The following is a 111601-nucleotide window of genomic DNA, read 5'->3' on the forward strand; positions in this document are numbered from 1 at the left end:
GCCTTGATCCCTTCGCCATCCTCGACAACCGCCGCAGGATCCGTGCTCGCTGCAACATCAGGGGCCAGTGCCATCTCTACATTCCTCCCAGGTGTGCCCTGTCCGACGGGCCTTATCCGCCATCGGATAGCCAAGAATGTAACCGGTTGCACGAAATTTCTGGCCCCGCGCCGTGCGAACGCCTAGCCCTCGTTTCAGGAGGTAGAGATGATCGGGTCATATTTGCGCAATCGTGGTGGACGGGCGGCCTTGGGCGCTTTGTTCCTCGTGCTCGTTCCAGCAGGCGGCCTTGCCGCGCAGGACGATGTGTCGCATCGGCAATGTTCGCCCGACGGGCGGCTCTGCTTTGCGCTGACCACAGTGGACGGCGCGCCGACCTATTCCGTCGACCGCGACGGGGCGCCGGTCATCGATGCCTCGCAACTGGGTTTCCTGCTTCGCGGCGCGGGCAAGTGGGGCAGCGGCATCACGCTCGGCGATCCGGTGCGCTCCAGTGCAGACGAAACCTGGGAACAGCCGTGGGGCGAAAGCCGGTTGGTCGTCGATAAACACAATGAAATGCGTGTTCGGCTGACCGAACAGGGCAAGATCAAACGCTCGATTGACATGACTATCAGGGTGTTCGACGACGGTCTGGGCTTCCGCTTCGCCTTTCCCGATCAGCCTCAGCTCACCGATGTGATGATCGATGAAGAGCTTACCGAGTTCGCGATTGCCGGCGATGCGGAAGCCTGGTGGATCCCCGCAGGTGAATGGAATCGTTACGAATATCTCTACAATCACACCCCGGCCAATCAGGTCGGCACGGCCCATTCGCCGATCACTTTCCGCCGCTCGGACGGCCTTCACATCGCGCTCCACGAAGCGTCGCTGATCGATTATTCGGCCTTCTGGCTGCAACGCATCGACCACCAACGCTTCCGCACCCGCCTCGCTCCATCCTCGCAGCCTTGGAAGGTGCGGCGGGAAGCGCCCTTCGAAACGCCGTGGCGGACCATCCTGATCGGCGAGGACGCGCCGGCGCTTTATGCAGCCGCAGACATCATTCTCAACCTCAACGAGCCCAACCGGTTGGGCGATGTCAGCTGGGTCAAACCGCAGAAATACGTCGGCATCTGGTGGGGAATGCATCTCGACAAATGGAGTTGGAACGCGGGACCCAAGCACGGCGCGACCACCGATAACGTACTCGAATACATCGATTTCGCAGCCGACCATGGCTTCGGCTCGGTCCTTGTAGAAGGCTGGAACGAAGGCTGGTGGAGCGAGAGCGGACGCAATTTCCAGTTCGCCGTAGCCTATCCCGATTTCGACATGGGCCGCATCGCGAAATACGCGCGCGAAAAGGGCGTCGAGATCATGGGGCACCATGAAACTGCCGGGAATGCAGGGCTTTACGAACGCCAGCTCGAAAAGGCTTTCGATTACTACCAGCGCTATGGCGTTCATTCGGTGAAAACCGGCTACGTCGCGGACGCCGGCGGCGTCCTGCGCGAAGATCCGGATGGGACGGAGCAATGGGAATACCATGACGGACAATACATGGCCCGCCATCACGTCCACGTGGCTGAACGGGCCGCGGAGCACCACATAGCCATCAATGCGCACGAACCCATCAAGGATACGGGCCTCAGGCGGACCTACCCGAACCTCGTCACCCGTGAAGGTGCGCGGGGGACCGAATACAACGCTTGGGGCGAGCCGCCCAATCCGCCCGAGCACGAACCGACCTTGCTCTTCACCCGCATGCTCTCGGGGCCGTTCGATCTGACGCCGGGCATCGTCAGTCTGGAAGGCCGCGACGGCCGAGCCATCCCGAACACGCTGGCTCGCCAGCTAGCCGATTACGTGGTGATTTACTCGCCCCTCCAGATGGCGGCCGACCTGCCCGAAAACTACGTAAAGCATCCCGATGCGCTGGCCTTTATCGAACAGGTCCCGGTCGATTGGGAACAGACGCGCGTCCTGGCGGGCGACATCGGCGAATACGCGATCGTCGCGCGCCAGCATCGCGGCGGTGAAGACTGGTGGGTGGGCGGCGTTACAGATGCCGAACGTCGCGAAATTTCGATCGATCTGTCTTTTCTGCCAAAGGGCAAGCGCTACACCGCAGAAATCTGGCGTGACGGCAAGGACGGCGGGATCGAAGGTGATCCTTTTGCCATGGTTCGAGAAACACGCGAGATCATCGGCGGGGATACTTTGACGCTATCGATGGAAGCGGGTGGGGGCTTTGCCCTATCTCTCCGTCCGGCAAGCTAGGCCGGCGACGTCCGGCCGCGTGCCTTAGCGAACCTACCCCGCCGCAGCAGTGTGAACCTTCCCGGCCTCGACCGCCGCACAGCTCGTCAGGGCAATGGAGGCGAGCAGCGCGAGGGCTGGGGGGCACGGAAGCCGGGAAGGTTCATGCGATTACTCCGTGAGGGTAAAGGTTACCGGAGTACTCGCCTTCGCGCCCGATGAAGGCGCGATCCAGAGTCGGTATTCGCCCGGTTCCCACCCATGCGACATGTCTGCACGGGTGAACGCGAGGTCTTCGGGCCGCAGCGTAAAGGATACCGTCCGGCTTTCACCCGGTTGCAGCGCTATCTTTTCGAAGCCCTTCAGTTCCTGTACCGGCCGGGTGACCGATCCGACAAGATCGCGCACATAGAGCTGCACCACCTCTTCGCCCGCGCGCGTGCCCGTGTTGGTGATTGTGGCAGTAGCGGTGATCGAACCCTTGGGTCCCATCGACGAGGCCGACAGCGTTGCCGGCGAATAGCCGAATGTCGTGTAGCTGAGACCATAGCCGAAGCGGTACAGTGGATCGTTCGGCGTATTGAGATAGCGCGAAACGTATTTTGCGCCCGGCTCCCCCAGTTCAATGGGGCGGCCGGTGTTCTTCATGTCGTAGTGGATCGGCGCCTGGCCCACATTGATGGGGAAGGTGATCGGCAGTTTGCCCGAAGGGTTGTAATCACCGAACAGCACATCTGCGACCGCGTGGCCGCCCTGCGTGCCCGGATACCACGCATGCAAAATGGCGGGCACGTTGTCGTTTGCCCAGGTGATCGAATTGGGGCGACCGCTCATCATCACCAGCACGACCGGTTTGCCCGTTGCAACGAGCTGTTCGAGCAAGGCCTGCTGATTGCCCGGCAGGTCGAGCGAGGTACGGCTGGCAGCTTCGCCCGTCATGTCCCATTTTTCGCCCATGACCGCGACGACAACGTCCGACGATTTCGCCAGCGCGAGCGCTTCGGCAAAACCATCGGTCTTACCTTCGTCGCCGAACTCGTAGCTCGCGCCCTTGGCGTACTGGACCGTGACACCGTTTCCGGCGTGGGCCTTCATGCCCTCAAGCACGGTGACCGGTCGGGTCTCGCGATCACCGGCTGCCGACCAGCTGCCGATCATGTCGGTCTTGCTGTCCCCAAGCGGGCCGATCACGGCAATTCGCTCCGCATCGGCGGCCAGCGGGAGCACATTGCCGTCGTTCTTGAGCAGAACCATCGATTTGCGCGCTACGTCGCGCGCAGCTTCGAGAAATTCCGGCTTGTACAGCGTTGCTTCCTGCCGCGCCTCGTCCGCATAGCGGTAGGGATCTTCGAACAGTCCGAGGCGATATTTCATTTCGAGCACGCGGCGCACTGCGCGGTCGATATTCGCCTGGCTCACGCGGCCTTCTTCGACCGATTTCACCATGTTTTCCATGAACACGGCGCCCTGCATGTCCATATCGACGCCGGCATTGAGCGCCTGTTCGCCAGCCTGCTCGAGATCCTTGGCGTAACCATGCGGGACCATCTCGTTGATGGAGGTGTAGTCGGTGACGACAAAGCCGTCGAAGCCCCATTCATCGCGCAAGACGTCGGTCAGCAGGAATTTGCTGCCGCTGGCTGGCACGCCGTCGTATTCGTTGAACGACGTCATGAAGGTGGCGACCCCTTCATCGACTGCGGCCTTGAAAGGCGGGAGGTAGACATCGCGCAGCGTACGTTCGGAGATATCGACCGTGTGGTAGTCGCGGCCTGCCTGGGCTGCCCCGTAAGCGGCAAAGTGTTTCGCGGTTGCCAGAACCGTGTCGACGGCCTTCAGATCGTCGCCCTGGTAGCCATGCACGCGTGCCTTGGCGACTTTGCTGCCGAGGTAGACATCTTCCCCGGCGCCTTCCGAAACGCGGCCCCAGCGGGCATCGCGCGATACATCGACCATGGGGGAGAAAGTCCAGTGTATCCCTTCGGCTGACGCTTCCGCGGCCGATACGCGGGCCGATTTCTCGACTGCATCCATGTCCCAGCTCGCCGCTTCGCCGAGGGAGATCGGGAAGATGGTGCGGTGGCCGTGGATCACATCGTATCCGAACAGCAGCGGTATTTTCAGCCTGGTGCCTTCGACAGCCATCCGCTGCAGTTCGCGCGTATAATCTGCGGTATAGGCATTGAAGATCGATCCCACGCGCCCTGCTGCGATATCCTGCTGATAGCCTTCGCGCATGGTCGGACCGGTCGATTCCCAATCGCTGGTGAGCAGCGTCAGCTGGCCGACCTTTTCTTCAAGTGTCATCCGCCCGATCAGATCATCGAGAAAGGCGTCCATCTCTACATCGCGCGCGGCCCAGGATGGCTGGGCGGGCTCGATCGGCACTGCGGTGGACGAAGCGCTGGAGGCTGGCGGGGGTGCCGATGCCACGCCCGTGGTGGCGCAACCGGCAAGTGCCAACGCGCTGACGCCCGCAAGCACACCTCGCTGCAATGAACGCATGTAATTCCTCCCATTTGGACTTCTGACTATATTCACGATGAAGAGCCGCCCCAAGGGAATCGCCTCTTCCGATCTGTCTATACATCGATCATGAAACCGGTTACAACATTGCTCGTCAAATGTCGATTCGGTTACGCGGCAGGCAATGCCGCGAGCCTGAGCGGTCGAGCCGAGACCGCGATTTTGGGGAGGAATTACCGATGAAGTTTCCGCATATGAATCGTTCGGCGGTTGCTCGCCGCATGGCTCTGGCTCTTGTGCACGGTAGCGCCATGGGTGCGCTGGCGATCGGCCTTGCTGCGCCGGCGCATGCGCAGGAATCCAATGCATCGCTACGCGGTCAGATTACCGGCGGCGCCACCCAGGTTGCTGCGGTTAGAGTGGATACGGGCGTGACCCGCACCGCCACGATTGCTGCCGACGGGCGGTATAATTTCGCGTCCCTCGCGGCGGGAACCTATCGTCTCGAGGTTACGACGCCCGACGGTGTGCTTCAGACCGACACCTTCCAATTGTCGGTGGCGCAGGATGCTGTCCTGAACTTCGATGTGGGCGAAATCGCCGCAACGGAAGCACCCGCAGCCGCCGATGATGGTGCAGACGATGTTGCTGCTGGCGACAATGTCATTCTGGTGACGGGCGACCGCATTCGTACGCTGGAAGGCGGCGAAGTCGGCATCAATATTTCCCAGCGGCTGATTGAACAGATCCCGCAGACGAACCGCAACTTCCTGGCTTTTGCCGATCTTGCGCCGGGCGTTCAGTTCATCGACGGGTTTGGCGGCGACCGCCGGCTTCAGGGCGGTGCCCAGAACAGCAGTTCGGTGAATGTGTTCATCGATGGCGTGAGCCAGAAAGACTATATTCTTCGAGGCGGCGTAACCGGACAGGATTCAACGCAAGGCAACCCGTTCCCCCAGGCGGCGATCGGCGAATATCGCGTCATCAGTTCCAACTACAAGGCGGAATTCGACCAGGTCGGATCGGTCGCAATCACGGCTATCACGAAGTCGGGCACCAACGAGTTCCATGGCTCCGGCTTCATCGATTTCACCAATCAGAGTTTACGGGCTGCACGCCCGATCGAATTGTTCGGGGAAAATCCGCAAGGGAAAACCGAAAGCAGGGATCTGCAGTATGGCGGTACCCTGGGCGGGCCGATCATCCGCGACAAATTGTTCTTCTTCGGCACGTATGAAGGCAAGGAGATCATCACGCCGCGCGACGTGACGCCCGGCCTCGATCTGTCCACGGGCTTCTTCCCCGGCGAATATCAGGGTGCGTTCGGTACGTTCAGCGAGATATTCAACGAAAACCTCTATTTCGGAAAACTGGACTTCACGCCCAATAATTCCGACCTCTTTCAGGTTTCGGTCAAGTATCGCGACGAGGATGGTGAAGATTTCGGTAGCGGTACGGCTGCCTACAGCACGCGCACAGTCACGAGCGTGAAGGAATGGCGCGGTCTCGCGCGGTGGGAACACACCTCCGACAATTTCATCAACGATCTGAAGATCACTTACGAAGATGTAACATGGAACCCGCGGCCGTTCTTACTTGAGCCGCGAAATATCTTCCGTGCCGTGATCGAAGAGGACGGCGTCCGGCGCGAAGGCACTGTGCTTCAAACCGGTGGCGGTCGAAACTTCCAGGACAAAGGCCAGGATGGCTGGCAGGTCTCCAACGACTTCACTTGGACGGGCTTCGAGCGGCATACAATCAAGGCCGGGGTAAAAGCTAAGTGGGTCACTCTCAACTCGACCCAGCAGAACAGCTTCAACCCTCAATACACATATAACGTCTCTTACAACCCCGCTGATCCCACGACACCAAACAGCGGCGCTTTCAACGACGCCATTCCATATGAATTGAATTTTAGCACGATCGTGCCGGGCGACGATGTGTCGCTTAATTCAGAGACTTTCCAGTTTGGCGCCTACATTCAGGACGACTGGGACGTCACGGATCGGCTGACGCTCAATCTCGGCGTTCGCTGGGACTTCGAGCGCACGCCAGATTTCCTCAATTACGTGCACGATCCGGCGCGAGTGGCGGCTGTTCAGCCGGAAAACTATCCCAATCTCATCAACGCCAATTACGACATCAACGATTACATCTCGACCGGCACCGAACGAAAAGTCTTCTATGGCGCGATCCAGCCACGGCTCGGCTTTTCTTACTGGCTGGATCCTGATGGCCAGTTCGTCCTTTTTGGCGGTTATGGCCGCTCTTACGACCGCAACCAGTTTGATTTCATTCAACAAGAGCTCGTACAGGGAGCGTCGTTTGGGCGAACATTCATCTTTCAGAATGCCGGTGACCCTCGCGGCGATTGCACGGCCAGTCCAACCTGCATCCCGTTCGACCCGATCTATCTGACGGAAGCTGGGCGTCAGCAGCTAATCGACGGAGCACCTCCGGGTGCTGGCGGCGAGCTCCGCTTTATCGATAACGATCTGAAGCTGCCTTATTCGGACCAGTTCAGCCTGGGTGTTCGCAGCACGTTCGATCTCCTCAATCTCGAGGTCGGATATCGTCATATCGCCAGCCGCGATGGATTTGGATATCTGCTCGGTAATCGTCGCCCGGATGGAAGCTTCTTTCCGTCCGAAGGCAATCCGGACTCGCCTTTCGGTACTCCACCAAGTCCGTATGGTGCTATTCTAATTGGTACTAACGGCATCAACACCGATGCAGATTCCGCGTATCTCAAGTTTGGGAAGCGTTACACGGAACAGTCACCGTGGTCGATCGATGCAACCTACACCTTCACACTGGCCGAAGAAAATCGTCGCTTTGGCGAGTATTTCTCGCTCGATTTCCCATCTTTCGACGATTATCCCGTTATCCGGTCGGCGGGCGTACGCAAGCATCGTTTCGTGATGGCTGGAACGGTAGATCTTCCGCTGGACTTTACTCTCGGCAGCAAGTTCCAGATCGCATCGCCAGCGTATCAGCAGGCTTTCGTCTCCGTAGCTGGTGATCCGAACTCCCGCGATGTCGTGGCAGTCGAAAACGATGCAAATGGCGATCTGTGGGGTTTCCGACAGTTCGACCTTTCGTTGACCAAGTATTTCAACATCGGTCTGATCAATGACGACACTCGCCTGTGGGTTCGCGCAGACGTGCTCAATGTGTTCGATGATCGCAATTACAACGGTTTCGACGCGGTGACTGGAGCGCGCAACTTCAATAACTACAGCACCGATGGTTTCCCGAGGACGATCAAGGTCTCTGCAGGCTTCGACTTCTAATTGGGTCGCAACAAGGTGTGCCGCACTGTCCTCCCGGTGCGGCACATCATAACGATTTGAGTTTATCATGAGATTTTCCGCAGCTTCAGCTGTCGCCCTGTCTTTAACCCTCGCTGCCTGCGCCAATTTCGATCCGCCTGCGTCTTCTGGCCCCGCATCGAACGATGTGGCTGCTTTCTCCGAAGATCTGACACAGCGCACATTCCGGTATTTCTGGGATACTACCGATACCGAGCGATGCCTGGCGCCGGACCGGTGGCCCAGCAACCCGTTCTCCTCGATCGCTGCGACAGGCTATGCCCTGACCGCCTTTGGCGTCGGTGCTGAACGTGGCTACGTTTCGCGCGACGATGCTGCCCAGCGTACGCGAGATTGTCTGGAATTTTACTGGAATGCCCCGCAAGGGCCCGCGGTCAGCGGAACGAGCGGTCACAAGGGTTTCTTCTACCATTTTCTGAATAACGAAGATGGCACGCGGCGCGGCAATACCGAACTTTCTACAGTCGACACCGCGCTACTCCTCGGCGGCGTTCTATTCGCTCAAAGCTACTTCGATCGCGACACAGCCGTGGAGCGCGAGATCCGCGATCTCGCGGAGAAGATCTACCGGCGGGTCGACTGGACTTTCGTTCAGCGCGAAAACAGCACCATTCCTTCAGCCAATGGCGGGAGCGGAAAGGCGATCGCCATGGGGTGGTACCCCGAGCGCGGGGAAGGGGGCGACTTTGGTACGCATGACTGGATCGGCTACAACGAAGGTATGCTGGTTTACATACTGGCAGCAGGATCCCCCACACATCCCGTTGGCAAGGAAGCTTGGGATCAGGCCTGGGCCATGGATCTCGAGAAGGACTGGGGCACCTACTACGGTTACGAATATCTCCAGTTCGAGCCTCTGTTCGGGCACCAGTACAGCCACGTCTGGATCGATTTTCGCGGCATCCAGGATGACTTCATGCGTTCGAAGGGCATCGACTATTTCGAGAATAGCCGGCGCGCCACGTTGAGCCAGCGGGCCTATGGTGCCGATAATCCCAATGACTGGAAGGATTACAGCGCCAGCATCTGGGGGTGGACTGCGTCAGACGGGCCAGCTTCATCGGCGGGCCAGTACGCCGTTAACGGCAAGTCCCGCACCTTCCTGACCTATGCTGCGCGCGGCGTCAGTGCCATTCGCGTGGTCGATGACGGCACCATCGTCCCGACGGCAGCGGGCGGGTCGATACCCTTCGCGCCTGAGGTTACCATCCCGGCGCTTATGAGCATGAGGGCCAAGTACGGCGACCGCCTCTACACCGATTACGGCTTCAAGGACGCCATCAACCCCAGCTTTACGTTCGTGGACGCCGGCTCGACGACGGGCGATACCGATCCGGTCAAAGGCTGGGTCGCGCGCGATCATCTCGGCATCGACCAGGGCCCGATCCTGGCCATGTTGGAAAACCAGCGCACCGGCCTCGTATGGGCGACGATGCGTAAGAACCCGCACATCCGCCGCGGCCTAGAGCGGGCGGGGTTCTCCGGGGGCTGGCTGGACGATCCCGAACGGTAAGGCTCTAACTGTCTGGCAGTCGCAGAACAGCACTTACCGGATAATGGTCCGATGGCAGGCGGCCACCCCAGTGCTGAGTGATCACCGCATATCGATCGACGAGAATGCCGGGTGACAGGAATATGTGATCGATCGGCATCCCGGCGTTCTGAGCGATGTCGAAGCCGGTAAAAGTGCCCGGTGGTCCGTAAGGGGGAGCGATGCTTGCGCTGCGGCTATCGACAAGCGCCCCGGAAGTCAGGACCTGATAGGCTTCGCTGTCCGGGTCGGAGTTAAAGTCGCCCATCACGATCGTCGGCAAGCCCTTTCCAGGGCCGGTGTTAATCCAGTGCAAAATGAGTTTCGCTGCGTTGACCTGGGCGGCCGCGCCGACATGATCGAAGTGCGTATTGAGTACGCGCAGCTTTCCTTGACCATCGCTGCGTTCCAGAATTGCCCACGTGGCAATGCGCGGATAGGCGGCATCCCAGCCCTTACCTGGAACATCCGGTGTGGGAGACAACCAGAAGGTACCACTGTCGGTCATTTCGAACATATCGTGCCGCCACGCTAGTGGTGAAAACTCCCCAGCTTCTTCCCCATCATCCCGGCCCACTCCGATGAAAGAATAGGCGGGAAGTGTTTCTTCCAGATAGCGCTTCTGGGGAAGCAGCACCTCCTGCATGCCGAGGATCGCCGGCGCTTCATAGCGGATCAGATCGCGCACGAGCGTGCGTCGCTCTGGCCAGGCATTGGGCCCATCCGATGCCAGATCGAGCCTGACGTTATAGGTCATCACATCAAGCTGCGCTTCGCGCTCTGTCTTGGCGGTTGGCGCGTGCATGCAGCCGGCGACCAGCAACATGCCGATCAGCACCAGCGCCGCATATAGTCTAGTCATCTGCATCAGTCCGCCGCTGCGAAAGCGTCCAGAGGTAGAGTTCGGGATCCGCATAGGCGGGGTCCCATGCGTTGTGGCCAAGGTCGGGATAGATCGTCAGCCTGCTTCGCTGGCCACCGCACGCCCTGATCGCGCGCGCCATCGCAAAACTTCCCTCAGGAATGACCACATCGTCCCGATCGCCATGCAATGCCCAGATTGGTACATCAACCAGTTCACAGGCGGTCGCCGGATCACCTTGCCCAGCCACCGGGACTAGGGCCGCAAAGAGATCGGGCCGCTCGGCTCCCCATCGCCATGTGGCACGCCCACCTCGGCTCAAACCGGTGAGGTAAATGCGATTTTCATCTATCGGCATCGTCTCCACAATATGATCGAGGATCGCTTCCAGCTTCGAAACATCCCAGTCTTCTTCCGGAGGCAGCAATGGGGAGACGAGAATGAAGGGAAAGTCTGGATCCATGTCCGCGTGCTTGGGCGGTCCGTGAACCTTGACCTTCGCGATGTCCGATCCACGTTCCCCGGAGCCGTGCAGGAAAATCATCAAAGGCCATTTGGCTTCGGAATCGTATGAACGGGGCACAAACAACTGGTACGGGTAGCCTCCTGCCTCCAGACTCTGTTGCGGGTGTTGTCCAGTGATCACGGGTACCGCATCAGCGAGCGCTGGACCCGGCATACTCGCGCAAGCCGTGGCCATTGATGCTGCAGTTAGCAGCACGGCAAAACGTCCGAACCGGGTCATCGCGATCTTTCTCCAAGAAACTCGAAAATAGAAATAAGTTCGTCCTATTCGAGTTCTCGATACGGGGTCAATTCGTCAGGTACGAGCCGTTCCGGCTCCTCCTCCGCTTGATCCTCTGATCGCGAGGGTGGGGGCGATGATTAGACTTTCATCCCGTGCCAGCGTCTCGCCTTCCATCATGCGCAGCATCAGTTCGGCGGCCGTCGAACCCACACGTGTAATGTCGGAATGAACTGTCGTGAGGCCCGGCGTCACATGCCGGGCAAGCGGAATGTCATCAAACCCCGCGACAAGAATATCGCTACCGATCTGAAGACCGGCCACGCGCAACTCGCTCATCAATTCGACCGCCATCATGTCGTTGCTGGCAAACACGGCATCGAAGGTAATGCCGCTGGTAAGCAGCAAGCGAGCGGCCTCGCGACCCGCATCATCGCGAAAATCGCCTGGCAATATCAATGGGCTTCCATTGCCGGTGCGCTCGGCCAGCACGTCGCAATACCCCCGCTGTCGCTCGCGCGCATCGCGATTGTTAGCAGGACCCGCGATGTGAATTATATTGCGTGCTCCGCGATCGATGAGATGGTCCGTGACCAACCGCGCGCCTGTATAATTGTCTACCGATACAAAGGGAGTGACGTTATCGGTTCCTTGGGCGTTAAGTAGTACGGTGGGGATATCGCGCGTCACTGCCTCTACGGTATCGGCGCGAGAGTTCGGTGGCATGACAAGCAGTCCGTCAACCCTGCCTCGCATCGCCCGGATCGCTTGTGCAGTTTCTTCGGCACTCCCATGCATATTGCCCAGCAGCAAGCTCTTGCCGGCGCGATGGGTGACAAGGTCGATACCGCGAATGATTTCGGAAAAGAACTCGCCGAATAAATCGGGTAGAATAACCCCTATCGTATCGGTCTTGCGCTTGGTGAGGCTTCTCGCGCCGCTGTGCGGAACATAATCAAGCGCGGTTGCCGCAGCTTCGATTTTTTCGCGCGTTTTTGCTGTGACGATGGACATGCCATTGAGCGCGCGCGATGCGGTGGCAACCGACACGCCTGCGGCTTTCGCAACGTCGCGTATCGTTACCATGCGTCCCCCATAATCCTATCTTACCCGAACTGCCTTACAACTCCACCTGTCGCAGAGCGGAAACATTTATTTGGCCCGCCCGCACCGTCGGTCATTGCCGACACCATACCAATGAGTCCGGAAGAACTGGCACTTAACGTCACCCTCTTGCCACCGTGTTCAACGGTTCGCCCGTCACGGGGTATCCCAAGTCCTCACCAATGTGCAGCCACGACTTGCCATCCATTTCGCCTATGAAGGGAGTTATCGTTCTCACGGGAATGGCTTCGGCCTGAGCCTTCGCCGCGGCGAAATTTTCGAACAGGGCGAGGCGCTCCAGATTGCGGCGGGTCGGGAAGATTATCTTGATGTCCCCCCTTTCCGCAGAATCGAGCGCGCCCTGCGCAGTAGTCCAGAAAAGATGCGTATTTTCGGAAAGGTCCGCCTCTATCTCGACCGCGCCTGTACCGATGTCGGCTAGGTAGAAACGTGTGTCATAGACACGCGGGATGCGTTCATTCTTTGGATACCAGCGGGCAAACGGCACTAACTGATCGAGATCGAGTTCCCATGCGAAATGTTCGAGAACCGGTTCGAGCTCACCGGTCTGTTCGAGGTACTTCCGCGCGGCGCGCGCTTTATCGGCATCGATTTCGCCGGTCAGTCCGATGACCAACCCTGTTTCTTCAAGCGTTTCGCGTACAACGGCGATCTGGTGCGCAGCTTCGTCTGGATCGAGGCGACCGCCAATCTTTGCCCCGAGGTCGAAATCTGCCGGGTCGACCCGCCCGCCCGGGAAGACGGCCATGCCGCCGGCAAAAACCATTTCGCGCGATCGGATCGTCATCAGGATCTCAGGTGGGCCATCCTCTGACGAATTGCGAAAAATGACCACGGTCGCTGCTGGGATGCCGTCGGCGCCGATTTCGGTTGGTTCGTTCATGCAGATGTTGTGACGGTGACTGCGACCATTGCCAAGGGCTAAAGCCGGATGTCCGGTGTCGATAAACTTTACAGAAGGCAAAGCCGCGGAAGGCCCATTAACCAACGAAAAGCCAGAACAACCGCCCGTGCCTGAATTTTGGCACATCCCGTGCTTTATGTCCCGTGTCTAGATCACGTCTTTGTGGCGACGCCGAACCCACGGTCTCCTAACCCTGCGTCGCTAAGAAAAAAGGCCCGTCCGGTTTCCCACCGGACGGGCCTTTCCCGTTCTACAACTGCAATTGGAGTGAGATCAGCTTGCTTTCACAAATGCCAGCGCGTTGCTGGCTGGAAAAGCTGCTGAAGGTAGTAAGAACCTAAGATGCTTTGGCGACCTGCTTCTCATCCATCATCTGCTGGAGTTCGCCTGCTTCGAACATTTCCATCATGATGTCGCTGCCACCCACGAATTCGCCCTTCACATAGAGTTGGGGAATGGTTGGCCAGTCCGAAAAGGCCTTGATGCCTTGACGGATTTCCATGTCTTGCAGCACGTCCACACTGTCATAGGCGACGCCGCAATGGTCGAGGATGGCAATCGCGCGACTGGAAAATCCGCATTGCGGAAAAAGCGGGGTGCCCTTCATGAAGAGCACGACATCGTTTGCGCCGACAATATCGGCAATACGCTGATTGGTATCGGACATTGGTCCGTCCTTTGTCTAAATTCGGTATGCGAGATCAGGTGGGGGCTTGCGTAGTGAGTTGCAAGGCGTGCAGTTCGCCCCCCATTCGCCCGCCCAGCGCATCATAAACCAGCTTGTGCTGTTTGACACGCGTCAGCCCGGCGAATTGCGGCGCCGTAACCTTGGCGGCCCAATGATCGTTATCGCCCGCCAGATCGCGCATTTCCACGACTGCGCCGGGAAGCGCTTCTTCGATCAACGTGACGATGTCGTCTGCGGCCATGGGCATTACATTCAGCCCTGATCGCTCATGAACTGACGCCGCGCTTCGACGGAGCATTCTTCCAACTTTGTGCGAATGTCGGCTTCGCTGACATCGCATTCGGCCGCAGTCAGATCGCCCAGAAGCTTGCGGATGACGTCTTCATCGCCAGCTTCTTCGAAATCGGCCTGCACGACAGCCTTTTTATAGGCGTCGGTCTCTTCATCGGTGAGGCCCATGAGCCCGGCAGCCCATTCGCCAACAAGACGATTGCGGCGTGCAGCGATCTTGAAGGCATTTTCCTCGTCGAAGGCAAACTTGGCTTCTTCGCCGCGTTCGCGATCTTTAAAATCGGTCATGTCAGTCCTCTCGGGATGGAATCTTGCGGGTCGGAATAGGCGTGGCCCCACCGGCCCGCAAGGGCGCTTATTCCATTACAACGACGAGTTTACCGATCGCTCCGCGGTTCTCGAGCTTGGCGATTGCTTCGTGCGCCCGCTCCAAGGGATATGTCTCGCTCACCAGCGGTTCGATTTTGCCGGCTTTCCAGAGATCGAAGAGTTCTTGAATATTCTGCTCGTTACGTTTCGGCTCGCGCGCGGCAAATGCGCCCCAGAATACACCGCGGATGTCACAGCTTTTCAAAAGTGTGAGATTGAGCGGCATTTTCGCGATGCCGGCAGGGAAGCCGACGACCAGGAAACGTCCTTCCCAGGCGATTGCGCGCAAAGCCGGCTCGGAATAATCGCCGCCCACGATATCATATACGATGTTGGCGCCATCAGGGCCTACGGCCGCCTTGAAGTCATTCGCCAGCTGCTTGGACGTGTCCTTATCGAACGGGGCGCGAGGATAGATTACCACTTCGTCGGCGCCGTGCTTCCTGGCAACCGCGCCCTTTTCCTCGGTGGAGACGGCAGCGACGACGCGGCAGCCATACGCCTTGGCGAGTTCGACGGCCGAGAGACCAACGCCCCCGGCGGCGCCGAGTACGAGAACCGTCTCGCCTTCCTTGATATCACCGCGATCCTTCAGCCCGTGGATCGTTGTGCCGTAGGTCATCAGTAGCGCGCTGGCTTTCACCAGATCGATGCCATCGGGCACCTTGAACAACTTGGCTGCCGGAACGACGACCTTTTCCTGCAGGCCGCCGTTGCCGACGCCGCACATCACCCGGTCACCTACGGCGAAATCGGTGACTCCTTCACCCAGCGCTTCGATGGTGCCGGAGATTTCGCCGCCTGGCGCGAAGGGGCGAGGGGGCTTGAACTGGTACATGTCGCGGATGATCAGCGTATCGGGGAAATTGATCGCACAGGCAGCGACCTTGACCAGAACCTCACCCGAGCCAGCCGTGGGGATATCAATCTCCTCGACAACGAGGGTTTCGGGGCCACCGGTCTCCTTCGAAAGGACTGCTTTCACGCTGATCTTCTCCTATTTGTTTTATCAAGCCAGGGCGTAGTGCCCCGGCGCATTATCTCGTGCGCTGCAATAGCGCTCTCGCTGGCCAGCGTCAGGCCGATCTCGTCTAGACCTTCGAGCAGGCAGCGCTTGCGGAACGGATCGATCTGAAATTCGAACCGGTCCTGAAAGGGGGTCGTGACCACCTGATTTTCCAGGTCGATCGTAATCGGTTGATCCTTGGCAACCTCCAGCAACCGGTCCACCTGATCCTGCGGCAGCTCGACTGCCAGAATACCATTCTTGAAGGCGTTGCCGGCGAAGATATCGGAAAAACTGGGTGCGATCACCGCTGTCAGCCCCATATCCAGCATGGCCCAGGCGGCATGTTCGCGGCTCGATCCGCAACCGAAGTTGTCGCCCGCGATGAGAATGGGGGCGTTAGCGAAATCCTCGACATCGAAAGGATTCCCGGGCGCCGCGCGGATGGTTTCGAATGCGCCTGCGCCGAGCCCTTCGCGGCTTACGGTCTTGAGCCAGTGGGCGGGGATGATGACGTCGGTGTCGACGTTCTTGAGGCCCAACGGAATGGCGCGCCCCTCGATGGTGGAAACGGCCTTCACCCTTGACCACCCGGCATGGTCGCCAGTGTCATGCTGCGCAGCATGGGAAGCTCCCTCCAGAAGCGGTCGACTAATCGGTTTCGGGCGTCTCGCCAGAAGGTATGGGTCCGGGGCGCTGCGGCTGGTTTTTCCGCTCCTTGCGCTTGTTGGCGTAAAGCATCGCGGCAGCAATGGCGGCCGATCCGATCGCACTTGCAATGGCGGCTTTTCCGGTGATCTTCTTGGTCATGAGTTCTCAATGGTCAGGCCGCACCGTCTTGGCAAGGGGCGAGGTTACGGACATCGGCAAGACGCCCGGTAACGGCGGCGGCAGCAGCCATTGCCGGGCTGACCAGATGCGTTCGGGATCCGGGGCCTTGGCGGCCGACGAAATTACGGTTGCTCGTGGAAGCGCAGCGTTCACCCGGCGGTACCTTGTCGGGGTTCATCGCCAGGCAGGCGGAACAGCCCGGCTCGCGCCATTCGAAGCCGGCATCGGTGAATATCCGGTCAAGCCCTTCGTCTTCGGCCTGGCGTTTGACCAATCCGGAACCCGGGACCACAATTGCCCATCGCACGTTTGGCGCCTTCTTGCGACCTTTCAACACCTCGGCCGCGGCACGCAAATCTTCGATCCGGCTGTTTGTGCAGCTGCCGATGAAGATATTCTCTACCGCGATATCCTCGATCGGCGTTCCGGGGGTCAGGCCCATGTAATCCAGGCTCTTGCGCGCCGCATCCTGCTTGGATGGATCGGCAAAACTGTCGGGGGAGGGGACGCACCCGCCTACCGCCACCACGTCTTCAGGACTGGTCCCCCAGCTTACGGTTGGTTCAACAATCGCGGCGTCGATCACGACCGATTTGTCGAAATAGGCGCCCTCATCGGTGGCGAGCGACCTCCACCAGGTGACCGCGTTATCCCAATCGTCGCCCTGCGGCGAATAGGGACGGCCGCGAAGATACTCGAAAACCCTTTCGTCAGGCGCAATCAGGCCTGCCCGTGCGCCGCCTTCGATGCTCATGTTGCAAACGGTAAGCCGCCCTTCGACGCTCATTTCCTCGAACACCCGGCCGCGATATTCGATGACGTGTCCGGTGCCTCCTGCGGTTCCGATGATGCCGATAATATGCAGGACCAGGTCTTTCGCAGTAACGCCCGGACCGAGCATTCCATCCACCCGTACTTCCATGGTTTTCGAAGGGCGAAGCTGTAGCGTCTGGGTCGCGAGCACATGCTCGACCTCGCTCGTCCCGATACCGAATGCCAAGGCGCCGATCCCGCCGTGCGCGGCGGTGTGACTGTCCCCGCAAACGATGGTGGTGCCGGGCAGCGAAAAGCCCTGCTCGGGGCCGACGACATGGACGATACCCTGTTCGGGCGCGGTGGCGTCGATATAGTCGATCCCGAAGGATGGCGCATTGCGTTCAAGGGCGGCGAGCTGCGCTGCACTTTGCGTATCTTCGATCGGCAGGCGCGAACCGTCTGCTGCGATCCGCTTCGTTGTCGGCAGATTGTGATCCGGGACCGCAAGCGTAAGGTCGGGGCGCCGTACGGTTCTACCAGCCAGCCGCAGGGCTTCGAATGCCTGCGGGCTAGTCACTTCGTGGACGAGGTGGCGATCGATATAGATCAGGCAAGTCCCGTCATCGAGCCGATCGACGACATGCTGATCCCAAATCTTTTCGTAAAGAGTGCGCGGTTTGCTGGCCATTGCGGTGAACCTTGAGCCAAGCAGCCCGTATCCGCAAAAAGGCAAATCCAGAGTCTTCCAAACTTAACCTTTCTCTGCTCTATTGACACTTATGTCAGCAAAGCCATTTTTCTTCCCGATCAAAGTCCTTCCCGATGATATCGATTTCATGGGCCACGTGAACAATGCCCGCTATCTGAACTGGGTTCAGGATACAGTGCTTGCGCATTGGCAGAAGCTGGCTCCTGCAGAAGAGGTCGCAACCAAGGCATGGGTCGCTCTCAAACATGAGATTACCTATCGCAGACCAGCGTTTCTGCATGACGATGTCATCGCGGAAACCGTGCTGGAAAAGATCGCGGGTGCCCGTAGCTTCTACAATACGATAATCCGTCGCGGCGAAGAGGTTCTGGCCGAAGTGCAAAGCATGTGGTGCTGCATCGATGCCGACAGCCATCGACCCGCTCGCATCGATCGCGACGTTGCGGAGCGCTGTTTCGGAATGCCGCGCAAGCAGAAACCTTACGCTGCCGAATAGTCCTCACGCAGGCGGGCTTTGCCTGCCGGGCGCATGACACTATATCGGGTGCATGGATTTCCTCGCGCCGGCCCTTATCGTCTTTGCCACTGTGTTGGCCATGGAATGGGTCGCATGGGCGAGCCACAAGTACATCATGCACGGATTCGCTTGGTCTTGGCATCGGGACCACCACGAGCCTCATGACAATTTGCTGGAAAAGAACGACCTTTTCGCAATCGTCGGCGCAGTGGCAAGCATTTCCATGTTCGCCATCGGCAGTCCGATGGTGCTGGGATCGGGCGCGTGGTGGCCGGGCACATGGATCGGGCTAGGAATATTGTTCTACGGAATCATCTATACGCTGGTGCATGATGGCCTGGTGCACCAACGTTACTTCCAGTGGGTTCCAAAGCGTGGCTATGCGAAGCGCTTGGTGCAGGCGCACAAGCTACACCACGCGACTGTGGGTAAGGAAGGCGGGGTGAGTTTCGGATTTGTCTTGGCTCGCGATCCTGCGAGGCTCAAGGCAGAACTCCGGCGGCAGCGTGAAGCCGGTATCGCGACCATACGCGAAAGCGCCGGAGCCTGAGGCCCCGGCGCAATTCATAAACCGTTGGCGAATGGCTTACTTGGCGTAGTTCACGTAAAGGCCATGGATCAGCCCCGGGAAATAGCCCAGCAAGGTTAGAACAAGGTTCAACAGCGCTTTACCGCCCAGTCCATGCTTTGCAGCGACACCCAGGGGGGGAAGCAGGATCGTGGCGATGAGAATGAGAATTGCCATGGAAAAAATGTCCTTTTGATGCCCTTCCGTCGTTCACATTACCAACCGATCGGCGACGGGGCAGTTCCAGAGGTCATTCGTTCCGGGTGGCTATCCAACTGCCGCAGACGACAAGAATTCCAATGGAAATCCAGTACCAGGGATGGCCAAGGGTGTACCAGGTGAACACTGCGCCCGCTGCCATGGCGCCAATGGCCATCGTCTTGGATGATCGGCTGATGGCACGGCGGTCGCGCCAGTCTTTCACCTGCGGTCCCCAATGGGGATGATCGAGGATTTTCTGTTCGAGTTCCGGGCTCGATCGCGCAAAGAAATAGACCGCCAGCAGCAGGAAAGGGACTGTCGGCATGATCGGTAGCACCGCCCCTATGGCACCGAGACCGACTGCGAAAATACCCAGACCCTTGAAGATCGGCCGTCTCACGTCAGATCACCCCGCTGCAATCCGCGCGGCATGTTCCTGCACTAGGGCAATCATGTTCGGCACACCCTGCGTGCGATTGCTCGACAACTGGTTTTTCAGATCGAAAGGGGCGAGTGCAGCCTCAATGTCCATTTTCGCGACTTCGGTTGCCGGCTTGTCCTGTACGGCCGCTATGACCAGAGCGACGATGCCCTTGGTGATTGCGGCATTGCTGTCGGCCAGGAAATGTAGCTTTCCTTCATCACCGGTTGGATAAACCCATACTTGGGCACTGCAGCCGCGCACCAGCGTGGCATCTGTCTTGAGCGCTCCCGGCATTTCTTCAAGGTCGCGACCCAGCTCGATCAGCAGGCGGTAGCGTTCGTCGCCTTCGAGAAACTCGTATTCTTCTGCAATATCGGAAATCGTGCGCATGGCGCGCCTTTAGCGGGCTGGGCGGCAGCCGTCCATGTGCCTCAGCCTGACAAGCCGCCGGGCCGGGTAAACGCATAGTAGATAACGTAAAACCAGCCAAAGAAGCCCTGGATGGCGGCCCACACGATGGACTTGTGCAAGCTCCAGCTGATGGCCACGGCAATTGCGCTGCCGAGGCCGATACCGGCCCGTGCGGCGTCGGTCCTGACGACGCTCAAAGGTCTACTCCGCTGGCGATCGCCTCGAGCTTCTTGATACGTTCCTTGAGGTCGGAGATCTCAATGCGCGCCGCGCCGAGCGATGATCCGGCCTTTTCATCATCAGGCGCGTAATGTCGTTCAAGCTCCTGGCGTTTGAGAGCCAGCCAGCCCTGCCAGGCCCGGAGCAGAACGCTAGCGACGATGGTCAATCCGACCAGCGAGGCTCCTGCGATTATCATAGTCGGTTCGAACACCACCTCATGTCCTCCTTCAACTAGTCCCTATCGGTCTGCTTTTCGCGCAGAGCTTCGATTTCGGCAGAGATGCGCTTCGTTTCGCGCGCATCGAGCGAATTGTTATCAGTCGCTATCCGCTCGAGCACCTTGATGCGCTCCCGCAGTTCATCCAGTTCGCGGCGCTCTTCGGTGCGATCAAACGTCTGATGCTGCCCGCGCTCCGACTGGTCGTCGCCCAGTCCTGAACCGTGGCGATGCTTCGATTTCACCATTTCGGCAAAGGCTATGAGCGCCACGATTATCACAACTGCAGTCCAGAAACTCATAATGCATTCTCACGCGAAGCTGTTCGGTCATCGATCTGGTGAAGGTCTCTCAGTTCGTCGATCTGCATAGCGAGCACATGATTGCCGTCAGTAGCGATGCGCTCGAGAACGCGAACCCGTTCTTCCATCTTTGAATAATCACCATTGGCAAACCGCGCCTGGTCTGCCTTCGCTTCTTCGGCGCGGGCATGCAGTTCCAGCTTACGCTCCTCGTGCGCTTGGACCCGCTGATTCACTATGTAGGCGAAGGGCAACACCAACATCAGGATCACCAGAATGAAACCGAAGACAAGGATCAGGTCGGGATCCATCAGTTGGTTTCCCTGCCTTCACGCAGACGGTCGATTTCGTGCGTCAGATGATATCCGCTGTCGGTCACGATCCGTTCGACATTGCCGAGGCGATCCTTAAGCGATCCGAGTTCGGCACGCAGTTCAGCATTTTCCTGCGTCAGCAACTTGACCCGTTCGACGGCCTGGTCGTTCTTTGGATAGACCGCCTTACCCCAGCTGTTTTCGAGCGGGTAACCATTCTTGATCCGCATCCATGTCGTCATCAGCCACCCGGCTGTCATGATGCCGACGCCTGCGATGATCGTTGTTTCGGAAAGGAATTCCATTATGCCTTCTCCCCTGTCTTGATACTCAGCGGCACCCCGCTGTCGGCCCCTTCGACGGTGCGCTGATCGCGTAGTGCCTCAATCTGGGTGGCTACGTCGTAACCCTTGTCGGTCACGATACGTTCGAGCACGCGCACCCGGTCTTCCAGGTCGTGGACCTTGCTGGCGTATTGCGCGGCCTTTTCTGCAGTGGCTTGCGCAGTGGTCTTGACGTTCATTTCGGCCAGCTTTTGCTGGTGCTTCGTCCAAATCGCGACGATCGGGATCATCAGGGCGATGATCGGGATAAAAACGCCGATGTTTTCCATTCTGCTTCTCCCCCTCTGTTCGCTCAGCGTAACCGTTCGATCTCGGCGTTGAGGCGCGGATTGCTGCTGACATAGTAGGTTTCGACGTCAGCAAGGCGGCGATCGACGTCTTTCATTCGCGCGCGGATTTCGCGGGCAGTGCGCTTCGGGTTCTGGCGAACACGCTGCCAGTAGGTCTGCTCTTCGCGGTCGACATAGAGATGTGACGGCTTCTTGTTCAGCAGCAGGCCTGCAATGAAGTAGAACGGGATGGTCGAACCACCGGACATGAAGGTCAGGCCGACCAGGCCGAGACGGACCCAAAAGACATTGACGCCGGTATAGTCGGCAATGCCGGAGCATACGCCCATCAACTTCGCGTTCTGCTTGTCGCGGTAAAGCGTGGTGCGGGGGCTGTTCATTTCAGGCTTCCTTTCTTCTCGGCCATCAACTGCTCGAGTTCGCGCAGCTGCTGGTTATCCTGTTCACTGTCGTGAACGAGGCGGGCGGGGCGAAAGTCCGGATTGTCGCTCGCTACGAGGCGCTCGACCGTATCCATGCGGTCGTCCAGCCGCTTTGCGAGGCTGTAGAGTTCCTCGAGCAGGGCTTCGTCATCTGTCGTGATGGTCGCCGAAGTCTTCCACTTCGTGATGTAGTGGAGGATGATCCACGGCAGGCCGATGAAAATGGCCACGATTGCAAAAATCTCTTCCACGGATCAGTCCTCCTTGCTCGCGCCGTTCTTGCCGAGCGCCTTTTTCATCTGTTCGAGTTCGTCGTCGATCGCGTCGGCACCTTCCAGGGCGGCGATTTCGTCGGCCAGGCTGGGCTTGTCCGACTTGTCGGCAATGCTCAGCGCATCGGCGCGGCCTTCGGCGTAGTCGACGCGGCGTTCGAGCTGATCGAAGCGCGAAAGTGCATCGTCGACCCGTTCGTTCGTCATCAGACTGCGAAGCTTGACGCGGTTCTCCGCGCTTTCGAGGCGCGCGGCAATCGCCGTCTGGCGGCTCCGCGCTTCGCGAAGGCGGTTCTGAAGCTTCTGGATGTCCTGCTCATAGGCGCGCAGCGCATCGTCGAGGACGGCGATCTCCTGTTTGAGCTGCTCGCTCATGTCGACCGCCTTCTTCTTTTCGACCAGGGCGGCGCGGGCAAGATCCTCCCGGTCCTTCGAGATGGCGAGTTGGGCCTTCTCGCTCCAGTCCGCCTGAAGTTTGTCGAGCTTGACCGTGTGGCGGTGCATCTCCTTCTGGTCCGCAATCGTGCGAGCGGCGCTCGCGCGGACTTCGACCAGCGTTTCCTCCATCTCGAGGATGATCATGCGGATCATCTTCTGGGGGTCGTCCGCCTTGTCCAGCATGTCGTTGAAGTTGGCGGCGATGATGTCGCGGGTGCGGCTGAAAATGCCCATTAAAGGTGCTCCATTGGCAAAAAAGTCCGATCCTCTGGACCGTCCGGCGTCGCGGGTCGGTGTCGGCGACCGGCGCAGCCGTTCTACCTCTTCCTCGATCCGCGACAAGCGGGGGCGGGCCGAAGCGCCGTCGGCATCACTGCCGCGGGGACTGTCGGGGGAGTGGCGCTCCGGCCCTAAGGGATCGTGGTCGGGGGGCAGGGTCATGCGATCTCGACCTGTTCGTAGGCGGCCACCGCGGGGGTGGGGGCGGTGACCGTGATATGCGAGCTCAGCACGACGAAGGTGGCCATGGCCGCGATGCTCGCGATGGCAGCTTGCCCGAGCTGGCTGCGGAAGAAGTTGATGTTGTACATGCGGGGTGCCTCCCTTGGGTCAGATGACCGATTGCTGTTATCCCTTTTTCAGCAAAGGGCGTGCCAAACCCGGAAAACGGCGGATTTTCGGGCGTTGCGAGGCATCGCATAGGAGAGGTGATGGTTTTTGTTGCCAATCCTTGGGGCATTTTCCTATATATTGGCCCATGGAGCGGGAGAACCAGTTCATAGGCCAGTCCGGAGCCTTCCTCGACGCAGTCGAGCGGGCCAGCCGCGCCGCGCCAATGCGCAGGCCCGTGCTCGTCATAGGCGAGCGGGGCACGGGCAAGGAACTGATCGCGGAACGTCTGCATCGCCTTTCTACCAGATGGGACGAGCCACTGGTCACCATGAACTGCGCCGCGCTGCCGGAAACGCTGATCGAGGCCGAGCTTTTCGGGCACGAGGCGGGGGCCTTCACCGGTGCTACCAGATCAAGGGCAGGCAGGTTCGAGGAAGCCGACAAGGGGACGCTTTTTCTCGACGAACTGGGCACTTTGTCGATGGGTGCGCAGGAGAGGCTGTTGAGAGCAGTCGAATATGGCGAGGTGACGCGCATCGGATCGAGTCGTCCGACGCGGGTCGATGTCCGTATCGTCGCGGCCACCAACGAGGACCTGCCCAGGAAAGCGGAGCGCGGCGATTTCCGCGCCGACTTGCTCGACCGGCTCAGTTTCGAAGTCATTACCCTTCCGCCCCTGCGCGTGCGCGAAGGGGATGTGCATGTCCTGACGGATTACTTCGGCCGCCGCATGGCTGCCGAACTGGGTTGGGAGGGCTGGCCGGGCTTCGCGCCCCATGTCGCCGAACAAATGGAAAAGCACGACTGGCCCGGCAATGTGCGAGAACTGCGCAATGTCGTGGAACGCGCCATCTATCGCTGGGACGACTGGAGCGAGCCGATCGGGCACGTGGTTTTCGATCCCTTCGACAGCCCCTGGAAGCCCGTATCGCCGGAACCGCGGGCCGAGAAAGCGGCTGCGAAAGTCAATGCGCCCGCCGACCGCCCGCCTGATTTCGATCATGTGGACGATCTGCGTTCGGCCGTGGATGCGCATGAGCGCGCCATAGTGGAGCATGCGCTGGGCAAGCATCGCTGGAACCAGCGGCAGACAGCCAAGGCGCTGGGGCTGAGTTACGATCAGTTGCGCCATTGCATAAAGAAGCACGCGCTGGCGGACGATAGCTGATCGCCGCTTGCTTTTCGCAAGACTCGCGCCTATCTGGCTGCGCATCCCGACATTGTCGCGACACTGGAGGGGCTGGCGCCGCAAGGGGCCGGCACGAAACCCCATTGTCGCCTGGCATGTGCAAATGGAGACTGAATGGCCGACCTGGTACGCTTGACCGAAGTAATCGAACCCGAGGCAAAGGCGCTCGGATTTGATCTCGTGCGCGTCAAGATGATGCCGTCCGAAGCCGGCGACGGCGGCGAGGCGCTGCAGATCATGGCCGAAGACCCGGCGACGGGCCAGCTTGTGATCGACCAGTGTGCGGCCCTGTCGCGCCGCGTGTCCGAACGGCTGGACGCGCTGGAAGAAGAAGGCGAGGTGCTGATTGCGGGCGCCTATCATCTCGAAGTGTCGAGCCCGGGCATCGACCGCCCGCTCACCCGAGCGAAGGATTTCGCCGATTGGGCAGGGCACGAAGCCAAGATTTCCATGGCGAAGGGATATGACGGCCAGCGCAATCTGCGCGGTTCGCTCAAGGGCATCGATGGCGACCTGGTCACGATCGATGATCGCAAGGCAGGGGAAGTTTCCATTCCCCGCGACCAGATTCATTCGGCACAGCTTGTCTTGACCGACGAACTTATTGCCGCCACCCAGCCGCTCGACACGAGCGGTGCCGACGAAATTGTCGAAACCGAAGAAGAAAAGGCAGACGACTGATGGCCAGCGCCATTTCCGCCAACAAGGCTGAACTCCTCGCGATCGCAAACTCGGTCGCTTCGGAAAAGATGATCGACAAGGCGATCGTCATCGAAGCGATGGAAGAGGCGATCCAGAAATCTGCCCGTAACCGCTACGGCGCCGAAAACGATATCCGTGCCAAGCTCGATCCGCTGACCGGCGATCTGCGCCTGTGGCGTGTTGTCGAAGTGGTCGAGGAAGTCGAAGACTACTTCAAGCAGGTGGACCTGAAGGCTGCGCAGAAGCTGCAGGACGACGCCAAGATCGGTGACTTCATCGTCGATCCGCTTCCCCCGGTCGATCTCGGCCGGATCGACGCGCAGAGTGCCAAGCAGGTGATCTTCCAGAAGGTCCGCGACGCCGAGCGCGAGCGCCAGTTCGACGAATTCAAGGATCGCGCAGGCGAAGTGATCACCGGTGTGATCAAATCGGTCGAATTCGGCCATGTGATCGTGAACCTGGGACGCGCCGAAGGCGTGATCCGCCGCGACCAGCAGATCCCCCGCGAAGCCGCCCGTGTCGGCGAACGCGTGCGCGCGCTGATTACCAAGGTGGAACGCAACAACCGCGGTCCGCAGATCTTCCTGTCCCGCGCGCACCCCGATTTCATGAAGAAGCTGTTCGCGCAGGAAGTGCCCGAAATCTACGACGGCATTATCGAGATCAAGGCAGCCGCCCGCGATCCGGGCAGCCGTGCCAAGATCGGCGTGATCAGCCACGACAGCAGCATCGACCCCGTCGGCGCCTGCGTCGGTATGAAAGGTAGCCGCGTGCAGGCCGTCGTGCAGGAACTGCAGGGCGAAAAGATCGACATCATTCCCTGGTCGGAAGATGGCGCGACCTTCATCGTCAATGCGCTGCAGCCCGCCACCGTCAGCCGCGTCGTTCTCGATGAGGAAGATGGCCGCATCGAAGTCGTCGTGCCCGACGACCAGCTTTCGCTGGCCATCGGTCGCCGCGGCCAGAACGTGCGCCTCGCCAGCCAGCTGACGAGCAACCAGATCGACATCATGACCGAGGAAGAAGCCTCGGAAAAGCGGAGCAAGGAATTTGCCGAGCGTTCGAAGATGTTCGAAGAGGAACTCGACGTCGACGAAACGCTGTCGCAGCTGCTTGTTGCCGAAGGCTTCGCCGAACTCGAAGAAGTTGCCTATGTCGAGCTGGAAGAACTGGCGGGCATCGAAGGTTTCGACGAGGATTTGGCCGAAGAGCTCCAGAGCCGCGCACAGGAAGCCATCGATCGTCAGGAAGCAGCGCACCGCGAGGCGCGCCGCGAGCTGGGCGTGGAAGACGCGCTGGCCGAACTGCCGCACCTGACCGAGGCCATGCTGGTCACGCTGGGCAAGGCAGGGCTCAAGACGCTGGACGACGTGGCCGATCTTGCCACCGACGAACTCATCCAGAAGAAGCGCGAAGCCCCGCGTCGCCGCAACAATGCCGACGGTCCGCCGATGCGGCGTCCCTCGGTCCGCGAGCAGGACAAGGGCGGCGTGCTGGGCGAATATGGCCTGACCGAAGAGCAGGGCAACGAGATCATCATGGCTGCCCGCGCCCATTGGTTCGAAGACGAAGAGGAAGCTCCGGCACCTGCCGAGACGACCGACAAGCAGGAGGCCGCCGATGCGGACTCCACCCAATGAGAGCCTGAGTTCCGACATCGTCGAAGCGCCCAAGGCACGGAAAGCTTCCGAGCCCGAAAGGCGCTGCGTCATTTCAGGACAGACCGGCCCGCGCGAGGAACTCGTGCGGCTGGCTGTTTCGCCGTCCGGCCTTGTCCTGCCCGATGCGCAGGAAAAGGCGCCGGGCCGCGGGGCCTGGGTCGGTGAAAACCGCGCCGGTCTGGAAGCGGCGCTGGCCAATGGCAAGCTGAAGGGCGGGCTGTCGCGCGCCTTCAAGACGGGCGACCTGGAAATTCCCGAGACGCTGCCCCAGATGGTGCAGGATGCGCTGACGCGCGTGCTTCTGGACCGACTGGGGCTCGAAATGCGCGTCGGAGGTCTTATCTTAGGTACGCAGCGCATTGCCGAGGCTGCGCGCGGCGGGGCTGTGGTCCTGTTGCTGCACGCCAGCGATGCAAGCGAAGATGGGCGCAAGAAGCTGGATCAGGCCTGGCGGGTCGGACGCGAGGCGGAAGGGTCCGGAGAACGGGGCCTCGAACTGCCTCTGGACCGGAACGCTTTGTCTGTGGCATTGGGCCGCGACAATGTCGTCCATTTGGCGCTGGCCGAGGATGCATCGGCTACCAGGGTCATCAAGCCCCTGACGCGCCTCATGCATTATCTGGGACAGGAATTCCCTGCCGGTATGGCGCCGCGTTAGCGAGCGCCAGCGACGAATTGAACGATTGATACGAAGAGAAACGAGCAAGAATGAGCGACGACGACAAGAAACCAGCCCGCAAACCGCTGACCCTGAAGGGCGCGCAACCGGGTGAGGTCAAGCAGACCTTCAGCCACGGCCGCACCAACAAGGTGGCGGTCGAGGTGAAGCGCCGCCGCAAGCTTGTTAAGCCCGGCGAGACGCCGCCCGCGCCGCCACCTCCGCCGCCGGCGCCCGAGCCCGCGCCGGCTCCTGCGCCGACCCCGACGGCTGCAAAGCCCGAGGTCAAGAAGAAGCCTGCCCCGTCGAACGAGACGCCGCAGGAACGCGTCGCCCGGCTTCAGCGCGAAGCCGAGGAAGACCGGCTGCGCCAGGCCGAAGAAGCGCGCAAGCGCGAGGAAGAGCAGGCCCGGCAGGCAATAGAAGACGAGAAGAAGCGGGCGGAAGAAAACCGCAAGGCCGAGGAAGAAGCAGCCAAGAAGGCCGCCGAAGAGCCGAAGAAGGTCGAACAGGCAGAGAAGGCCGAGAAGGAGCCCGAAGTACCCGCTCCGGCTGCCGAAGAGGCACCGGCAGAGGAGGCCTCGTCGGCAACGCCTGCGCCTGCCCCGCGCCGGTTCACACCGGTCGCGCGACCCGAAATCAAGAAGCCCGAGCGCAAGAAGAAGGAAGAGAAGCCCGCCCGCGGTGCACAGGCCGAAACGCCGGACAAGCGCCGTTCGGGCAAGCTGACCGTCAAGAAGGCTCTCAACGAGGACGAAGGCCGCCGTGCGCGCAGCCTCGCCGCACTGAAGCGTGCCCGCGAAAAGGAACGCCGGATGCAGGGCGGTGGCTCGAGCAAGCCCCGCGAAAAGCAGGTACGCGACGTAATCGTCCCAGAGGCGATCACGGTCGGCGAACTGGCCAAGCGTATGGGTGAGAAGGGGGCCGATCTCGTCAAGGAACTCTTCAACCTCGACATGATGGTTACCGTCAACCAGACGATCGACCAGGATACGGCGGAACTGCTCGTCGAACAGTTCGGTCATACCATCCAGAAGGTGTCCGAAGCGGACGTCGATATTGCGGCCGACGAAGATGTCGATCCGGAAGAAACGCTCAAGGCGCGCCCTCCGGTCGTCACCATCATGGGCCATGTCGACCACGGCAAGACCAGCCTGCTGGACGCGCTTCGCGGCGCCAATGTCGTCAAGGGCGAAGCCGGCGGCATTACGCAGCATATCGGCAGTTATCAGGTGAAGACGAAGAGCGGCGACCTGGTCACCTTCCTCGACACGCCTGGCCACGCTGCCTTTACCCAGATGCGCCAGCGCGGTGCGAACATCACCGATATCGTGGTGCTGGTGGTGGCCGCCGACGACGGCATCATGCCGCAGACGATCGAGGCCATCAATCACACCAAGGCTGCCGGCGTTCCGATGATCGTCGCGATCAACAAGATGGACAAGCCGGAAGCCAATCCGGACAACATCCGCAACCGCCTGCTCGAACACGAAGTGATCGTGGAGAAGATGTCGGGCGATGTGCAGGATGTCGAAATCTCGGCCAAGGAAAAGACCGGCCTCGACAAGCTGCTCGAAGCCATCAGCGTGCAGGCCGAACTGCTCGAACTGAAGGCCAATCCCGATCGTATGGCCGAGGCCACCGTGATCGAAGCGCAGCTGGACAAGGGCCGCGGCCCGGTAGCGACCGTGCTGGTGACCCGCGGCACGTTGGAGCGTGGCAACACCTTCGTCGTGGGTACGCAGAGCGGCCGTGTCCGTGCGATCGTCGACGATCAGGGCAAGCAGATCAAGAAGGCCGGGCCTTCCATGCCGGTCGAGGTTCTGGGCCTTGGCGGCGTGCCGAGTGCGGGCGATGTGCTGACCGTGGTCGAAAACGAGCAGCGTGCGCGTGAAGTGGCGGAATATCGTCAGGAAAAGGCGACGGAAAAGCGCACGGCGCTGGCCCCGACCAGTTTCGACACGATGTTCAACAATCTGGCCGCCAATGTCATCGAATTCCCCGTGCTGGTGAAAGCCGACGTGCAGGGTTCGGTGGAAGCGATCACCTCTGCCTTGCACAATCTGTCGAACGACGAGATCAAGGTCCGCGTGCTGCATGCAGGCGTGGGTGCGATCACCGAGAGCGACGTGACGCTGGCCGCTGCCTCGAACGCGCCGATCATCGGCTTCAACGTACGCCCGAATGCCAAGGCACGCGAGCTGGTGAAGCGCGACGGTGTGGAGATGAAGTATTACGACGTCATCTATCACCTGACCGAGGAAATCGCCAAGGAGATGGCAGGCGAGCTGGGTCCGGAGCGGATCGAGCATGTCGTCGGCCGTGCCGCCGTCAAGGAAGTGTTCCGTTCGGGCAAGAAGGACAAGGCCGCCGGCCTGCTGGTCGAGGAAGGCGTCATCCGCAAGGGGCTGCACGCACGCCTCACGCGGGACGATGTCATCGTCTCGGCCACGACCATCGCCTCGCTGCGCCGGTTCAAGGACGATGTGGACGAAGTCCGCGCCGGTCTGGAATGCGGTGTGGTGCTTGCCGATACGAACGACATCAAGGCTGGCGACCAGCTGGAAGTCTTCGAAGTCGAGGAGCGTGAGCGTACCCTGTAATGGCGTCCGAACACGCTCTCGGCGCGGCCCATGCGGAACTGATGGGCGTCGAGTTCGATCATTTCGATGCGGAGCGTGAGGAAATCACGCTCCGCTTCACTGCTCCCGAGACCTTCGTCACCCCGCGCGGCAGCGTGCAGGGCGGACTGGTCGCCGGTTTCCTCGACGAGGTGATGGGCTGGGCGCATGTCTGGGCCACCGATCAGAAGGAAGCACCGCTCAATCTGGAAATCTCCATGAGCCTGCTGCGGCCCGTCCCGGCCGGCCCGCTGATCGGCAAGGGCCGGGTGGTGCGGCGCGGGCGCAAGGTGATTTTCCTCGAAGGCGAACTGTTCGATGGCGAGAACCGGCTTCTCGCCCGGTCGACCAGCACCGCCATTCCCACCCCACGTCCTACCGGAGAGAAGTGATGGTCCGCCAGCAGTCCACCCCCGAACAGCAATCGGTTCGCGTCCTCAAGGTGGGTGAGCGGGTGCGGCATATCCTGTCCGAACTGCTCGCGCGCGGGGAGGCGCATGACGATGTGCTCTCGGCCAGCAATATCGCGGTCACCGAAGTGCGCATGACGCCCGACCTGCGCAACGCGAAGGCCTATGTGAAGCCGTTGCTGGGCGAAGACGAGGCGACCGTCCTGAAAGCGCTACGTACCAATACGGCTTTCTTCCAGAAGGAAGTCGCCCAGCGGCTCGGCCTCAAATTCGCGCCGAAGCTGAGCTTTCAACCCGACGAAAGCTTCGACGAAGCCGATCGGATCGAAAAGCTGCTGTCCGATCCCAAGGTCGCACGCGACCTCGACGACGAAGACTGATCGCTACGGCATCGCGGCGGGCATGACATAGCCTACCGGGGCATCCGGCCCGAGCGGGATGCCGAGATAGAACCACAGCACGATCAGCATTGTGCCCGAGACCATCAACCAGATCGAATAGGGCAGCATCATCGCAGTCAGGCTGCCGAGGCCGAAATCCTTCTGCCAGCGCTGGGCGAACACCAGGATGAGCGGGAAATAGACCATCAGCGGCGTGATGATGTTGGTCGCGCTGTCGCCAACGCGGTACGCAGCAGTGGCACCTTCCGGGCTGATGCCGAGCAGCATCAGCATGGGTACGAGGATGGGCGCAAGCAGTGCCCATTTCGCGCTGGCGGAGCCAACGAACAGGTTCAGCAATCCGGTGAAGACGACCATCAGGCCAAGCACGATCGGCAGGGGAAGGCCGGTGGAATCGATCGCCGCCGCGCCGTGAACGGCGCTGATGAGGCCCAGGTTGGACCAGCCGAACATGGCCACGAAATGCGCTGCGGCGAAGGCAAGGACGAGGTAATAACCCATGTCTTTCATGGATTCGGCCATCATCTCGACCAGATCACGGTGGTTCTTGATGCTTCCGGTCGCGCGGCCATAGGCCCAGCCTGTGAGCAGGAAGAGCAGGAAGAAAGCGGCAACGAGACTGCGATATAGAGGCGCCAGTTGCGCGTGGATTGAGCAATCCGCGGCGGGGATCGCTTCGCAAGCTGCTTCGTCGATCAGGGGCGTTCCCGGGGCGAACACCATCAAGAGCCAAAGCCCGACCACGAACAACGCAGCAAGCCCTGCATGGCGCAATCCCCTGGAGGCGAGTTCGCCGGTCTCCCCGGCCGGGTCCGGGCTGGCATCGTCAGCGCTTCGACCCGCGGTCGCGCCGCCAGTCCATGGACCCAAGCGCGGCTCGATGATCTTGTCGGTGACGTACCAGATGATTGGCAGGTAAACGACTGTCATCACGCTGATGAAGAACCAGTTGCCGGCAATGTTGGCGGTCCAGGAGGGATCAAGGGCGCTGGCGGCGACGGCTTCTTCCGTAATGCCGAACAGTAAAGCGTCGAGCTGGCCCGGCGAGATGTTCGCGGAAAACCCGCCTGAGACGCCGGCAAAAGCGGCCGCGATGCCGGCAAGCGGATGGCGACCGGCTGCTGCGAAAAGGATTCCGGCAAGCGGTATCAGCACGACATAGCCCGCGTCGGCGGCATGATTGCCGATCATGGCGACCAGCGCGACTACCGGCGTCAGCATCGTCTTGGGTGCGCTCTTCACGGCCTTCGACATGCCTGCGGCGAAGAAGCCGGAACGTTCCGCCACCCCTGCGCCCAGCATGACGACGAGGACGTAGCCCAGGGGATGAAAATGGGTGAACGTTGTCGGCATTTCGACCCAGAGGCGCTGGATATTCTCGGGCGAAAGCAGGCTTACCGCCTCGATCCTCTGCGCATTTCCAGTGACCTCGTCGAGCGCAGTGGGATGCATTGCCGAGATGCCGGACATCGCCGCAACGACCGAGAAAAGTACCAGGGCAATTATCAGATAGAAGAAAATGAAGACTGGATCGGGCAGCTTGTTGCCTGTCCGTTCGACCCATCCCAGAATGCCGGTCTGGGTAGGTATTGCCTTCGCTCCTGCTTCCGCCATCGAAAATCCCTGAATACCATCTTCGTTGGATGGATGATCATGATCATCCTCTCTGACACCGTGCTTAACAGGTGGTGCCGCAAGGGCTAGAGCCAGTCGATGGCCAAGCTGTATTTCTATTATGCCAGTATGAATGCGGGCAAGAGCACCACCCTGCTGCAGGCTGCATTCAATTATCGCGAACGTGGCATGCGCGTGTCGTTGTGGACTGCGGCTCTCGACGACCGGCCGGGCTTCGGCGCGATCTCCAGCCGGATCGGATTATCGAGCGATGCCCACCGGTTCGAGGTCGACACCGATATCGAAACGCGCGTTCTTGCCGATCATTCGGAAAGCCCGATCGCATGTGTACTGGTGGACGAAGCGCAATTCCTGACCAAGGATCAGGTTTGGCAACTTGCCCGGCTGGCGGACGATGCGGGCATTCCTGTCCTTTGTTACGGCCTGCGTACGGACTTCCAGGGCGAACTGTTTGCAGGGTCGGCCGCATTGCTGGGCTTGGCAGACGCGCTGATCGAGATGAAAGCCGTCTGCGATTGCGGTCGCAAAGCGACGATGAACCTGCGCGTCGATGCGCGAGGCGACGCCGTGATCGAGGGTGCACAGACGGAAATCGGCGGCAACGACCGTTATGTCGCCATGTGCCGAAAGCATTTCCGCCAAGCGCTGGCGCGCTAGGCAGGCCCACCCTATCTAGAGCGCCATGACTGAAACCATTCTGCTAGCGGTGATTCTGATCCCGTGTCTGATCATCGCCATTGTCTTTCACGAGGTTGCCCACGGCTGGACTGCGCTTGCTCTGGGCGATCCGACCGCCAAGGAACAGCGGCGCCTTTCGCTTAATCCGATCCGCCACGTCGATCCAATAGGCACGCTGCTGGTGCCGGGAGCGTTGGCCCTGTTCGGCGGGCCGATATTCGGCTGGGCAAAGCCGGTGCCGGTTCGCGGCGACCGGCTGCGCGATCCACGTTTCGGAATGGTAGCCGTGGCAGCAGCAGGACCGGCCACGAATCTTGTTCTGGCATTTATCGGGGCGCTGGTATTCGGCGCCGTCTCGGGCACCATCATCGCGTCGGGCGGAACGCCGCCGGACTGGCTGTTGTCGGCAGGCGGGATGTTCATCTTGATCAACGTGTTCCTGGCACTATTCAATCTCCTGCCAATTCCCCCCTTCGACGGATCGCATATCGTGGGCGGCTTGCTGCCGCCCAAATGGGCGGCCAACTGGCAGAAGCTGCAATCGATGGGAATGCTATTCTTCATCATCCTGATCGCAGCGACGTGGGCCTTTCCGAACAGCGGTCTGATCGAGAATACCGTGCTGCCGCCGGTCTTGTGGCTGCAGGAGCGCTATTTCGAGATTGCCGAGTGGATGGCCCGCGGTATCGCCGGATGAGCGGCACCAAACCCCCGTCACATGGCTGGTTGATCCTCGACAAACCCCGCGGCCTTGGCTCGACGCAGGCCGTTTCGGCCGTCAAGCGTGTGCTGCGGCAGGGCGGCTATGCTAAGACCAAGGTCGGTCACGGCGGTACGCTTGATCCGCTGGCCGAAGGGGTGCTGCCCATCGCTCTGGGTGAAGCGACCAAACTCGCCGGTCGCATGCTCGATTCCGAAAAGATCTATGCCTTCACCATCCAGTTCGGCGAGGAAACCGATACGCTGGATACCGAAGGCGAGGTCATCGAAACATCCGACCGACGCCCGCCGATGGCTGCGATTCCAGCAGTGCTCGATCATTTTACAGGCGATATCCATCAGGTTCCGCCCGCTTATTCGGCTGTAAAGATCGATGGGAAGCGGGCTTACGATCGGGCGAGGGCCGGCGAAGAGGTCGAGATGAAGACCCGCGCCGTTACGGTGTACTCACTCGACCTGGACGGTAACCGCGAAGATGGTGAATTGCGGTCCGCTTTTGCCACCACCGCCGGCCGCCCCGATCCTTACGATCCGCAAGCCCCGCTGGAACTGGCAGACAGCATCACACTCGTGGCGCATGTGTCGAAGGGCACCTACATCCGCTCGCTTGCACGGGATATCGCACGCGCGCTTGGAACGTTGGGGCATGTCACCTATCTGAGGCGCATTAAGGCCGGCCCGTTCACCGAAGAACAGGCGATTTCGCTGGACAAACTGGAGGAAGTCGCTAAGGGCGCGCGCATTGAAAACCTCCTCCTGCCGCTCGAGGCGGGGCTGGACGACATCCCGGCCTTGCAACTCGATCCCGATAGCGCGCAGGCGGTCCGCCAGGGCCGGGTACTTTCGGAACTGCCCCATGCCGACGGGCTTCACCTTGCGACACTGCACGATGTGCCGGTGGCCTTGATGGAACTCAGCGGTGGTACGGCGAAAGTCGTGCGGGGGTTCAACCTACCGGATGTCGCGGAGTAAGAAGTATGTCGGTTACCGCCGAAAAGAAGCAAGAGATCATCAAGGACAATGCCGTCGCCCAGGGCGATACGGGTTCTCCGGAAGTTCAGGTCGCCATCCTGACCGAACGCATCCGCAACCTGACCGAGCATTTCAAGTCCAACCACAAGGACAACCACTCGCGTCGCGGCCTCCTCATGATGGTCAACAAGCGCCGCAACCTTCTCGCCTATCTCAAGAAGAAGGATGTCGAGCGGTATAACGCGCTGATCCAGAAGCTGGGTCTTCGCAAGTAAGAGTTTCTCAAAGGGGCGGCTCAGGTCGCCCCTTTGTTTATCCGGCTTCCGCGCAATCCGGCGCTGGGGCGGACAAAAGAGGCGACGAAAGCCTCGTACCGGACCGGGACGGAATACCCGGCACAGTAGGCCCCGCATCGCAATAAGGCCGTGCGGGTCATCAAGGAAAATACATGTTCGACACGAAAACCGTATCGCTGGAGTGGGGCGGAAAGACCCTCACTCTGGAAACCGGCCGCATTGCCCGTCAGGCTGACGGCGCGGTCCTCGCCACATATGGCGAAACCGTTGTGCTCTGTGCGGTCACGGCCGCCAAGAGCGTGAAGGAAGGTCAGGACTTCTTCCCGCTGACCGTCCATTATCAGGAAAAATTCTCGTCAGCCGGCCGTATCCCGGGTGGCTTCTTCAAGCGCGAGCGCGGTGCGACCGAAAAGGAAACGCTGACGAGCCGCCTGATCGACCGTCCGGTCCGCCCGCTGTTTCCCGAAGGTTTCTACAACGAAATCAACGTCATTGCGCAGGTGTTCAGCTATGATGGCGAATGCGAGCCCGACGTTCTGGCGATGATCGCCGCTTCGGCAGCCCTGACGATTTCGGGCGTTCCCTTCATGGGCCCGATCGGTGCCTGCCGCGTCGGCTTCAAGGATGGCGAATACATCCTCAACCCGAAGCAGACCTCGGCCCTGGCCGACGACGGCCGTCTCGATCTTGTCGTTGCCGCCACCGGCGATGCCGTGATGATGGTTGAATCGGAAGCGAAGGAACTGACCGAAGCAGAAATGCTCGGCGCCGTTGCTTTTGCACACGACAACATCCGCCCGGTCGTCAATGCGATCGTCGACCTGGCCGAACAGGCCGCCAAGGATCCGTGGGACGTTGCCTCGCAGGATGGCAATGAAGACATGAAGTCGGCCATCAAGGCGATGATCGGCAAAGACATCGAAGCTGCCTACAAGCAGACCGACAAGTCGGCCCGTTCGGACGCGCTGAATGCGGCCCGCGACAAGGTCAAGGCGCATTACGGTTCGGATGAATTCGACGGCCAGCAGCGCATGACCGCGATCAAGCTGACCAAGAAGCTGGAAGCGGAAATCGTCCGCGGCGCCATCCTCAAGGACGGCACCCGCATCGACGGCCGCAAGCTCGATCAGGTTCGCCCGATCGAAGCCATGGTCGGCGTGTTGCCCCGTGCGCACGGTTCGTCGCTGTTCACCCGCGGTGAAACGCAGGCATTGTGCTCGACCACCCTTGGCACCAAGGACAGCGAGCAGATGATCGACGGTCTCGAAGGCCTGTCGTACGAACGCTTCATGCTGCACTACAACTTCCCGCCGTATTCGGTCGGTGAAGTCGGTCGTTTCGGTGCCCCGTCGCGCCGCGATACCGGCCATGGCAAGCTTGCCTGGCGTGCGCTGCACAACGTGCTGCCGACCCATGACGATTTCCCGTACACCATCCGCGTGCTGTCCGACATTACCGAGTCCAACGGCTCGAGCTCGATGGCAACGATCTGCGGCGGCTGCCTCTCCATGATGGATGCCGGCGTTCCGATCGAACGTCCGGTGAGCGGCATCGCGATGGGCCTGATCCTCGAAGGCAATGATTTTGCCGTTCTGTCCGACATTCTGGGCGACGAAGATCACCTCGGCGACATGGATTTCAAGGTTGCAGGTACGGAAGCCGGCATCACCACGATGCAGATGGACATCAAGGTTGCTGGCATCACGCAGGAAATCATGCAGAAGGCGCTCGAACAGGCAAAGGCCGGTCGTGCGCACATCCTCGGTGAAATGAACAAGGCTCTGACCGGTTCGCGCAACGAGGTCTCGAAGCATGCTCCGCGTATCGAAACTATCCAGATCGACAAGTCGAAGATCCGCGACGTCATCGGCACGGGTGGCAAGGTGATCCGTGAGATCGTCGCCGAAACCGGCGCCAAGGTCGACATCGACGATGAAGGCGTGATCAAGATTTCGTCTTCGAACGCCGACGAGATCGCGGCTGCCAAGGCCTGGATCGAAGGCATCGTCGAAGAAGCGGAAGTCGGCAAGATCTACAACGGCAAGGTCGTCAATATCGTCGATTTCGGCGCTTTCGTGAACTTCATGGGTGGCAAGGACGGTCTCGTCCATGTCAGCGAAATGAAGAACGAACGTGTCGAGAAGCCGACCGACGTCGTGTCCGAAGGCCAGGAAGTTAAGGTCAAGGTCCTCGAGATCGATCAGCGTGGCAAGGTCCGCCTGTCGATGCGTGTCGTCGATCAGGAAACCGGCGAAGAGCTGGAAGACACCCGTCCGCCGCGCGAACCGCGCGGCGACCGTGGTCCGCGTGGCGGCGGTGGCGGCGGCGGCGATCGTCGTGGCGGCCGTGGTGGCCGCGGCGGCGGTGACCGTGGTCCGCGTCGCGATCGCGATGGCGGCAACGGTGGCGGCGAAGCCCACGTTCCGGACTTCCTGAAGGACTGATCCTTCCGCAATAACTTTCGGGAAAGGGCCGTGAGGGAGACCTCTCGGCCCTTTTCTTTAAGTGTGCCTGGTTATGATGAATTAACCCGTTTTTAACCGTGATAAATGACACTGCGACTTCTACATGATAATGAAGGGTGTGAGTGCTCGCATGCGAGTTGGTGTCATCAGCATGGATGAACATGCGGCGGGGTGGAGCAGTGCTGCTTTGACAAAAGTCCCGAAACGCAATCGTCAGTCTGAACGGATCGCGACGCTTCGCGAGCGGGGCTATTCCGAACAGGAACTTGCCGAAACGCAGCGCCTGGACCGGCACAATCTCCTGCTCGTTCTGCTGACGCTGGCAGCGTTGTTGCTGGCGGCTAGCCTCTACGGGTGGCACATGTACGCCAATCCGGCCGGTGCAGCCGATAGCGACGTTGTAACGGAAAGCGAAGAAGGCTCGGGCGGCATTCTGTCCGGCGGGACCGTTGCCGATTTCTTCCGCTCGACCGTCGAAGCCGAAGAACCAGCGGCGATCGATGAAGATGATGCTACGACAACACCCAAAGCTGGCAGGGCAGCGAAGTCCGGCAAGTCAGAGGCATCGCCCGGTCCATTCATCCTGCTAGGCCCGCCGCCGGCCAGCGCACCGGTTGCGATACCCTTCGCCGGCCCCGACGAATCGGCGGTGCGGCGTACGACCGTGCGGGCCCTGAAAAGCGGAAAGGCTCGCATGTGGAAGAATAATGGCGAGCGCGGCTATGTCCTGGTGAGCGGTGCCACTGCCTATTCGGACCGCAACTGCCGTCAGGTGAGCTACACCCTTATTCCTGAAATCGGAGATCAGCGGACATCGTCCCCCGTCCAGTGGTGCGAAGTCAAACGCGGCGACTGGCGCGAAGACGCTTACAGCGGACGCTGATCGTACGAATGACGCCTTGAGTTTGACGCGAGCATGATTTGGGTTAGGGGCGGGGACCTTTCCGGAGATAAATGTGCTGCCGCGTGAAACGATTGCCACTGCCGACATACCCGATGGCGAAACACTCACGCTCGTTAGCCACGGGCGCGATTTCGTCATCATGCTCGGCAGGGACGAACTCATGGGTACGCGCATGCAGTTCTCCGAAGAACAGCTTGCGGTGCTCACGCTGGCCGAACTCGATGCGCGGGCTCCGCGTATCCTGATCGGTGGCTATGGAATGGGTTTCACCTATCGCGCGGCACTTGCGGGCCTGCCGGAGAAAGGCACGGTTACCGTTGCCGAAGTCGTGCCGGAAATACTGGAATGGGCTGAAGGCCCGCTAGCCCATCTCACGGGCGATAGCCTTCAGGATCCCCGCGGGAATGTCGTGATTTGCGACGTCGCCGCTCTTATTGACGACGCGAACGACGGAACGAGCGCCAAATATGATGCCATTCTCCTCGACGTCGATAACGGCCCCGATGGGATCGTACGCGATGCCAATTATCGTATTTACAGCAAGACGGGGCTCGGCAAGGCGCGCGACGCACTGAAGCCGGGCGGCATTCTTGCGGTCTGGTCTGCTGCTCCCGATCACAGGTTCACTATGCGTCTGAAGGAAAGCGGTTTCGACGTGGAGGTGCGCGAAGTGCGCGCAAGGCCCAATAACAAGGGCCCGCGCCACACGATCTGGTTTGCCCGTAAGACTAGGGCTTGATCCTCACTCGTCCCAGAAAATCGCGTTTGCCGACAGGGACGCCTTTCATGCGCAGGATGTCATAGGCAGTGGCGCAGTGGAAATAGAAGTTCGGCTGACTGAAACTCAGCAGGAAGTCTTCAGCGGTAAAATCCATTCGGTTGCTTTTGAATTCGAACCGCATGGGTTGGCCGATGAACCCTTCCATGTCCTCTTCGGTCAGGCCGTTCATGAATTCGGTCGCTTGCGCCAGCTTGGTGCGCAAATCGCCGAGACTTGCAGGTGGCGGCGACAGGTCGGGGGAATAGACGCCGGCGCGTAGACCTTCGATCGACCCTTTCGTATGTTCGGCAACGCTCTTTATCTGATAGGAAAAGGGCAGCATGTCATCGACGATCCGAGCGCCGACGATGTCGGCATGGTCATGGCCGTGATCGTCGCACCATTTTTCTGCCGTATCGACTAGATGCTTGGCTGTCCCAAGCATCTGGAGGGCACTGGGCACATAGGCGGCGTGAAGTGACAGTGGCATCGACTGGATCCTCTCTTGTTCGCTCGTGTCGACGTCTAACTGACGTGTCACATATGCATCAATGAGGGATTTCGAGATTGCCCATTCGCCAGCGTCCGACCCGGCAGATGTTCGGGCCCGTTTCGATAGGTCGTGAAACTATGCTCGCCTTCTCCGCATCGCTGATGAAGGAGAAGGCGAGGAGTTCGGACAGTCGATCAGCGTACGCGCGGTCCGCCGAAGGGCAGGGGCGGAGGAGGACGGCGCGCGCCGCGCGGAAGCTGTGCCTGATACGCCCGGCCGCAATGTTCAACGCAGTAGGGGAAGCCAGGATTTACGGACTCCCCGCAGAAATGGAAATCGGGCTCGCCAGGGTGACCCATGGGCCAGCGACATACCTTGTCCGACAGATCCAGCAGGCTCGTCTTGTCGGCGATCTCCGCACTAGGTTTGGCCGGTACCAGTCGGCGCGGCGGCGCCGGCGGGATAGGGGCCTGCTGGTCGCCCGGGCCCTGACGGAGAAAACCGCCCGGACCGACCGAAACAATCTTGGGCAGGTCCGAAGACTTGTTGGGCAGGGGCTGCGACGGGATTGAGGCATCGGGCGCCGGCGGCAAGGCCGCCGCAGGCTTCGCCGGAGCGATTGGAGCGGCCGGAGCGGGTTTCGCTGCAGGCTTTACAGGCTTCTTTGCGACCGGCTTGGGTGCAGCCGGTTTGGCCTTTACGGCAGGCTTCTTCTTCTCGTTCGTCTTAACTGGCGACGGACGTGATTTGAGGCCGAGGCGATGTGCCTTTCCGATCACGGCATTGCGGCTGACGCCGCCAAGTTCGTCGGCAATCTGGCTGGCGGTAGATCCGCCTTCCCACATCTTCTTCAGCGTTGCGATCCGTTCGTCGGTCCAGCTCATCTGCAGTCCTGTATCTCGTGTCTTGACGCCTCAGCTTGCAAGCTGGGACGCTTGGGCCTAGTCGCGGCCTCATGGTGGATCAAGCCCAGCCCGCATCGCCCGAAAACGAGCACCCGGACGCCTCTTTCGTAGAGGACCATGCCGGAGGGGAGGGCCGTTTTCCGCCGCGGGGACGCCCGGTGATCCGGGGGATCAACGGGATTGGCCTGTGGAGTCTCTATATTAAGGAGATACGCCGGTTTCTCAAGGTCCAGACGCAGACAATCTGGGCGCCAGCGATCACAACTCTGCTTTTTCTCGTGATATTTTCGGTAGCGCTCGGCCGTGGGGGGCGCGAAGTGCTGGGAGTGAACTTCCCGACCTTCGTCGCGCCGGGGCTGATCGCCATGGCAATGATGCAAAATGGCTTTGCCAATTCGAGCTTCTCGCTGCTGTCTGGCAAGATCCAGGGAACCATCATCGACCTGCTGATGCCGCCCTTGTCCGAAGGCGAACTGATGGCGGGGATCGTCGGCGCTGCAATGACGCGCGCGGTAGCAGTGGGCTTCGTGGTGGCTGGTGCAATGCTGCTTTATCCCGGCGTCAACCTTGCTATGGCTCACCCATGGGCGGTGGTATGGTTTGGCCTGATGGGGGCGCTAATGCTTTCGCTGCTGGGGCTGGTCGCGTCCATATGGGCCGAAAAATTCGATCACAACGCGGCCGTCACGAATTTCGTAATCGCTCCGCTCGCCATGCTTTCGGGCACGTTCTACATCATCGACCGGCTTGCGCCCGCGTTTCAGTCCGTCAGCCGGGCAAATCCGTTCTTTTACGTGATTTCAGGCTTCCGTTACGGCTTCCTCGGTCAAAGCGATATCGGCGATGGAACGGCTGTAATGCTGGCTGGGCTCGGCCTTCTGGCGCTAAACGTGGTGCTGGCCTTCGTGACTTACCGGCTTCTTGTATCAGGCTGGAAGATCAAGAACTGATCGTAACGATCGATCAGTGCGTCATGCTGCGGCGCATGCGATAGCGACCGTTTTCGAACTGTTCGAAATACTGGTGCACATCAGGGTGCGAAACCGGCCCAGAGATCGAATCCGTCACCAGGTTCTGCTGGCTGACATAGGCGACGTAATCGCTGTCATCGCTTTCTGCGAGCAGATGGTAAAAGGGCTGATTGCGATCGGGGCGAATGTCTTCTGGAATGGCTTCGTACCATTCGTCGCTATTGGCAAAGACCGGATCGATATCGAAGATCACGCCGCGAAAATCGAACACGCGGTGCTTGACCACATCGCCGATGGCGAAGCGGCTTTTTACACGACGCGGAACGTCGATTGTGCGTCCAGCTTGGGCGGAAAAGTATTGTGTGCGATCCATGTGACTAGCAGATATGGGATAATTCGCGGCCCTTACAATGGGGAATGGCGGACGATCCCCCGAATTCTCGTGAAAAGGGCTTGGCAAGGGTGGGGTGCTCGGCTAATCGGCGCCCTCGCTTCGACCGGGGCCTTGTGCCCGAAAGCGCACCCGATACATGCGGAGAGGTGGCAGAGTGGTCGAATGCGCCGCACTCGAAATGCGGTATACGGGCAACCGTATCGAGGGTTCGAATCCCTCCCTCTCCGCCATAATTTCACGCATTTGCTAGTGTCGCTCGCGAACAGCGCAGCTGTGAGGCGTTATCAGCTTTGGCTCTTTCGCAGTGCTGTTGTGGGGTACTGAGGCCGTTTCTCAAATGGTCGGGATACTCCCAGCAAGACGCTGCCTGCGCCTGCGTGAGCATTTTTCATAATCACAGTGTCGGCCTATTGTAATTTTTTTGCACCCTGTTATATGAAAATTGCCTGACGTCGTTTGCGACGGATGTTGAATGCCACCGACCGCGCGAAAGCACGGGGTTGGCACCAGTTCCATTTCATCCAAGTTGGCTCCGCTTCGGAATGCGTCCGCGCGGATTATTTTTGTACGTAAGGATGGTTGTTTGGCGAAGGAAGAGCTCATTACGATGGAGGGCGCGATCGACGAGGTCCTGCCCGATGGACGTTTCGGCGTCACTCTCGATAATGAGCATCGCATTATCTGCTACACGGCGGGAAAAATGCGTCGCTACCGCATCCGATCGGTCGTTGGAGACCGCGTACATGTCGAAATGACACCCTACGATCTCAGCAAGGGCCGGATCGTCTTCCGCGAACGAACACCCGGGCAAGCGCCCGCCGGTGCGCGCAAGCGCGTCTACAGGCGCTGAGACTTTTAAGAAAGTGGCGGGATCAACCTGCCAGCACACAATTAATGAATACAATGAACGTGCGCGATGCGTCGCGCCCCAAGCTTTCGCTGCGCTATGGCGCGAACAATGCTCCGAGCGTGAGCCGTGAGCGGGACATCCCCGCTCCGATCGCGACCACCGAACTGCGACGTCTCGTCGCGACGATGATTGACTGAGCGCCCATTTTATTCGCGGCCGTGCACCAGCATTCCCGCCACAGCAGGAGAACTGACATGGACCTGAACCATCAATACGCCGAGCATCAGCGGGCACTCATGGGTGCCGGATGCGCGGCGAACGATGATGATCGCCTCGCCAAATTGGCAACGGCGTCCCACATTGCCGGTCGCATCAGCGACTTTCAGCACGGATTGGGCGCTGCGGCAGCCTGTGCCTGGAGCAAGGCGCACTTTGCCAATCGGGTTCCGATAACGGAAACCCCGTAACCCTAGCGTGGCGCGGTCCCAACCCATGCCAAGTCGTTGGCCTCGATCGATGCTTCAGTTTCTTGATGTGTCTCGAAAGAGGTTTCTCCCGGACTTGGGTTGAGGCAATGCCAGCCCCCCTATCCAAGCGGCGGACAGGGAATCGTGATCAGGGCGAGGGCCTGCTAATACCTTGTTAAATTTCCCGGACTTGCTACTTTGTCGACTTTGGAATGGAGTGGGCCATCGAAAATTCGCAAACCGCCGATGCTCCCTCCGCGACCGATCCATTGTCGGACAGGTATCTGGCAGAAGTATGGCGCCGCCAGCAGCAGATTCTCGGCCGCGTCGCATTGGGGGGCGATCGCGAAGCCATACTGTCCGACATTGTCAGTCTGGCTGAAGAACAGACCGGCGATGGCATGCTGGCGTCGATCCTGCTGCTTTCCGAAGATGGAAAACATCTCGAACTGGGCGGTGCGCCGAGCCTTCCCGATGAATACAACGCCGCCATCGAAGGCATGGAAATCGGTGAGGGCGAGGGGTCGTGCGGGACTGCGGCGGCGCGGGGACGCCCTGTTTTTGTCGAAGACATAGCGACCGATCCGCTCTGGGCCGATTTTCGCGAACTGGCTCTGTCTCACGGTCTGGCAGCCTGCTGGTCAGTGCCGATTAAAGCGGGTGACGGAAGCGTGCTCGGCACCTTTGCCAATTACTATCGTGAGCCGCGCCAGCCATCGGATCTCGACCGCGAGATTATCGAGGCAATTGCGCTCACAACATCGATCGCTGTTGAGCGGATTCGCCTCGAGCGCATGCGGCATCGCGCCGAAGAGGCGAAGGGGCTTGTTCTCGAAGAGCTGCAGCACCGCGTGAAGAACGCCTTCTCGCTTGCCCAGAGTCTGATTAATCTCAACGTGCCGGCAGCGCTCAGTGCCCGCGATCTGGCAGACAAGGTCAATGGCAAACTGCGTGCCATTGCGTCTGCCCAGGATTTGATCATCGTGCGAAATGCGGCGGGTCGCTCGGATGAAATGACATCCATCCGCACGCTGCTCGCGACGATATTGAGCCCTCTGGGATATGGCGATGTGGATGAGCGCATACGCTTGGCGGGGGATGATCAAACGGTCGATGCGCAGTCTTTGTCGGGTCTGGCCATGGTCTTTCACGAACTTGCCACCAATGCGACGAAATATGGCGGTCTGAAGGACACTTCTGGCGTCGTTTCCATCGAGTGGAATACGGGCCCTGAAGGCTTGAAAATCGAATGGTCTGAAAGCGGCGGCCCTGCGACGGTCGAACCCGAAAGCCAGAACTTCGGCAGCCGCCTGGTGGCTTCCACCATCCGCCAGCTGGGTGCGACCATTGATCATGACTGGCGCAACGATGGGCTTCGCGTGACGATTGTTTTGCCGCGCTAAATTGTTGTCACCAGTTTGAATTCAGTCCGGCGACGCCAGCATTTCCTGTATCGCTGTGTGGACCGTGGTTGAGGCGTAGGGCTTAGGATAGAATCGCGAACCTTCCGGTAGAGAATCCGCGCTGAGCGAGGCTCTTCCAGACGTCACAATAATGCCGATTTCCGGTCGGCGTCGCGAAACCTCTCGCGCCAGCATAACCCCATCGAGATCGCCCGGCATATGCACATCGGTGAAAAGGATATTGATCACACCGCCGTCTGACAGCGCATCGAGTGCCTCCTGGCCATTCGCCGCCTCGATCAACCTGTAACCAAGAGCGCCCAGCTGATCGACCACATCCATACGGATGAGGACTTCGTCCTCGACCACGAGGATCACGGTGTTGGGGTTCTGCATGGGGACGATATCCTTCTCGGATAGCCCCTCCGCCTTGTGGAACGACATATCTCGAACGCCTGCGCGTACGCATACGTTCGCCAGTCGACTTTAAGATTCGAAGTGTATTGATCTTGAAGCACTTGAAACAAGCGAAATAGCCATTGCCGTCCCTCGGTGACGAACTAAACGCCCTTGAATTTGCGCCAATTGCCACGGTCGAAGATGATTTCGCGGGCGCAATTATGTCCGGGAGCACCTGTCACCCCGCCGCCGGGATGGGTCCCCGCACCGCACATGTAGAGCCCCTTTACCGGTCCCCTGTAGGCCCCGTGACCCAACACCGGCCGCGCGGACCACACCTGGTCCAAACTCATGTGGCCGTGCATGATATCGCCTCCGACCAGCCCGAACTTCCTGTAGAGCCCTTTGGGACTGAGAATCTGTCGCCCCAGGATGCAGGCACGGAAGCCTGGGGCGACGGCCTCGACCGTATCGATAATGGTATCGGCTGCAGCATCCTCTTCATCGTCCCAATCGCGGCCATCGGGGAGTTCGGGCGCGAATTGCTGGCAAAACAGGCTCGCCACATGCTGGCCTGCCGGAGCAAGACTATCGTCGACCGTGCTGGGGATGAGCATTTCGACAATCGGTTTCTTGGACCAGCCCTCGGTCTTGGCATCGAGGAACGCCCTGTCCATGTAGTCCAGTGTCGGGGCGAGAATGATACCGGATCGGTGTTGCTCACCCGGTTGAGGGAGCGCGGTAAACGTCGGTAACTCACTCAGCGCCACATTCATGCGGAAGGTGCCGCCGCCCGCCTTGAACCCCCGCATGCGGCGGCGGAAATCCTCGGGCTGGTGGCTCTCGTCCAGCATTTTGCCATAGAGGAGTTTGGGGCCGACATTGGCGATGACCCGCGCCGCCGCGATTTCCTCGCCGCTTTCGAGCCGTACCCCTGCGATCTCATCGCCATCAACCAGAACTTCGGACACCGGCGCCTCCAAGCTGATGTCGACACCGGCCTGCCGGCACACCTTGGCCATGATCTGCGTGATCGTGCCCATACCTCCGATCACATGGCCCCAGGCACCCCTTTTGCCATTTACCTCGCCGAACACATGATGAAGGAGGACATAGGCGCTGCCCGGCGTGTCGGGGGAGGCGTAATTGCCGACTACGGCGTCAAAGCCGAACGCGGCCTTGACCGCTTCGCTCTCGAACCACTGGCCGAGAAAGCTCGACGCGGATTTCGTGAACAGATCGAGGATGTCGCGCTTGGCCGGGAGGTCGAGACGCGCCATGCCCCACCCTTGCGACGCCCCGGAAATCAGTGTGCGCAGGCCTTCGCCGACATTCGGCGGGCTCTTGAGCGCCAGGTCGCGGAGAACCGAAGCCACCCCTTCCAGCGCATCGTAATAGGCCGGGAGTGTATCGGCATCATGCTTGGAGAACTTGCGGAATTCGGCCTGTGCTCGTTCCAGCCCGCCGCCCAGCTTCAGATAGCCCCCGTCTTCCTGCGGAAGGAAATTGGAGATTGGACGCTCGATGACGGTGTAACCGTGCTCTTCCAGTCGCATGTCGCGAATGACTTTGGGCTGCAGCAGGCTGACGGTGTAACTTGCTATGGAATTTCGGAAACCCGGGAGGAATTCCTCCGTAACGGCCGCACCGCCCACGACATCGCGCCGTTCGACGATGCGGACTTTCAGCCCCGCGCGGGCGAGATAGAATGCGCATACCAGCCCGTTATGGCCTGCTCCGATGATGACGGCGTCATATCTACTGGCCATGTGCGCTTGTCCGGATTAGCCCCGACCCCGGTACGACGGAACGCCCTGATCCGGTAGCCAAAGAGCCTCCGGCGGAGCGCCGCTTTGCCAGAACACGTCGATCGGAATGCCACCGCGCGGATACCAATAACCGCCGATGCGCAGCCATTGCGGCTTCATTTCGTCGAACAGGCGCTGGCCGATGCCGACCGTCACATCTTCGTGAAAACCGCAATGGTTGCGAAAACTCCCAAGGAACAGCTTGAGGCTTTTCGATTCCACGATTGTTTCGCCGGGTGCGTAATCGATAACGATATGTGCGAAATCGGGCTGTCCCGTCACCGGGCAAAGTGATGTGAACTCGGGCGCCGCGAACCGCACGAGATAAAGCTGGCCTGCGCGCGGGTTCGCCACATAATCGAGTTCCGCCTCGTCCGGAGAGGTGGGCAAGCCAGTACTTACGCCGAGGAATTTGGGAGAAGGTGTGTCGCTCATGCCGCGCTCCTGCCGTGATGCGCGAAAATGCGCAAGCCGGGGCTTGGAACTGTGCGCTTAAGTACCTATTCAGCGCGCCTCCGCACAGTGGCGGGTTTAATCCGCGAAACGAACCGCATGAATCTTCGTACCCGCATTTCCATCCTGGCGTTTGTCGCGTCTTTACCGGCCATGGCGCACGCCCAGTCGGTAAACGATTTTTCGTTGGAACCTGCGCCAAGCCCAAGCGCCACCCCGCAAGCACAGGGGCCTGCGGATACGCAGAGGGGCGTGGAGATCCGTCCGCGTGCCGTTAATACCCCGACACCGACGCCAACGCCGTCCTCGGCGCCTGCACCGTCCGTGCCGGTCCAGCTTTCCGAACCGCGGCCTGTTCCTACAAGACAGGCCCCGCAGGCAAGTCCTCTCCCAACCGTGACGCCCCGCACGGTGGAAACGGTAGATCCGCAAGCCGAAGCACAGCCGACCCCGTCGCCATCCGAGCCGGCGAACGAGCCGAGCGCTACAATCTTATCGCCAGCTTCACCATCGCCGCAGCCTTTGCCGCCCGCACAACCGGCAACGAGCGACGACAATGGCGAAGACCTCCCCTGGTTGCCGATAGGCGGCATCGCAGCGCTGCTCGCACTTCTCGGCGCAGGTTTTGTTATCTGGAACCGCCGCCGCGAAGCTGTCGTACCGGAAATCGAACGACCGCTGGTTGCCGCAGCGGCGCCCGTCGACGTGGTGCCGCTGGCGGATGCGTTGTTCGTACGGATAGAAAACGAAAAGCTCATCCGCAGCGCGGCCTTCGCCACGCTCAAATACCGGTTGACGCTGATCAATCGTACCAATGCTTCGCTAGCGGATGTCGTGATCGGCATAGACTTGGTTTCGGCTCATTCCGGTGCGCCGATGGAACAGCAGATCGCTACCAATGGCACGGTGCTCGAAAAACGCCATGAGGTTCCCCGGATCTCTCCCCGGCAAAGCGTCACCCTTACAGGGCAAGTCCAGCTCCCGCTCGCGCAAGCCCATGTGATCAGGCAGGGTCGCCACCCGCTACTGGTTCCGCTGATGCGGGTCAGGATAGACGGTCCGGGCGAAGGGGCACTGCTCAAGACGTTCGTGGTCGGGCAGGGCATGCCGGACGGCGGCCGCGTGCAACCCTTCAGGCTTGATGAAGGCCCGCGCAGTTACGAACCGATTGCCCAGCGCGAGCTTGCCTGAGTCGACTTCGCTTCATCCGCACGCTAACCGGGCGACGATGCATAGTCTCGTCTCGACCCAATGGCTTGCCGAACAATCCGGCTCTCCCGACCTGGTGATACTCGACGCGTCGGCTCATCTACCCGACAGCCCGCGTAATTCGGCCGCGGATTTTTCGGAAGGTCAAATCCCGGATGCGCGGTTTCTCGACCTGACCAGCTTTGTCGATACGGCATCACAGGTTCCCAAGGCAGTCCCTACGGCGGATCAGTTTGCCAGACGCCTGGGGCAGTTGGGGATCACCCCGTCGAGCCGCGTCGTGCTCTACGACGACAGCCAGATAAAAAGTGCAGCCCGCGCGTGGTTTATCTTTCGCCTCTATGGTTTCCGGAATGTCGCCATTCTGGATGGCGGGTTCTCGAGATGGAAACAGGAAGAACGTCCTGTCGAGGCGGGCCGGGCAACTTACGAACAAACAGAATTCCCTACCCCCTCCATAGCTGGCGCCGTTCGCGGCAAGGATCAGATGCTCGCAAACGATAGTTCTCGCGCCGAACAGATCGTCGATGCGCGAGACGCGGCGCGCTTTGCGGGGGAAGAAGGCAGCGGTTCGGAAGGTCATATTCCCGGGGCGGCGAACCTGCACTTCGCCAAACTCTTCGCTGAAGACGGAACCTACCGGTCGCCCGACGATATAACTGCTTTGTTCGCGGAATCCGGCGTAGATCTGGATGGTCCGGTCACCACTTATTGCAACAGCGGCATGACGGCGTGCGTTCTCGCGTATGGTCTGCATCTGGCAGGAAAAGACGATGTCGCCCTTTACGACGGCAGTTGGCTCGAATGGGGTGAGGACGCCGATACGCCGAAGGAAAAAGGGGCGGCGCAGTAGCGATGGCTGGGGGAAATGACGACAGCTACGCGCGGTCGACGCGTCTTGTAACGGTTGGCCGCTCTGGCGACTTTGCCGACAATGTCGTCAATCCGCCGATTTGGCGCGCAAGTACCCACCTTTATTCAAATTGCGCCGACCTCAAGGCGCGAAAAGCTCGTAACGAAGACGGGCAATTCTTCTACGGCCGCCGCGGCGCGCCGACGCAGTGGGCTCTGGCACAGGCGTTGACTGCGCTGGAGCCTGGGGCGGCGGGAACGGTCCTGTACCCCAGTGGCCTTGCGGCTCTGGCGGGGGCACTATTGGCCGTTCTGCGCAGTGGAGACGTTTTGCTCGTCGCCGACAATGCCTACGAACCTACACGCAATACGGCGATGGGACTGCTCAAGACCTTCGGTGTGGAGCATCGTTTCTTCGACCCTCTCGATCTCGAGGCGTTCGAAGCGGCGTTTTGCGATCGCACACGGGCCGTGATGCTCGAAGTGCCCGGCAGTCTGACCATGGAAGTTTGTGACATCCCCGCACTTACGCGAATAGCGCGAGACAAGGGCGCGGTCAGTCTCATCGACAACACGTGGGCCACGTCGCTCGGCTTTGAGGCTCTTGGCCATGGTTGCGATATCGCCATCACCGCGCTGACCAAGCATGTGGGCGGACATTCCGACCTTATGATGGGCGCCGCATCTGCAGGGGAGCGATGGTATCGGCGCCTGCGCCTCGGTGCGCAGCAGTTGGGCCATGTCGTGTCCCCCGATGATGCTGCGCTGGCCCTTCGGGGGTTGCGCACCATGGGCGTGCGCCTCGAACAGCAGAGCAAGACCGCACTTGCGATTGCGCAATGGCTCGATGATCGCGACGAGGTCGCTCACGTCCTTTCGCCGATGCTGCCGGGTGGGCCGGGGCATAACCTATGGCAGCGTGATTTTACAGGGGGCTGCGGCTTGTTCAGCTTCGTATTGAAGGGCCGAGACGATGCCGCCCGTTGCCGGTTGATCGATGCCCTGCAATTGTTCGGCATCGGCTACAGTTGGGGTGGTTTCGAAAGCCTGGCCTTGCCGTTCGATGTCGATCCAATCCGCAGCACCATGGCATGGCCGAAGGAAGGATGGGGGCTTGAGGACCGCTTCGCCATCCGGCTATCGATCGGTCTTGAAGACAAGGACGATTTGATTGCCGACCTCACCAAAGGTTTTGCGGCGATGAACGAAGGATAGACGTGCAGGGCGAAACCCCACCTAGCGATGGTGCGACACCCACCACGGCTCCCGTCGAACAGGCGTGGAGCCTTGCCGAGCCTGCTCAGGAGCAGGGCGGGCTGGACGCGGCCGACGGCGCGAGGGAAGCGCTGAGCTCGCGAAGCGAAACCGTGGAGTCTGTGGTCGATACGCTCGATGCCGTGGCCTTGTCGTTCGGAGAATTCAGAGTTTCTCTGTTCGATGTGCTGATGGTCAGTTCCGTCATCATCGGCGTTCTTGTATTCGCCTGGTTCGTCAGTAGGATGGCTCGGCGCCTCGTCAGGCGGATGACGAGGCTGGACAATGCCCAGCAGTTGCTGGTCGAAAAGGTCGCCACGATCATCGTGTGGGCCATTGCCTTCTTCCTCGCGATCGATCTGCTTGGCATCGACCTCACCGCCCTGGCGGTGTTTTCCGGCGCTTTCGGCCTTGCGATCGGTTTCGGTCTGCAAAAGACCTTCGGCAATCTGATCGCGGGTATTATCCTGTTGATGGATCGATCGATCAAGCCGGGCGACGTGATCGCCGTGACGGACATGGCGGGCAATGAAAGCTTCGGGCAAATCCGCAAGATCGGCATTCGGGCCGTGTCGGTAACGACGCGCGACCAGCGCGAATATCTCATTCCGAACGAAAACCTGATGATCAATCAGGTCGAAAACTGGTCTTACTCGTCAAAGAATGTCCGTATGCAGGTGCCGGTTGGCGTCAGCTATGAAGCCGATATGAATCTTGCCGAAAAGCTGATGCTCGAAGCAGCCAAGAGCTGTGAACGGGTACTCAGCGCGCCGCCGCCCACAGTCTGGATGAAGGAATATGGCGACAGTTCGGTCAATTTCGTCATTCATTGCTGGATACAGGACCCGGAAGAAGGCGTCGGCAATGTGCGCAGTGTTGTGCTCAAGAAGCTGTGGTGGCTCTTCAAGGAACACGACATCGAAATCCCGTTCCCGCAGCGCGATCTGCATATCCGCTCCAGTGCCGATTTCGATCGTCTTATCGAAGTAATGGGGCAAGGCGCGATCGCGCCCACTCCGGCAAAAGAATAGATTGCCCCACGCACAGCGTCGGTTTCAAAATCTACCCTTCCTTGCCGCACACGCATTCTGATTGGCGCGAAAGGGCCCTGGTCCGCATCTTGCCACGATGGCTGATACCGGAACCATTTACCTTGTCGGCGCAGGGCCGGGCGACCCCGACCTGCTGACAATTCGCGCCGCGCGGTTGATCGAACGCGCCAAGATCATCGTGCACGATGGGCTCGTCGATCCGGCGATCATGGCGCTTGCGCGTGATGACGCGGAACTCATCTCGGTCGCGAAGCGCCGGTCTCATCATACTCTTCCTCAGGAAGCGATCAGCGACCTTCTGGTCCGCTTTGCCCGCTCTGGCGAGGACGTCGTGCGCCTGAAGGGGGGCGATCCCTTCATTTTCGGGCGCGGTGGCGAAGAGGCAGAGGTTGCCCGTGCGGCAGGTGTCCCGGTCGAAGTTGTGCCCGGTATCAGCGCTGCAAACGGCGCAGCCGCCGCATCGCAGATCGCGCTGACGCATCGCGACGCGTCGAGCATCGTGAGCTTCGTTGCGGGCCAGTGCAAAGGCCTGAAGGATCAGGATTGGGCAGGGCTGGCTGGTAAGGGCCGCACACTGGTAATCTACATGGGCGTCAAAACTGCGCCCATGATTGCAGAAAAGCTGATGGAGGATGGCCTTGCTCCTGATATGCCCTTGGCCATCATCGAAAACGGTACTCGGCCTGAAATGCGCGTGTTGCGCGGTTTGCTTGCCGGCTTGCCCGATTTGGTCGAGAACGAGAATGTCGTGAGCCCGGCTCTGATCGTGATCGGGGAAGTGACCGCACGCGACGACGTTGCGCTCGCGCTGGCAGCACAGGAGGCTGCGCGATGAGGCTCCTGACAGGAAACGATCTCAAGACCGGAGCGGTAACTTGGTGGACCGGTAAAGACTGGTCGATCCATATCGAAGAAGCCGTCGACGTGTCCGGCAACGAAGACGAGATCGCGCGCCGCGAAGAAGCCGCCCGCCGCGTCAATGTGCCTTACGCCGTCGATGCCGAAATGCACGATGGCTCGCCGCGACCGTCGCACATCAAGGAGCGCGTTCGCGCACTTGGACCGACGGTCCGTCCCGACCTGACCCTCAAGCCTGCCGATCCGGAAATCGGCAACTGGGTGATCTGATGTATAAATATGACCAATACGACCAGGCGATGGTCGATGCCCGCGTCGAGGAATTCCGCGATCAGGCCCGCCGACGTCTCGAAGGGAAGCTGACCGAAGATCAGTTCAAGCCGCTCAGGCTGATGAACGGGCTCTATCTTCAGCTCCACGCCTATATGCTGCGCGTCGCCATCCCTTATGGCACGCTCGACAGCCGGCAGATGCATGCGCTTGCTGACATCTCGGACAAGTACGATCGCGGCTACGGCCATTTCACGACGCGCCAGAACATCCAGTACAACTGGATCAGGCTGGAGGACGCAGCCGACATTCTGGCCAACCTTGCCAAGGTGGAGATGCATGCGATCCAGACCAGCGGCAATTGCATCCGCAACATCAGCTCAGACCATTTCGCAGGAGCGGCGGCGGACGAAGTTGTCGATCCGCGCCCCTATGCTGAGCTGCTGCGTCAGTGGTCCAGTTTCCACCCGGAATTCAGCTACTTGCCGCGCAAGTTTAAAATTGCCGTCATCGCCAGCGAAAAAGATCGTGCGGCGATGCGGTTGCATGACATCGGCATCAACATCGTGAAGAACGATGCGGGCGAGCTGGGGGCTGCGTTCTATGTGGGCGGCGGCATGGGCCGTACGCCGATGATCGCGCCCTGCATCAATCAGTTCGTTCCGCTGGACCAGCTGGTGACATATTGTGAAGCCTGCTTAAGGGTTTACAACCGGTACGGGCGACGGGACAACAAGTATAAGGCCCGGATAAAGATCCTCGTTCAGGAGCTGGGCGCGGAGGAATATACCTGCCAGGTCGAGGAAGAGTTCGTGCATCTGCTCGAGCAGGGCGTGGAGCCGCCGCATGACGAACTCATGCGGATCATACGTATGTTCGAGGCGCCGAACACCGACCAAACGGCACCGAACGATATCGACCGTTCGGATCCCGATTTCGCGCTGTGGGTGGATCGCAACACCGTGGCGCACAAGGCCAGCGGATATGTGTCTGCCGTCATCAGCCTCAAGCCGGTGGGCGGGATCCCCGGCGATGCCACGGCAAAGCAGATGCACCTGATGGCCGATCTGGCGAAGGAATACAGTTTCGACGAACTGCGCGTGATGCACACGCAGAACATCGTCCTGCCGCATGTTCGCAAGGCCGATCTGCATGCTTTGTGGACCGCGCTGGACGAAGCGGGGCTGGGCAGCCCGAACCTCGACACGGTCGAGGACATCATCGCCTGCCCCGGGCTCGATTACTGCAGCCTTGCCAATGCCCGTTCGATCCCCATCGCGCAGAGGATATCGGAGCGCTTCGCCGAGACCGGCAAGACCGGTACGCTGGGCGAACTGAAACTGAAGATTTCCGGCTGCATCAATGCCTGCGGGCATCACCACGCAGGCCACATCGGCATCCTCGGCGTCGATCGCAAGGGCGTGGAAAATTACCAGCTCCTGCTCGGCGGCAGCGAAGCCGAGGATGTGAGCCTGGCCAAGATCACCGGACCCGGCTTCGACGAGAACGGCATCGTCAACGCGGTCGAGACGGTCACCACAGTTTACGAGCGCGAACGTCAGGATGGCGAGCGCTTCGTGGACACCTATCGCCGCATCGGCATGAACCCTTTCAAGGAGGCGCTTTATGGCTGATACGTTGCGCTATCGCGAAGACGAGCCCGTCGATCACCCGGCGGTCACCGTCGATGCTTTTCTCGACCAGTCGAATGCATCGGCAGTCCGGATCGAACCGGGCGACGATGCCCGCGAACTGGTGCCCCATCTCGAGCGGCTGGCGCTGGTCGAGGTGAACTTTCCCGCTTTCGGAGACGGGCGCGGCTATTCCTCCGCCCGCATCCTGCGCGAGGCGGGTTATGACGGCGAACTGCGTGCCGTGGGCGATGTCCTGGTGGACCAGCTCGCCTATATGCGCCGCTGCGGCTTCGACGCATTCGAGCCGGACCAGCAACTCGACATGGACGACGTGGAAGCTGCATTCGATCGCTGGCCGGATGTCTACCAGAAGGCTGCGGACACGCGGACGCCGATCTGGGCGAAACGGCACTCATGAACGAACTGCGCGCCATCGACCGTCTCGACACGGGGCCCCGCTTTACCGAGCAGGACGCCATTCGCCTCAACCGCATGTTTCGCGGGACGGAGACGGAAGAATGGCTGCGCGCGGTAATCGAGGGGAGCCTCGCTGGCGATACGGCGGTGGTTTCCAGCTTCGGGGCGGAGAGTGCCGTGCTCCTGCACCTCATTTCGCAGATCGACCCGAATGTGCCCGTGCTGTTTCTGGACACGGGCAAGCACTTCCCCGAGACGCTGGCCTATCGTGACGAACTGACCGACCGGCTGGGGTTCAGGCGCATCGATCTCTATCCCGAAATCGCCGATCTGAAGGCGCGTGACGAAAGCGGGCTCAGATGGTCGTACGACCCGGATGGCTGCTGCGAATTGCGCAAGGTCAGGCCACTGGCCAAGGCGCTGGAAGAATACGATGCAAGCTTCACGGGGCGCAAGGCTTTCCAGTCGTCGACCCGCGCCAATCTGCCGCGTTTCGAAGTCGATACGTCCGATGCGCAGGGACGGCTGAAGATCAATCCGCTGATCGACTGGTCCGCCGACGACATCACTGCCTATTTCGAAAAGCACGATCTGCCACGTCACCCGCTGGTGGAGCGCGGTTTTCCCAGCATCGGCTGCATGCCGTGCACGCGGCCGGTGGCCGAAGGCGAGGACGCCCGTGCGGGACGCTGGTCCGGCTGGGACAAGGTCGAATGCGGTATCCACCGGCCCGGCGAGGAACCGTTCCTGTAAGGCAGAAAGTGGCGCCGACACGCAATCCGGCGCCACTCATCTGATCAGGCCGCAGCGTTACATCCGTTCGACGGTCGCCGTTTCCCCATCGGCATTGGTCGATGTCCAGACGCCATCGGCGCCGACCGCTTCCGTGTTGCATTTCTCGGCGACCGTATCGTCTTCCTCACGATATTGTTCGTCGACCGTCCAGCAATAGTCCTGGGGTGATTTCTGGACCCAGCGGCCGGTCTCGACCACGGTGCCATCCGCATCGGTCTGTATGTATGTGCCGTCGGGCTTGAGTTCTTCCGTGAAGACATCGCCGCCTTGGGTAGTGACACGGTAGGTTCCCGGCGCAGGCTGGCCGTCGGCGGCCATGACTTGCGCAGGTTGCGTTGCAGCAGGTTCGGGAGCTTGCGCGGCAGGTTCCTGTTCGGCAGGCTTTGAACAGCCGGCGAGCGCAGTCGCTGCGGCGAGCACAATCAGATATTTCATGTAATGATCCTCCGTTCGCGACCCGATGGCGAAGGCGGATGTTTCCGTTCACGAGTCGCGACCCGAGAGGGCCGGTATAGGCTTAAAGCCCCGCGTAAGGAAATATGGGCCGTATGCTCGTTGCAGGCGGAACCTGATCGGTAATGCGCAGTGACGAAGTGCTCATTCCACCTGCCTGGGTGCAAATCGCCGCAATCCTCGTGCGCGCCAGCGAGGCCGAGTGCTCCGTCATTCGCGACTTAGCCGACGTCAGCGATGCAAGTCTTTCCAAATATCTCTCGGCTCTGGCGGTTGTGGGCTGTGTTTTGATTGAATAGATCCCAAGCGAGGGCTGTCAGTGGACTTGGGAGGCGCTGATTACCGAGGGGCGCCGTTTTGGAACGCTGGCGGAACAAGCCTTTTCGAGTAAAGTGCCGGCAGCGACTGAACCTTGCGTTCTGCTAGCAAACTTCTTTGCGAACATCGGTTTTTCGCGAGGAGAAGCCAGATCGGACTGACGGGATTTTTCGATTTATGGCTAAGTCACATTGGGTCGTGTATCTAGAATGGCACAGGACGGTGCAATTTGATGGTTAGACGGTAGGGAGAGGCGAGGCTGATCTCGGCATCACTCGTACTGTCGATCCTGAGCCAAACGCGCTGATCGTTGCCCCAGAGGTAGGTCGGCGTTTTTTGGCCAAGCCATTCCCGTAGCCCCTCGACGTTGGAGCAGACTTCGAGAAACGGCTGATCCTCGGCTACGCAACGATAGTTAATTTCCTCGTTACCTTTCAGAAAAGCACGGTAGCGTGCAAGACCCCAGCCGGCTCGGTCGAGATCAATGGACCGGTAACCGGATATCTTGACATAGCCCTTGCTAGGACAATCTCCCGAAGGATCTGCTAGAGCAATCTGGCGTCGGCTATGAACCCCTCTTGCTCTGTCGACCCACCACCCTTTTGTATCCGTAGTTTCTCCGGTTCGTTTAAGCCTGATGCGCCATTGAGTGCGCAGGCATGGAAGCCCTTGGCGTGTCGCTTGTTCGTTAAGGAGGAGGACGGGATCGCGGCGGTGAATGTCTGGAGGCCAAAAGGCTAGGCTTACGATTGGCTGAGAAGAGCGCTCTTCGAGTATCAATTCTCCGAGCTCGTTGGCCGGGACCGACGATGGCTCTGGAATTGCAAGGAGCACGGCAGAGAGGATGGCGGAAGACACAGCCAAATTCATGTTCACCTTCATGAGCTTGGCAACAAGATGCTGTCAATGACGTTACTTGCTTGCCAGTCTGTTTCCGCTAACCACTCCAAGCTTGGTCTTCTGCGACGACTTGAAGCGATCCTGGAACTGCCTGACAGCCTCATCAAGTTTGATGCCGAAACCCGAACTTCCCGCGCCGCCCCCATTGCGGACATGTCGCCCCCCGGCGGCTAGTCATACTCTGATGAGCGACAAAAAGCTGCAAACGGTAAAAATGGTACTCCATTGGACTCGGGATCCAATCGGCGTGAGTGGCTTCGAGAAAGCGCTGGCCGAATACGACAGATATGTGCCTACGGTCTTAGCTTCTTGATCGAGAAACAGACAACGAGGAGGTCGGTGCCTATTTGACCTATGTGGAAACAGAACGGATCGGGCTCTCGCCACACAAGCGAAAAAACCGAGGGCGTGGCCGCACTCCTGAGGGAATTACACGCCTTGCATCAATGACGCGCTTATCTGCTTTCCATTCAATTGCGGACCTTCGCAGCAGTTGTCGCAACGCTTCAATGCCGAACGTCCGATAATCTAGCAAGTGCGACAACAGCGGTCCGGCTGCTAACGACCCCATTGTTGACGTTCGCCAAGACGAACGGTTTAGTCGGGGACTTCGAGCGATTGGGCGACGATAAATTGCCATTCAACATCGCTGCCTGGCAATAAAATTGAGCGCTGGGCGACCCTAAGCGGCTCGCGCGGGAATTCATTGGAATTGTAAAATAGCGGTTCGCTCAACGCCTTTCGGCCTCTTACCTTGAGCGTGCGATCCCAGAGCGAGCGCGAAGAAAGGTCGTGGTGCCCTATGGCGCTAATCTGCCAATAATGACCGCTGCGCGGTTGGAGATAACGCTGATCGCCAAGTGGATTGGTCAAGACAACCTCACCGTCGGGACCAACTGTGGCGGCGGCGATCAAGATGTTAAGTGCGCTTTCGAGCTGCTCGTCGCCATTGCGAACTTGAACTACGGTCTCTGAATGGAGAGGATCTTCTCCCATAGATGGCAGGAGAACGAATAATGCTGCTGCAACAAGGGTCATGGCGGTTGCTCCCAAAATCAGTGGCCGGACATAACTTGCTTGGGGCTGGAGAGTGTGAGCGTGAAGGTCCGGCGTTTGGGGTACTGTTCGACCGTACCCTTCTGACTGGCTGAGTAGACGTGCAGCTTGCAGCGAGGAAGTGGTGCCAAGCTTGGTCCTAGCCATCTTTAACCGCTTCTCGACCGCGTGATGCGAAATGTGAAGGTCTGCAGCGATTTCCTTTGCTGATTTGTGCTGTAGCCATTGCCGCAGGCACACCTTCTCACGCTCGGTTAATCTGGCAAGTTTCTCTTCATTATCCATGTCCTTGGGAATACAGACGGTATGGGACAAGCGAAAGTACGGTCCGATAGTACAGGCCTTTCAGCAGGATCTTTTTGCGCTACTTTCTATCTTAAGTGCAGACCTTCCTGGCCATTCGCACAGCGCCTGAGAGCTGACCGTCCGATAATCGAGAAAGCGCGACAAAAGCGGACCGGTTGTTAACGACGCCCTTTGCAGACATTGGGCTTGAGCGGTCGTGATATTTTCTCCATTATACGACAGCCGAAAATAGAGTGGCAGGTTGGTAGCTCCTGCACCCAAATTTGGGTTCTTCTCAGCCGCGGCGTTGACCCAATTTGTTTGGGGAGGCGCTGGCTGTTTTTTCGCGTCTCCCCGGCTCATGCCGAGGAACCCTGATGTCGCTTTTCTATATCATTGCACTGGTGTCCGCCGCCTTGTTTGCCGGTGCGGCAGCTTATATCAGTCTGGTCGAACACCCGGCCCGCCTGTTGCTGGAAGACAGGCCGCTACTCACACAGTGGCAATCAAGCTACGCGAAAGCGCTCCCGATACAGTCCGGCCTGGCTATTATCGGCGGTGTATGCGGATTGGCGGCTTGGTATTTATCGACCCAATGGTTGTGGATCGCTGGAAGCATCGCACTTCTTGGTAACTGGCCGTTTACCATCATAGCAATCATGCCGACGAACAAACGACTTCAGGCCGTTCATCCAGAACAGGCAGGCCCTGACATAAGGGCCCAGCTTGTGGGCTGGGGGCGCCTTCACGATATAAGAAGCCTGCTCGGGCTGGCCTCGACAGTGCTTTTCGCGATAGCCTTGATGGCGACGATGTAGCGGCAGATCCCCCACAGATCTTCGCCGGATCAGTCGCCGACGACAAGTCAGCCGAGAATTTGGCCGAAACCTGAAACCCCCAAAAAAGAGGGCCAATAGAGATAGTTGAGAAACCGCCGGAACCGGCCGTTGGCGGGCTGTCGCTGATGATGACGCCCCACAGGGCGGGGAAATGGTGCCGGCTAGAGGAGTCGAACCCCTGACCTGATGATTACAAATCAACTGCTCTACCAACTGAGCTAAGCCGGCGACCGGAGAGCGCCTTTCAAGCAAAGGCTTCCAAAAGTCCAGCCCCATTGCGACACATCAACCGGCTGTTTGCGCTTGATGGGCTGCGAGCTTGTCTAGATTGGCGTCGCGAACCTTCCTGGCGGCCTCGTCATAGAGGAAAGGCAGGAATGCGTAACGCCGCCCGCTGGTCACCGGCGTCGCTTCATGCAGTAGCGAACAGGAGAACACGATCGCGCCGCCCGTCGGTGCGCGATAGGTGCGCTGGCCGAATTCGGGAAAGCGCAGATCGCCGCCGTCATATTCGCCTGCATTGAGGTTTATCGTGACGGCGAAGCGCCGGTGGGCAGTGCCGTGAGTCGTATTGTCGCGATGAGGGCGGAAGTGGCCAGCGCCCGCTTCATAGCAGGCGACAAGGTAGCGTTCGATCCGCGTGGCGCGGAATTGGAACGCGCGTTCCATCGCGGGGATCAGGCGCCGCGCGATCCGTCCGGATAGGCGATCTTTCAGTGTCTGGTCTTCGATCAGGCAGTCCCGCCTCTGTTTGAAACTGTCGTCAACCACGAGGGTCGTCTTCCCATCGACATCGCGCATGAAGCCCGAAGGTTCGCCGCCGCGGCTTTCATACAGCGCGATCAGGTCGGCGCACAGCGAAGGTTCGAACACATCGGGGACGACGATGACCGGTGCCCAGCCTTCCTCCACTGCGGCAAGCCGCGTGCGGAGATCTGCAATGGCGCGCTCGCCATCATCGATACGATAGCGGGATCGAATGCGTAGTTCCCGGTCGAGCACCAGCCAGTGCGCTTCATAGGAGGCAGCATCGTTCGACAATGCTCCGTAGGCCTTGCTGATTGCGCCATCGTAATCGAGGAAGTGGCGAATTCCCGGCAATTTCTGCGCGATGCGGCCGTCCGCTTCGTCCGACGGATCGACCGTCACGCCAAAGAAGCACGCAGTCTTATCGTCGAACAGGGTGCGGTTGCTTTGTACAAGTGCCAGCGCCTGCTGGGCGGCAGGGGTACCGGCGTGGCCGCAGAAGAGCATGAGGACGTGGCGGCCGGCGATCGAAGAAAAGGCAAAGCGATCGGCACCACCCAGCGCCCTGGCGTAGAACCACGGGGCATATTCGCCCATGGCAGGCATGATCGGTTTGCCAGACATTTCACCTGCTTATCGCGCAGGCGTTGAGGCTGCAATTGCCTTAGAGCCAGCCGTGTTTTCGATACCATGCAGCGGTCGATGCGAGGCCTGCCTTGCCCGAGATGCGCGGCGACCAGACGGCTTCGGGCACCTTGCGGCTGGATCGTGCCACCCAATTGGGGTGGGTCATGTAGCCCACACGGTCGGCGGTGAGGCGGGCCTTGTCGCGGCGTATCAGGCGGTCGGCCCTGGCGGCGGTTTCGAGGACGGCGCGGGGCAGATGCGTGGCGAAGACGCGGCGACCCACGGCAGCGCCGATCGCTTTTGCCAGTTCCTTGTGCGACCAGCCCCCTTCGCGCCCGTCGTCGGGTTCGAATATCTGGCGGCGTACGAGGGCGGGCGGGGCATCGACCAAGGTCAGTAGCAAGCGAGCGAGATCGTCGACATGGATGATCGAACTGGCGCCCCCGGGTGGGAGCGGGACGAAGCCCATGCGCGCGCTGCGGAACATTTCGAAATAATCGACATCACGCGGGCCGTAGACGCCGGGGGGGCGGACGATCGTCCAGTCTAAGCCGCTGTTTTCGACCAGGCGCTCCGCTTTCGCCTTGGACGCACCATAGACCGATAGGTCGGGCTCGCGGGCGGAAAGGGAGGATACGAAGATGAAGCGGCGGACCTTTTTCTGTTTCGCCGCGGCGATCAGCCGTTCGGTTCCGGTAACGTTGGCTTCTTCGAAATCTGCGGGATCGGGCGTGGTGGTGAGGCCGGCAACGTGAATGACGGCATCGGTACTGTCGCACAGCCGCGCAAGAGCAGCGGGGTTGGACAGATCGCCTGCAATCCAATCGACGTGTTTGCGATCGGCCTGCGGGCGGCGGGTAAGTGCGCGAACAGGCTCTTCGACCTGCGCCGCGACATCGAGCACGGCCTGTCCGACAAAGCCGGTTGCCCCGGTAAGCGAAACGGTCATATTCGCACCATGTGATCGCGGTGAATGACGGCGGCGCGCGGGGCGTAGCCAAGCCTGTCGGCCTGCTGTTCTTCCCTGAGGCCCATGATCGTGCGGCATTCGGCCGACGCGTACTCGATCAGCCCCTGGCCAAGGCGTTCGCCTTGCGGACCGTGAACCGCGACCAGATCGCCGCGTCCGAATTCGCCTTCTATGTCGATGATGCCTGCAGCCAGAACACTTGCCCCATTTTCGAGGGCCATCATGCAGCCTCTATCGATGGAGACGACGCCCAAGGGGGCAAGACGACCGCCGAGCCAGGCCTTGCGCGCACTCGCATTCGATTGCGGCAGGAAGACCGTCCCGGTGCCATTGGCGATGGCGCGGGCAAGGGGCGAGGGGTGGGTTCCGTTGACGATCGCCAAGGCGATGCCAGCCCGTTCTGCAATTCGTGCCGCCTGCAGTTTGGCGGTCATTCCGCCGGAGCCGAGGCCGGATGTCGATGCGCCCGTGGCCATGGCGAAGATTTCCGGCGTCACACCTTCCACCTGCGGCACGAGGGTGGCATCCGGTTCGCGGGGGTCGCGATCGAACAGGCCATCGACATCGGACAGCAGCACGACGGCATCGGCGCCTGCTGCCTGGGCGACGCGGGCAGCGAGCCGGTCGTTATCGCCGAAACGGATTTCTTCCGTGGCGACGCTGTCGTTTTCGTTGACGACGGGGATGGCCCCTGCATCGAGCAGGCGGGCGAGGGTAGCCGAAGCGTTTAGATAACGTCTGCGGTCTTCCAGATCGCCCAGCGTCACGAGCATTTGTGCCGCCGTGATCGTGTGCGCTTCCAACGCATCGGACCACAGGCGGGCGAGTTCGACCTGACCGACTGAGGCGGAGGCCTGTGCATCGGCCAGGCTGCCGCGCCCGCCCCTTGCCAGCCCGAGTTTCGCTGCGCCGAGGGCAATCGCGCCCGAAGATACGACGATGATTTCGGTGCTCCGGCGCATATCCGCGATTTCGGCGGCAAGGGTCGCCAGCCACTGTGTGCGCGGCTTTCCATCCTGCACGAGCAGAGCCGAGCCGACCTTGATGACAAGGCGGCGCGCGTTGCGCAGGTCTGCGAGGGCGGCAATGGTCATCGTCGACCCACTAGGCCAAGGTAGCGGCACGCGGAAGCCGGCTTCGCTTGGCGCGCCCGAAGCACGACTTCGCGCTCAGAGAGGCGACCATTCGGCCGTATCGTCTTCGTCTTCCACTTCTTCGGCGTGGGTTTCTGTCGACGTACGGTCGGGAAGATAGCCCAGCACGCCGTCGAGCAGTTCGGGAATCCCCGCGCCCGTAGCGCCGGAAATGGTGAAAACCTTGTCCGCGCCGGCGGCCAGCAGTTCTTCTGCAAAGCCCTGACCGAGTTCGTCGTCTGCCAGATCGAGCTTGTTCAGCGCCACGAGCTGCGGCTTGTCCGCAAGACCGCCGCCATAGGCTTCGAGTTCGGCATTGACCGTGCTGTAGGCTTCTGCCGGATCATCGCCCGAAATGTCGATCAGGTGGATAAGCACGCGGCACCGTTCGATATGGCCAAGGAACCGGTCCCCGATGCCAGCACCATCGGCAGCGCCTTCGATCAGGCCCGGAATGTCGGCCAGCACGAATTCGCGGTTCTTGTGGGTCACGACACCGAGCTTGGGGACCAAGGTGGTGAAGGCGTAGTGCCCGACCTTGGCCTTGGCGTTGGAAACCTGGTTGATGAAAGTGCTTTTGCCCGCATTGGGCAGGCCCAGAAGGCCGACATCGGCAAGCAGCTTCAGCCGCAGCCACACCCACATTTCCTCGCCCGGAATGCCGGGCTGGTGCTGGCGCGGGGCGCGATTGGTGCTGGTCTTGTAACTGGCATTGCCGCGACCGCCCATGCCACCTTCGAGAAAGACGACCCGCTGGCCCACTTCGGTAAAATCGGCCAGCACCTCTTCCTTGTCTTCCGACAGGACCTGCGTGCCGACCGGCACCTCGATAACAAGATCCGGCGCCCCAGCGCCGGTCCGGTCCTTGCCCTGACCGTGATTGCCGCGCTTGGCCTTGAAGTGCTGCGAATAGCGAAAGTCGATCAGCGTGTTGAGGCCCTGAACGGCCACGAATACGATGTCGCCGCCCTTGCCACCGTTACCGCCGTCGGGGCCGCCGTATTCAACGTATTTTTCGCGCCGGAAACTGACGGCACCGGGGCCGCCGCCGCCGGACTTGAGGTAGATCTTGGCTTGGTCGAGGAAATGCATGCGCGCCCTCTAGCCGCTTTCTTCGCCATAGGCGAGGGCGCGCATGTCAGGTCGGGATCAATCGACGAAATCGTCGACCCGTTCGACGATAATGGCGGGAGCCATGCCGCCGGCTGCACACATGGTCACGAGGCCATAGCGTTTGCCCTGGCGTTCCAATTCGTCGACCATCGTGCCGATGAGGATCGAACCGGTGGCACCGATCGGGTGACCGAGTGCGATGGAGCCGCCGTTCACATTGACCTTGTCCCAATCGAGATCGAGATCGCGAACGAATTTGGCTGCGACGACGGCAAAGGCTTCGTTGATTTCGTAAAGATCGATGTCGTCGGTCGTCAGGCCTGCCTTCGACAGGACCTTTTTCGCCGCCGGAACCGGGGCGTTGAGCATGAGCGTCGGATCGTCGCCCATATTGGCGGTGGCGACGATGCGCGCGCGGGGCTTGAGCCCATGCTTTTGCGCATAATCCTTGCTTGCCACGAGAACGGCTGCCGCACCATCGACGACACCCGAACTGTTGCCCGCGTGATGGAAGTGCTTGATATCGACGTCGGGATATTTGGCGTTGATCAGCCCGGAGAAAGTGGTGCCGGCCTTATCGAGCGGGACATTGGCGATCTTGGTGAAAGCGGGTTCCAGTTCGGCAAGACCTTCCATGGTCGTCTGCGGCCGAGGGAACTCCTCCTTGTCGAGAACGACATTGCCATCGTCGTCGGTTACCGGGACGAGCGACTTGTCGAAACGCCCTTCCTCGATAGCCTTGGCGGCGCGCTGCTGGCTGCGATATCCGACCTCGTCCAGTTCTTCGCGGCTGAAGCCTTCCATGGTGGCGATGGCATCGCCGCAAACACCCTGATGGCTTTGCGGATGTGTCCGCATGAGACGTTCGTTATAGCTGCCCATCATCGGCGGCTTGAGGCCAGCGGCCATCTTGTCCTTCGACATCTGTGCCGTGAGGCTCATCATCTCGGTGCCGCCCGCAACGACGCAGTCTTCCATCCCGCTCATCACCTGTGCCGCAGCGAGCGCCACACTGGTGATCCCGCCGCCGCAAAACCGGTCGAGCGTGGTGCCGGAGGACGTCACGTCATATCCGGCGTCGAGCGCTGCCATGCGGCCCAGATCGCCCGCCTGCATGCCATCCTGCGTGCTGACCGACCATATCACGTCATCGACCGTGGAGGTGTCGAGATCGTTGCGATCCTTGATGGCTTTGAGGCAGGTGGCTGCAAGGTGCTGTGGATGCATGTGCGCCAGCGATCCCTTGCCCTGTTTACCGATCCCGCGCGGGGTCCGGACGGCATCGATGATGTAGGCTTCAGCCATGGCGTAAACTCCTCTCCACTTTTCGATTCTTGCGGCGAATGCCGGTTGACGTTTGCGTAAGCGTGACGCAGCAAGGGCGCAAGACAAGTTTCGATTTGCAATGGGAGAGAGCGCGATGTCCGAGGAAGTCCTGACGAGCGAGGAGGACGGCATTCTGGTCGTCACCATCAATCGTCCCGAGGCAAAAAACGCCATGACCAAGGCTGCGGCGGAAGGCATAGCAGCGGCCATGGACCGCCTCGACAGCGACGATAATCTGCGCGTGGGTATCCTGACCGGAGCCGGCGGAACATTCTGTTCGGGCATGGACCTGAAGGGGTTCCTGCGCGGGGAATCGCCCAGTATCGAGGGACGCGGCTTCGGCGGCATCGTCCAGAAGCCACCGGAAAAGCCGCTGATCGCTGCCGTGGAAGGATATGCTCTGGCAGGCGGGCTGGAACTGATGATCGCGTGCGATCTGGTAGTGGCCAGTGCGGGCGCGAAATTCGGCATTCCCGAAGTAAAACGTGGCTTGGTAGCTGCAGCGGGCGGGGTGATGATGCTGCCCGACCAGATCCCGGAACGGATCGCCATGGAATTGGCGCTGACCGGCGACTTCATCGATGCGGCCCGTGCGTATGAGCTTGGTCTCATCAACCGGATAACCGACGGCGAGGCACTTGTGGCGGCGAAGGAACTGGCTGCCAGCATTGTCGCCAACGGGCCGCTGGCCGTGCGTGTGTCCAAGCAGGTAATCAAGCAGTCGCGCGGCTGGCCCATGGATGAGCGCTATACGCGCCAGACCCAGCTTATTGCGCCCGTATTCGTATCGGAAGATGCGCGCGAAGGGGCTGCCGCCTTCGCCGAAAAACGCGCGCCCAACTGGAAGGGCAAATAAGACCCTTCAGCGCGCCATAACAATATCCGGAGAGGACCAGACAGATGCCCGCAATCAATGTACCCCAGCCCGAATTCATGGAGGACGAGGAAATCTCGATCTTCGCCGACGCGGTCGGCAAGTTCTATCAGCAGCATGCCCCTGAAAAACGTGTCCTCAAATGGCGCGAGGATGGACAGGTCGAACGCGAATTCTGGAACGAAGCGGGTCAGGCGGGACTGCTGGGTGTATCGGTGCCCGAAGAATACGGCGGCCATGGCGGGGACTTCCGGCACGAAATGGTCGTAATCGACCAGCAGGCGAAGCACGGAGTGGAGGGCTTTGCCGCATCGCTGCACAACACCGTGATCCTGCCCTATCTCGTGCGCCATGGCACCGAAGAGCAGAAAAAGAAGTATCTGCCAAAGCTGGTAAGCGGGGAACTGGTCAGCGCGATAGCCATGACCGAGCCCGGCGTAGGGTCCGATCTGCAGAGCGTCACCACGACTGCGCTGAAGGATGGGAACGGCTATCGCATCAACGGCGCGAAAACCTACATCTCCAACGGCCAGACCGCGGACTTCATCATCGTCGTCGCCAAGACCGATCCCAATGAACGGGCCAAGGGCATTTCGCTGATGCTGCTCGAGACCGAAGGCGCAGAAGGCTTCCAACGCGGCAAGAAGCTCGACAAGATAGGACTGGACGCGTCCGATACGTCGGAACTGTTTTTCGACGATGTATTCGTACCGGCGGAGAATGTGCTGGGCGGGGAAGAGGGCAAAGGCTTCTACCAGTTGATGGGCGAGCTTCCTCAGGAACGCCTTATCATTGCGATGGGTGCCATGACAGGCATCGAAAAGGCGCTGGAGACGACCCTGGACTTCGTCAAGAATCGCAAGGCTTTTGGCCAGACCATCTGGGATTTTCAGAACACGCAATTCGTCATGGCGGACCTCAAGGCCCGCGCGACCGCAGCGAAGATTTTCGTCAATGACTGCATCGCCAAGCACCTGAAGCGCGAGCTTGACGTGCCGACTGCGTGCATGGCCAAATACTGGGTCACGGAATTACAGGGCGAAGTGGTCGACAAATGCCTGCAGTTCCATGGCGGTGCCGGCTTCATAAACGATTATCCGATCGCTCGCATGTATCGGGATAGCCGTATCACGCGGATTTTCGGCGGGTCGAACGAGGTCATGAAGATGGTCATCGCCCGATCCATGTAGCAGCAGCGCGAACGGACGATCCGGCGAATTAGAGACACTGCCAGGGTTCTAAACCGGCGGCGTAAGAACTCGTTTGCGCGCTGACGTGCTCCTATCGCAACCTGCATGCACATTAATTCGCTTGTTCGGCGACCTTGCAACTCCGATCCTGAGGTAGGGAACGAACATGGGTTTCTGTGTGCGCCCGCATGCCTTTGGAATTTTGGAACCATCTATGGAACTTGACGACAGCGAAAAGACTGCCTGGATTTTCAAATCCGGATGGAAAGGACTGTGCCCGCGGTGCGGCAAGGGCAAAATGTTCAAGTCGTGGTTGAAAGTCAGCGACCGATGCGAAGTGTGCGGACTGGATTACCGGTTCGCATCACCGGATGACGGGCCGGCCTTTTTCTCTCTGACATTCGTGGCGTTCCCGCTGCTGTTCTTCATCGTCTGGTTGCAGGTTTCGCTGGAACTTCCGCTGATCGTCCTGCTTGCGATCGCGATCCCGCTGATGGCCATTGGATGCGTTCTGCCGCTTCGCCCTATCAAGGGCTGGCTGGTCGCTTCGCAGTTCGTGAACAAGGCGCAGGAAGCGGGCACGGAAAAGCTCTGGCGTGACATGCATGCGCGGGAAGACGAGGTGAAACAGCGGGAGGAGAGAGATTGACGTCGCGATGCGTCGAATGGATGAAAAGCGATTGATATATATTTGGTGATGCAACGATCCGGTCGGTCAAACATTCGCCAATCATGCAAGTTGTCACCCCCGCCGACGCGCCGAGTGCGCATGCTCTCGAAACCCACATACGCGAAGCTGGCTTCCCCTGCGTCGGTGCCAAGTCGGCACTGGCTAAAGGCAATCTGAGCGTGGTTCACGCTCGCGATATCACTAGCGCCTGGAACGACCTCGAAATCCACCGCGCCTTGGTTGAATGGAGCGACCGGTATCGCGAGGAGCGTATCGAAAGCGGGCTAAGGAGCCTTGCGGTGGTGTTCGACGGGCCTGAAGACTTGAGCGAGGAACGGTTCGAGCAGGCGCTATGGGACCGTATCCAGTCACTCAGCGACAAGGACACCTGGCGCGATCAGCCGCGCGATCCGCGTGTCAGCTCCGATCCGGACGATCCACACTTCTCGCTCAGTTTCGGTGGGGAAGCCTATTTCGTTGTGGGGCTACATCCGAGGGCATCGCGCCTTGCGCGCCGGTTTGCCTTTCCGACACTGGTTTTCAACTTGCACGACCAGTTCGAAGCTCTGCGCGAACAGGGGCGTTACGAGAAGATGCGCAAAACGATCATCGATCGCGACATTGCGCTGGCCGGTTCGCCCAATCCAATGCTGGCACGCCACGGCGAAGCCAGCCCCGCTGCGCAATATAGCGGGCGGGTGGTCGATGAGGATTGGGTCTGCCCATTCAGCGACACGAGGGCTGCATGAACCCCAACCGCATTGCCCCGCGTTCCGGGGTCGCCTTTCGATTGGAGGAGGGCGAAACCTTGACTGTCGTCGACCCGCAAGGTGGCCAGGTTTCCGACCTGCTTGCTTTCAATGCGGACGATGTGCGGGAAGTCATCTCGAATGGGCGCACTTTCGATTACGAGGAGACCATCTCCCTGGGGCAGGGAAATCGCTTATGGTCGAACCGGTCCAAACCCATGCTCGAAATTGTCGAGGACACGGTCGGGCGGCACGATTTTCTGCTGACGCCGTGCAGCGAGGCGACCTTTCGCCATTTCTATGCCGACAAGCCCGTGCATCGCGGCTGTTTCGGCAATCTGGCCGAAGCGCTGTCGCCCTATGGTGTCGAAGCGGACATGATCCCGACAGCTTTCAACCTATTCATGAACGTGCCGGTCGACGGCGCGACCGGACGCTTGGCGGTAGAGCCGCCCGTTTCCAAATCGGGAGACCACATTTCCATGCGAGCCTTGTCCCCCTTGATCATCGGGCTGACGGCCTGTTCCGCTTATGATTCCTGTGGTGGAACCTTCAAGCCGATCGATTACGCTATCGACCGGCCCACCGCAGGAGTGACGTAAAGCCATGTTCGGTCTTTCCGAATATCCCGACGCCATCCTGCGAGGCGTGGCACTGGGGGTGATCGCGCTGATCTGGGTCATCGTGCTGGTGCGCACAATCGGCCTGCGTACTTTCTCCAAGATGACGGCTTTCGATTTCGTCGTCACACTGGCGACCGGATCGCTCCTCGCTTCGGCAGCAACGGTTACCGAATGGACTGCGCTCGTACAGGCGCTCAGCGCTATAATGGCTTTGCTGGTGGCGCAGCTAGTTCTGGCGCGGCTGCGGCGCGGATCACGCAGGTTTCAGCTGCTGCTGGAAAACGACCCGACCATGCTGATGTATGACGGTAAAATCCTGGAAGGGGCGCTCGCCGAAACGCGCGTGTCCGAAAGCGATATTCTCAACAAGATCCGCAGCGCGGGGATATCAGACCTGTCGGACGTGCGGTCGATGGTATTGGAGAGCACGGGCGACATTTCGATCATCTCCGGTACCGAAGAACCGACCGAAGAAGTGATGCAGGAAGTAGACTGCTGTCACGGTCCGCTGAAACGGCACGTCGCTCGCGGGAAATGATCGGGGAGCGGGGCCCATGTGACCCCGCTCTGATTCATGTTCAGGCTTCGACGACCTTCTGTTCGATCGCGCCGAAGATGGAATGGCCGTCCTTGTCCTTCATTTCCACGCGCACGGTGTCGCCGGGTTCCATGAAGCGGGTCTGGGCCTCGCCGTTGGCGATTGTTTCGATCATGCGGATTTCGGCGATGCAACTGTAGCCGAGGCCGCCTTCGGCGACGGGCTTGCCCGGGTCGCCGTCGGGGCCCTGGTTCGATACCGTGCCCGATCCGATGATCGTCCCGGCGCCCAGGTCGCGCGTCTTGGCGGCGTGGGCGACCAGTTCGGCCAGGCTGAACGTCGCATCGACGCCCGCATTGGCGCGGCCGAAGGGCTGGCCGTTGTAATCGACCATCAGCGGCAGGTGGATGACGCTGCCCTGCCAGGCATCGCCCAGCTCGTCGGGCGTGACCGCGACGGGGCTGAACGCGCTGGCGGGCTTGGACTGGAAGAAGCCGAAGCCCTTGGCCAGTTCGCCCGGGATCAGCCCGCGCAAGGACACGTCGTTGACCAGCATGACCAGCTTGATGTGGCCTGCGGCATCTTCCTTCGACACTCCCATCGGCACATCGTCGGTGACGACTGCGATCTCGCCCTCCATGTCGCAGCCCCATTTGGTGTCCTTCAGCGGAATGTCGGCGCGCGGGGGCAGGAAGGTGTCGCTGCCGCCCTGATACATCAGCGGATCGTGATAGAAGCTCTCGGGCACCTCGGCGCCGCGGGCCTTACGCACCAGTTCGACGTGATTGATGTAGGCGCTGCCGTCGGCCCACTGGTAGGCACGCGGCAGCGGCGAATGCGCCTCGCGTTCATGGAACCGCTCGCACGGCACCGCCTCGTGTTCGACATCGGTGTAGAGCGCTTCGAGCTTCGGGGCGATTTCGTCCCAGTTGTCGAGCGCGGCCTGCAGCGTCGGGGCGATGTTGTCGGCGGCGCAGTAGCGGGTGAGGTCTTTCGACACGACCACCAGCTTGCCGTCGCGGGTGCCGTCCTGGATCGTTGCGAGCTTCATGGATGGGGTTCCTCTCGGGGCTTATGTGTTCTCGGGATTGTCGGACTGGTTGTCCGGATGGGCGCTCTGGAATTCCTGCAGGGGCAGGCAGGCGCTTTCGATCCGGGTGATGTGCGGCATGTCCGAAAAATCGAATTCGAACCGCCTTGCGTTGTAGACTTGCGGCAGCAGGCAGACTTCGAAGAAACCGGGTGCATCGAACAGGAAATCGCCCGTGCTAAGCTGCGCCAGGCGCGCCTCCAGCGGGGCGAGCGTGCGGGCGAGCCAGTGGCGATACCACACGCCGATTTCGTCCTGCGACTTGCCGTATTCGTCCTTCAGGTATTTCAGCACCGGAAGGTTCAATGGCGCGTGCAGTTCGGTGGCGATGGCATAGGCCAGTTCGCGCGCGACATAGCGATCGTGCAGGTCGGACGGCAGCAGCGGGCGATCGGCAAAGGCTTCGTCGAGCCATTCGATCTGCGCCATCGACTGGACATAGTCCTTGCCGTCGACTTCCAGCAGCGGGACCGAGCCGAAGGGGTTGCGCGCGGTGAACGCCGCGCCTTTCTGTTCGGACGTCAGCAGGTTCACCGGCACGTATTCGTAATCCAGCCCCTTCAGTTCCAGCGCGATGCGCAGGCGGTAGCTGGTCGAGCTGCGGTAGTAGCCGTGCAGGCGGATCAAAACGCGGCGATCCCGGTAATGGCCCGCCCCAGGATCAGCGCATGGACATCATGCGTGCCTTCGTAGGTGTTGACCGTTTCCAGGTTCACCATGTGGCGGATGACCTGGTATTCTTCTGAAATGCCGTTGCCGCCGTGCATGTCGCGCGACTTGCGGGCGATATCCAGCGCCTTGCCGACATTGTTGCGTTTCACGATGCTGATCATCTCGGGCGCGAACTTGCCTTCGTCCATTAGGCGGCCGACGCGCAGCGAGGATTGCAGGCCCAGCGAAATCTCGGTCACCATGTCGGCGAGCTTGAGCTGGTAGAGCTGCTTGCTGGCGAGCGGGACGCCGAACTGGTGCCGGTCGAGCCCGTACTGGCGCGCGGCGTGCAGGCAGAATTCCGCGGCACCCATAGCGCCCCAGCTAATGCCGTAGCGGGCGCGGTTGAGGCAGCCGAACGGCCCCTTGAGGCCCTGCACATCGGGCAGCAGCGCGTCTTCGCCCACCTCGACCTCGTCCATCACGATCATGCCGGTGGTCGATGCGCGCAGCGACAGCTTGCCTTCGATCTTGGGGGCGGACAGGCCCTTCATCCCCTTGTCCAGCACGAAGCCGCGAATGCCGCCGCCATGCGCCTCGCTTTTCGCCCAGACGACGAACACGTCGGCGAAGGGGGCGTTGGAAATCCATGTCTTCGAGCCTGACAGCACATAGCCGCCGTCGACCTTCTTGGCGGTCGTCTTCATGCCGCCGGGATCGCTGCCCGCATCGGGTTCGGTCAGGCCGAAACAGCCGATCAGCTTGCCGCTGGCGAGGTCGGGCAGGTATTTCCTGCGCTGTTCTTCGGAACCGTAGGCATGGATCGGAAACATCACGAGGCTCGACTGGACCGAGGCCATCGAGCGGTATCCGGAATCGACGCGTTCGATCTCACGCGCGATCAGGCCGTAGGCGACGTAGCTGGCGCCGGCGCCGCCGTATTCCTCGGGCACGGTCGCGCCCAGCAGGCCTGCTTCGCCCATCATCGGGAACAGTTCGGGATCATCGACTTCGTTGCTGAAATTCTCGATCACGCGCGGTTGCAGCTCGCCCTGCGCGAAAGCGTGGGCGGCATCGCGGATCATCCGCTCTTCCTCGGTTAGCAGATCGTCGAGGTTGAAGGGATCGTCCCAGGCAAACGGCACCATTCCAGCCATGTAATCTCCTCTGTTATGCGCTTGCCAGTGGCAGGGTTGCATGGCGGGAGCAAGAGGTGTGGCCGATCAGCGGGATCGCATGCGCATCGAGCGTACGCATCAAGCCACCGAAGCGAACGTCGCCCGGGGCGGGGCCCAGGGAAACACAAAACGGCCGTTAGCCGTGATGTGTTGCGCGCTGGATCGAATCGATGACTTCGGCCGGAGGACAGGGCTTGGCTAACGCCAGCGCGCTGGGGAACCGACGGGCCACTTCTGCCGGGGTCATTTCACCCGAATGGAAGATCACCGGCACGTTCTCCGCGATCATCTGCTCGGCGAGGGGGTAGACGATGCCGTCTTCGAGCTGAACGTCCAGAATGGCGATATCCGGCTTGTTCTTCTGAAAAGCCAGCATAGTGGAGGACAGATCTTCGAACGGGCCTTCGACGATATAACCGGCTTCTTCGACTGTGTGACACAGGTCACAGCCGATTATGAACTCGTCTTCGGCAACGAGCACGCGCAATCGCTGTCCCATCCTTGGTCTCCTCGTGTTCGACCCAAGTAAAGGAATACCACACCAATCGATTCGTTCCGAATTTCAGGAGAGCTTGCCAAAACGTTCGACGAACCCTGCCTCATCTCCGACAGATAGATATTTAGCCTGGTCTACCCAGTTGTCGCGGCGGATGCGGCCCTGGAAGCGGCCAAGATTGGCATCGATGCGATCGATCTCTGCGTCATCCCATTGCGCGATTTGCGATAGGGTGGTCACGCCCATATCTTGCAGCGTCGCGGCCAGCTTTGGACCCAGACCCTTTATCCGGGTGAGGTCGTCGCCAGCCGATGGTGCCGGTGTCGACATCGTTGGAACACCTGCAGCAGGCTGCATCGGAGTTGCGGCAGGCGCGCTGTCGATTAGCGCCTTGTTACGTTCTGCAGGTGCCGCACCTTCGTCCAGCACATCGCGGCTGGCGCCGGTCACACGCGTGCGGCGAGAAGCACCGAACACGTACCAGGCGATGACCAAGCCGACCAGCAGTGCGGCAACGATCAGGGGCCAGTAGGTCTGGAGTAATTCGTTCATCGATCTATTCCTCGTCTTGGTCGTGATTGCCCCAGATGACCCAACCGATGCCGATCCCGGCACCGTAGGCGGCGATCATCAGGGCAGCGAGTTCGAACCACAATGGCATGTCAGCGTGCTCCCGGAGTGTCGACCGGGGTGGGGCGGACGGGTTCTGTGCGAATAACGGAAAATTCGATGCGGCGATTGGCTGGGTCGCTGGGCGTCAGCCCTTCGACGGGCTGGCGCGAACCCACTCCGGTTGCCCGCAAGCCATCGCGGGGGATACCGCGGCGAACCAGTGCTTCGCGAACGACCTCGGCCCGTTCCACGCTGAGTGCCAGATTGACCTCATCACTTCCTTGCTGGTCGGTGTGCCCGGTCACGGCGATGAGAGAGCCGAGACATGGTCGCAGCGCTTCGGCCACCTCGTCAATCAGGACCTGACTGGCAGGCAGAAGCGCGGTGCTGGCTTCCTCGAACCGTATGGATCTGCTGCGCAGCAACCCTTCGACGTCTTCCTGGCAGTGCAGTGGTTGATAGACCTGTTCGCGGCTTTCCGCCCTGCTGGAACCATCACTCCATCTGACGCCGCCAACGCCGGGGACGGCGTAGACGGCCTGTGCGACATCGGCGCGCGTGGAATCGTTGAGCGTTTCGCCCCCTGACAGGATGGGATGGCGCGTGGGAAGACCACTTTCCGTTGCAAACCGTGCAGTTACCTTCCCGCCACCTGCCTGTTCGATAGCGGCCGCCGATCTTGTTTCCAGACCTTCGATGAAGCCGGGTGCCATAGGTTCGGCCAGCAGATAGGCGCTGGCGCCGGTCAATACGGCTCCGGCAAGGATGACAAGGGATGGGCGGATCGGCATGGCATGGCTCTTAGCCATCATCCGCCCTTCCTGCCAAGGACGCTATTCCAGCCCGTCGGCCGTCCTTACCAACTGAACAAACTCCTGCCGCCAGAAATCGGTCTGTTTGCCAGCAAGCGCGGCGATTTGCGGATAAGAAAAATCGGACAACATGGGATCGCCGCGCAGCTTCTGACCGAATGCCGCTACGGCAGCGGCAAATGCGAAATCACCACTTGGCGCGCGAGTAGTCTGCAAAGATGAGCTGGGCAGCGTGCTGGTGATCAGCGTGGACGTGTCGCCGTCGGGCCGTTTGTACCGCAACTTGATGAAGGCCGCTTCGGCGGCGAGTTGGCTGGCCTTTGCATCTGGCTGGTCTTCGTATCGACGCGCCGGGATCCAACCCTTGCCGCCAACCGGGACCACCTCGTAAATTGCCGTGACCTGATGGCCGGCGCCGATATCGCCCGCATCGATCGCATCGTTGTCGAAATCCTCTTCGCGCAGGATGCGGTTTTCGTAACCAACCAGGCGGTACTGGCTGACCACTGCCGGATTGAATTCGACCTGAATCTTCACATCCTTGGCGATGGTAAAGAGCGTGGCGCCCATTTCATCGCCCAAGACCTTGCGGGCTTCCAACGCGCTGTCGATATACGAGTAGTTGCCGTTGCCGTTATTGGCCACCTGCTCCATCATCGCATCGTTCAGATTGCCGCGGCCGAAGCCGAGTACAGATAGCGTGACGCCGGTTTCGCGCTTTTTCTCGATCAGTTCGATCAGAGATTCCCTATCCGAAGTGCCGACATTGAAATCGCCATCTGTCGCCAGGATTACGCGGTTGACGCCGCCGTCGATCCGGTTCGCTTCGGCCACGCGATAGGCAAGTTCGATGCCCGCTCCGCCGGCCGTCGATCCGCCTGCTTCCAGCTGGTTGAGCGCGTCCTTGATCTTACGTTCGTCATTCGTGGGTTCGAGAACGAGACCGGCGGCGCCCGCATAAACGACGATCGAGACGCGGTCCTTGTCGCTCAGCATGCCCGCAAGCTGACGCATGGCGGTCTTGACCAGCGGCAGCTTGTCGCGGCTGGACATGGACCCGGATACATCCAGCAGGAAGACGAGGTTTGCGGCCGGCCGTTCCTGTTCGGGCATCTCGTAGCCAGCCAGCCCGATCCGCAAGAGGTGTGAACTGCTGTTCCAAGGTGTTACAGCGACATCGGTATTGACGGTAAAGGGCTGCGCGATGCTGTCCGGGCGTTCATAATCGTAGCGGAAGTAGTTGATGAATTCCTCGGTCCGAACCGCGCCTTTGGGCGGCAAGCTTCCTTCCGATATAAAGCGACGCGCATTGGTGTAGGCGCCAGTATCCACATCGACCGAGAAGGTGGATACGGGTTCGTTGGCTACAACCTTGACCGACGACACCTCGTCACCGTCATACTGGTCCCGGCTGGGCGGCGTCGGAACGAACACGGGCGGAAAATAACGGTAGTTAGCGTCTGCAATGGATGTTTCAGTTGTATCCGGAGCCGTTTCTTGCGCCATTCGAGAGCCGGAAACTATCACAGCCTGCGGCGCCATGAGCGATGGCGGAGGTGGCGGAGGCGGGGGTGGCGGCGGAGGAAGTTTGCCATCCGTAGCAGCGGTACGGGCGCCGGTTGTGACGATTTGTTCGCCACCTTGCTTTGACGCACAACCCGCGATGAGTGCGGCAGCAGCGCAAGCGGCGGCAAGATTGGCGAAACGCATATGATGTCCTCCCCAAGACAGTTGGCTTGATACAGAGTTACATCATCGAGGGGTTAATGCGGACTGAACGTTTCCTGTCAGCGACGAAAGCCGTCAATCCGCAGCAGCCGCTTCTTCCTTATCCAGATTTCGCTTGAACAGGACACGATCTTCCGGCCCGAAGCCACGTCGCCAGATAATAAAACCGTAAACGCCGAGGATTGCAGGGATGCCGATGATCAGTTCGGCCCATTCGGGCAATCGCGTGGCGAGCCAACCAACAAGGACGGCGGGGGCTGCTGCCCATACCAGCGGCCAGCGGAAGGTGTTGATCCGCTGGCCGAGAATTTTCGACAGCAGCATGGCCTTGACCAGGCTGGCGGTGCCCAGAGCCAGCATGAGCGCAATTGCCGCAGCAGCTGCCTTGAAAGGTTCGCCGTAGCCGCCAGCAACCATGGCCTCGATCAGCACGACCGTTAGTATCGCTTGCAGTGCAATAGTGGCGATCGAGATCCACAAATTGCGCACTCGGGCGACATAAACCAGTACCGCTTCCGAAACGACAGCCGTAGCAGCGACGACTTCTGCCGCGAGCAGGAATGCGAGGGCGCCCGTCCCGCCGACGAATTCCGGCCCGACCAACCCCATCACCGCTTCACCCGGGACACCCAGTGCGAGCGCGATACCTGCTTGCATCGCCACGATCCAAAAACCGACCTGGCAGATCTGGCTTGCGATGGCTTTGTAGTTCTTGGTCTTCAGGTTCTTGGTAATGACGGGGCCGAGGATCGGTTCGAAACTGGTCTTGAGCTTTTGCGGCAGGCTGGCGACCTGCTGGGCAATATAATAGACGCCTACTGCGGCAGGAGCCGCGAAGAGGCCAAGGATAAAGATGTCGACACGCCGCGTGCCCCATTCAATCGCATCTGCAGTTGCCAGTGGCAGCGCCCGCGCCGTCATCTTGCTCATATAAGTGGGGTGGGGGCGCCATTCTTTCGGGGGACCATAGCTGCGAAAGAAAGACCAGAGCCCGGTAGCCAAGCCTGCGTATATCGAAGCCAGATATGCCATCGAAAGTCCGGATTCGCTCATCGATGGCACGAAATAGAAGGCCCCAGCCATGATCGAGATCGTCCAGGGTTCGACCACGGCGCGTGCGCGAACTGTGGTAGCAATATCGTACTTGTAGGCCTGCGCTGCCAGGACGATTTCCGTCAACGCGTAGCCGGGGATCGCAAGGACGATGAACCGATCGAGTTCGGTATATTCCCCACTGGGAAATAGGGGAGCAGGGACGAACCAGAAGAATACGGCAGCCAGCGCCGAAAACAGGACTGCGAGCAGCATCCCATCGTAAACGAGGTTCGCCGGATGCACTCCCTCGCCATCGGAAAGACGCTGCGCAAGGCCCCGCTTTTCGCCCATCGCACAGATCAACGCGACCAGTTCGACCACGACCAGCGCCGACGCGAAGCGACCCAGAGCGTCCGGGCCATAGAGGCGTCCCGCGATGAAGAGGAACGGCAGACGCGCGACAAGGCGCAGAATGAAGCCGAAGAAATTCTGCCGCCCACCTTTTGCCAAGGCGGAGAGGTCTTCGTCCGGTTTTTCCGCTGTCACCCGGCAGGTCCCTGTTCTGCCCGTAGTGGCCGGGACAAGAGATCGGAGACGACTTCGCGCGGTGCCCCGCCCGTGAGCAAACTGTGCACCGCTTCGACAATGGGCATCGCAACTCCCCGCTGCTCGGCGAGTTCGACGAGCACGGGTGCGGTATGGGCACCTTCTGCAACGGTGCGGCGATCCGCCATTAGAATATCGGCGCTCTTGCCTTCCCCCAGCGCCTTGCCGAGCGAGAAGTTGCGACTGGAAGTGGATGAGCAGGTCAATACGAGATCGCCCAGACCACACAATCCCGCCAAGGTCTCGGCCCGAGCGCCGAGTGCTTCGCCAAACCGGAGCATTTCGGCATAGCCCCGAGCAATGAGGGCTGCGCGTGCATTCTGGCCAAGACCGAGTCCGTCGACTACGCCGCAGGCGATGGCGAGAACATTCTTTACAGAACCGCCAATTTCCGCACCGATAATGTCATCGGAGTAATAAGGTCGGAAAGTTGGCCGTGCGATCATCGCAGAAATACGGTCCCACTGTTTCTCTCCGCCGTCACAGGCGAGGGTTACCGCCGTCGGCAGTCCCGCTGCGACCTCATGTGCGAACGTCGGTCCGGAAAGGACCGCGATGGCGCTGCCCTTGGCAACATCCTTTGCGACATGGTTCATGAGTCGCCCGCTGCCGGCTTCGATGCCTTTCGAACAAAGTACGAGATCATGCGGGTGAGCAGGCATGGCAGCGAGCACATTGCCCATATGCTGGGCCGGCGTCACCACAAGCAGAGCGTCGAGTTTGGCCATTTCGACCAGATCGCCGGTTGCGTGGATGGTATCTGCCAAGGTGGCAGTCGGCAGATAAATCGAATTCGAGCGCGCCGAATTGATTTCGTCGACGAGTTCTCGCTCGCGCGCCCAAATGAGCACCTCCCGTCCATCGCTCGCCAGCATTTGGGCAAGTGCCGTGCCCCAAGCGCCCGCTCCGAGAACGCCGACGCGACCGTGGTGCCCGCCACTCATGCCTTTACTCCTGCGCCGCGTACCGGCTCCGCTTCGGGATCGAGCGGCCAGCGTGGACGGGCGGAAATATCAAGCGGGTCCGACTGACCGAGGCGTTCGATCCCTGCCCACGCGATCATTGCTGCGTTATCGGTACAAAGTGCTGGCGGCGGAGCCGCGAAGCGCATGCCGTGATCGGCTGCCAGCTTTTCCAATTCGCTCCGAACAGTGGCATTCGCGGCGACGCCCCCTGCTACAACGAGGGTATCCACGCCGATCATGGATCGAAGCGCGATACGCAACCGATCGGTTACACAGTCCACGGCAGCCTGCTGGAAGCTGGCTGCTATGTCGGCCACTTCGTACCGGCCACTTTCGTGCGCGCGCAGGACCGCACTCTTAAGCCCGGCAAACGAAAAGTGCGGTTCGCCGCTGCCGACCATCGGACGCGGGAGCGGAACGGCGCGGGGATTACCCTCCATCGCCTTGCGCTCGACCGCCGGACCGCCGGGAAATCCCAGCTTCAGGATTTTTGCCGTCTTGTCGAAAGCCTCGCCCAGCGCGTCATCGATGGTCGTGGCCAGCCGGCGATATTGGCCCACGCCGTTAACCATGAGGATCTGGCAGTGGCCGCCGGATACGAGAAGCAAGGCATAAGGAAAGTCGATGCTTTTGTCGGCAAGGCGGGGGCTCAAAGCATGGCCTTCGAGGTGGTTTACCGCAATGAGGGGAATGTCGGTGGCCATTGCGAGCGCCTTCGCGCTGACCAGGCCGACCATGACACCCCCGATGAGGCCGGGCCCGGCGGTGGCGGCAATCGCATCGCAATCCGTCAGCGCGATATTGGCATCGGTGAGCACGCCGTCGATCATCGGAGCAAGCCGTTCGGCATGGGCGCGCGCGGCAATTTCCGGGACGACGCCGCCGAACGGCGCATGTTCCGCATCCTGCGATGCGATGCGCTGCGCCACGATGCGACGGTCGCTGTCGACGAGTGCGACTGCGGTTTCGTCGCACGAACTTTCTATGCCGAGAACCAGTGCCATCCCGCTTTCCCTTAGCGGCATGGCTCGCTAGGGCAAGCGGACCCTATGCCAGTCCAACCTATTCTCCGACTTGGAACCCGCCGCTCACCGCTTGCCATGGCGCAGGCGCACGAGGCGCGTGCAAGGCTGTGCGCAGCTCATGGCTGGGACGAATCGGCAGTCGAACTGGTCCCAGTCGTGGCGAGCGGCGACAAGGTGCAGGATCGTCCCCTGGCCGAAATCGGTGGCAAGGCGCTCTGGACCCGCGAACTCGATCAATGGCTGGTGGAAGAGCGTATCGATGCCGCGGTCCATTCGATGAAAGATGTCGAAACCATTCGACCCGACGTCATCGCTATCGCAGCGATCCTGCCTCGGGCGGACAAGGCGGACCGATTGCTGGGGGCTGCCTCGATAGCCGAAATTCCGGCAGGCGCACGGGTCGGTACCAGTGCGCCGCGCCGCGCCGCACAGCTATTGCATCTGCGCCCGGACGTGACGGTAGTCGGCATTCGCGGCAATGTGGCCACGCGTATGGCGAAATTGAAAGCCGGGGAGGCTGACGCAACATTTCTGGCAGCGGCCGGTCTCGATCGGCTCGGAGAAGACGATGTCGGCGTGCGGCTAGACCCACAGGTCTGGTTGCCTGCTCCAGCGCAGGCCGCGATTGGGATCGAATGCCGGCGTGACGATGCGCGAACGCGCGAATTGCTGGCTGGTATCGATCACGTGAAAAGTCATGCGGAAATCGCTGCGGAACGCCGCCTGCTCGAAGGGCTCGGGGGATCGTGCAGCAGTCCGATCGCGGCGCTGTCGCGGATATCTGCGGGGCGGATCGAATTGAATGCGGCAATCTTCAGTCCCGACGGCACTGTGCGTATTGCCGATGCCGCCGAATTCGAGGTTGGCGACGATCAGGCCCCGCTCGAACTTGCGCGGACGTTGCTGAACAATGCGCCGCCCGAAGTTGCCGAACATTTCGGGGAAGCGACATGAAGACACTGTTTCTCTTTCGGCCGGAGCCGGGTTGGTCGGTCAGTTCGAAAACGGCGCTGGACATGGGCCTTGAGGTATCGGGAGCGCCCTTGTTCACGGTCGAACCCGTCGATTGGGAAGTGCCGGATCCCGAACAGTTCGACGGCCTGCTGGTTGGCAGTGCCAATGTGTTCCGTCACGGCGGAAAGCAGATCGACCGGCTGACCAAATTGCCGGTCCACGCAGTGGGCGATGCAACCGCCGATGCTGCGCGCAATGCGGGTTTTCTGATCGGCCGGACAGGGCGGGGCGGCTTGCAATCCCTGCTAAACGAGCTGGATGGCCGCGAACTCCATCTGCTGCGGCTTGCGGGCGAGGACCGCGTAACCTTGCGCCTGCCGGAAAAGATCAGGATAGAGACGAAGATCATCTATCGAGCTGTCCCGCAAAGCATGACGGACGAGGATATCGCGCGGCTGCGCACGGGCGGCGTCGTTGCGCTGCATTCCGGCGCCGCGGCCGAGCGACTGCAGGTTGAATTCGACCGCCATGAAATGGACCGATCGCAAGTCGATCTGGCAGTGATCGGGCCCCGTGTCGCGGAAATGGCGGGCGAGGGTTGGCGATCCGTCGAAATTGCAGACGCCCCCGGAGACAGCGAGCTACTGGCCTTGGCGCGAGCTTTGTGCCAGACCGACGAGTAATGGGCTGGAGGGTCCGCGTCAGCGGGACGAGTGGGTCGCAGAACGGAAGCACATGAACGATTACACCAGTACCCGGCGCAAGGGGCCTTCGGCGAAGCCCGTTCTTGTGGCCGTGCTTGCAAGTTTCCTGCTGGGCGGGGCCGTGGCAGGTTATGCCGTCTACTCCATGACGGACCGCGCGCCCGCCGCAACGGGTAACGCCCCATCCAAGCCGCAAACGCTGTCCAGTCCGGCTTCGTCTCCCGTACCGACCCCCAGGGCGACGGCAAGCCAGGCGGCACGGGAAGCGGTACAGCGTGTTGCCGAACAGCAGGGCGGTATCGACAGCCGGCTGGCTGCAGCGGAGCAGCGGCTCGCGCGGCTGGACCTGCAGGCTCAGGCCGCGGCCGGCAACACGGCCCGCGCTGAAGGATTGCTGATCGCCTTCGCCACGCGCCGCGCTCTCGAAAAAGGCGCGGAGCTCGGTTACCTCTCCGACCAGTTGAGATTGCGCTTTGGCGATGCGATGCCCAATGCAGTGGACACGATCATCCGCACCAGCCGCAATCCGATCACGCTGGACCAGCTGATAGCGCGGCTTGAAGGACTTTCGCCGCGGCTTTCCGAAACCAACGGTCAGTTCGGCTTTGCGCGCCTGAGCGAGGAACTCTCGCAGCTATTCGTTGTGCGCCGGGAAAGCGCGCCGTCTCCGCAACCGCAACGCCGGCTTGATCGGGCGCGTTTGTTCCTCGAAAGCGGGCGGACGGATTCCGCTATTGCCGAGGTTCGCAATCTGCCCGGCGCCAGCAGCGCGGAAGGTTGGATCCGCGATGCAGAGCGCTATGCCGCTGTGCAGCGTGCGCTCGATCTTATCGAAACCGCTGCGGTGCTGGAGCCTCGCCGGCTACGCGACGGGGCGGGGAACAGGATCGAACAGCCGAGCCCCGCTGACGAAAGCTAGGCTTTGAGCAGTTGGGGAAGCTTTCCCGAAATACCGCGGGCTTCGTCCATGAAGAAGCGCTTGAGCCACCCCGAACGCTGAATTCCTGCCATGCCCAGACGGCGTACGGCGCTTGCCGATTTGCCGGGTACACCGAAGATCCGTGTCAGGCTGTCGGTCGCGCCCATGACCATCAGCGCATCCAGCGCCCGCCATTCTTCATATTTCTTGAGCACCTGTGCATCCCCAAGATCGAGACCGAGCCGGATCGCCTCGTCGAGCACTTCCACCAGCGCTCCGACGTCCCGGAGGCCGAGATTGAGACCCTGACCCGCAATCGGGTGCATACCATGCGCGCTGTCGCCAATCAGCGCGAGGCGATGCTCTACGATTTTCGCTGTATGCTGGAAGCTGAGTGGATAGGACGACCGTCCACTGTTGAGCGTCAGTTCGCCGAGCAGGTCGCCCATGCGTTTGTGGACTTCGGCCAGGAAGGCGCGATCGGACAGTTTCAATACACCCGCCGCATCCTTCTCGTCGACCGTCCACACCAGTGCACTGCGATGCTGGCCGGCCGGTCCATCGAGCATGGGCAGCAGAGCGAAGGGACCGTCAGGGTAGAATATCTCCCATGCCACGTTCTCATGAGGCTTGCTGTGGTCCAGGCCAGCGATCATGGCGCGGTGGCTGTAATCCCAGCTCGCCATCTTGAACCCTGCCTCATCGCGGCTGGGCGATCCCCGGCCTTCGGCACCAACCATCAAGGCTGCTTCGAGCACGCGGCCATCACCAAGGGTGGCCGATACGCTGAACTCGCCCCGTTCGCGTGAGGCGATTTCAACCGGTGCATGCCATTCGATCAATGGTTCTTTCGCTGCCGCTTCGTGCAGGGCAAGTCGCAGCTGGCGGTTGGCGAACATCCGGCCCAGGGTGCCCTCGTGCGGTTCAGGCCTGAAGTCCAGCCGACCGGATTTCATCTGGTCCAGGACGGCAATGGCTGCGATATCGCACCCATGCGGTTCAAGGACGTCGTGAAGCCCGAGATGACGAAAAAGACGCCAGCTGGCGGTGGAAATCGCGGATGCGCGTCCGTCGAAACCTTCTGCGGTTAGGCTTGCCGGATCGGCCCGATCGACAAGATGGCTGGACAGCCCTTTTTTCGCAGCGGCCATCGCCAGTGTCATGCCCACCAGGCCGCCGCCCAGGATCAGCAGGTCTCGCTTGTCTGTCATAGGGTGTGTCCCTAGAGCGGCGGACGTGACCCACGCAAGGATTATGGAGCGGCTTGCCGCACTGGCGATGCTGGTTTTGCTGGCGCTCGCGCTGCCGGCCAGTGCGCAACAGGAAATTCGCGGGCCCGGTAGCGACCGGATGCCGGTGGAAATCGCGGCGGACGGTGCGCCGGTGCCCGGCGATACGTGGATGGTCGCGCTACATTTTTCACCATCGACGCCCGAATGGCACGGCTACTGGTCCAACCCCGGCGATGCCGGCCTTGGTATGCAGCTCGACTGGCAGCTGCCGGACGGATGGGAGGCGGGTGATGCGCTGTACCCCATGCCGCATCGGTTGGTAATCGGCGGCCTTATGAACCACGTGTACGAGGGCGAATACGCTGTGCTGGTACCGGTTTCGGTGCCGTCGGGCGCTGACGTGGGCAAGGCCGGTCCGATCGCGGTTACGGCGAGCTATCTCGCCTGCACGGATACTATTTGCGTCCCCCAGCAGGCGAGGCTCTCACTGGATCCCTCGAACATTTCGGCTGATCCGCGCTTTGCCGGTTGGCAATCCGCCATCGTGCCGCAACTCGACAGCCCTGCGCATTTCCAATTCACGGCGACGCATCTGCGTATTGGAATTCCCATTCCGTCCCAAACAGCGCTCGGCGATCTGCATGTTTTTCTCGACACGGGCGAACTGGGCGAGGGCGACAGGCCCATTTACACCGCGACGCAAACTTTCATCAGCGAAGGCAATCTACTGGTTGCAGAAATTCCGATCGAGCGCCTGGCGCAGACAAGCAGTGCCAACCCGGGCGCCGATCCAAGACCCGCAACGATCGGCGGCATACTCGATCTGGGCGAGGGTCGCGGAGTGCGCTTCGCTGCGCAGCCGGGGGACGTGCCGCTAGAAGGGGCAAAGCCGATCCGTGGCGGTGATGCGGAACCGGTGCTTTGGCAATTGCTTCTCGCTGCATTGGCAGGCGGTCTGTTGCTGAACGTCATGCCCTGCGTCTTTCCGATCCTCAGCCTCAAGGCGCTGGCACTGGCCAAGGCCGGTGGCGAAGAACGCGGGGCGCGGCGCGATGCTCTTGCGTATACAGCCGGCGTAGTGATCGCCTGTGCTGGGTTGGGGGCTGCAATCCTGTTACTCCGTTCGGCGGGTGAACAGGTGGGTTGGGCATTCCAGTTGCAGCAGCCGATCGTAGTGGTCGGCCTGTTTTTGCTATCTCTGGCGATCACCGCCAATTTCGCCGGATTGTTCGAAGTGCCGGGAGTAGCGATTTCGGGCGGAGCGCCGTCCCGCGGCGGCTCCTTCTCGACCGGCTTGCTGGCCGCTTTCGTCGCGACACCCTGTACGGGACCATTCATGGCCGTGGCGCTTGGTACTGCGCTCGTTATTCAACCGATTTATGGTTTGCTCGTCTTTGTCGCACTTGGCGTCGGTTTGGCGTTACCGTTTCTGCTGATCGGCTTCGTTCCCGCTATCCGTCGCCGTTTGCCGAAACCGGGAAGCTGGATGGAAACCTTCCGTCGCTGGATGGCTTTGCCCATGGGCCTCACGGCAATCGCCTTGGCATGGCTGGTGTGGCGGATCGGGGGGGCGGGATATCTGGCGCTCGTGGCGCTGTTGGCCGTGCTTGTGCTTGTCGGTCTGGCGGTAATCGGCCGTTTTCAACGGACCGGTCGCGGCAGCGCGCGAATAGCGATGGTGGCCCTGCTTGCCGTAATGGCTTTGGGCATAGTGGTATTGCCGAAGCCCGAAGCGCAGGCGGCGTCCGAGGCAAGCCTGCTTGATCCGGTCGAGTATAGCGAAGCGGCGCTGACCGAGGCGCGAACGGCGGGCAAGCCCGTGTTCGTATGGTTTACCGCTGACTGGTGCGTCACCTGCAAAGTCAATGAGGGTGTAGCAATCGAACGCGAGGCTACTCGAGCTGCTTTCGAGCAGGCCGGGGTCGTTGCCATGCGCGGAGATTGGACTCAGCCCGATGAGGAAATCAGCCGGATGCTGAACGAGCAGGGAGCCGCCGGCGTGCCGCTTTATCTTTGGTACGAACCCGGCGGCGATGCCGAGCAGTTGCCGCAGGTGCTTACGCCGGATCTTCTGGTGAAGAAGGCGCAGGCATCGGCTGCTCCGCAGTAAGCGGTTCGGTAAGATTGCGACAGCGTTCGACCAATTCGCCGGGCAACGCACTCGCATTGAGAATGACGCTTCCCGCGCCGGGCACCGTCGCTTCTACCTCGCGCCGTCCGGTCAACGCGTCGAGCCGCCGGTCGTCCGCTTCTATGGCGCCTTCCCAGCGCCATATATCGCCGATCTGCACAGCATCGATATTGAGCCGTGAAACGTGGCCATTGCCGATCAGGGCAAGGATCGCCTTGGCATGGGCATCCGCGCGGGCGAAGCGCGTATAGCCGAGCATGGGCTCGCTGCCGTCGCTGAGGCACTCGATCGCGAACAGGGGATGTTCGCCGGGATTGCCGTAGAGCAGACGCGCGCCTTCTTCGGCCGGTGCCCAGATCGCGTCGTCCGTGTCGGGGGAATCGATCGGTTCCGACGGGCCCTCGGCGGGTTCGTCGATCCTCGCACGCTCGATATAGTCGTCCGAAGCCGGCGGTTTGCAAGCGGCCAGAAGCGCGAGCGGAAGGAGGGCGAGTGTGCGACGCATTTTCGGCCTATGACACAGGCGTGACGGCGTTCAAGCTGCCAGCCGAAGCTATCCTCAGCGTCCGCTGCGGATGAAGGCGCGAATATCGCTCGACAGCTTGGCCCGATCCTCGTCGCGCACATACATCATGTGGCCGGCATGGTAATAATGGAACTCCACACGATCCTGCGGAATGCCCGTCCGGTTCAGAGAGTATTCCGCACCGAAAAAGGGCGTGGCGAAATCGTAATATCCTTGCGCGACGAATGTCCTGAGGCCGGAGTTCTGTCGCATGGCCTGCCCGATAAAGGGGGCGACGTTGAGATAGGCACCGCGTCCCTGATTGAGCGTCCACTGCCAGTTGCGGCCCGGTTCTCGACCGATGGACTGGTATTCGCGATCGGTTTCGAAGCCCAATGTGTCGCGTGCCCAGCTGTTGATTGCCGCGGTGTAGCCTGCATCGATGCCATAGAAGCTGGGATCGTCGTCAGGGTACTCGCCCGCATTGTCGTAATCCTGGCCGGTATAGCGAGAATCGAGCCGCCCGATGGTGAGGCCCCGGTCGCGCAGCAGTTCCTTGTAGAAACGCTGGTCCGTCACGCGCAGGTCGGCATTGTCCAGATATTGCTCGGACAGGCCGGTCAGGCGCGACAGTTCGGCACGGACGGATGCGCGTTCCGCATCGGGAAGATCCTGTCCCTTGAGCAGGGCGGTTGCGAACGGCCCGATCGCGAACTGGCGCGCTTCCTCCACGATCGCTTCGACCGAGGGGGCCTGGACCTTGCCATGATAATAGGCCGCCGCCGCCATGTTGGGCAGGGTCACCAGATAGGCGAGCTCATTGCCCGGTGTAGGCTCGCGTCCTGCGAAATCGAGGATCGTCGAGATCAGGATCAGCCCGTTGAGCCCGACGTCGTTGTACGTCGCGCCTTCCAGTTCGCGGGCCACCATCGCGGTGCGTGTGGTGCCGTAGCTTTCGCCGCCGAGATACTTCGGGCTGTTCCAGCGGCCATTGTTGTTGAGCCACAGGCGTATGACCTTGGCGACCGCCTCTGCGTCGGGTTCCAGCCCGTAATACTTCTTCGGATCGGTGCCCTCAGTCAGATAGCTGAAGCCGGTCCCGGGGGGATCGATGAAGACGAGATCGGCGACGTCGAGCAGACTGTCGGGGTTGTCGAGCAGCGGGTAGGGCGGCGCGCCATCGTCGCGCGCGTCGGAGGGGATCGCGACGCGTTTGGGGCCAAAGGCACCCATTTGCAGCCATACCGAGCCCGAGCCCGGGCCGCCGTTGAAGAGGAAGAAGACGGGGCGCGAGGTGTCGCGGGGCTGCTTCACGTAGCTGGTGGTGACGATGACCGCTTCCGGCTTGCCGTCGTCGGCCTTGAGCACGGTCTCGGCGATGGTGGCCCTGTAGGAAACGCGCTGCCCGCCGAACGTGCCCGTCATGTCGCGGGTGCGGACCTGCGGTTCGATGGTGAGGGGCTGTTCGGCAGCCACCGCGGCGTCGGTGCTGTCCTGTGCAGCGACGGCCTGCGGGGCCAGCGTCAGGGCGGTGGCGGCGCACAGGCCGGCGAGAATACGGTTCTTTGTCACGGTGTTCGGTCCCCCTTGTCGGACAGTCTATGAGGGGGGAGGCGAAGCCGCGTCAAATACGTCCGTCGATCAGGGTTTGCCGCCCATCCGTTTATAGCGGGTCTTTCCGTAGCGCGTCTTGCGCGTTCCCGGACGCCCGGCATCGCTGCGACCGACGCGCGGAGCTTTCTTTTCCTCGTCTCCGAGGCCGAGCTCGTCATTCTCGAGGCGGCGGATTTCGTCGCGCAGGCGCCCGGCTTCTTCGAATTCGAGATCGGCAGCAGCCGTACGCATGCGCTTTTCGAGATCTTCGATGTAGGCCCGCAGATTGTGGCCGACGAGATTGTTGCGCTCGTCATCGCCCGTATCGACGGTGACGCCGTCCTGTGCGGCGGTATGGGCGACGATATCGGCGATCTGGCGCTTGATCGTCTGCGGCGTGATGCCGTGTTCTTCGTTGTATTCGCGCTGCTTTTCCCGGCGCCGGTCGGTTTCGGCCATCGCCCGTTCCATGCTGCCGGTGATGCGATCGGCGTAAAGGATGACGCGGCCTTCCACGTTTCGCGCGGCACGGCCGATGGTCTGGATGAGGCTGGTTTCGCTGCGCAGGAAGCCTTCCTTATCGGCATCGAGAATACAGACGAGGCCGCATTCGGGAATATCGAGACCTTCGCGCAAAAGGTTGATGCCAACGAGCACATCGTAGACGCCGAGACGCAGGTCGCGGATCAGTTCGATACGCTCCAGCGTTTCGACATCGGAGTGCATGTAGCGCACGCGAACGCCCGCTTCGTGCATGAATTCGGTCAGATCTTCCGCCATGCGCTTGGTCAGCGTGGTGACAAGCGTGCGATAGCCCTTGGCGGCCGTCGCCTTGCATTCCTCGATGCAGTCCTGAACCTGATCTTCGACCGGCTTGATTTCGACCGGTGGGTCGATCAGGCCGGTGGGGCGGATGACCTGTTCGGCAAAAACGCCGCCGGTCTGTTCCATTTCCCACGTGCCCGGCGTGGCGCTGACCGCGAAGGTCTGCGGGCGCATCGCGTCCCATTCGTTGAACCGCAGCGGGCGATTGTCGATGCACGACGGCAGCCGGAAACCGTATTCGGCCAAGGTGATCTTCCGGCGGTGGTCCCCGCGCGCCATCGCGCCGATCTGCGGCACGGTCTGGTGACTTTCGTCGACGAACAGCAGGGCGTTTTCAGGCAGATATTCGAACAGGGTCGGCGGCGGTTCGCCAGGAAGGCGGCCAGTGAGGAAGCGGCTATAATTCTCGATCCCGGCGCAGCTGCCCGTTGCCGCGATCATTTCGAGATCGAAATTGGTCCGCTGTTCGAGGCGTTGAGCTTCGAGCAGCCGCCCTTCTTCGTGCAGTTCCTTCAGCCGTTCCTGCAATTCGAACTTGATGGCTTCGGCGGCCTGTTTCATCGTCGGCCCCGGCGTGACGTAGTGCGAGTTCGCATAGACCCGCACCTTGTCGAGGCTGGCGCCCTTCTTGCCGGTCAGCGGGTCGAATTCGCTGATCTCCTCGATCTCGTCGCCAAAGAAACTGACGCGCCAGGCCATGTCTTCATAGTGGGACGGGAAGATTTCGAGATTGTCGCCGCGGACGCGGAAATTGCCGCGTGCGAAAGCCGCATCGTTGCGCTTGTACTGCAAAGCCACGAGCTTGCGGATGAGCTCGCGCTGGTCGACCTGCGTGTCCTTCTTGATGTCGAAGATCATCGCGGAATAGGTTTCGACCGAACCGATACCGTAGAGGCAGGATACGGAGGCGACGATGATCACGTCGTCACGTTCAAGCAGGGCGCGCGTTGCCGAGTGGCGCATCCGGTCGATCGCTTCGTTTACCGAGCTTTCCTTCTCGATGTAGGTGTCGGACCGCGGGACATAGGCTTCGGGCTGGTAATAGTCGTAATAGGATACGAAATATTCGACGGCGTTTTCTGGGAAGAAGCTCTTGAATTCGCCGTAGAGCTGCGCAGCCAGAATCTTGTTCGGCGCGAGGATCAGCGCAGGGCGCTGCAATTCCTCGATCACCTTGGCCATGGTGAATGTCTTGCCCGATCCGGTAACACCGAGGAGCACCTGCGTCTGTTCGCCATCCTTGGCGGCGCCCGTCAGTTCGGCAATCGCAGTAGGCTGATCGCCGGCGGGCGTATATTCGCTGACGAGCTTGAACTTCTTGCCGCCCATCGACTTTTCCGGGCGGGCAGGTTTGTGAGGGACGAATTCGCCGGTTGTGTCGGGTTCTTCGAGGCCGCGGCGGATGACGAGTTCACTCATATGCGCACATATGGGGAACATGGGAGCAAGGCGCAACGGTGCTTGCCAAGGGCGATCCGACTGCTAGCTTTCGGGCACCAATTCGGGAGAATATTCGATGCGCCGTTTCGTGATTGCCGCTGTCGCCAGCCTGACTCTCGCCGCCTGTGGAGGCAGCAATGCGGACCCCGATGGCGATGGCGAGATCAGTATGGAAGAGGCAGCCGCAAGGTCGGCCGACATGGTCCGACCGCAGCCGGGCAAGTATCGCGCCACGGTGGAATTCGTCGACGTATCCATGCCAGGAGCGCCCGAGCAGGTACAGGACATGATGCGCAGCATGTTCGACAAGGAAGCGCAATCGCACGAATACTGCCTGACCAAGGAAGAAGCGGACAAGGGCTTCGAGGAAATGGCCCGGCAGGCGCAGGACAGCAATTCGGATTGCACATTCGAAAAATTCGATGTCGAGGGCGGCAGCATCGATGCGGTCATGAACTGCAAGGCGGAAGGACAGGGCACGGCCCGCATGGTCATGACGGGAACCGGCACCGAAACATCGTCGGAAATGAACATGACCATGAACGGCGAAGGGCCGGACGGTCAGACCATGACCATGACGATGAAAAGTTCGCAGCAGCGCCTGGGTGATTGCGACGCTTGAATGACGAATTGAAATTCGGGAGCCATTAATCGGCTTCGCGCATTATTACGCGGTGATGGCAACGTTACCGTTCAAAGACACCGTGATCACGCACCGCGAGGAAATCGCGCGACGTTGGGCCCTGGCCGCCGAGCCATGCCCCGACGACGCGTGCGGACCGCGCTGGCAGCTGATGCTGCGGGAATTCCTGTGGCCGATCGAACCGTTGCGCCGTCTGGTAGGCCCGCCGCTGGAGATCCCGGCGGCCCAAACTCCGAAGACCGTGATGTTGCTGCCCGGGTTTGGCGCCCACCCCATCCGTATGCGGTGGATGGCGCGCAAGCTGGAAAAGGCCGGGCACATCACCAAGAAATGGGGGCTGGGCTACAATTTCGGCGCCACACAGGCGCGGTTCCAGATGGTCGAACGCCGCCTGGTCGATATCTATCGCCGGACCGGCACGCCCATCTATCTGGTCGGGTGGAGCCTGGGCGGCGTCATGGCGCGCGAACTGGCAAAGGCCCATCCTGACAAGGTTGCAAAGGTCGTGACGATGGGATCGCCTTTTTCCGGCAGCCCGCGAGCGAACAATGGCTGGCGTGCCTATCAGGCGATTGCCGGCCACCGGGTCGATGAACCCGAGATCGATACCGTCGTACATGAGAAACCCCCCGTCGAAACGGTAGCTTTCTGGAGCCCGTGCGACGGGATCGTCGATCCGCGCGCTGCCTGCGGCAAGCCGGGGGAGCGTGACCGCGCACGCGCGTTGCGCTGTTCGCACATGGGCTTCGTGCTGACAAATGAAGCGGTCGAAGCTGTGCTGGGGGAACTGGATAGGGATTAGATACTTGTTCCCTTGAAGGGGGGCTTCCTGCCCTCGCGTCGTCTTGTCCATGGACGACATGCACATCCAGTTCGGGGACCCATGACCGGCAGCGCCGATTATTTCGACGAAATGCGCAAGCCGGATGGCGGCGTGAGAGATGCCTACGCAGGCTATTGCCAATGGTTCGACGGACAGGACAATGCCTTGCTTCGGCGCAAACATGCCGAAGCCGAGACCAATTTCCGCAAGACCGGCATCACTTTCAATGTGTACGGCGAGAATGAAGCCGAAGAGCGGCTGATCCCGTTCGACATGGTGCCGCGCGTCATCAGCGCGGCCGAGTGGCGCAAGCTCACCCGCGGGATCGAGCAGCGCGTATCGGCGCTCAACGCATTCATGCACGATCTCTACCATCGGCAGGAGATCATCCGTGCGGGCCGCATACCCGAACGACTGTTCAGCAATAATGCCGCATGGCTGCCGCACATGGTCGGCTTCACGCCCCCCGGCGGGATTTATACCCATATCGTCGGTATCGACCTGGTGCGCACCGGGCCCGATGAATTCTATGTGCTGGAAGACAATGCCCGCACGCCGTCCGGTGTCAGCTACATGCTGGAAAACCGCGAGACGATGATGGCCATGTTCCCCGAGCTGTTCATGCGGGTCCCGGTGGAGCAGGTATCGGACTATCCACGCCGCCTGGCCAAGAGCCTTGCGGCCTGTGCCCCCGATTGCACGCGCGGCAAACCGGTCGTCGCGGTGCTGACGCCGGGCATCTACAATTCCGCCTATTTCGAGCATGCGTTTCTGGCCGACCAGATGGGTGCCGAACTGGTCGAAGGCAGCGATCTGCGGGTAGTCGACGGTCGAGTGGCGATGCGTACCACCCACGGTTACCAGCCCGTCGATGTGATTTACCGGCGGGTAGACGACGAATTCCTCGATCCGCTGACCTTCAACGAGGACAGCGTGCTGGGCGTGCCGGGCATCATGGATGTCTATCGCAGCGGCGGCGTGACCATTGCCAATGCGCCGGGGACGGGCGTTGCCGACGACAAGGCGATCTATTCCTTCATGCCCGAGATCGTCGAGTTCTATACCGGCGAAAAGCCGTTGCTGCCCAATGTCGAAACCCATCGCTGCGCAGATGAGGAATCCTGCAAATACGTCCTCGACAATCTGGCCGAGCTGGTGGTGAAGGAAGTGCACGGTTCCGGCGGGTACGGAATGCTGATCGGTCCGACCGCGACCAAGAAGGAAATCGAGGAATTCCGGCGCAAGATCGTCGACAAGCCGTGGAATTACATTGCCCAGCCGACGCTGGCGCTTTCGACCTGCCCGATCTTTACGAAGAAGGGGCTGGTGCCGCGCCACGTCGATCTGCGGCCCTTCGTGCTGGTTTCCCCGGACAAGATCGACATTACGCCCGGTGGGCTCACGCGTGTCGCGCTGAAAGAAGGCTCGCTAGTCGTGAATTCAAGCCAGGGCGGGGGCACCAAGGATACCTGGGTGCTGAAAGACTGATGCGCGGGAATTCATCATGTTAGGGCGGACTGCCAACGGCCTGTTCTGGATGTTCCGCTATCTCGAGCGGGCGGAAAACACGGCGCGTCTTCTCGATGCCGGTCTGCGCATGGCGCTGACCCGCGATCTGGTGACGGCGGAGGAAGAATGGCGATCGGTCATCGCCACGGCCGGACAGCGCGTCGGATACGAGGCGAAGCATGCGACATATACGGGCATGCAGACCTGGAACCATATTCTTCGCGACAAGGACAATCCGTCCTCGATCCTCGCCATGTTCGGGCAGGTTCGCCAGAATGCGCGGCAGGCGCGCAATGCGATCAGCAGCGAGTTGTGGGAAGCGATCAACGAACCCTGGCTGGAGATCAAGGACCAGCTGGCAAAGCCGGTAGGCGAGAACCGCGTCATGGATACGGTCGCCACTATCCGGCGCGCCGGCACGCTGGCACACGGGGCGATGGAAGGTTCCATGCTGCGCGACGAAGGGTACCACTTTGCACAGGCCGGCACCTTCATCGAGCGCGGCGACAGCATCGCCCGTATTCTCGACATCAAATACTACCTGTTGCTGCCGTCGCTTTCCTACGTCGGATCGAGCCTGGATACAGGGCAGTGGGATCAGGTCCTGCGCTCCGTTTCCGGGGACCGCGCCTATCGCTGGCTCAACGCCGGACAGATCGATGCCCGCGGGATCTGCGAATTCCTGATACTGGACGACGGATTCCCGCGCAGCCTGGCGTTCTGCCATTCCGAACTGCGTGCCAATCTTGCAGCGCTGGCCCGGCTGCACGGCCAGGAAGGCGTCAGCAACAGCCTGATGCGCGAGGCGGATACGCGAATAGCCGACCTTACCATCGAGGACGTCTTCGATCAGGGGCTGCACGAGTTCCTTGTCGACTTCATGGCGTCGAACGTCGCGATCGGACAAGCGATCGCCACAGATTACAGGTTCCTTGCCTGATGCGCCTCTCTATCCGTCATACGACTCGCTATCTATTCGACACGCCCGTCGTTCATGCGTTGCAGCGCCTGCGGCTGACCCCGAAGCAGACGCAGGGGCAGGAAATCCTCGAATGGGAGATGGAATATCACAATGCCCATCCCGAGTTCGTTTACGAGGACCAGCATCACAACACGGTAAACCTGGTCTCGGTCGAAACCGGGGCGCAGGAAGTGACCGTCACTTGCCATGGGCGGGTGGATACCCACGATCATGCGGGCGTGATCGGGCGCCATGCAGGACATCTTCCGCTGTGGAGCTTTCTGGCGCAGACGCCGCAGACGACGCCGGGCCCCGGTATGCGCAAGCTGGCCGGCGAAGTGGGCAAGCGCAGCGAAAGTCGCCTCGATACGTTGCATCACCTGTCCGGCGCGATCCTCGACCGGGTCGAATACAAGACCGGGACGACCCATTCGCGCACCATCGCCGAAGAGGCCTATGCGGCGGCAAACGGCGTGTGCCAGGACCACGCGCATATCTTCATCGGCATCGCCCGATCGCTGGGCATTCCGGCGCGATATGTCAGCGGCTATCTGATGATGAACGACCGGGTCGAGCAGGAGGCGGGCCATGCCTGGGCGGAAGCCTATGTCGACGAACTCGGCTGGGTCGGATTCGATATTTCCAACGGGATCAGCCCGGACGAACGATATGTACGGGTTGCAACCGGCCGCGATTATCGCGATGCCGCGCCTGTGACCGGAATCAGTTTCGGCACGACGTCAACCGTGCTCGAAGTCGATGTGGCGGTAGAGCAGCAGCAAGTGCAGCAGTAATTCTGCCGAGAGGAAAATCCAGATGACGTATTGCGTGGGCATGATGCTCGACAAGGGACTCGTCCTGATGAGCGATACGCGCACCAATTCCGGCGTCGACAATATCTCGGTCTTTCGCAAGATGTTCACCTGGAACGTCCCGGGCGAGCGGATCATCACCCTGCTGACGGCCGGCAATCTGGCCAGCACGCAAGCGGTCATCAGCCAGCTCGAAGAACGGATGAAGGAACCGGACGAGCGGGACAACATCATCCTCAAATCGCCGACCATGTTCCAGGTCGCGACCGAAATCGGCAAGCTGCTGCGAACGATCATCGCGGAACGCCAGGATTCGAACGGGGTGAAGGGCAGGGGGCGCTTCACCGCGTCGATCATCGTCGCAGGGCAGATTGCCGGTATGGAGCCGCGGCTGTTCATGGTCTACCCCGAAGGCAACTTCATCGAGGCGAGCCGGGACACCCCGTTCTTCCAGATCGGCGAGACCAAATACGGCCGACCGATCATCATCCGCGGCTATGATCCCGAAATGAGCATGGAAGATGCAGTGAAACTGCTGATGGTCAGTTTCGATTCCACGCTGAAGGCGAACCTTTCGGTCGGTTTGCCGCTGGACCTGCAGGTGATCGAACGCAACGGGTTCAAACCGAAGCACGAACATCGCATCACGCATGACGATCCGTACTTCCAGGCGATCTCTTCGAGCTGGGGCGATGCGCTCAAAAACGCTTTTCATTCCTTGCCCGATTACAGCTTTTACCGAGAAGATTAACGAAAACAGGGTTTTACTATAGCGTATCGACTAGGTAAAATTACCCGATCGGAGGTCTGTGGCCTCGGTAATAATCCGCACCCGTAATATTACGGATATACGGTCGGTGCCGGATTCCCTCACCTCGTCAATCATGAACGAACGACATACGGTACATATCGTAGGTGGTAATAGCAGATGCAGGGCGGAGCAGGCTCATCTGATTTACAGTCTTGGGCTTCATTCCGAAATCTATGCTAATGTCGCCGAGCTCATGGAGCGTCCCCCTCAATCGGGCCTAGTCCTGGCCTATGACGATACGGAGGGCGAAAGCGCTGCGTTCGTCCTCAAGGCGTTGTCAGACGAAGGGTATTGGATCCCTGTCATAGCAACGTCTTTGGAACCGCGACCGACCCATGTGGTGGAAGCGATCAAGGCGGGCGTTCTGGACTATATGAAGCTGCCACTGCGCGGCGAGAGGGTCACCCAAGCGATTTCGCGCACTTTGACCGATGCCGACAATCACGTGATGGCACGGCGCAGAATTGCGGAAGCGCGCGACAGGATCGCCAACCTGTCTCCGCGCGAGCGGCAGGTGCTCGACTGGTTGACCGAAGGGTGCAGCAACAAGGTCATTGCGCGCGAGCTCCATATCAGTCCGCGCACGGTGGAAATCCACCGGGCCAACATGATGACGAAGCTCGATGCCGATCATCTGGCCAAGGCAGTGAAGCTGTTTTTCGAAGCGCGGCTGGGTGACGATCCAACACCAGAGATCGGGGCCAACGCGGCCTAGCGGCAGAAACTTCCTGTTCCATGTTCCAGATGGAAGTGGTCGTGATGCGCCCGATTGTAATCGGGACCCAGTACGGTGCCGAAGCGCTTGCACGCACTTTTATGGATGACCTGCAGGAATTCGCGTTCCTGGCGCGAGGCATTCCAGCCCGATAATACCGAAATACGGCGTCCATCGGCCAGGACGAAAGCGGATACATCGATCGCTTCGGCGCGCGAATGGGCGCTCAAACGGCCGGTTCCGGCGACATTGCGGCAGGAGTAGCTGCCCATGGTTTCGATGCGAACCAGCGGGCTGCCAAGGATCTGGCGTGCTGCACGATCGACCCCGTACCGCGCCCAGGCGGCAAAAGTATCGGCGAGCGGACAGGCCACAGCACCCAGATTTGTGACAGTAAATTCGCCCCGGTCGCCGCCGACGCCCTCCAGGCTCACGCTGTTCGTGGTCGAGCAGCCAGCTCCGTAAAACCTGTCCGTCAAAGGAGAGAAGCGAGACCCAGTCTGCCCCAGTTCGGCCTGGCACTGGCGAACTTCGGGTCGCGCAACAGCAACAGGGACGGACCCTGCCTGCCGCGCGACCCGTTCAGTCGGCTTGGAACCAGGTACTGCGCCGCAACCCGCCAGGGCCAGAAGGAGAAAGGCTAAGAAGGCAGGCTGCAATCGCATCGAGGGATGTATTTACCAGACATGTTTAATTTCGTCCTAACGGACTTTAAACAGAGATGCACCCGAGCGCCTCAAGTGTAGAAATTCAGCAACGCAAACACGCAGCCATGCTATTGCGAATGATTATCATTGCCATTCCGTCCATGAGTTCGTAACGCGCGGGGCGTGAGCCGCACGACTATCCGAATCTGGTATCTGATCCATAAATGGAGCAGCCTCATCCCGACGGCGTTCCTGCTCATGTTGTGCGTGAGCGGACTGCCACTGATCTTTCACGACGAGATCGATGCCGCCATGGGCTTCGATACGGAGAAATCGCTGTCGGGCGTCGCTTCGTCAGAAGGCGGACTACCGCTGGATACGATGCTGGACCGCGCACTGGCGGAACGGCCCGGTGAAGTCCCTCTGTTCATGGCGTTCAGTCAGGACAGCCCGCTGCTGACCGTTACGAGCGGCCCGGCGCCGGATGCGGCAAGCGGTGACATGCATCTCCAATTTCTCGATCGCGTTACAGGCGAAGCGCTGGGGCCTGCGCCGGTCAATCCGCTGCTCGACTTTCTGCTGCAACTGCATACGGACATGTTTCTCGGCCTGCCCGGGATGCTTTTTCTCGGCGTAATGGGCATCAGCTTCATCGTCGCCCTGATATCCGGCACGGTACTGTATGCACCATTCATGCGCCGGCTGCGGTTCGGCACGCTGCGCACACGACGCAGCCTGCGCGTCAAACGGCTCGATCGGCATAATTTCCTTGGTATCGTCACGCTGGTCTGGGCGCTCGTCGTAGGCGCGACGGGTGCCATCAATGCCTTTGCCGATCCGCTGACGGACGCGTGGCGCAATGGCGAAATTGCGGAAATGACGGCCGCCTATGCCAGTTCGCAGCCCCTGGCGCCCGCAGATTACGGTTCGATCGACAAGGCCATGGCTGCGGCGCAGGACGCACTGCCTGGCCGTAACCCGCAGTTCATCGGATTTCCCGGTGGATCGTGGAGTTCCGGTCATCATTATGCGATTTTCTTTCAGGGCGACCGCCCTGTCACGGAACACCTGCTGACCCCGGCGCTAGTCGATGCTGCGACGGGCGAACTCACGGATGCGCGGACCATGCCTGCAATCAATCAGGCACTGATGATGTCCAAGCCGCTCCACTTCGGCGATTATGGTGGCTTGCCGCTCAAAATCCTGTGGGCGCTGCTGACGCTGGCAACGATCTGGGTGCTGTGGACCGGCATCTTTTTGTGGCTACGCCGCCGCGGCGGGGAGATCGACCGCCGCGTCGATGAGATCGCCCTCGGTGCGCGCAAGGAGATGTGCGCGTGAGCCACAGGACGCGGCATCGTCAGAGCACTGCCACGGTGTTTCGCTGGCCGATTGCGATCGGCGTGGCTTCCATCGCCGGACTCGTACTCGGACTGACCGGCGATGGCGCGCGTGACCTTATAGCCTGGATCCTGGTCGGCATTGCCCCGGCCGTCATTTTCGCGGCGCTGGTGCGCCGTACTTCCCGCTAGAACCGAAGAAAGAACCAAAGATGAAACTGCACCTCCTCCCGCTTCCGGCACTTGCCATTGCCGCGGTCATTGCTGCCCCTGCGCAGGCGCAGGACGGGACGTCACAGGAAGTGATCGTCGTTTCCGCCCAGCGGGCCAATCAGACGGAAGTCATCGCGGGCGGAACGCTGGGAGTTCTGGGCGCCAAGGATGCTCTGGACGTACCGTTCGTGGTGCGCACATTCGATGAAAGCCTGATCCTGAACCAGCAACCGCTGACATTGGGAGAGGTTCTGGAAAACGACCCTTCGATCCGGACTACCTACGCGTTCGGAAATGCAGCGGAACAGTTCGTGATCCGCGGTTTCCCGCTTTACGGCGACGATATCGGGATGAACGGTCTTTACGGCATCAGCCCACGCCAGCTGATCGCGCCCGAGCTGTATTCGGGTGTTCAGGTGCTGAATGGGGCGAACGCATTTCTGAATGGCGCGGCGCCGGGCGGAACCGGGATCGGCGGCAATGTGAGCCTGCAGCTTAAGCGTGCAGGTGACAGCCCGCTGACGCGCGTCACGGCAAGCTATCTGTCCGACAGCCATTTCGGCGGCAGCGCAGACATTGCCCGCCGGTTTGGCGAAAATGACCAGTTCGGTGTGCGGGTCAACGGTGCCTATCGCAGCGGCGATGTCGCAGTGAACGACGAGTTTCGCCGCACAATCGTTGGCGGCGTATCGTTCGACTGGACTACCGATAATCTGCGGGTCACGCTGGATGGCGCCTATCAGCGTTATGAGGTGAACCATCTTCGCCCGCAGGTAGTGATCGGCAACGGCGCAATTCCCGAAGTGCCCGAGGCGGATCTCAATTATGGTCCGTCTTTCGCCCGTACCGAGCTGCAGGACATTTTCGGCCTTGCCCGCATCGAATACGATGTAGCCGATAATGCCATGCTTTATGTCAGTGGCGGCGCGCTGGATGGCAATGAGGAGGGCACTTACGCCGGGATCACCATAACCGATGCCGACACCGGTGCTGGCACGATCGGCCCGTCCATCATTCCCGCGCGCATCAACAATGAGGCAGTGGAAGCGGGGCTGCGCGTCAAACTGGGCGAGGCCGTCACGCACGAAATCAACTTCGGCGGCAATATCAACTGGCAGCAATTTCGTACCGCCTTCGATTTCCGCGCGGGGTACGACACCAATCTTTACGACCCTGTGGACGCGCCCATTTCCCCTGTCAGCACTTTTGCCAGCGGGGATCTCTGGACGATCCCAAGCTCAATTCGCGATCGGTCCAGCTTAGCGCATTTGGTTCCGACACTATCGGTTTCTGGAACGATCGCATCCTGCTGACGGGTGGGTTGCGGCTTCAGGAAATCACGCAGAAGAACTACGACGTTGCGACCGGTGACTTCACGGGCCGGCTCAGCACCTCTGCGATTACCCCGGTTGTCGGCCTGGTGGTCAAGCCGACCGAGCGAATTTCGCTGTTCGCCAACCGTATCGAGGGGCTGCAACCCGGCGCCCGCGCGCCTGTCAGCGGTATCGATCCAGACAATCCCGGATCGGGAGAATTGCCGGTTACCAATGGTGGACAGGCGCTCGCACCGGCGCGGTCCGTGCAATATGAAGTCGGCGGAAAGATCGGGCTGGACCGCGTACAGGCGAGCCTTGCGCTATTCACGATCGAACAGCCCAGCAGTTATCTCGCGATTGATCCCGACGTGCCGGGGCAGCTACGGTTCGGCCGCTATGGCGAGCAGCGCAACCGTGGGATCGAGCTGTTCTTTACGGTCCAGCCGACAGATGGACTGCGCCTGATAGCCGGCGGGTCGGTGGTCGATGCGAAGCTCAAGCGCACCCCTGGAGGTGTGAACGAAGGCAACGATGCGCTGGGTGTGCCCGACTATACCCTTAACGCCAATGTCGAATGGGACGTGCCCTTCGTGCCCGGTTTCACCCTGACCGGACGCGCCATCCATACGGGCGAGCAGGCTGCAAACGTGACCAATACCAGCTATCTGGACGACTGGACCACGCTCGACCTCGGAGCCCGCTATGTGCTTGCAGCGGGCGGCGCGCCGATCACCCTGCGCTTTGGCGTCGACAATGTGACCGACGAACGGTTCTGGAGCTCGTCATACAGCGCGTTCGCATCTGGAGACACGGCGCGGCTGCTGCAGGGGCGCCCGCGTACCTTCCGGGGATCGGTCTCGGTCGACTTCTAAGGTTGCCGGAAAGGGCAGGCCGGGGCGGGATCAGTACCCGCTGGCCTGCCCATCCTTGCGCATTTCGGTTGCGCCGGTCAGCACGCCGGTTTCGGGCTCCCGGGCGATCGCCTGATATCCGCCGAACATGATGCCGTTGTCGATCACTTCGACCTTGTGCCCCATGGCCTGCAACCGCTCCACCGTTTCGGCGGGAATGCCGGGTTCGACGAAGAGGGTGCCGAGCGGGTCGGCAAAGGGACCGTTCAGGGCCTCTGTCGGCTGTGGGCCACCATCGTGGTTGAAGCGTGCGGCATCGCCCGCTTCCTGCAGGTTCATGCCGTAATCGACGATGTTGACCAGCACCTGCACATGGCCTTGCGGCTGCATGCCGCCGCCCATGAGGCCAAGGGTCATGTAGGGCTGGCCATCCTTCTTCACGAACGCCGGGATGATCGTCTGGAAGGGGCGCTTTCCGGGTTCGTAGGCATTGGGATGCGCCGGATCGAGGCTGAATAGCTCGCCGCGATCCTGGAACATGAAGCCGGTGCCGGGCGCAACCAGCCCGCCGCCCATGCCGCGATAGTTCGACTGGATAAGGCTGACCATCATGCCATCGCCGTCCACCACTGTCATGTAGGTGGTATCGCCTTCGCCCTCCAGCTTCGGCTCGCCCGGTCCGAATTCCGGAGTGGCACGAGCCGGATCGATGAGTCCGAACCGCTCCGCACCGTATTCGTCCGATAGCAAGGCCTGCGGGAACGGGCTGAAATCCGGATCGGCGTAGAAACGTGCAACGTCAGCGTAAGCGAGGCGCTTCGCTTCCACGAGATAGTGCATCGCTTCAGGACTGCCACGCTCCCACTGCGACAGGTCGATATTCTTGAGAATGTTGACCATCTGCAAAGCAGCAAAGCCCTGGCTGTTCGGTGGCAATTCGCACAGTTCGTAGCCATCCTTGTATTCCGCACAGGCAGGCTCGACCCACTCGCTGTGATGGGAGGCGAAATCTTCGCGGGTGAAGGCGCTGCCCTGAGCCTGGAGATAGTCCACCATGACATCGGTGAGCGCACCATCGTAATAGGCGTCACGCCCCTCGCGGGCGATGGTCTCGAGCGTATTGGCAAGGTCGGGGTTGCGGAAAATCTCACCAGCCTCGGGGGCGGCGCCGTCGGCGAACCAGACCTTGCGCGCATTGGAGAAATCGAATTCATCCTCGCGCGCGGAGTAGGCCTTGAACGCCCGGTCGAGATACATGCCGATGACCGGGGCGATGGGGTGGCCTTCGCGGGCATACCGTATGGCAGGTGCGAGGTTATCGGCCATCGGACGCTTGCCGAACCGTTCGTGCATGGCAAACCACGCATCAACCGTGCCCGGAATGGTAATCGGCAAGGCGCCATAAGGAGGCAGGGCATCGGCGCCGTTCAGTTTCTGCTTGAGCTGGTCGAGCGTCTGGCCCTTGGGGCTGCGGCCCGAACCGTTGATTCCGTAAAGCTTTCCGCTCTTGGGATCATAGATGATCGCGAACAGATCGCCGCCTATGCCATTGCCCGTGGGTTCCATCAGGCCGAGCGCGGCATTGGCGGCAATCGCCGCATCGACCGCGTTGCCGCCATCCTTGAGAACGTCGAGCGCGACTTGCGTGGCAAGAGGATGCGCGGTGGCCGCCATGCCATGCTGTGCGATTACCGGACTGCGCGACCAGTTCGCGCCGACCGGACGGCCGCCGGCGCCAATCTGCTGCTCGACAGAGGGCTTATCCGCGGAGACCTGCGCTGTGGCAGGGCTCACGGTCAGGGCAAGGGCGGCAGCGCCGGCCAGTAACGCTTTCATATTCGTCTCCTCCGTTTGGGAGACGTGTGAAGAAAGCGTGTCAGGCTGGCAAGGGGCGCTCGGTCGTTCCCGACGTTGCCTTGCTCACCATGACGATTGCAATCCAGGCGGCAATGAAGCCGGGAACGATCTCGTACAGGCCCTGATTCATTCCCGGCAGTGCCGAATTCCAGCCGAGCGCGATCCAGGCCATGACAACGGCAGCACCAGTAACGAGACCGGCAACTGCACCGGTGCCCGTCATGCGATCCCACGTCAGCGACAGGATGATAAGCGGCCCGAACGCCGCACCGAAGCCGGCCCATGCGTTGGAAACGAGGCCGAGCACCTCGCTCTCGGGGTCGCTGGCTATGATGATCGCTGCGATGGCCACGAGAGCGACGCAGATGCGCCCCACATTCACGCTTTCGCGTTCGGAGGCATTCTTGCGGAAGAAGAGCTTGTAGAAATCCTCGGTCAGCGAACTGGATGCGACCAGGAGCTGGGAGGAAATCGTCGACATGATGGCTGCCAGTAGCGCAGCCAGAAGGAAGCCGGTCACCAGTGGATGGAACAATAGGTTCGCCAGGACGATGAAGATCGTTTCGGGATCTTCGACGACAATGCCATTGCGCTGCGTAAAGGCGCGGCCCGCGATCCCGATGCCGATGGAGCCGAGCAGGGCTACGCCCATCCACGTCATGCCGATGTTACGAGCGGGCCGTACTTTCGCCACCGTATCGATTGCCATGAAGCGCACGATAATATGCGGCTGGCCGAAGTAGCCAAGACCCCAGGTCACAGCGCTGATGAAGCCAAGCACGGTCAGGCCGTTGGTAAGGCTGAGAAAGCCTTCGACAGGAACCTGCGTGAGCGAACCGCCCCCACTGCCACCTTCGCCGAACATCACGACCAAGGGCATTACGACCAGCGCGACAACCATGATGAGGCCCTGGACGAAGTCCGTCAGGCTCACAGCCAGGAAACCGCCAACCATGGTATAGGCAAGCACCACAAGCGCCGTGATCCAGATGCCCAGCATGTAATCGGACATGCCAACATCGCCGAACAGTCCTGCAAAGCTCGTTTCGAACAGCTTGCCGCCACCGACAAGTCCTGCGGCGGTATAGACCGCGAAGAAGACCACCACGATCAAAGCCGACACGACCCGCAGCGCCACGGCCCTATCAGGGAAGCGATTGGCGAGGAATTCCGGAATGGTCAGCGCATTGCCGTAGCTCTCGGTCTGTTCGCGCAGACGCGGCGCCACGATGAACCAGTTGGCCAGTGCGCCGATGAAAAGACCGATGCCGATCCATGCTTCGACCAGGCCGCTGGCATAGAGCGCGCCGGGTAGGCCGAGCAGTAACCAGCCGCTCATGTCGGACGCGCCAGCCGAAAGCGCGGCCACCGCAGGGTGCAGATTGCGACCGGCGAGGAGATACCCTTCGCTGGTATCGGTGGAGCGTTTCCAAGCCCACAGACCGATTGCGATCATGAGAATAAAATATAAGGCGAGTGAAATATATGTTCCCGTTGGCATGGGTGCGCCCTTTAACAGAACCGCGGACCAATGGCCACTGCACGGGTTTCGGGTGGAAAACCGCCGCTGCGCGTCATCGATACCGCGCCGATGCAAAAACCCAAGTGTGACTTGAAAGCGACACTTCAGAAAAGCTGCATATAGCAAGGGAACGCGGGCCAGCCTCGGGCGTCTGTGTTGCAACAGGGTCAAACAGTTACAGGGTTTCTCAATGAAAAAATCGACACTTCTGGCAACCGCCGTTCTGGCGGGCGCAATCGCTCAGCCTGCCTTCGCGCAGGACAGCAATCCGGACTACTTCAACGGCGTCTATGTCGGCGGCACGCTCAGCGTCGAATCCATCGACGATGGCAAGGACGAAGGTCTGGCTTTCGACACCGACGGCGACGGTGAATACAACGATGTCGTGCGCACCATTACCGGTGCAGATGCGTTCTCGCCCGGCCTGTGCAACGGTCGGCCGAATGCCGGTCCGGCTACGCCGACCTGCAGCGATGACGAGCAGGAACTAGGCTACGCCATCAAGATCGGTATGGACCGTCGCATCGGCGACATGTTCGTAGCCGGTGTGGTGCTGGAAGGTTCGAAGTCGAACGCTACCGATTACACCACCGGGTTCAGCACGACGCCTGCGAGCTACACCATTGCCCGTGAGATCGATTATGCTGGCGCTCTTCGCGCACGCCTCGGTATCTCGCCCGGTGATGGCCGCGGTCTTCTCTACGCCACCGGTGGTGTGACGTATGGCCGGATCGATCACGAATTCACCACGACCAACACTGCCAACAGCTTCACCCCGGTGAACGGCGATGAGTGGCTGTGGGGTGCACAGTACGGCGCAGGTGCAGAAATCTACCTGACCGACAGCATCAGCCTGAACGTGGAATACCTTCGTACCCACTTCGAAAAGGACGATTATTACGTTGTAGTCGGCGCCGGTTCGGCTCCTGCAACCAACCCGTTCCTGCTCGACTCGGGCGAAACGAACCTGCGTTCGACCGGACGTCAGCTCGAAGTGAACTCGTTCCGTGCGGGTCTCAACTTCCGCTTCTGATCCAGGTCACAAGCTAAAATAGAAAGGGCGGTCGCATTGCTGCGGCCGCCCTTTTTGTATGCCCGATTTGCTGCTGCCGCCGCGCTACTTTCCGTAGCCGATGCCGACGGCAGCGTCGGCGAAGAGCTTAGCTCTGCGCTGCGCGCTTGGCGCGCTTGCGTTCATGCGGATCGAGGATCGCCTTGCGCAGGCGAATGCTCTCGGGCGTGACTTCGACCATTTCGTCGTCATCGATATAGGCGATGGCCTGTTCCAGCGTCATGACGCGGGGAGGAGTCAGGCGGATGGCGTCGTCTTTGCCGGTCGAACGGAAGTTCGTGAGCTGCTTCGACTTCATCGGGTTCACTTCGAGATCGTCCGGCTTGGCATTTTCGCCGATGATCATGCCTTCATAGATCTTGGCGCCGCCACGGATGAACAATTCGCCGCGGTCTTCCAGCGCGTTAAGCGCATAGGGGACTGCTTCACCCGGGACCATCGAGATAAGCACGCCGTTCTGGCGTCCTTCGATGGGGCCGCGATAGGTATCGTACTTCTCGAACAGGCGGTTCATGATGCCCGTGCCGCGCGTGTCGGACAGGAATTCGCCGTGGTAACCGATAAGGCCGCGGCTGGGAGCGGAGAAGGTGATGCGCGTCTTGCCCTGGCCGGACGGGCGCATCTCGGTAAGCTCTGCCTTGCGGCGCTGCATCTTCTCGACGACGGTGCCGGAGTGTTCGTCGTCCACGTCGATGACGACCGTTTCGAACGGCTCCATACGCTGACCATCTTCGGTGCGGAAAAGCACGCGTGGGCGGCTGATGCCGAGCTCGAACCCTTCGCGGCGCATCGTTTCGATGAGCACGCCGAGCTGGAGTTCGCCACGACCGGCGACTTCGAAACTGTCCTTGTCTTCGCTTTCCGTAATGCGGATGGCGACATTGGTTTCCGCTTCGCGGTAAAGGCGATCGCGGATCATGCGGCTGGTGACCTTGCTGCCTTCGCGACCGGCGAGGGGGCTGTCATTGACCGAGAACTGCATGGCGAGCGTAGGCGGATCGATCGGCTGGGCTTCGATCGGCGTCTTTACGCTCGGATCTGCGACGGTGTTCGACACCGTGGCTTTTTCCAGACCTGCAAGAGCGATGATGTCGCCCGCTTCGGCGCTATCGACCGGCACGCGGTCGAGGCCATCGAAGCTCAGCAGCTTCGTCGCGCGGCCGACTTCGATCACATTGCCATGTGAATCGAGCGCATGGATCGGATCGTTGACGTTCAATTTGCCCGACTGAACGCGTCCGGTCAGAACACGGCCCATGAAATTGTCGCGATCGAGCAGAGTGGCGAGGAAGCTGAAAGGCGCTTCCGCATCGAGGCCCGGCGCAGGTACGTGGTCGACGATCAACTGGAACAGCGGTTCGAGATTGCCGTCGCGGGCGTGCTCGTCATCGCTGGCATAACCATCGCGGCCCGAAGCCCACAGGCTGGGGAAATCGAGCTGGTCGTCATTGGCATCGAGCGAAGCGAAGAGGTCGAAGACTTCGTCGAGAACTTCCTGGGGACGCGCATCGCCGCGGTCGATCTTGTTGACCACAACGATCGGACGCAGACCGAGGGCGAGTGCCTTGCCGGTAACGAACTTGGTCTGCGGCATCGGGCCTTCGGCGCTATCTACCAGCAGGATCACGCCATCGACCATCGAAAGGATACGCTCGACCTCGGCGCCGAAGTCGGCGTGGCCCGGGGTATCGACGATATTGATGCGCTTTCCGTTCCACTCGACGCTGGTGCACTTTGCAAGGATCGTGATCCCGCGTTCTTTTTCCAGGTCGTTCGAATCCATCGCGCGTTCTTCCACGCGCTGGTTTTCGCGGAAGGTGCCGGACTGGCGGAAAAGCTGATCGACAAGAGTGGTCTTGCCATGGTCGACGTGGGCGATGATCGCCACGTTGCGCAGGTCGCGGGACATGAAGTGTGCTTTCGATTAGGGTGCCGTAGCGTCAACGCCCAGTGGCACTGCTTGTTTCGGTCGCGCCCCTAGCGGAGATGCTGCAATGCGGCAAGGTGTTGCGGTGTAGCGCGAAAGGCACAGTCGTCGAGTCAGCTATGGCGTTGGTCCGCTAAATGCTTGAGAGGGCGGGGGAGTCTGGTAGTTGCGCCCTTGCATGCGCGCATTTTGGGAGCCGCGCAGCGGACCAAGATACGTCTTGAGAGAAGAGGACCTTTCATGAAATTCACCGCTTTCGGCCGCACCGCGACCGTCCGTACCGTCATGCTTGCAGGGGTAGCTGCTGTAGCCATCCCGGCGAGCGTTTCGGCACAAGATACAGATCTGGAAGAGGTCCAGCAGCAGACCGACAGCGACGGCGATAACATCCCCGATGCTGCCGATGCCTCGACCGGCAATGTCATCATCGTTACCGCCACCAAGCGCGAGCAGACCCTTCAGGAAACGCCCGTCTCGGTCAGCGTCACCAGCGGCGAAACGCTGGAGCGTGCGGAAATCCGCGACTTGCAGGACCTTCAGACCGTGGCCCCGTCGCTGCGCGTCAGCCAGCTTCAGAGCTCGGCGAACACCACCTTCATCATTCGCGGCTTCGGCAACGGCGCCAACAATGTCGGTATCGAACCGTCCGTCGGCGTATTCATCGACGGCGTCTATCGTTCGCGCTCGGCATCCTCGATCAACGACCTCGCCAATGTGAGCCGCATCGAAGTGCTGCGTGGACCGCAGAACACGCTGTTCGGCAAGAACGCCAGCGCCGGCGTCATCTCGGTCGTTACCCGTGAGCCGCAGTTCGAGTTCGGCGGTTCGGCCAGCTTCACCTACGGCAATTTTGACCAGATCGTCGCCAAGGCCGACATTACCGGCCCGCTGACTGACTCGATCGCCTTCTCTCTCGACGGCACCTACAACAAGCGCGACGGTTTCGTCGACGTCGTGAACCTCGATGAGAAGATCAATGAACGCGATCGCTACGTCGTTCGCGGCCAGTTGCTGTTCGACAATGGTGGCCCGCTTAGGGTTCGCGCGATCGGCGACTATTCCAAGATCGACGAACTGTGCTGCTATGCCGGCAACGTTCTTGCCGGTCCGACCGTCCCGCTGCTGTTCGCCGTTGGCGGGCAGCTGGCAGTCGAAGACGTGTTTTCCGACCGTGCCTTCCTCGACACGCTGCCGGTCAACGACATCGAGAACTACGGCGGTTCGGTCCAGGCCGACCTCGACCTCGGCTCTTTGACGCTGACGTCGATCACGGCCTATCGCGAACTGCGCGCATTCAACCAGCAGGACGTGGACTTCTCCAGCGCGGCCGTGGTCAGCGAGTTCCGCAACCAGGCGGTCGACACCTTCACGCAGGAACTGCGCGTCGCGTCCGACTTCGACGGTCCGGTGAACTTCCTGCTCGGTGGCTATTACTTCAACGAGAAGGCAAAGCAGAACAGCGGTCTCGACAATGGCGAAGATGCGCGCGCGTTCTTCGATCTGCTGGCAGGTGGCGGCACTCCCGGCACGCTGTCCTTCGTTGAATCGCAGCTCGGCATTCCGGTCGGCGCTACCTTCGCAGAAGGTCCTTCGACCCGCGAATTCTTCACGCTCGATAACGAATCCTACTCGGTCTTCGGCCAGGTCGATTTCGAAGTGACGGATCGCCTGACCCTCACCGCCGGCTTCAACTACACCGACGACAAGAAGGATTTCTCGCTCCGTCAGGATTCCTTCGATCCGCTGGCGAATGTGAACTTCGTCGATGCTGTCATCGTTGGCGGTATCGCGCAGGCGCTGCAGATCCCCACCTCGCAGGTGACGCCTGGCGTGATCCAGCAGTTCGCTGCTGCCCAACCGGCCGGCTTCCAGCAGATCGCGGCGATTGCGACCACGCCGTGCTCGGCCGGTTCACCGCCGCCCGCCTGTAACCAGCTGCTCCCCCTCCAGGCGCTGCAGTTCCTGCCGCCGTTCCTGGCGGTGCCCAACGCAGTAGAGCCGGGCAGGACGAATGATGACAATCTGAGCTACACGCTTCGTGTGGCTTACGATGTCAGCGATCGCGTGAATGCCTATTTCACCTATGCGACGGGCTTCAAGGCCAGCTCGGTCAACCTGTCACGCGACAGCCGTCCGACCAACGCCGATTACACGCCCGGTCCTTTCGGTTCGACCATCCTCGCGCCATCTTCGCCGATCCGCGATGCCGGTATTGCGGTACCGAACCTTTCCACCGGTTCGCGCTTCGCGGCTCCGGAGGAATCGGAAGTTTACGAAGTCGGCCTCAAGGCCGATTTCGACCGGATGGCCTTCAACCTGGCACTGTTCGATCAGACCATCGACGGTTTCCAGTCGAACGCCTTCACCGGCACAGGTTTCGCGCTGGTCAACGCCGGATCGCAGTCGGTTCGCGGCTTCGAATTCGATTCGACGCTCACGCCGATCGATCCGCTCGTGTTCACCTTCGCACTGACCTATCTGGATTCGAAGTATGACAGCTTCCCCGGATCGGTCGTTGGTGACCTTTCCGGACAGCAGGTCGCCGGTGTTCCGGAATTCACCATTGCGACGTCGGCAACCTACACGCACGAGTTCGGCAATACGGGCAATCTGCTGATTGGTCGCCTGGACTATTATCACGAGAGCAACACTCAGATCCTTGACGGCGTACCGGACGCTCCGGATCCGATCGCCCTTGCGCGCAACTATCGCCGCGAAGTAAATCAGGTAAACGGGTCGCTGACCCTCGCGCTCGAAAACGGGTTCGAAATCAGCGGTTTTGTCCGTAATCTGACCAATCAGCGCTATTTGTCGCAGATCTTCCCGGGTGTTGCACAGCCGGGTACGATCTCTGGCTATCCCAACCAGCCACGCACTTATGGCGCTACGGTTCGCTATCGCTTCTGATCGCGGGAAATATTCGAATGGAGAAGGGGGCCCGCGCGGCCCCCTTTTTCTTTTGTCCCATTTCGGCACAGCATATACGCATTACGCGGTAGTCCAGCTGGATGCGTGATATATCGCAGATGCGACCCGAAGGGCTCGTGCATTGCACCGAGCGCTTTATCTTAGAGCCCCGCGTTCTCGCGGGGCTTTTTTTGGATCGCCTGGGCTTTTAGAGGTCCCGCAACGCCTGCGCAGGTTTGGCACGCAGTAGCGGCAACGAAGCGCCAAGAGCGAAAGCCAGAACGACGAAGACGCCGAGGCCAAGCACGGCGAGCACTTGGCCCCAATCCGGCAGCCAGTCGAATTCGAACAACTGCGTGATGACCAGCCATGCAGCAAGGCTGCCGATGCCAAGCGCCACGACCGCAAGCGTTGCCGCCAGGGCGACGTATTCGATCAATTGCATTGCAATGATCTGACGGCGATCGGCACCGAGCACCCTCAGGATGACGGTATCGTACGTCCGCGCTGCGCGCGCGGCGGCAATGGCGCCCAGTAGTACGGCTAGACCTGCAAGGACCGCGACGCTGGCGGCTGCAAGCGTGGCAAAGCCGACCTGTTCCAGAATCGTCCGCGCCTGTTCCAGCACACCGCCAACCTCGATCACCGAAGTCGAGGGGAGGGCGGCCACCAGCGATTGCAACAGCGGGCTGGTCGGCGTGCCCTGGCTGAGCTCGACGGTCGCCGCGAGATTATGCGGCGCATCCTGAAGGGCGTTGGGACTGAGCACGAAGACGTAGTTGAAGCCCATGCTTTCC

At 60.6% G+C, this 111601-nt stretch carries 117 protein-coding genes and 2 tRNA genes (1 of these 119 cut by a window edge); 58 read left to right on the forward strand and 61 right to left on the reverse strand.

Translation table 11 applies throughout. The annotated features are described in order from the left end of the window. Positions 1-207 precede the first annotated feature (207 nt). A complete protein-coding gene (locus ACIGGE_RS15350) occupies positions 208-2262 on the forward strand; it encodes a glycoside hydrolase family 97 protein (RefSeq protein ID WP_397491016.1) in 2055 nt (684 codons plus the stop codon). 150 nt (positions 2263-2412) lie between these two features. On the opposite strand, the gene bglX is transcribed toward ACIGGE_RS15350, so the two are convergent. Beyond that, positions 2413-4746, reverse strand: coding sequence for a beta-glucosidase BglX (gene bglX / locus ACIGGE_RS15355; RefSeq protein ID WP_397491017.1), 2334 nt, complete (start codon positions 4744-4746; stop codon positions 2413-2415). A 200-nt stretch (positions 4747-4946) separates the two neighbouring features. On the opposite strand from bglX, the gene ACIGGE_RS15360 reads away from it, so the two are divergent. Further along, positions 4947-8000: a TonB-dependent receptor domain-containing protein gene (locus ACIGGE_RS15360; RefSeq protein ID WP_397491018.1), complete on the forward strand. Its 3054-nt coding sequence runs from the start codon at positions 4947-4949 to the stop codon at positions 7998-8000. Positions 8001-8067: 67 nt separating this feature from the next. Then, on the forward strand, positions 8068-9552 hold the full coding sequence (locus tag ACIGGE_RS15365; RefSeq protein ID WP_397491019.1) for a glucoamylase family protein: 1485 nt from the start codon (positions 8068-8070) through the stop codon (positions 9550-9552). Between the two features lie 4 nt (positions 9553-9556). On the opposite strand, the gene ACIGGE_RS15370 is transcribed toward ACIGGE_RS15365, so the two are convergent. From ACIGGE_RS15370 to leuC, 11 genes are all read right to left on the reverse strand, one after another. Continuing rightward, complete coding sequence (locus tag ACIGGE_RS15370) at positions 9557-10432, reverse strand: endonuclease/exonuclease/phosphatase family protein (RefSeq protein WP_397491020.1); 876 nt, start codon at positions 10430-10432, stop codon at positions 9557-9559. Beyond that, a complete protein-coding gene (locus ACIGGE_RS15375; protein ID WP_397491021.1) occupies positions 10425-10976 on the reverse strand; it encodes a prolyl oligopeptidase family serine peptidase in 552 nt (183 codons plus the stop codon). The genes ACIGGE_RS15370 and ACIGGE_RS15375 overlap by 8 nt, the downstream gene beginning before the upstream one ends. 276 nt (positions 10977-11252) lie before the next feature. Next, positions 11253-12263 (reverse strand): LacI family DNA-binding transcriptional regulator, encoded by a 1011-nt coding sequence (locus ACIGGE_RS15380; protein WP_397491022.1) that lies wholly within the window; start codon positions 12261-12263, stop codon positions 11253-11255. A gap of 139 nt (positions 12264-12402) precedes the next feature. Then, the gene (locus tag ACIGGE_RS15385; RefSeq protein WP_397491023.1) at positions 12403-13185 is read right to left on the reverse strand and encodes an NUDIX domain-containing protein; all 783 of its coding nucleotides are present in this window, start codon (positions 13183-13185) and stop codon (positions 12403-12405) included. A gap of 358 nt (positions 13186-13543) precedes the next feature. Continuing rightward, positions 13544-13873 carry a Grx4 family monothiol glutaredoxin gene (gene grxD / locus ACIGGE_RS15390; protein ID WP_103024209.1) on the reverse strand — a complete coding sequence of 110 codons (330 nt, stop codon included), beginning with the start codon at positions 13871-13873 and terminating at the stop codon, positions 13544-13546. Between the two features lie 34 nt (positions 13874-13907). Then, on the reverse strand, positions 13908-14141 hold the full coding sequence (locus ACIGGE_RS15395; protein WP_103024210.1) for a BolA/IbaG family iron-sulfur metabolism protein: 234 nt from the start codon (positions 14139-14141) through the stop codon (positions 13908-13910). Between the two features lie 5 nt (positions 14142-14146). Beyond that, entirely contained in the window at positions 14147-14473 is a 327-nt protein-coding gene (locus tag ACIGGE_RS15400; protein ID WP_103024211.1) for a DUF1476 domain-containing protein, read from the reverse strand. Between the two features lie 67 nt (positions 14474-14540). Continuing rightward, a complete protein-coding gene (locus tag ACIGGE_RS15405) occupies positions 14541-15539 on the reverse strand; it encodes an NADPH:quinone oxidoreductase family protein (protein WP_397491024.1) in 999 nt (332 codons plus the stop codon). Beyond that, positions 15536-16141: a 3-isopropylmalate dehydratase small subunit gene (gene leuD, locus ACIGGE_RS15410; RefSeq protein WP_196847879.1), complete on the reverse strand. Its 606-nt coding sequence runs from the start codon at positions 16139-16141 to the stop codon at positions 15536-15538. The genes ACIGGE_RS15405 and leuD overlap by 4 nt, the downstream gene beginning before the upstream one ends. A 70-nt stretch (positions 16142-16211) precedes the next feature. Beyond that, a complete protein-coding gene (locus ACIGGE_RS15415) occupies positions 16212-16370 on the reverse strand; it encodes an isopropylmalate isomerase (RefSeq protein ID WP_103024214.1) in 159 nt (52 codons plus the stop codon). A gap of 13 nt (positions 16371-16383) precedes the next feature. Further along, entirely contained in the window at positions 16384-17835 is a 1452-nt protein-coding gene (gene leuC, locus ACIGGE_RS15420; RefSeq protein WP_397491025.1) for a 3-isopropylmalate dehydratase large subunit, read from the reverse strand. 91 nt (positions 17836-17926) lie between these two features. On the opposite strand from leuC, the gene ACIGGE_RS15425 reads away from it, so the two are divergent. Both ACIGGE_RS15425 and ACIGGE_RS15430 read left to right on the forward strand, forming a co-directional pair. Next, positions 17927-18352, forward strand: a complete 426-nt coding sequence (locus tag ACIGGE_RS15425; RefSeq protein ID WP_103024216.1) for a thioesterase family protein — start codon at positions 17927-17929, stop codon at positions 18350-18352. Between the two features lie 52 nt (positions 18353-18404). Then, positions 18405-18923 carry a sterol desaturase family protein gene (locus ACIGGE_RS15430; protein WP_397491026.1) on the forward strand — a complete coding sequence of 173 codons (519 nt, stop codon included), beginning with the start codon at positions 18405-18407 and terminating at the stop codon, positions 18921-18923. A gap of 36 nt (positions 18924-18959) precedes the next feature. On the opposite strand, the gene ACIGGE_RS15435 is transcribed toward ACIGGE_RS15430, so the two are convergent. The 13 genes from ACIGGE_RS15435 to ACIGGE_RS15495 all read right to left on the reverse strand — a co-directional run bounded on the left by ACIGGE_RS15435 (position 18960) and on the right by ACIGGE_RS15495 (position 23388). Next, positions 18960-19118 (reverse strand): YqaE/Pmp3 family membrane protein, encoded by a 159-nt coding sequence (locus ACIGGE_RS15435; RefSeq protein WP_103024218.1) that lies wholly within the window; start codon positions 19116-19118, stop codon positions 18960-18962. A 73-nt stretch (positions 19119-19191) separates the two neighbouring features. Then, positions 19192-19542: a YbaN family protein gene (locus tag ACIGGE_RS15440; RefSeq protein ID WP_103024219.1), complete on the reverse strand. Its 351-nt coding sequence runs from the start codon at positions 19540-19542 to the stop codon at positions 19192-19194. Between the two features lie 6 nt (positions 19543-19548). Beyond that, positions 19549-19956 (reverse strand): SufE family protein, encoded by a 408-nt coding sequence (locus tag ACIGGE_RS15445; protein WP_397491027.1) that lies wholly within the window; start codon positions 19954-19956, stop codon positions 19549-19551. 41 nt (positions 19957-19997) lie between these two features. Next, on the reverse strand, positions 19998-20174 hold the full coding sequence (locus ACIGGE_RS15450; protein ID WP_196847883.1) for a hypothetical protein: 177 nt from the start codon (positions 20172-20174) through the stop codon (positions 19998-20000). After that, positions 20171-20395 (reverse strand): hypothetical protein, encoded by a 225-nt coding sequence (locus ACIGGE_RS15455; protein WP_247714544.1) that lies wholly within the window; start codon positions 20393-20395, stop codon positions 20171-20173. Before ACIGGE_RS15455 ends, ACIGGE_RS15450 begins: the two co-directional genes overlap by 4 nt. Positions 20396-20430: 35 nt before the next feature. Continuing rightward, positions 20431-20718, reverse strand: coding sequence for a hypothetical protein (locus tag ACIGGE_RS15460; RefSeq protein WP_103024221.1), 288 nt, complete (start codon positions 20716-20718; stop codon positions 20431-20433). Further along, positions 20715-21029 carry a hypothetical protein gene (locus ACIGGE_RS15465; protein WP_397491028.1) on the reverse strand — a complete coding sequence of 105 codons (315 nt, stop codon included), beginning with the start codon at positions 21027-21029 and terminating at the stop codon, positions 20715-20717. The genes ACIGGE_RS15460 and ACIGGE_RS15465 overlap by 4 nt, the downstream gene beginning before the upstream one ends. Then, positions 21029-21337 carry a hypothetical protein gene (locus ACIGGE_RS15470; protein ID WP_196847886.1) on the reverse strand — a complete coding sequence of 103 codons (309 nt, stop codon included), beginning with the start codon at positions 21335-21337 and terminating at the stop codon, positions 21029-21031. Before ACIGGE_RS15470 ends, ACIGGE_RS15465 begins: the two co-directional genes overlap by 1 nt. Further along, positions 21337-21645 (reverse strand): hypothetical protein, encoded by a 309-nt coding sequence (locus ACIGGE_RS15475; RefSeq protein WP_103024224.1) that lies wholly within the window; start codon positions 21643-21645, stop codon positions 21337-21339. The genes ACIGGE_RS15470 and ACIGGE_RS15475 overlap by 1 nt, the downstream gene beginning before the upstream one ends. A 23-nt stretch (positions 21646-21668) precedes the next feature. Further along, entirely contained in the window at positions 21669-22046 is a 378-nt protein-coding gene (gene pspC / locus ACIGGE_RS15480; protein WP_103024225.1) for an envelope stress response membrane protein PspC, read from the reverse strand. Continuing rightward, positions 22043-22339: an envelope stress response membrane protein PspB gene (pspB, locus tag ACIGGE_RS15485; protein ID WP_103024226.1), complete on the reverse strand. Its 297-nt coding sequence runs from the start codon at positions 22337-22339 to the stop codon at positions 22043-22045. The genes pspC and pspB overlap by 4 nt, the downstream gene beginning before the upstream one ends. A 3-nt stretch (positions 22340-22342) precedes the next feature. Further along, on the reverse strand, positions 22343-23233 hold the full coding sequence (pspA, locus tag ACIGGE_RS15490; protein ID WP_397491197.1) for a phage shock protein PspA: 891 nt from the start codon (positions 23231-23233) through the stop codon (positions 22343-22345). 2 nt (positions 23234-23235) lie between these two features. Then, on the reverse strand, positions 23236-23388 hold the full coding sequence (locus ACIGGE_RS15495; RefSeq protein ID WP_222827846.1) for a hypothetical protein: 153 nt from the start codon (positions 23386-23388) through the stop codon (positions 23236-23238). A 167-nt stretch (positions 23389-23555) separates the two neighbouring features. Here ACIGGE_RS15495 and pspF point away from each other — a divergent pair, with 167 nt between their 5' ends. The 7 genes from pspF (at position 23556) to rbfA (ending at position 31031) form a co-directional block, all read left to right on the forward strand. Next, the gene (gene pspF, locus ACIGGE_RS15500) at positions 23556-24578 is read left to right on the forward strand and encodes a phage shock protein operon transcriptional activator (RefSeq protein ID WP_103024228.1); all 1023 of its coding nucleotides are present in this window, start codon (positions 23556-23558) and stop codon (positions 24576-24578) included. Positions 24579-24713: 135 nt separating this feature from the next. After that, complete coding sequence (gene rimP / locus ACIGGE_RS15505) at positions 24714-25280, forward strand: ribosome maturation protein RimP (RefSeq protein WP_103024229.1); 567 nt, start codon at positions 24714-24716, stop codon at positions 25278-25280. Further along, the gene (nusA, locus tag ACIGGE_RS15510) at positions 25280-26941 is read left to right on the forward strand and encodes a transcription termination factor NusA (RefSeq protein WP_103024230.1); all 1662 of its coding nucleotides are present in this window, start codon (positions 25280-25282) and stop codon (positions 26939-26941) included. The genes rimP and nusA overlap by 1 nt, the downstream gene beginning before the upstream one ends. Then, positions 26922-27620, forward strand: a complete 699-nt coding sequence (locus ACIGGE_RS15515) for a DUF448 domain-containing protein (RefSeq protein ID WP_196847887.1) — start codon at positions 26922-26924, stop codon at positions 27618-27620. Before nusA ends, ACIGGE_RS15515 begins: the two co-directional genes overlap by 20 nt. A 50-nt stretch (positions 27621-27670) precedes the next feature. Further along, entirely contained in the window at positions 27671-30223 is a 2553-nt protein-coding gene (infB, locus tag ACIGGE_RS15520; RefSeq protein WP_397491030.1) for a translation initiation factor IF-2, read from the forward strand. Further along, entirely contained in the window at positions 30223-30633 is a 411-nt protein-coding gene (locus ACIGGE_RS15525) for a PaaI family thioesterase (protein WP_301641510.1), read from the forward strand. The genes infB and ACIGGE_RS15525 overlap by 1 nt, the downstream gene beginning before the upstream one ends. Continuing rightward, complete coding sequence (gene rbfA, locus ACIGGE_RS15530) at positions 30633-31031, forward strand: 30S ribosome-binding factor RbfA (protein WP_103024233.1); 399 nt, start codon at positions 30633-30635, stop codon at positions 31029-31031. The genes ACIGGE_RS15525 and rbfA overlap by 1 nt, the downstream gene beginning before the upstream one ends. A gap of 3 nt (positions 31032-31034) precedes the next feature. Here the strand turns inward: rbfA and ACIGGE_RS15535 are convergent, their stop codons facing one another. Next, positions 31035-32666, reverse strand: a complete 1632-nt coding sequence (locus ACIGGE_RS15535) for an AbgT family transporter (RefSeq protein WP_397491031.1) — start codon at positions 32664-32666, stop codon at positions 31035-31037. Positions 32667-32765: 99 nt separating this feature from the next. On the opposite strand from ACIGGE_RS15535, the gene ACIGGE_RS15540 reads away from it, so the two are divergent. The 7 genes from ACIGGE_RS15540 (at position 32766) to ACIGGE_RS15570 (ending at position 39461) form a co-directional block, all read left to right on the forward strand. Continuing rightward, entirely contained in the window at positions 32766-33344 is a 579-nt protein-coding gene (locus tag ACIGGE_RS15540) for a thymidine kinase (protein ID WP_196847890.1), read from the forward strand. 25 nt (positions 33345-33369) lie between these two features. Then, positions 33370-34062 (forward strand): site-2 protease family protein, encoded by a 693-nt coding sequence (locus ACIGGE_RS15545; RefSeq protein ID WP_103024236.1) that lies wholly within the window; start codon positions 33370-33372, stop codon positions 34060-34062. Next, positions 34059-35057: a tRNA pseudouridine(55) synthase TruB gene (gene truB / locus ACIGGE_RS15550; RefSeq protein ID WP_397491032.1), complete on the forward strand. Its 999-nt coding sequence runs from the start codon at positions 34059-34061 to the stop codon at positions 35055-35057. Before ACIGGE_RS15545 ends, truB begins: the two co-directional genes overlap by 4 nt. 5 nt (positions 35058-35062) lie before the next feature. Beyond that, complete coding sequence (rpsO, locus tag ACIGGE_RS15555; RefSeq protein ID WP_103024238.1) at positions 35063-35332, forward strand: 30S ribosomal protein S15; 270 nt, start codon at positions 35063-35065, stop codon at positions 35330-35332. Positions 35333-35505: 173 nt separating this feature from the next. After that, positions 35506-37797 (forward strand): polyribonucleotide nucleotidyltransferase, encoded by a 2292-nt coding sequence (gene pnp, locus ACIGGE_RS15560; RefSeq protein WP_103024239.1) that lies wholly within the window; start codon positions 35506-35508, stop codon positions 37795-37797. Between the two features lie 151 nt (positions 37798-37948). Then, a complete protein-coding gene (locus ACIGGE_RS15565) occupies positions 37949-38701 on the forward strand; it encodes a hypothetical protein (protein ID WP_397491033.1) in 753 nt (250 codons plus the stop codon). Positions 38702-38774: 73 nt separating this feature from the next. Continuing rightward, the gene (locus ACIGGE_RS15570) at positions 38775-39461 is read left to right on the forward strand and encodes a spermidine synthase (protein ID WP_196847895.1); all 687 of its coding nucleotides are present in this window, start codon (positions 38775-38777) and stop codon (positions 39459-39461) included. Here the strand turns inward: ACIGGE_RS15570 and ACIGGE_RS15575 are convergent. Then, complete coding sequence (locus ACIGGE_RS15575; RefSeq protein WP_397491035.1) at positions 39451-39972, reverse strand: DUF1993 family protein; 522 nt, start codon at positions 39970-39972, stop codon at positions 39451-39453. The two genes, ACIGGE_RS15570 and ACIGGE_RS15575, sit on opposite strands and share 11 nt — an antisense overlap. Before the next feature lie 197 nt (positions 39973-40169). Next, positions 40170-40859, reverse strand: a complete 690-nt coding sequence (locus ACIGGE_RS15580) for a GcrA family cell cycle regulator (RefSeq protein WP_397491036.1) — start codon at positions 40857-40859, stop codon at positions 40170-40172. Positions 40860-40930: 71 nt separating this feature from the next. Here ACIGGE_RS15580 and ACIGGE_RS15585 point away from each other — a divergent pair, with 71 nt between their 5' ends. After that, positions 40931-41830: an ABC transporter permease gene (locus ACIGGE_RS15585; protein ID WP_397491037.1), complete on the forward strand. Its 900-nt coding sequence runs from the start codon at positions 40931-40933 to the stop codon at positions 41828-41830. 13 nt (positions 41831-41843) lie between these two features. Here the strand turns inward: ACIGGE_RS15585 and hspQ are convergent, their stop codons facing one another. Further along, positions 41844-42224 carry a heat shock protein HspQ gene (hspQ, locus tag ACIGGE_RS15590; protein ID WP_103024244.1) on the reverse strand — a complete coding sequence of 127 codons (381 nt, stop codon included), beginning with the start codon at positions 42222-42224 and terminating at the stop codon, positions 41844-41846. A gap of 161 nt (positions 42225-42385) precedes the next feature. On the opposite strand from hspQ, the gene ACIGGE_RS15595 reads away from it, so the two are divergent. The 3 genes from ACIGGE_RS15595 (at position 42386) to ACIGGE_RS15605 (ending at position 43292) form a co-directional block, all read left to right on the forward strand. Beyond that, positions 42386-42475: transfer RNA gene (locus tag ACIGGE_RS15595), tRNA-Ser, on the forward strand. 353 nt (positions 42476-42828) lie between these two features. After that, positions 42829-43095 carry a translation initiation factor IF-1 gene (infA, locus tag ACIGGE_RS15600; RefSeq protein ID WP_397491038.1) on the forward strand — a complete coding sequence of 89 codons (267 nt, stop codon included), beginning with the start codon at positions 42829-42831 and terminating at the stop codon, positions 43093-43095. Between the two features lie 44 nt (positions 43096-43139). Beyond that, entirely contained in the window at positions 43140-43292 is a 153-nt protein-coding gene (locus ACIGGE_RS15605) for a hypothetical protein (RefSeq protein ID WP_397491039.1), read from the forward strand. 9 nt (positions 43293-43301) lie between these two features. Here the strand turns inward: ACIGGE_RS15605 and ACIGGE_RS15610 are convergent, their stop codons facing one another. After that, entirely contained in the window at positions 43302-43484 is a 183-nt protein-coding gene (locus ACIGGE_RS15610) for a hypothetical protein (RefSeq protein WP_375245465.1), read from the reverse strand. Between the two features lie 290 nt (positions 43485-43774). On the opposite strand from ACIGGE_RS15610, the gene ACIGGE_RS15615 reads away from it, so the two are divergent. Beyond that, a complete protein-coding gene (locus ACIGGE_RS15615) occupies positions 43775-44965 on the forward strand; it encodes a sensor histidine kinase (RefSeq protein WP_301641501.1) in 1191 nt (396 codons plus the stop codon). A 21-nt stretch (positions 44966-44986) separates the two neighbouring features. On the opposite strand, the gene ACIGGE_RS15620 is transcribed toward ACIGGE_RS15615, so the two are convergent. From ACIGGE_RS15620 to queF, 3 genes are all read right to left on the reverse strand, one after another. Then, positions 44987-45409, reverse strand: coding sequence for a response regulator (locus ACIGGE_RS15620; protein ID WP_397491040.1), 423 nt, complete (start codon positions 45407-45409; stop codon positions 44987-44989). A gap of 116 nt (positions 45410-45525) precedes the next feature. Continuing rightward, positions 45526-47133: a phytoene desaturase family protein gene (locus ACIGGE_RS15625; RefSeq protein WP_397491041.1), complete on the reverse strand. Its 1608-nt coding sequence runs from the start codon at positions 47131-47133 to the stop codon at positions 45526-45528. Positions 47134-47148: 15 nt separating this feature from the next. Continuing rightward, entirely contained in the window at positions 47149-47607 is a 459-nt protein-coding gene (gene queF, locus ACIGGE_RS15630) for a preQ(1) synthase (protein WP_103024249.1), read from the reverse strand. Positions 47608-47724: 117 nt separating this feature from the next. On the opposite strand from queF, the gene ACIGGE_RS15635 reads away from it, so the two are divergent. The 9 genes from ACIGGE_RS15635 (at position 47725) to ACIGGE_RS15675 (ending at position 55924) form a co-directional block, all read left to right on the forward strand. Then, a complete protein-coding gene (locus ACIGGE_RS15635; protein ID WP_397491042.1) occupies positions 47725-48816 on the forward strand; it encodes a hypothetical protein in 1092 nt (363 codons plus the stop codon). Between the two features lie 37 nt (positions 48817-48853). Beyond that, entirely contained in the window at positions 48854-49687 is an 834-nt protein-coding gene (locus tag ACIGGE_RS15640; RefSeq protein WP_397491043.1) for a sulfurtransferase, read from the forward strand. Between the two features lie 2 nt (positions 49688-49689). Next, complete coding sequence (metC, locus tag ACIGGE_RS15645; protein WP_397491044.1) at positions 49690-50901, forward strand: cystathionine beta-lyase; 1212 nt, start codon at positions 49690-49692, stop codon at positions 50899-50901. Positions 50902-50903: 2 nt separating this feature from the next. Next, a complete protein-coding gene (locus tag ACIGGE_RS15650) occupies positions 50904-51971 on the forward strand; it encodes a mechanosensitive ion channel family protein (protein ID WP_196847906.1) in 1068 nt (355 codons plus the stop codon). A gap of 97 nt (positions 51972-52068) precedes the next feature. Further along, positions 52069-52827 carry a uroporphyrinogen-III C-methyltransferase gene (gene cobA, locus ACIGGE_RS15655; RefSeq protein ID WP_375245472.1) on the forward strand — a complete coding sequence of 253 codons (759 nt, stop codon included), beginning with the start codon at positions 52069-52071 and terminating at the stop codon, positions 52825-52827. Then, complete coding sequence (locus ACIGGE_RS15660; protein ID WP_103024254.1) at positions 52824-53120, forward strand: DUF2849 domain-containing protein; 297 nt, start codon at positions 52824-52826, stop codon at positions 53118-53120. The genes cobA and ACIGGE_RS15660 overlap by 4 nt, the downstream gene beginning before the upstream one ends. Then, complete coding sequence (locus ACIGGE_RS15665; protein WP_397491045.1) at positions 53120-54754, forward strand: nitrite/sulfite reductase; 1635 nt, start codon at positions 53120-53122, stop codon at positions 54752-54754. Before ACIGGE_RS15660 ends, ACIGGE_RS15665 begins: the two co-directional genes overlap by 1 nt. After that, positions 54747-55172 (forward strand): DUF934 domain-containing protein, encoded by a 426-nt coding sequence (locus tag ACIGGE_RS15670; protein WP_222827827.1) that lies wholly within the window; start codon positions 54747-54749, stop codon positions 55170-55172. Before ACIGGE_RS15665 ends, ACIGGE_RS15670 begins: the two co-directional genes overlap by 8 nt. Continuing rightward, positions 55169-55924: a phosphoadenylyl-sulfate reductase gene (locus tag ACIGGE_RS15675; RefSeq protein WP_397491046.1), complete on the forward strand. Its 756-nt coding sequence runs from the start codon at positions 55169-55171 to the stop codon at positions 55922-55924. Before ACIGGE_RS15670 ends, ACIGGE_RS15675 begins: the two co-directional genes overlap by 4 nt. Before the next feature lie 57 nt (positions 55925-55981). Here the strand turns inward: ACIGGE_RS15675 and ACIGGE_RS15680 are convergent, their stop codons facing one another. Next, positions 55982-56401: a hypothetical protein gene (locus ACIGGE_RS15680; protein ID WP_397491047.1), complete on the reverse strand. Its 420-nt coding sequence runs from the start codon at positions 56399-56401 to the stop codon at positions 55982-55984. Between the two features lie 143 nt (positions 56402-56544). Between ACIGGE_RS15680 and ACIGGE_RS15685 the strand changes: the two genes are divergently transcribed. Continuing rightward, the gene (locus ACIGGE_RS15685) at positions 56545-56718 is read left to right on the forward strand and encodes a hypothetical protein (protein WP_397491048.1); all 174 of its coding nucleotides are present in this window, start codon (positions 56545-56547) and stop codon (positions 56716-56718) included. A gap of 223 nt (positions 56719-56941) precedes the next feature. Here ACIGGE_RS15685 and ACIGGE_RS15690 read toward each other — a convergent pair whose 3' ends face one another. Together ACIGGE_RS15690 and ACIGGE_RS15695 are read right to left on the reverse strand one after the other, a co-directional pair. After that, on the reverse strand, positions 56942-57607 hold the full coding sequence (locus tag ACIGGE_RS15690) for a hypothetical protein (RefSeq protein WP_397491049.1): 666 nt from the start codon (positions 57605-57607) through the stop codon (positions 56942-56944). Between the two features lie 627 nt (positions 57608-58234). After that, positions 58235-59008: a helix-turn-helix transcriptional regulator gene (locus ACIGGE_RS15695; protein ID WP_397491050.1), complete on the reverse strand. Its 774-nt coding sequence runs from the start codon at positions 59006-59008 to the stop codon at positions 58235-58237. A 347-nt stretch (positions 59009-59355) separates the two neighbouring features. Between ACIGGE_RS15695 and ACIGGE_RS15700 the strand changes: the two genes are divergently transcribed. Continuing rightward, positions 59356-59796 carry a DUF1772 domain-containing protein gene (locus ACIGGE_RS15700; protein WP_397491051.1) on the forward strand — a complete coding sequence of 147 codons (441 nt, stop codon included), beginning with the start codon at positions 59356-59358 and terminating at the stop codon, positions 59794-59796. Between the two features lie 173 nt (positions 59797-59969). Here the strand turns inward: ACIGGE_RS15700 and ACIGGE_RS15705 are convergent. From ACIGGE_RS15705 to ACIGGE_RS15730, 6 genes are all read right to left on the reverse strand, one after another. After that, positions 59970-60045: transfer RNA gene (locus ACIGGE_RS15705), tRNA-Thr, on the reverse strand. A gap of 57 nt (positions 60046-60102) precedes the next feature. Then, positions 60103-61188, reverse strand: coding sequence for a 2OG-Fe(II) oxygenase (locus tag ACIGGE_RS15710; RefSeq protein WP_397491052.1), 1086 nt, complete (start codon positions 61186-61188; stop codon positions 60103-60105). 40 nt (positions 61189-61228) lie between these two features. Beyond that, positions 61229-62140 carry an NAD-dependent epimerase/dehydratase family protein gene (locus tag ACIGGE_RS15715; RefSeq protein WP_397491053.1) on the reverse strand — a complete coding sequence of 304 codons (912 nt, stop codon included), beginning with the start codon at positions 62138-62140 and terminating at the stop codon, positions 61229-61231. Beyond that, positions 62137-63255, reverse strand: coding sequence for a glutamate 5-kinase (gene proB, locus ACIGGE_RS15720; RefSeq protein ID WP_397491054.1), 1119 nt, complete (start codon positions 63253-63255; stop codon positions 62137-62139). Before proB ends, ACIGGE_RS15715 begins: the two co-directional genes overlap by 4 nt. Before the next feature lie 75 nt (positions 63256-63330). Beyond that, complete coding sequence (gene obgE, locus ACIGGE_RS15725; RefSeq protein ID WP_103024267.1) at positions 63331-64386, reverse strand: GTPase ObgE; 1056 nt, start codon at positions 64384-64386, stop codon at positions 63331-63333. A 57-nt stretch (positions 64387-64443) separates the two neighbouring features. After that, the gene (locus ACIGGE_RS15730; protein ID WP_397491055.1) at positions 64444-65712 is read right to left on the reverse strand and encodes an acetyl-CoA C-acetyltransferase; all 1269 of its coding nucleotides are present in this window, start codon (positions 65710-65712) and stop codon (positions 64444-64446) included. A gap of 115 nt (positions 65713-65827) precedes the next feature. Between ACIGGE_RS15730 and ACIGGE_RS15735 the strand changes: the two genes are divergently transcribed. The 6 genes from ACIGGE_RS15735 to ACIGGE_RS15760 all read left to right on the forward strand — a co-directional run bounded on the left by ACIGGE_RS15735 (position 65828) and on the right by ACIGGE_RS15760 (position 70377). After that, positions 65828-66589 carry a crotonase/enoyl-CoA hydratase family protein gene (locus tag ACIGGE_RS15735; protein WP_173830060.1) on the forward strand — a complete coding sequence of 254 codons (762 nt, stop codon included), beginning with the start codon at positions 65828-65830 and terminating at the stop codon, positions 66587-66589. A 44-nt stretch (positions 66590-66633) separates the two neighbouring features. After that, entirely contained in the window at positions 66634-67797 is a 1164-nt protein-coding gene (locus ACIGGE_RS15740; protein ID WP_103024270.1) for an acyl-CoA dehydrogenase family protein, read from the forward strand. A 214-nt stretch (positions 67798-68011) separates the two neighbouring features. After that, positions 68012-68446: a DUF983 domain-containing protein gene (locus ACIGGE_RS15745; RefSeq protein ID WP_103024271.1), complete on the forward strand. Its 435-nt coding sequence runs from the start codon at positions 68012-68014 to the stop codon at positions 68444-68446. A gap of 83 nt (positions 68447-68529) precedes the next feature. Continuing rightward, positions 68530-69216 (forward strand): guanitoxin biosynthesis heme-dependent pre-guanitoxin N-hydroxylase GntA, encoded by a 687-nt coding sequence (gene gntA, locus ACIGGE_RS15750; protein WP_397491056.1) that lies wholly within the window; start codon positions 68530-68532, stop codon positions 69214-69216. Continuing rightward, complete coding sequence (locus ACIGGE_RS15755; RefSeq protein WP_221598626.1) at positions 69213-69818, forward strand: DUF1989 domain-containing protein; 606 nt, start codon at positions 69213-69215, stop codon at positions 69816-69818. Before gntA ends, ACIGGE_RS15755 begins: the two co-directional genes overlap by 4 nt. 4 nt (positions 69819-69822) lie before the next feature. Beyond that, a complete protein-coding gene (locus tag ACIGGE_RS15760; protein WP_397491057.1) occupies positions 69823-70377 on the forward strand; it encodes a DUF421 domain-containing protein in 555 nt (184 codons plus the stop codon). A 40-nt stretch (positions 70378-70417) separates the two neighbouring features. On the opposite strand, the gene ACIGGE_RS15765 is transcribed toward ACIGGE_RS15760, so the two are convergent. The 10 genes from ACIGGE_RS15765 to tsaD form a co-directional block, all read right to left on the reverse strand. Continuing rightward, a complete protein-coding gene (locus tag ACIGGE_RS15765) occupies positions 70418-71428 on the reverse strand; it encodes a fumarylacetoacetate hydrolase family protein (RefSeq protein WP_397491058.1) in 1011 nt (336 codons plus the stop codon). 21 nt (positions 71429-71449) lie between these two features. Next, on the reverse strand, positions 71450-72091 hold the full coding sequence (gene maiA / locus ACIGGE_RS15770; RefSeq protein ID WP_397491198.1) for a maleylacetoacetate isomerase: 642 nt from the start codon (positions 72089-72091) through the stop codon (positions 71450-71452). Then, the gene (locus tag ACIGGE_RS15775; RefSeq protein WP_397491199.1) at positions 72091-73266 is read right to left on the reverse strand and encodes an acyl-CoA dehydrogenase; all 1176 of its coding nucleotides are present in this window, start codon (positions 73264-73266) and stop codon (positions 72091-72093) included. The genes maiA and ACIGGE_RS15775 overlap by 1 nt, the downstream gene beginning before the upstream one ends. 166 nt (positions 73267-73432) lie before the next feature. Then, positions 73433-73795, reverse strand: coding sequence for a response regulator (locus ACIGGE_RS15780; protein ID WP_234003206.1), 363 nt, complete (start codon positions 73793-73795; stop codon positions 73433-73435). 63 nt (positions 73796-73858) lie between these two features. Continuing rightward, positions 73859-74344: a hypothetical protein gene (locus tag ACIGGE_RS15785; protein WP_196847928.1), complete on the reverse strand. Its 486-nt coding sequence runs from the start codon at positions 74342-74344 to the stop codon at positions 73859-73861. Positions 74345-74454: 110 nt separating this feature from the next. Continuing rightward, a complete protein-coding gene (locus ACIGGE_RS15790; RefSeq protein ID WP_234036537.1) occupies positions 74455-75216 on the reverse strand; it encodes an OmpA family protein in 762 nt (253 codons plus the stop codon). Between the two features lie 21 nt (positions 75217-75237). Beyond that, on the reverse strand, positions 75238-76722 hold the full coding sequence (locus ACIGGE_RS15795) for a von Willebrand factor type A domain-containing protein (protein ID WP_397491059.1): 1485 nt from the start codon (positions 76720-76722) through the stop codon (positions 75238-75240). Positions 76723-77019: 297 nt separating this feature from the next. Continuing rightward, positions 77020-78525, reverse strand: coding sequence for a lipopolysaccharide biosynthesis protein (locus ACIGGE_RS15800; RefSeq protein WP_397491060.1), 1506 nt, complete (start codon positions 78523-78525; stop codon positions 77020-77022). Next, positions 78522-79529 (reverse strand): NAD(P)H-dependent glycerol-3-phosphate dehydrogenase, encoded by a 1008-nt coding sequence (locus tag ACIGGE_RS15805; protein WP_397491061.1) that lies wholly within the window; start codon positions 79527-79529, stop codon positions 78522-78524. The genes ACIGGE_RS15800 and ACIGGE_RS15805 overlap by 4 nt, the downstream gene beginning before the upstream one ends. Beyond that, positions 79526-80554, reverse strand: coding sequence for a tRNA (adenosine(37)-N6)-threonylcarbamoyltransferase complex transferase subunit TsaD (tsaD, locus tag ACIGGE_RS15810; protein WP_397491062.1), 1029 nt, complete (start codon positions 80552-80554; stop codon positions 79526-79528). The genes ACIGGE_RS15805 and tsaD overlap by 4 nt, the downstream gene beginning before the upstream one ends. A 45-nt stretch (positions 80555-80599) precedes the next feature. On the opposite strand from tsaD, the gene hemC reads away from it, so the two are divergent. The 3 genes from hemC to ACIGGE_RS15825 are packed head-to-tail and all read left to right on the forward strand — an operon-like array spanning position 80600 to position 83152. Beyond that, the gene (gene hemC / locus ACIGGE_RS15815; protein WP_397491063.1) at positions 80600-81529 is read left to right on the forward strand and encodes a hydroxymethylbilane synthase; all 930 of its coding nucleotides are present in this window, start codon (positions 80600-80602) and stop codon (positions 81527-81529) included. After that, the gene (locus ACIGGE_RS15820; protein ID WP_397491064.1) at positions 81526-82212 is read left to right on the forward strand and encodes a uroporphyrinogen-III synthase; all 687 of its coding nucleotides are present in this window, start codon (positions 81526-81528) and stop codon (positions 82210-82212) included. Before hemC ends, ACIGGE_RS15820 begins: the two co-directional genes overlap by 4 nt. 52 nt (positions 82213-82264) lie before the next feature. Continuing rightward, a complete protein-coding gene (locus tag ACIGGE_RS15825) occupies positions 82265-83152 on the forward strand; it encodes a hypothetical protein (protein ID WP_397491065.1) in 888 nt (295 codons plus the stop codon). Here the strand turns inward: ACIGGE_RS15825 and ACIGGE_RS15830 are convergent. Next, a complete protein-coding gene (locus ACIGGE_RS15830) occupies positions 83149-84363 on the reverse strand; it encodes an FAD-dependent monooxygenase (RefSeq protein ID WP_397491066.1) in 1215 nt (404 codons plus the stop codon). The two genes, ACIGGE_RS15825 and ACIGGE_RS15830, sit on opposite strands and share 4 nt — an antisense overlap. 25 nt (positions 84364-84388) lie before the next feature. On the opposite strand from ACIGGE_RS15830, the gene ACIGGE_RS15835 reads away from it, so the two are divergent. Then, positions 84389-86494, forward strand: a complete 2106-nt coding sequence (locus ACIGGE_RS15835; protein ID WP_397491067.1) for a protein-disulfide reductase DsbD family protein — start codon at positions 84389-84391, stop codon at positions 86492-86494. Here the strand turns inward: ACIGGE_RS15835 and ACIGGE_RS15840 are convergent. The 3 genes from ACIGGE_RS15840 to uvrB all read right to left on the reverse strand — a co-directional run bounded on the left by ACIGGE_RS15840 (position 86442) and on the right by uvrB (position 90857). Then, entirely contained in the window at positions 86442-87020 is a 579-nt protein-coding gene (locus ACIGGE_RS15840) for a hypothetical protein (protein ID WP_397491068.1), read from the reverse strand. The genes ACIGGE_RS15835 and ACIGGE_RS15840 overlap by 53 nt on opposite strands. A 54-nt stretch (positions 87021-87074) precedes the next feature. Then, positions 87075-88592, reverse strand: coding sequence for a S10 family peptidase (locus tag ACIGGE_RS15845; RefSeq protein ID WP_397491069.1), 1518 nt, complete (start codon positions 88590-88592; stop codon positions 87075-87077). Between the two features lie 69 nt (positions 88593-88661). After that, positions 88662-90857, reverse strand: coding sequence for an excinuclease ABC subunit UvrB (gene uvrB / locus ACIGGE_RS15850; protein ID WP_222827799.1), 2196 nt, complete (start codon positions 90855-90857; stop codon positions 88662-88664). A 97-nt stretch (positions 90858-90954) separates the two neighbouring features. Between uvrB and ACIGGE_RS15855 the strand changes: the two genes are divergently transcribed. The 7 genes from ACIGGE_RS15855 (at position 90955) to ACIGGE_RS15885 (ending at position 97152) form a co-directional block, all read left to right on the forward strand. Continuing rightward, positions 90955-91500, forward strand: a complete 546-nt coding sequence (locus ACIGGE_RS15855) for a DUF3617 domain-containing protein (RefSeq protein WP_397491070.1) — start codon at positions 90955-90957, stop codon at positions 91498-91500. 55 nt (positions 91501-91555) lie between these two features. Then, positions 91556-92323 (forward strand): triacylglycerol lipase, encoded by a 768-nt coding sequence (locus tag ACIGGE_RS15860; protein ID WP_221598613.1) that lies wholly within the window; start codon positions 91556-91558, stop codon positions 92321-92323. An 81-nt stretch (positions 92324-92404) separates the two neighbouring features. Then, positions 92405-93832 (forward strand): circularly permuted type 2 ATP-grasp protein, encoded by a 1428-nt coding sequence (locus tag ACIGGE_RS15865; RefSeq protein ID WP_103024291.1) that lies wholly within the window; start codon positions 92405-92407, stop codon positions 93830-93832. Positions 93833-93848: 16 nt separating this feature from the next. After that, entirely contained in the window at positions 93849-94793 is a 945-nt protein-coding gene (locus ACIGGE_RS15870) for an alpha-E domain-containing protein (RefSeq protein WP_103024292.1), read from the forward strand. Then, complete coding sequence (locus ACIGGE_RS15875; RefSeq protein ID WP_103024293.1) at positions 94793-95608, forward strand: transglutaminase family protein; 816 nt, start codon at positions 94793-94795, stop codon at positions 95606-95608. Before ACIGGE_RS15870 ends, ACIGGE_RS15875 begins: the two co-directional genes overlap by 1 nt. A 22-nt stretch (positions 95609-95630) precedes the next feature. Then, positions 95631-96377 carry a proteasome-type protease gene (locus ACIGGE_RS15880; RefSeq protein ID WP_103024294.1) on the forward strand — a complete coding sequence of 249 codons (747 nt, stop codon included), beginning with the start codon at positions 95631-95633 and terminating at the stop codon, positions 96375-96377. Between the two features lie 253 nt (positions 96378-96630). Beyond that, complete coding sequence (locus ACIGGE_RS15885; protein WP_397491071.1) at positions 96631-97152, forward strand: response regulator transcription factor; 522 nt, start codon at positions 96631-96633, stop codon at positions 97150-97152. On the opposite strand, the gene ACIGGE_RS15890 is transcribed toward ACIGGE_RS15885, so the two are convergent. Beyond that, positions 97149-97817 carry an extensin family protein gene (locus tag ACIGGE_RS15890; RefSeq protein WP_397491072.1) on the reverse strand — a complete coding sequence of 223 codons (669 nt, stop codon included), beginning with the start codon at positions 97815-97817 and terminating at the stop codon, positions 97149-97151. The two genes, ACIGGE_RS15885 and ACIGGE_RS15890, sit on opposite strands and share 4 nt — an antisense overlap. Positions 97818-97982: 165 nt before the next feature. Between ACIGGE_RS15890 and ACIGGE_RS15895 the strand changes: the two genes are divergently transcribed. Genes ACIGGE_RS15895 through ACIGGE_RS15910 form a run of 4 tightly spaced genes read left to right on the forward strand, consistent with a single transcriptional unit; the run spans position 97983 to position 101540 of the window. Then, a complete protein-coding gene (locus ACIGGE_RS15895) occupies positions 97983-99140 on the forward strand; it encodes a PepSY-associated TM helix domain-containing protein (protein WP_397491073.1) in 1158 nt (385 codons plus the stop codon). Further along, the gene (locus ACIGGE_RS15900; RefSeq protein ID WP_397491074.1) at positions 99137-99331 is read left to right on the forward strand and encodes a hypothetical protein; all 195 of its coding nucleotides are present in this window, start codon (positions 99137-99139) and stop codon (positions 99329-99331) included. The genes ACIGGE_RS15895 and ACIGGE_RS15900 overlap by 4 nt, the downstream gene beginning before the upstream one ends. Before the next feature lie 20 nt (positions 99332-99351). Next, on the forward strand, positions 99352-100665 hold the full coding sequence (locus tag ACIGGE_RS15905) for a TonB-dependent receptor (protein WP_397491075.1): 1314 nt from the start codon (positions 99352-99354) through the stop codon (positions 100663-100665). Further along, complete coding sequence (locus ACIGGE_RS15910) at positions 100635-101540, forward strand: TonB-dependent receptor (protein ID WP_397491200.1); 906 nt, start codon at positions 100635-100637, stop codon at positions 101538-101540. The genes ACIGGE_RS15905 and ACIGGE_RS15910 overlap by 31 nt, the downstream gene beginning before the upstream one ends. Before the next feature lie 30 nt (positions 101541-101570). On the opposite strand, the gene ggt is transcribed toward ACIGGE_RS15910, so the two are convergent. Together ggt and putP are read right to left on the reverse strand one after the other, a co-directional pair. Then, positions 101571-103355, reverse strand: a complete 1785-nt coding sequence (ggt, locus tag ACIGGE_RS15915) for a gamma-glutamyltransferase (RefSeq protein ID WP_397491076.1) — start codon at positions 103353-103355, stop codon at positions 101571-101573. 40 nt (positions 103356-103395) lie between these two features. After that, the gene (putP, locus tag ACIGGE_RS15920; protein WP_397491077.1) at positions 103396-104877 is read right to left on the reverse strand and encodes a sodium/proline symporter PutP; all 1482 of its coding nucleotides are present in this window, start codon (positions 104875-104877) and stop codon (positions 103396-103398) included. Between the two features lie 211 nt (positions 104878-105088). Here putP and ACIGGE_RS15925 point away from each other — a divergent pair, with 211 nt between their 5' ends. Beyond that, a complete protein-coding gene (locus tag ACIGGE_RS15925; RefSeq protein WP_103024302.1) occupies positions 105089-105931 on the forward strand; it encodes an outer membrane protein in 843 nt (280 codons plus the stop codon). 127 nt (positions 105932-106058) lie between these two features. Here ACIGGE_RS15925 and typA read toward each other — a convergent pair whose 3' ends face one another. Continuing rightward, a complete protein-coding gene (typA, locus tag ACIGGE_RS15930) occupies positions 106059-107879 on the reverse strand; it encodes a translational GTPase TypA (protein WP_196845724.1) in 1821 nt (606 codons plus the stop codon). 258 nt (positions 107880-108137) lie between these two features. Here typA and ACIGGE_RS15935 point away from each other — a divergent pair, with 258 nt between their 5' ends. Further along, entirely contained in the window at positions 108138-110804 is a 2667-nt protein-coding gene (locus tag ACIGGE_RS15935; RefSeq protein ID WP_397491078.1) for a TonB-dependent receptor, read from the forward strand. Between the two features lie 208 nt (positions 110805-111012). On the opposite strand, the gene ACIGGE_RS15940 is transcribed toward ACIGGE_RS15935, so the two are convergent. Further along, positions 111013-111601, reverse strand: the final stretch of a protein-coding gene (locus ACIGGE_RS15940) for an ABC transporter permease (RefSeq protein WP_397491079.1). 1919 nt of this gene lie beyond the right edge of the window; the window shows 589 of its 2508 coding nt (coding positions 1920-2508); its start codon lies beyond the right edge, outside the window — the gene reads right to left on this strand; the stop codon is at positions 111013-111015.

The organism is Qipengyuania sp. NPDC077410, from assembly GCF_044543405.1.
In the GTDB taxonomy this organism is placed as follows: domain Bacteria; phylum Pseudomonadota; class Alphaproteobacteria; order Sphingomonadales; family Sphingomonadaceae; genus Qipengyuania; species Qipengyuania pacifica.

What these genes read in the sequence shown, in the direction of transcription:
- ACIGGE_RS15360 (WP_397491018.1), top strand. Translation starts at nt 4,947, where the DNA reads ATGAAGTTTCCGCATATGAATCGTTCGGCGGTTGCTCGCCGCATGGCT.
- queF (WP_103024249.1), bottom strand. Translation starts at nt 47,607, where the DNA reads ATGAGCGACACACCTTCTCCCAAATTCCTCGGCGTAAGTACTGGCTTG.
- ACIGGE_RS15445 (WP_397491027.1), bottom strand. Translation starts at nt 19,956, where the DNA reads ATGCGCACGATTTCCGATATTGCAGAAGAATACGAGTTTCTCGAAGGC.
- ACIGGE_RS15780 (WP_234003206.1), bottom strand. Translation starts at nt 73,795, where the DNA reads ATGGGACAGCGATTGCGCGTGCTCGTTGCCGAAGACGAGTTCATAATC.
- ggt (WP_397491076.1), bottom strand. Translation starts at nt 103,355, where the DNA reads ATGAAAGCGTTACTGGCCGGCGCTGCCGCCCTTGCCCTGACCGTGAGC.
- ACIGGE_RS15475 (WP_103024224.1), bottom strand. Translation starts at nt 21,645, where the DNA reads ATGGAAAACATCGGCGTTTTTATCCCGATCATCGCCCTGATGATCCCG.
- ACIGGE_RS15470 (WP_196847886.1), bottom strand. Translation starts at nt 21,337, where the DNA reads ATGGAATTCCTTTCCGAAACAACGATCATCGCAGGCGTCGGCATCATG.
- ACIGGE_RS15745 (WP_103024271.1), top strand. Translation starts at nt 68,012, where the DNA reads ATGGAACTTGACGACAGCGAAAAGACTGCCTGGATTTTCAAATCCGGA.
- ACIGGE_RS15665 (WP_397491045.1), top strand. Translation starts at nt 53,120, where the DNA reads ATGTATAAATATGACCAATACGACCAGGCGATGGTCGATGCCCGCGTC.
- ACIGGE_RS15380 (WP_397491022.1), bottom strand. Translation starts at nt 12,263, where the DNA reads ATGGTAACGATACGCGACGTTGCGAAAGCCGCAGGCGTGTCGGTTGCC.
- ACIGGE_RS15785 (WP_196847928.1), bottom strand. Translation starts at nt 74,344, where the DNA reads ATGAACGAATTACTCCAGACCTACTGGCCCCTGATCGTTGCCGCACTG.
- ACIGGE_RS15690 (WP_397491049.1), bottom strand. Translation starts at nt 57,607, where the DNA reads ATGAATTTGGCTGTGTCTTCCGCCATCCTCTCTGCCGTGCTCCTTGCA.
- ACIGGE_RS15670 (WP_222827827.1), top strand. Translation starts at nt 54,747, where the DNA reads ATGGCTGATACGTTGCGCTATCGCGAAGACGAGCCCGTCGATCACCCG.
- ACIGGE_RS15935 (WP_397491078.1), top strand. Translation starts at nt 108,138, where the DNA reads ATGAAATTCACCGCTTTCGGCCGCACCGCGACCGTCCGTACCGTCATG.
- ACIGGE_RS15825 (WP_397491065.1), top strand. Translation starts at nt 82,265, where the DNA reads ATGAACGATTACACCAGTACCCGGCGCAAGGGGCCTTCGGCGAAGCCC.
- ACIGGE_RS15840 (WP_397491068.1), bottom strand. Translation starts at nt 87,020, where the DNA reads ATGCGTCGCACACTCGCCCTCCTTCCGCTCGCGCTTCTGGCCGCTTGC.
- ACIGGE_RS15615 (WP_301641501.1), top strand. Translation starts at nt 43,775, where the DNA reads ATGGAGTGGGCCATCGAAAATTCGCAAACCGCCGATGCTCCCTCCGCG.
- ACIGGE_RS15465 (WP_397491028.1), bottom strand. Translation starts at nt 21,029, where the DNA reads ATGGATCCCGACCTGATCCTTGTCTTCGGTTTCATTCTGGTGATCCTG.
- ACIGGE_RS15400 (WP_103024211.1), bottom strand. Translation starts at nt 14,473, where the DNA reads ATGACCGATTTTAAAGATCGCGAACGCGGCGAAGAAGCCAAGTTTGCC.
- ACIGGE_RS15860 (WP_221598613.1), top strand. Translation starts at nt 91,556, where the DNA reads ATGGCAACGTTACCGTTCAAAGACACCGTGATCACGCACCGCGAGGAA.
- ACIGGE_RS15635 (WP_397491042.1), top strand. Translation starts at nt 47,725, where the DNA reads ATGAATCTTCGTACCCGCATTTCCATCCTGGCGTTTGTCGCGTCTTTA.
- pnp (WP_103024239.1), top strand. Translation starts at nt 35,506, where the DNA reads ATGTTCGACACGAAAACCGTATCGCTGGAGTGGGGCGGAAAGACCCTC.
- ACIGGE_RS15375 (WP_397491021.1), bottom strand. Translation starts at nt 10,976, where the DNA reads ATGATTTTCCTGCACGGCTCCGGGGAACGTGGATCGGACATCGCGAAG.
- ACIGGE_RS15415 (WP_103024214.1), bottom strand. Translation starts at nt 16,370, where the DNA reads ATGACCAAGAAGATCACCGGAAAAGCCGCCATTGCAAGTGCGATCGGA.
- ACIGGE_RS15740 (WP_103024270.1), top strand. Translation starts at nt 66,634, where the DNA reads ATGCCCGCAATCAATGTACCCCAGCCCGAATTCATGGAGGACGAGGAA.
- bglX (WP_397491017.1), bottom strand. Translation starts at nt 4,746, where the DNA reads ATGCGTTCATTGCAGCGAGGTGTGCTTGCGGGCGTCAGCGCGTTGGCA.
- tsaD (WP_397491062.1), bottom strand. Translation starts at nt 80,554, where the DNA reads ATGGCACTGGTTCTCGGCATAGAAAGTTCGTGCGACGAAACCGCAGTC.
- ACIGGE_RS15735 (WP_173830060.1), top strand. Translation starts at nt 65,828, where the DNA reads ATGTCCGAGGAAGTCCTGACGAGCGAGGAGGACGGCATTCTGGTCGTC.
- ACIGGE_RS15795 (WP_397491059.1), bottom strand. Translation starts at nt 76,722, where the DNA reads ATGGCGCAAGAAACGGCTCCGGATACAACTGAAACATCCATTGCAGAC.
- ACIGGE_RS15775 (WP_397491199.1), bottom strand. Translation starts at nt 73,266, where the DNA reads ATGGTGCCGTTTGCCTGGGACGATCCCTTCAACCTCGACGATCTGCTA.
- ACIGGE_RS15460 (WP_103024221.1), bottom strand. Translation starts at nt 20,718, where the DNA reads ATGAGTTTCTGGACTGCAGTTGTGATAATCGTGGCGCTCATAGCCTTT.
- typA (WP_196845724.1), bottom strand. Translation starts at nt 107,879, where the DNA reads ATGTCCCGCGACCTGCGCAACGTGGCGATCATCGCCCACGTCGACCAT.
- ACIGGE_RS15710 (WP_397491052.1), bottom strand. Translation starts at nt 61,188, where the DNA reads ATGTCTGGCAAACCGATCATGCCTGCCATGGGCGAATATGCCCCGTGG.
- putP (WP_397491077.1), bottom strand. Translation starts at nt 104,877, where the DNA reads ATGCCAACGGGAACATATATTTCACTCGCCTTATATTTTATTCTCATG.
- metC (WP_397491044.1), top strand. Translation starts at nt 49,690, where the DNA reads ATGGCTGGGGGAAATGACGACAGCTACGCGCGGTCGACGCGTCTTGTA.
- ACIGGE_RS15870 (WP_103024292.1), top strand. Translation starts at nt 93,849, where the DNA reads ATGTTAGGGCGGACTGCCAACGGCCTGTTCTGGATGTTCCGCTATCTC.
- ACIGGE_RS15620 (WP_397491040.1), bottom strand. Translation starts at nt 45,409, where the DNA reads ATGTCGTTCCACAAGGCGGAGGGGCTATCCGAGAAGGATATCGTCCCC.
- ACIGGE_RS15545 (WP_103024236.1), top strand. Translation starts at nt 33,370, where the DNA reads ATGACTGAAACCATTCTGCTAGCGGTGATTCTGATCCCGTGTCTGATC.
- ACIGGE_RS15905 (WP_397491075.1), top strand. Translation starts at nt 99,352, where the DNA reads ATGAAACTGCACCTCCTCCCGCTTCCGGCACTTGCCATTGCCGCGGTC.
- ACIGGE_RS15585 (WP_397491037.1), top strand. Translation starts at nt 40,931, where the DNA reads ATGGTGGATCAAGCCCAGCCCGCATCGCCCGAAAACGAGCACCCGGAC.
- ACIGGE_RS15730 (WP_397491055.1), bottom strand. Translation starts at nt 65,712, where the DNA reads ATGGCTGAAGCCTACATCATCGATGCCGTCCGGACCCCGCGCGGGATC.
- ACIGGE_RS15820 (WP_397491064.1), top strand. Translation starts at nt 81,526, where the DNA reads ATGAAGACACTGTTTCTCTTTCGGCCGGAGCCGGGTTGGTCGGTCAGT.
- ACIGGE_RS15455 (WP_247714544.1), bottom strand. Translation starts at nt 20,395, where the DNA reads ATGATAATCGCAGGAGCCTCGCTGGTCGGATTGACCATCGTCGCTAGC.
- ACIGGE_RS15495 (WP_222827846.1), bottom strand. Translation starts at nt 23,388, where the DNA reads ATGTACAACATCAACTTCTTCCGCAGCCAGCTCGGGCAAGCTGCCATC.
- grxD (WP_103024209.1), bottom strand. Translation starts at nt 13,873, where the DNA reads ATGTCCGATACCAATCAGCGTATTGCCGATATTGTCGGCGCAAACGAT.
- ACIGGE_RS15640 (WP_397491043.1), top strand. Translation starts at nt 48,854, where the DNA reads ATGCATAGTCTCGTCTCGACCCAATGGCTTGCCGAACAATCCGGCTCT.
- uvrB (WP_222827799.1), bottom strand. Translation starts at nt 90,857, where the DNA reads ATGAGTGAACTCGTCATCCGCCGCGGCCTCGAAGAACCCGACACAACC.
- ACIGGE_RS15540 (WP_196847890.1), top strand. Translation starts at nt 32,766, where the DNA reads ATGGCCAAGCTGTATTTCTATTATGCCAGTATGAATGCGGGCAAGAGC.
- ACIGGE_RS15855 (WP_397491070.1), top strand. Translation starts at nt 90,955, where the DNA reads ATGCGCCGTTTCGTGATTGCCGCTGTCGCCAGCCTGACTCTCGCCGCC.
- ACIGGE_RS15885 (WP_397491071.1), top strand. Translation starts at nt 96,631, where the DNA reads ATGGAGCGTCCCCCTCAATCGGGCCTAGTCCTGGCCTATGACGATACG.
- ACIGGE_RS15565 (WP_397491033.1), top strand. Translation starts at nt 37,949, where the DNA reads ATGCGAGTTGGTGTCATCAGCATGGATGAACATGCGGCGGGGTGGAGC.
- ACIGGE_RS15700 (WP_397491051.1), top strand. Translation starts at nt 59,356, where the DNA reads ATGTCGCTTTTCTATATCATTGCACTGGTGTCCGCCGCCTTGTTTGCC.
- ACIGGE_RS15425 (WP_103024216.1), top strand. Translation starts at nt 17,927, where the DNA reads ATGTCAGCAAAGCCATTTTTCTTCCCGATCAAAGTCCTTCCCGATGAT.
- pspF (WP_103024228.1), top strand. Translation starts at nt 23,556, where the DNA reads ATGGAGCGGGAGAACCAGTTCATAGGCCAGTCCGGAGCCTTCCTCGAC.
- leuC (WP_397491025.1), bottom strand. Translation starts at nt 17,835, where the DNA reads ATGGCCAGCAAACCGCGCACTCTTTACGAAAAGATTTGGGATCAGCAT.
- ACIGGE_RS15875 (WP_103024293.1), top strand. Translation starts at nt 94,793, where the DNA reads ATGCGCCTCTCTATCCGTCATACGACTCGCTATCTATTCGACACGCCC.
- nusA (WP_103024230.1), top strand. Translation starts at nt 25,280, where the DNA reads ATGGCCAGCGCCATTTCCGCCAACAAGGCTGAACTCCTCGCGATCGCA.
- ACIGGE_RS15350 (WP_397491016.1), top strand. Translation starts at nt 208, where the DNA reads ATGATCGGGTCATATTTGCGCAATCGTGGTGGACGGGCGGCCTTGGGC.
- hspQ (WP_103024244.1), bottom strand. Translation starts at nt 42,224, where the DNA reads ATGGATCGCACACAATACTTTTCCGCCCAAGCTGGACGCACAATCGAC.
- ACIGGE_RS15660 (WP_103024254.1), top strand. Translation starts at nt 52,824, where the DNA reads ATGAGGCTCCTGACAGGAAACGATCTCAAGACCGGAGCGGTAACTTGG.
- ACIGGE_RS15430 (WP_397491026.1), top strand. Translation starts at nt 18,405, where the DNA reads ATGGATTTCCTCGCGCCGGCCCTTATCGTCTTTGCCACTGTGTTGGCC.
- ACIGGE_RS15605 (WP_397491039.1), top strand. Translation starts at nt 43,140, where the DNA reads ATGAATACAATGAACGTGCGCGATGCGTCGCGCCCCAAGCTTTCGCTG.
- pspC (WP_103024225.1), bottom strand. Translation starts at nt 22,046, where the DNA reads ATGAACAGCCCCCGCACCACGCTTTACCGCGACAAGCAGAACGCGAAG.
- ACIGGE_RS15890 (WP_397491072.1), bottom strand. Translation starts at nt 97,817, where the DNA reads ATGCGATTGCAGCCTGCCTTCTTAGCCTTTCTCCTTCTGGCCCTGGCG.
- ACIGGE_RS15755 (WP_221598626.1), top strand. Translation starts at nt 69,213, where the DNA reads ATGAACCCCAACCGCATTGCCCCGCGTTCCGGGGTCGCCTTTCGATTG.
- proB (WP_397491054.1), bottom strand. Translation starts at nt 63,255, where the DNA reads ATGACCATTGCCGCCCTCGCAGACCTGCGCAACGCGCGCCGCCTTGTC.
- ACIGGE_RS15760 (WP_397491057.1), top strand. Translation starts at nt 69,823, where the DNA reads ATGTTCGGTCTTTCCGAATATCCCGACGCCATCCTGCGAGGCGTGGCA.
- ACIGGE_RS15880 (WP_103024294.1), top strand. Translation starts at nt 95,631, where the DNA reads ATGACGTATTGCGTGGGCATGATGCTCGACAAGGGACTCGTCCTGATG.
- ACIGGE_RS15580 (WP_397491036.1), bottom strand. Translation starts at nt 40,859, where the DNA reads ATGAGCTGGACCGACGAACGGATCGCAACGCTGAAGAAGATGTGGGAA.
- ACIGGE_RS15925 (WP_103024302.1), top strand. Translation starts at nt 105,089, where the DNA reads ATGAAAAAATCGACACTTCTGGCAACCGCCGTTCTGGCGGGCGCAATC.
- ACIGGE_RS15515 (WP_196847887.1), top strand. Translation starts at nt 26,922, where the DNA reads ATGCGGACTCCACCCAATGAGAGCCTGAGTTCCGACATCGTCGAAGCG.
- ACIGGE_RS15395 (WP_103024210.1), bottom strand. Translation starts at nt 14,141, where the DNA reads ATGCCCATGGCCGCAGACGACATCGTCACGTTGATCGAAGAAGCGCTT.
- ACIGGE_RS15365 (WP_397491019.1), top strand. Translation starts at nt 8,068, where the DNA reads ATGAGATTTTCCGCAGCTTCAGCTGTCGCCCTGTCTTTAACCCTCGCT.
- ACIGGE_RS15435 (WP_103024218.1), bottom strand. Translation starts at nt 19,118, where the DNA reads ATGGCAATTCTCATTCTCATCGCCACGATCCTGCTTCCCCCCCTGGGT.
- cobA (WP_375245472.1), top strand. Translation starts at nt 52,069, where the DNA reads ATGGCTGATACCGGAACCATTTACCTTGTCGGCGCAGGGCCGGGCGAC.
- ACIGGE_RS15535 (WP_397491031.1), bottom strand. Translation starts at nt 32,666, where the DNA reads ATGGCGGAAGCAGGAGCGAAGGCAATACCTACCCAGACCGGCATTCTG.
- ACIGGE_RS15765 (WP_397491058.1), bottom strand. Translation starts at nt 71,428, where the DNA reads ATGAAGCTCGCAACGATCCAGGACGGCACCCGCGACGGCAAGCTGGTG.
- ACIGGE_RS15685 (WP_397491048.1), top strand. Translation starts at nt 56,545, where the DNA reads ATGCGCAGTGACGAAGTGCTCATTCCACCTGCCTGGGTGCAAATCGCC.
- ACIGGE_RS15625 (WP_397491041.1), bottom strand. Translation starts at nt 47,133, where the DNA reads ATGGCCAGTAGATATGACGCCGTCATCATCGGAGCAGGCCATAACGGG.
- ACIGGE_RS15575 (WP_397491035.1), bottom strand. Translation starts at nt 39,972, where the DNA reads ATGCCACTGTCACTTCACGCCGCCTATGTGCCCAGTGCCCTCCAGATG.
- infB (WP_397491030.1), top strand. Translation starts at nt 27,671, where the DNA reads ATGAGCGACGACGACAAGAAACCAGCCCGCAAACCGCTGACCCTGAAG.
- hemC (WP_397491063.1), top strand. Translation starts at nt 80,600, where the DNA reads ATGCCAGTCCAACCTATTCTCCGACTTGGAACCCGCCGCTCACCGCTT.
- ACIGGE_RS15680 (WP_397491047.1), bottom strand. Translation starts at nt 56,401, where the DNA reads ATGAAATATCTGATTGTGCTCGCCGCAGCGACTGCGCTCGCCGGCTGT.
- ACIGGE_RS15525 (WP_301641510.1), top strand. Translation starts at nt 30,223, where the DNA reads ATGGCGTCCGAACACGCTCTCGGCGCGGCCCATGCGGAACTGATGGGC.
- ACIGGE_RS15865 (WP_103024291.1), top strand. Translation starts at nt 92,405, where the DNA reads ATGACCGGCAGCGCCGATTATTTCGACGAAATGCGCAAGCCGGATGGC.
- truB (WP_397491032.1), top strand. Translation starts at nt 34,059, where the DNA reads ATGAGCGGCACCAAACCCCCGTCACATGGCTGGTTGATCCTCGACAAA.
- gntA (WP_397491056.1), top strand. Translation starts at nt 68,530, where the DNA reads ATGCAAGTTGTCACCCCCGCCGACGCGCCGAGTGCGCATGCTCTCGAA.
- ACIGGE_RS15715 (WP_397491053.1), bottom strand. Translation starts at nt 62,140, where the DNA reads ATGACCGTTTCGCTTACCGGGGCAACCGGCTTTGTCGGACAGGCCGTG.
- ACIGGE_RS15385 (WP_397491023.1), bottom strand. Translation starts at nt 13,185, where the DNA reads ATGAACGAACCAACCGAAATCGGCGCCGACGGCATCCCAGCAGCGACC.
- ACIGGE_RS15830 (WP_397491066.1), bottom strand. Translation starts at nt 84,363, where the DNA reads ATGACAGACAAGCGAGACCTGCTGATCCTGGGCGGCGGCCTGGTGGGC.
- ACIGGE_RS15790 (WP_234036537.1), bottom strand. Translation starts at nt 75,216, where the DNA reads ATGATGGCTAAGAGCCATGCCATGCCGATCCGCCCATCCCTTGTCATC.
- rimP (WP_103024229.1), top strand. Translation starts at nt 24,714, where the DNA reads ATGGCCGACCTGGTACGCTTGACCGAAGTAATCGAACCCGAGGCAAAG.
- rpsO (WP_103024238.1), top strand. Translation starts at nt 35,063, where the DNA reads ATGTCGGTTACCGCCGAAAAGAAGCAAGAGATCATCAAGGACAATGCC.
- ACIGGE_RS15805 (WP_397491061.1), bottom strand. Translation starts at nt 79,529, where the DNA reads ATGAGTGGCGGGCACCACGGTCGCGTCGGCGTTCTCGGAGCGGGCGCT.
- ACIGGE_RS15370 (WP_397491020.1), bottom strand. Translation starts at nt 10,432, where the DNA reads ATGACTAGACTATATGCGGCGCTGGTGCTGATCGGCATGTTGCTGGTC.
- ACIGGE_RS15675 (WP_397491046.1), top strand. Translation starts at nt 55,169, where the DNA reads ATGAACGAACTGCGCGCCATCGACCGTCTCGACACGGGGCCCCGCTTT.
- obgE (WP_103024267.1), bottom strand. Translation starts at nt 64,386, where the DNA reads ATGCATTTCCTCGACCAAGCCAAGATCTACCTCAAGTCCGGCGGCGGC.
- rbfA (WP_103024233.1), top strand. Translation starts at nt 30,633, where the DNA reads ATGGTCCGCCAGCAGTCCACCCCCGAACAGCAATCGGTTCGCGTCCTC.